The 115,343-nt window shown below is 43.2% G+C and carries 96 protein-coding genes and 1 other RNA gene (2 of these 97 running past the window's edge); 43 read left to right on the plus strand and 54 right to left on the minus strand.

Going from position 1 to position 115,343, the window contains the following annotated elements; translation table 11 throughout:
* Positions 1 to 571 carry the 3' end of a DUF5666 domain-containing protein gene (locus SWOO_RS15535; RefSeq protein WP_012325619.1) on the plus strand. Its footprint begins 743 nt before the window's first position, so 571 of the gene's 1,314 nt are visible here — the last part of the coding sequence; its start codon lies beyond the left edge, outside the window; the stop codon is at positions 569 to 571.
* 129 nt (positions 572 to 700) lie between these two features.
* On the opposite strand, the gene SWOO_RS15540 is transcribed toward SWOO_RS15535, so the two are convergent.
* The 6 genes from SWOO_RS15540 to prmB all read right to left on the minus strand — a co-directional run bounded on the left by SWOO_RS15540 (position 701) and on the right by prmB (position 6,222).
* Positions 701 to 1,234, minus strand: a complete 534-nt coding sequence (locus SWOO_RS15540) for an RNA methyltransferase (RefSeq protein WP_012325620.1) — start codon at positions 1,232 to 1,234, stop codon at positions 701 to 703.
* Positions 1,231 to 1,500 (minus strand): YfcL family protein, encoded by a 270-nt coding sequence (locus tag SWOO_RS15545; RefSeq protein WP_012325621.1) that lies wholly within the window; start codon positions 1,498 to 1,500, stop codon positions 1,231 to 1,233. The genes SWOO_RS15540 and SWOO_RS15545 overlap by 4 nt, the downstream gene beginning before the upstream one ends.
* A gap of 81 nt (positions 1,501 to 1,581) precedes the next feature.
* Positions 1,582 to 2,706 carry an ATP-NAD kinase family protein gene (locus SWOO_RS15550; protein ID WP_012325622.1) on the minus strand — a complete coding sequence of 375 codons (1,125 nt, stop codon included), beginning with the start codon at positions 2,704 to 2,706 and terminating at the stop codon, positions 1,582 to 1,584.
* A 30-nt stretch (positions 2,707 to 2,736) separates the two neighbouring features.
* Complete coding sequence (locus tag SWOO_RS15555) at positions 2,737 to 3,906, minus strand: MFS transporter (protein WP_012325623.1); 1,170 nt, start codon at positions 3,904 to 3,906, stop codon at positions 2,737 to 2,739.
* A 129-nt stretch (positions 3,907 to 4,035) separates the two neighbouring features.
* Positions 4,036 to 5,130 (minus strand): chorismate synthase, encoded by a 1,095-nt coding sequence (gene aroC / locus SWOO_RS15560; RefSeq protein ID WP_012325624.1) that lies wholly within the window; start codon positions 5,128 to 5,130, stop codon positions 4,036 to 4,038.
* A gap of 147 nt (positions 5,131 to 5,277) precedes the next feature.
* Positions 5,278 to 6,222, minus strand: a complete 945-nt coding sequence (gene prmB, locus SWOO_RS15565) for a 50S ribosomal protein L3 N(5)-glutamine methyltransferase (protein ID WP_012325625.1) — start codon at positions 6,220 to 6,222, stop codon at positions 5,278 to 5,280.
* A gap of 123 nt (positions 6,223 to 6,345) precedes the next feature.
* On the opposite strand from prmB, the gene smrB reads away from it, so the two are divergent.
* Positions 6,346 to 6,876, plus strand: coding sequence for an endonuclease SmrB (smrB, locus tag SWOO_RS15570; RefSeq protein WP_041417700.1), 531 nt, complete (start codon positions 6,346 to 6,348; stop codon positions 6,874 to 6,876).
* A gap of 118 nt (positions 6,877 to 6,994) precedes the next feature.
* On the opposite strand, the gene sixA is transcribed toward smrB, so the two are convergent.
* Positions 6,995 to 7,465 (minus strand): phosphohistidine phosphatase SixA, encoded by a 471-nt coding sequence (sixA, locus tag SWOO_RS15575; RefSeq protein ID WP_041418203.1) that lies wholly within the window; start codon positions 7,463 to 7,465, stop codon positions 6,995 to 6,997.
* A gap of 229 nt (positions 7,466 to 7,694) precedes the next feature.
* Here sixA and SWOO_RS15580 point away from each other — a divergent pair, with 229 nt between their 5' ends.
* From SWOO_RS15580 to SWOO_RS15590, 3 genes are all read left to right on the plus strand, one after another.
* Complete coding sequence (locus SWOO_RS15580) at positions 7,695 to 10,484, plus strand: insulinase family protein (protein WP_012325628.1); 2,790 nt, start codon at positions 7,695 to 7,697, stop codon at positions 10,482 to 10,484.
* Between the two features lie 425 nt (positions 10,485 to 10,909).
* Complete coding sequence (locus tag SWOO_RS15585) at positions 10,910 to 15,217, plus strand: EAL domain-containing protein (RefSeq protein WP_229377243.1); 4,308 nt, start codon at positions 10,910 to 10,912, stop codon at positions 15,215 to 15,217.
* A gap of 147 nt (positions 15,218 to 15,364) precedes the next feature.
* Positions 15,365 to 15,817: a hypothetical protein gene (locus SWOO_RS15590; protein ID WP_012325630.1), complete on the plus strand. Its 453-nt coding sequence runs from the start codon at positions 15,365 to 15,367 to the stop codon at positions 15,815 to 15,817.
* A gap of 249 nt (positions 15,818 to 16,066) precedes the next feature.
* Here SWOO_RS15590 and SWOO_RS15595 read toward each other — a convergent pair whose 3' ends face one another.
* The 3 genes from SWOO_RS15595 to fadI form a co-directional block, all read right to left on the minus strand.
* Entirely contained in the window at positions 16,067 to 16,273 is a 207-nt protein-coding gene (locus tag SWOO_RS15595) for a hypothetical protein (protein ID WP_012325632.1), read from the minus strand.
* A gap of 248 nt (positions 16,274 to 16,521) precedes the next feature.
* Positions 16,522 to 18,663: a fatty acid oxidation complex subunit alpha FadJ gene (fadJ, locus tag SWOO_RS15600; protein WP_012325633.1), complete on the minus strand. Its 2,142-nt coding sequence runs from the start codon at positions 18,661 to 18,663 to the stop codon at positions 16,522 to 16,524.
* Positions 18,664 to 18,669: 6 nt separating this feature from the next.
* Positions 18,670 to 19,980 (minus strand): acetyl-CoA C-acyltransferase FadI, encoded by a 1,311-nt coding sequence (gene fadI, locus SWOO_RS15605; RefSeq protein WP_012325634.1) that lies wholly within the window; start codon positions 19,978 to 19,980, stop codon positions 18,670 to 18,672.
* A gap of 422 nt (positions 19,981 to 20,402) precedes the next feature.
* Here fadI and SWOO_RS15610 point away from each other — a divergent pair, with 422 nt between their 5' ends.
* From SWOO_RS15610 to SWOO_RS15680, 15 genes are all read left to right on the plus strand, one after another.
* Complete coding sequence (locus SWOO_RS15610; protein WP_012325635.1) at positions 20,403 to 21,359, plus strand: AAA family ATPase; 957 nt, start codon at positions 20,403 to 20,405, stop codon at positions 21,357 to 21,359.
* Positions 21,360 to 22,289, plus strand: coding sequence for a DUF58 domain-containing protein (locus tag SWOO_RS15615; RefSeq protein WP_012325636.1), 930 nt, complete (start codon positions 21,360 to 21,362; stop codon positions 22,287 to 22,289).
* Positions 22,289 to 22,816, plus strand: coding sequence for a DUF4381 domain-containing protein (locus SWOO_RS15620; RefSeq protein WP_012325637.1), 528 nt, complete (start codon positions 22,289 to 22,291; stop codon positions 22,814 to 22,816). The genes SWOO_RS15615 and SWOO_RS15620 overlap by 1 nt, the downstream gene beginning before the upstream one ends.
* The gene (locus SWOO_RS15625) at positions 22,810 to 23,802 is read left to right on the plus strand and encodes a vWA domain-containing protein (protein WP_012325638.1); all 993 of its coding nucleotides are present in this window, start codon (positions 22,810 to 22,812) and stop codon (positions 23,800 to 23,802) included. Before SWOO_RS15620 ends, SWOO_RS15625 begins: the two co-directional genes overlap by 7 nt.
* A 2-nt stretch (positions 23,803 to 23,804) precedes the next feature.
* Complete coding sequence (locus SWOO_RS15630; protein WP_012325639.1) at positions 23,805 to 25,757, plus strand: VWA domain-containing protein; 1,953 nt, start codon at positions 23,805 to 23,807, stop codon at positions 25,755 to 25,757.
* A gap of 82 nt (positions 25,758 to 25,839) precedes the next feature.
* A complete protein-coding gene (locus SWOO_RS15635; RefSeq protein ID WP_012325640.1) occupies positions 25,840 to 27,486 on the plus strand; it encodes a BatD family protein in 1,647 nt (548 codons plus the stop codon).
* A gap of 117 nt (positions 27,487 to 27,603) precedes the next feature.
* Positions 27,604 to 28,167: a sigma-70 family RNA polymerase sigma factor gene (locus SWOO_RS15640; RefSeq protein ID WP_041418205.1), complete on the plus strand. Its 564-nt coding sequence runs from the start codon at positions 27,604 to 27,606 to the stop codon at positions 28,165 to 28,167.
* On the plus strand, positions 28,160 to 28,864 hold the full coding sequence (locus tag SWOO_RS15645; RefSeq protein WP_012325642.1) for a DUF3379 domain-containing protein: 705 nt from the start codon (positions 28,160 to 28,162) through the stop codon (positions 28,862 to 28,864). The genes SWOO_RS15640 and SWOO_RS15645 overlap by 8 nt, the downstream gene beginning before the upstream one ends.
* A gap of 399 nt (positions 28,865 to 29,263) precedes the next feature.
* Positions 29,264 to 30,715, plus strand: a complete 1,452-nt coding sequence (gene putP, locus SWOO_RS15650; RefSeq protein ID WP_041417703.1) for a sodium/proline symporter PutP — start codon at positions 29,264 to 29,266, stop codon at positions 30,713 to 30,715.
* Between the two features lie 361 nt (positions 30,716 to 31,076).
* Positions 31,077 to 32,399: an OmpP1/FadL family transporter gene (locus tag SWOO_RS15655; protein WP_041417705.1), complete on the plus strand. Its 1,323-nt coding sequence runs from the start codon at positions 31,077 to 31,079 to the stop codon at positions 32,397 to 32,399.
* 106 nt (positions 32,400 to 32,505) lie between these two features.
* Entirely contained in the window at positions 32,506 to 32,892 is a 387-nt protein-coding gene (locus SWOO_RS15660; RefSeq protein WP_012325645.1) for a VOC family protein, read from the plus strand.
* Between the two features lie 81 nt (positions 32,893 to 32,973).
* The gene (locus SWOO_RS15665) at positions 32,974 to 33,690 is read left to right on the plus strand and encodes an SIMPL domain-containing protein (RefSeq protein WP_012325646.1); all 717 of its coding nucleotides are present in this window, start codon (positions 32,974 to 32,976) and stop codon (positions 33,688 to 33,690) included.
* A gap of 212 nt (positions 33,691 to 33,902) precedes the next feature.
* Positions 33,903 to 34,289 (plus strand): rhodanese-like domain-containing protein, encoded by a 387-nt coding sequence (locus tag SWOO_RS15670; RefSeq protein ID WP_012325647.1) that lies wholly within the window; start codon positions 33,903 to 33,905, stop codon positions 34,287 to 34,289.
* Between the two features lie 566 nt (positions 34,290 to 34,855).
* Positions 34,856 to 37,279, plus strand: a complete 2,424-nt coding sequence (locus SWOO_RS15675) for a S8 family serine peptidase (protein WP_012325648.1) — start codon at positions 34,856 to 34,858, stop codon at positions 37,277 to 37,279.
* 128 nt (positions 37,280 to 37,407) lie between these two features.
* The gene (locus SWOO_RS15680; RefSeq protein WP_012325649.1) at positions 37,408 to 37,767 is read left to right on the plus strand and encodes a VF530 family protein; all 360 of its coding nucleotides are present in this window, start codon (positions 37,408 to 37,410) and stop codon (positions 37,765 to 37,767) included.
* 83 nt (positions 37,768 to 37,850) lie between these two features.
* Here the strand turns inward: SWOO_RS15680 and SWOO_RS15685 are convergent, their stop codons facing one another.
* The gene (locus SWOO_RS15685; RefSeq protein WP_012325650.1) at positions 37,851 to 38,363 is read right to left on the minus strand and encodes an aldolase/citrate lyase/malate synthase family protein; all 513 of its coding nucleotides are present in this window, start codon (positions 38,361 to 38,363) and stop codon (positions 37,851 to 37,853) included.
* A 193-nt stretch (positions 38,364 to 38,556) separates the two neighbouring features.
* Here SWOO_RS15685 and SWOO_RS15690 point away from each other — a divergent pair, with 193 nt between their 5' ends.
* The gene (locus SWOO_RS15690) at positions 38,557 to 40,098 is read left to right on the plus strand and encodes a DUF3612 domain-containing protein (RefSeq protein ID WP_012325651.1); all 1,542 of its coding nucleotides are present in this window, start codon (positions 38,557 to 38,559) and stop codon (positions 40,096 to 40,098) included.
* A gap of 176 nt (positions 40,099 to 40,274) precedes the next feature.
* Here the strand turns inward: SWOO_RS15690 and SWOO_RS15695 are convergent, their stop codons facing one another.
* The 8 genes from SWOO_RS15695 to rssA form a co-directional block, all read right to left on the minus strand.
* Entirely contained in the window at positions 40,275 to 41,093 is an 819-nt protein-coding gene (locus SWOO_RS15695) for a hypothetical protein (RefSeq protein WP_012325652.1), read from the minus strand.
* A 68-nt stretch (positions 41,094 to 41,161) separates the two neighbouring features.
* Complete coding sequence (gene ribA, locus SWOO_RS15700) at positions 41,162 to 41,779, minus strand: GTP cyclohydrolase II (protein ID WP_012325653.1); 618 nt, start codon at positions 41,777 to 41,779, stop codon at positions 41,162 to 41,164.
* A gap of 293 nt (positions 41,780 to 42,072) precedes the next feature.
* Positions 42,073 to 42,429 (minus strand): YibL family ribosome-associated protein, encoded by a 357-nt coding sequence (locus SWOO_RS15705; RefSeq protein WP_012325654.1) that lies wholly within the window; start codon positions 42,427 to 42,429, stop codon positions 42,073 to 42,075.
* A gap of 188 nt (positions 42,430 to 42,617) precedes the next feature.
* Positions 42,618 to 43,088 carry an anaerobic ribonucleoside-triphosphate reductase-activating protein gene (gene nrdG / locus SWOO_RS15710; protein ID WP_012325655.1) on the minus strand — a complete coding sequence of 157 codons (471 nt, stop codon included), beginning with the start codon at positions 43,086 to 43,088 and terminating at the stop codon, positions 42,618 to 42,620.
* A gap of 210 nt (positions 43,089 to 43,298) precedes the next feature.
* Positions 43,299 to 45,416 (minus strand): anaerobic ribonucleoside-triphosphate reductase, encoded by a 2,118-nt coding sequence (nrdD, locus tag SWOO_RS15715; protein WP_012325656.1) that lies wholly within the window; start codon positions 45,414 to 45,416, stop codon positions 43,299 to 43,301.
* A gap of 280 nt (positions 45,417 to 45,696) precedes the next feature.
* Complete coding sequence (locus SWOO_RS15725; RefSeq protein ID WP_012325657.1) at positions 45,697 to 46,455, minus strand: hypothetical protein; 759 nt, start codon at positions 46,453 to 46,455, stop codon at positions 45,697 to 45,699.
* A gap of 63 nt (positions 46,456 to 46,518) precedes the next feature.
* Positions 46,519 to 46,887: a response regulator gene (locus tag SWOO_RS15730; protein WP_012325658.1), complete on the minus strand. Its 369-nt coding sequence runs from the start codon at positions 46,885 to 46,887 to the stop codon at positions 46,519 to 46,521.
* A gap of 176 nt (positions 46,888 to 47,063) precedes the next feature.
* Positions 47,064 to 47,999 carry a patatin-like phospholipase RssA gene (rssA, locus tag SWOO_RS15735; RefSeq protein WP_012325659.1) on the minus strand — a complete coding sequence of 312 codons (936 nt, stop codon included), beginning with the start codon at positions 47,997 to 47,999 and terminating at the stop codon, positions 47,064 to 47,066.
* 160 nt (positions 48,000 to 48,159) lie between these two features.
* On the opposite strand from rssA, the gene SWOO_RS15740 reads away from it, so the two are divergent.
* Positions 48,160 to 49,503: a DEAD/DEAH box helicase gene (locus SWOO_RS15740; protein ID WP_012325660.1), complete on the plus strand. Its 1,344-nt coding sequence runs from the start codon at positions 48,160 to 48,162 to the stop codon at positions 49,501 to 49,503.
* 69 nt (positions 49,504 to 49,572) lie between these two features.
* Here SWOO_RS15740 and SWOO_RS15745 read toward each other — a convergent pair whose 3' ends face one another.
* Positions 49,573 to 50,022: a YHS domain-containing (seleno)protein gene (locus SWOO_RS15745; protein WP_012325661.1), complete on the minus strand. Its 450-nt coding sequence runs from the start codon at positions 50,020 to 50,022 to the stop codon at positions 49,573 to 49,575.
* A gap of 178 nt (positions 50,023 to 50,200) precedes the next feature.
* On the opposite strand from SWOO_RS15745, the gene SWOO_RS15750 reads away from it, so the two are divergent.
* From SWOO_RS15750 to SWOO_RS15760, 3 genes are all read left to right on the plus strand, one after another.
* On the plus strand, positions 50,201 to 50,647 hold the full coding sequence (locus SWOO_RS15750) for a DUF3010 family protein (protein ID WP_012325662.1): 447 nt from the start codon (positions 50,201 to 50,203) through the stop codon (positions 50,645 to 50,647).
* Between the two features lie 83 nt (positions 50,648 to 50,730).
* A complete protein-coding gene (locus SWOO_RS15755; RefSeq protein ID WP_012325663.1) occupies positions 50,731 to 51,240 on the plus strand; it encodes a M48 metallopeptidase family protein in 510 nt (169 codons plus the stop codon).
* Positions 51,241 to 51,334: 94 nt separating this feature from the next.
* Positions 51,335 to 52,504 carry a helix-turn-helix domain-containing protein gene (locus SWOO_RS15760; protein WP_012325664.1) on the plus strand — a complete coding sequence of 390 codons (1,170 nt, stop codon included), beginning with the start codon at positions 51,335 to 51,337 and terminating at the stop codon, positions 52,502 to 52,504.
* Between the two features lie 33 nt (positions 52,505 to 52,537).
* Here SWOO_RS15760 and SWOO_RS26380 read toward each other — a convergent pair whose 3' ends face one another.
* From SWOO_RS26380 to SWOO_RS15785, 6 genes are all read right to left on the minus strand, one after another.
* The gene (locus SWOO_RS26380) at positions 52,538 to 52,672 is read right to left on the minus strand and encodes a hypothetical protein (RefSeq protein WP_258955887.1); all 135 of its coding nucleotides are present in this window, start codon (positions 52,670 to 52,672) and stop codon (positions 52,538 to 52,540) included.
* Between the two features lie 6 nt (positions 52,673 to 52,678).
* Entirely contained in the window at positions 52,679 to 55,252 is a 2,574-nt protein-coding gene (locus SWOO_RS15765) for a glycoside hydrolase family 3 C-terminal domain-containing protein (protein ID WP_012325665.1), read from the minus strand.
* Positions 55,253 to 55,563: 311 nt separating this feature from the next.
* On the minus strand, positions 55,564 to 56,838 hold the full coding sequence (locus SWOO_RS15770) for a peptidoglycan DD-metalloendopeptidase family protein (protein ID WP_049774474.1): 1,275 nt from the start codon (positions 56,836 to 56,838) through the stop codon (positions 55,564 to 55,566).
* 321 nt (positions 56,839 to 57,159) lie between these two features.
* Positions 57,160 to 60,216 carry an AAA family ATPase gene (locus SWOO_RS15775; RefSeq protein WP_012325667.1) on the minus strand — a complete coding sequence of 1,019 codons (3,057 nt, stop codon included), beginning with the start codon at positions 60,214 to 60,216 and terminating at the stop codon, positions 57,160 to 57,162.
* Positions 60,213 to 61,358: an exonuclease SbcCD subunit D gene (locus SWOO_RS15780; RefSeq protein ID WP_012325668.1), complete on the minus strand. Its 1,146-nt coding sequence runs from the start codon at positions 61,356 to 61,358 to the stop codon at positions 60,213 to 60,215. Before SWOO_RS15780 ends, SWOO_RS15775 begins: the two co-directional genes overlap by 4 nt.
* A 382-nt stretch (positions 61,359 to 61,740) precedes the next feature.
* Positions 61,741 to 62,469: a hypothetical protein gene (locus SWOO_RS15785; protein WP_195742801.1), complete on the minus strand. Its 729-nt coding sequence runs from the start codon at positions 62,467 to 62,469 to the stop codon at positions 61,741 to 61,743.
* Positions 62,470 to 62,797: 328 nt separating this feature from the next.
* On the opposite strand from SWOO_RS15785, the gene SWOO_RS15790 reads away from it, so the two are divergent.
* Positions 62,798 to 64,060: a valine--pyruvate transaminase gene (locus SWOO_RS15790; protein ID WP_012325670.1), complete on the plus strand. Its 1,263-nt coding sequence runs from the start codon at positions 62,798 to 62,800 to the stop codon at positions 64,058 to 64,060.
* A gap of 672 nt (positions 64,061 to 64,732) precedes the next feature.
* Here the strand turns inward: SWOO_RS15790 and SWOO_RS15795 are convergent.
* Together SWOO_RS15795 and SWOO_RS15800 are read right to left on the minus strand one after the other, a co-directional pair.
* Positions 64,733 to 65,710, minus strand: coding sequence for a hypothetical protein (locus SWOO_RS15795; RefSeq protein WP_012325671.1), 978 nt, complete (start codon positions 65,708 to 65,710; stop codon positions 64,733 to 64,735).
* Positions 65,711 to 66,406: 696 nt separating this feature from the next.
* A complete protein-coding gene (locus tag SWOO_RS15800) occupies positions 66,407 to 67,186 on the minus strand; it encodes a TSUP family transporter (protein ID WP_012325672.1) in 780 nt (259 codons plus the stop codon).
* A gap of 138 nt (positions 67,187 to 67,324) precedes the next feature.
* On the opposite strand from SWOO_RS15800, the gene gcvA reads away from it, so the two are divergent.
* Positions 67,325 to 68,215, plus strand: a complete 891-nt coding sequence (gene gcvA, locus SWOO_RS15805; protein ID WP_012325673.1) for a transcriptional regulator GcvA — start codon at positions 67,325 to 67,327, stop codon at positions 68,213 to 68,215.
* Between the two features lie 80 nt (positions 68,216 to 68,295).
* Here the strand turns inward: gcvA and SWOO_RS15810 are convergent, their stop codons facing one another.
* From SWOO_RS15810 to SWOO_RS15835, 6 genes are all read right to left on the minus strand, one after another.
* On the minus strand, positions 68,296 to 70,266 hold the full coding sequence (locus tag SWOO_RS15810; protein ID WP_012325674.1) for an NERD domain-containing protein kinase family protein: 1,971 nt from the start codon (positions 70,264 to 70,266) through the stop codon (positions 68,296 to 68,298).
* Positions 70,267 to 70,438: 172 nt separating this feature from the next.
* Positions 70,439 to 70,825, minus strand: coding sequence for a ribonuclease E inhibitor RraB (locus SWOO_RS15815; protein ID WP_012325675.1), 387 nt, complete (start codon positions 70,823 to 70,825; stop codon positions 70,439 to 70,441).
* A gap of 25 nt (positions 70,826 to 70,850) precedes the next feature.
* The gene (locus SWOO_RS15820) at positions 70,851 to 71,084 is read right to left on the minus strand and encodes an RNA-binding S4 domain-containing protein (protein ID WP_012325676.1); all 234 of its coding nucleotides are present in this window, start codon (positions 71,082 to 71,084) and stop codon (positions 70,851 to 70,853) included.
* A gap of 74 nt (positions 71,085 to 71,158) precedes the next feature.
* Positions 71,159 to 71,695: a GNAT family N-acetyltransferase gene (locus tag SWOO_RS15825; RefSeq protein ID WP_012325677.1), complete on the minus strand. Its 537-nt coding sequence runs from the start codon at positions 71,693 to 71,695 to the stop codon at positions 71,159 to 71,161.
* Positions 71,696 to 71,717: 22 nt separating this feature from the next.
* Positions 71,718 to 71,996 (minus strand): peptidylprolyl isomerase, encoded by a 279-nt coding sequence (locus SWOO_RS15830; RefSeq protein ID WP_012325678.1) that lies wholly within the window; start codon positions 71,994 to 71,996, stop codon positions 71,718 to 71,720.
* Between the two features lie 146 nt (positions 71,997 to 72,142).
* Entirely contained in the window at positions 72,143 to 73,993 is a 1,851-nt protein-coding gene (locus SWOO_RS15835) for a DUF885 domain-containing protein (protein WP_012325679.1), read from the minus strand.
* 123 nt (positions 73,994 to 74,116) lie between these two features.
* Between SWOO_RS15835 and SWOO_RS15840 the strand changes: the two genes are divergently transcribed.
* Positions 74,117 to 74,626 (plus strand): diguanylate cyclase domain-containing protein, encoded by a 510-nt coding sequence (locus SWOO_RS15840; RefSeq protein WP_012325680.1) that lies wholly within the window; start codon positions 74,117 to 74,119, stop codon positions 74,624 to 74,626.
* 46 nt (positions 74,627 to 74,672) lie between these two features.
* Here SWOO_RS15840 and SWOO_RS15845 read toward each other — a convergent pair whose 3' ends face one another.
* The 12 genes from SWOO_RS15845 to SWOO_RS15900 form a co-directional block, all read right to left on the minus strand.
* On the minus strand, positions 74,673 to 75,932 hold the full coding sequence (locus SWOO_RS15845) for a tetratricopeptide repeat protein (protein WP_012325681.1): 1,260 nt from the start codon (positions 75,930 to 75,932) through the stop codon (positions 74,673 to 74,675).
* Positions 75,933 to 75,934: 2 nt separating this feature from the next.
* A complete protein-coding gene (locus SWOO_RS15850; protein WP_012325682.1) occupies positions 75,935 to 76,555 on the minus strand; it encodes an energy transducer TonB in 621 nt (206 codons plus the stop codon).
* A 1-nt stretch (position 76,556) separates the two neighbouring features.
* Positions 76,557 to 76,961 carry an ExbD/TolR family protein gene (locus SWOO_RS15855; RefSeq protein ID WP_012325683.1) on the minus strand — a complete coding sequence of 135 codons (405 nt, stop codon included), beginning with the start codon at positions 76,959 to 76,961 and terminating at the stop codon, positions 76,557 to 76,559.
* Positions 76,962 to 76,975: 14 nt separating this feature from the next.
* A complete protein-coding gene (locus tag SWOO_RS15860; protein WP_012325684.1) occupies positions 76,976 to 77,503 on the minus strand; it encodes a MotA/TolQ/ExbB proton channel family protein in 528 nt (175 codons plus the stop codon).
* Entirely contained in the window at positions 77,503 to 78,858 is a 1,356-nt protein-coding gene (locus SWOO_RS15865) for a MotA/TolQ/ExbB proton channel family protein (protein WP_012325685.1), read from the minus strand. The genes SWOO_RS15860 and SWOO_RS15865 overlap by 1 nt, the downstream gene beginning before the upstream one ends.
* On the minus strand, positions 78,858 to 79,640 hold the full coding sequence (locus tag SWOO_RS15870) for a DUF3450 domain-containing protein (RefSeq protein ID WP_012325686.1): 783 nt from the start codon (positions 79,638 to 79,640) through the stop codon (positions 78,858 to 78,860). The genes SWOO_RS15865 and SWOO_RS15870 overlap by 1 nt, the downstream gene beginning before the upstream one ends.
* An 875-nt stretch (positions 79,641 to 80,515) precedes the next feature.
* Positions 80,516 to 80,767 (minus strand): hypothetical protein, encoded by a 252-nt coding sequence (locus SWOO_RS15875; RefSeq protein WP_012325687.1) that lies wholly within the window; start codon positions 80,765 to 80,767, stop codon positions 80,516 to 80,518.
* A 15-nt stretch (positions 80,768 to 80,782) separates the two neighbouring features.
* A complete protein-coding gene (locus tag SWOO_RS15880) occupies positions 80,783 to 81,049 on the minus strand; it encodes a hypothetical protein (RefSeq protein ID WP_012325688.1) in 267 nt (88 codons plus the stop codon).
* 62 nt (positions 81,050 to 81,111) lie between these two features.
* Positions 81,112 to 84,009 carry a TonB-dependent receptor domain-containing protein gene (locus SWOO_RS15885; protein ID WP_012325689.1) on the minus strand — a complete coding sequence of 966 codons (2,898 nt, stop codon included), beginning with the start codon at positions 84,007 to 84,009 and terminating at the stop codon, positions 81,112 to 81,114.
* Between the two features lie 699 nt (positions 84,010 to 84,708).
* On the minus strand, positions 84,709 to 87,447 hold the full coding sequence (locus SWOO_RS15890; protein ID WP_012325690.1) for a TonB-dependent receptor plug domain-containing protein: 2,739 nt from the start codon (positions 87,445 to 87,447) through the stop codon (positions 84,709 to 84,711).
* A gap of 572 nt (positions 87,448 to 88,019) precedes the next feature.
* Positions 88,020 to 89,228: a porin gene (locus SWOO_RS15895; protein WP_012325691.1), complete on the minus strand. Its 1,209-nt coding sequence runs from the start codon at positions 89,226 to 89,228 to the stop codon at positions 88,020 to 88,022.
* Between the two features lie 230 nt (positions 89,229 to 89,458).
* Positions 89,459 to 91,882, minus strand: a complete 2,424-nt coding sequence (locus SWOO_RS15900; RefSeq protein ID WP_012325692.1) for a DNA polymerase II — start codon at positions 91,880 to 91,882, stop codon at positions 89,459 to 89,461.
* A 115-nt stretch (positions 91,883 to 91,997) separates the two neighbouring features.
* Between SWOO_RS15900 and dinG the strand changes: the two genes are divergently transcribed.
* The 7 genes from dinG (at position 91,998) to SWOO_RS15935 (ending at position 99,019) form a co-directional block, all read left to right on the plus strand.
* Positions 91,998 to 94,070 (plus strand): ATP-dependent DNA helicase DinG, encoded by a 2,073-nt coding sequence (gene dinG, locus SWOO_RS15905; RefSeq protein ID WP_041417713.1) that lies wholly within the window; start codon positions 91,998 to 92,000, stop codon positions 94,068 to 94,070.
* A gap of 8 nt (positions 94,071 to 94,078) precedes the next feature.
* A complete protein-coding gene (locus SWOO_RS15910; RefSeq protein ID WP_012325694.1) occupies positions 94,079 to 94,849 on the plus strand; it encodes a sulfite exporter TauE/SafE family protein in 771 nt (256 codons plus the stop codon).
* Positions 94,846 to 95,520 carry a primosomal replication protein gene (locus SWOO_RS15915; RefSeq protein WP_012325695.1) on the plus strand — a complete coding sequence of 225 codons (675 nt, stop codon included), beginning with the start codon at positions 94,846 to 94,848 and terminating at the stop codon, positions 95,518 to 95,520. The genes SWOO_RS15910 and SWOO_RS15915 overlap by 4 nt, the downstream gene beginning before the upstream one ends.
* 9 nt (positions 95,521 to 95,529) lie before the next feature.
* Positions 95,530 to 96,204 carry a DUF2057 domain-containing protein gene (locus SWOO_RS15920; RefSeq protein ID WP_012325696.1) on the plus strand — a complete coding sequence of 225 codons (675 nt, stop codon included), beginning with the start codon at positions 95,530 to 95,532 and terminating at the stop codon, positions 96,202 to 96,204.
* Positions 96,205 to 96,492: 288 nt separating this feature from the next.
* Positions 96,493 to 96,762 carry a late competence development ComFB family protein gene (locus tag SWOO_RS15925; protein WP_012325697.1) on the plus strand — a complete coding sequence of 90 codons (270 nt, stop codon included), beginning with the start codon at positions 96,493 to 96,495 and terminating at the stop codon, positions 96,760 to 96,762.
* A gap of 747 nt (positions 96,763 to 97,509) precedes the next feature.
* Positions 97,510 to 97,839, plus strand: coding sequence for a hypothetical protein (locus SWOO_RS15930; protein ID WP_012325698.1), 330 nt, complete (start codon positions 97,510 to 97,512; stop codon positions 97,837 to 97,839).
* Between the two features lie 424 nt (positions 97,840 to 98,263).
* Complete coding sequence (locus tag SWOO_RS15935) at positions 98,264 to 99,019, plus strand: hypothetical protein (protein WP_012325699.1); 756 nt, start codon at positions 98,264 to 98,266, stop codon at positions 99,017 to 99,019.
* A gap of 560 nt (positions 99,020 to 99,579) precedes the next feature.
* On the opposite strand, the gene ffs is transcribed toward SWOO_RS15935, so the two are convergent.
* Together ffs and SWOO_RS15940 are read right to left on the minus strand one after the other, a co-directional pair.
* Positions 99,580 to 99,676: signal recognition particle sRNA small type (ffs, locus tag SWOO_RS25700), an RNA gene on the minus strand.
* Positions 99,677 to 99,844: 168 nt separating this feature from the next.
* Complete coding sequence (locus SWOO_RS15940; RefSeq protein WP_012325700.1) at positions 99,845 to 100,168, minus strand: ComEA family DNA-binding protein; 324 nt, start codon at positions 100,166 to 100,168, stop codon at positions 99,845 to 99,847.
* 389 nt (positions 100,169 to 100,557) lie between these two features.
* On the opposite strand from SWOO_RS15940, the gene SWOO_RS15945 reads away from it, so the two are divergent.
* A complete protein-coding gene (locus SWOO_RS15945; protein WP_012325701.1) occupies positions 100,558 to 101,952 on the plus strand; it encodes an SLC13 family permease in 1,395 nt (464 codons plus the stop codon).
* Between the two features lie 322 nt (positions 101,953 to 102,274).
* Here SWOO_RS15945 and SWOO_RS15950 read toward each other — a convergent pair whose 3' ends face one another.
* The 6 genes from SWOO_RS15950 to pspA form a co-directional block, all read right to left on the minus strand.
* The gene (locus SWOO_RS15950; protein WP_012325702.1) at positions 102,275 to 103,453 is read right to left on the minus strand and encodes a trans-sulfuration enzyme family protein; all 1,179 of its coding nucleotides are present in this window, start codon (positions 103,451 to 103,453) and stop codon (positions 102,275 to 102,277) included.
* Positions 103,454 to 103,559: 106 nt separating this feature from the next.
* Positions 103,560 to 104,657: a TIGR01620 family protein gene (locus SWOO_RS15955; RefSeq protein ID WP_012325703.1), complete on the minus strand. Its 1,098-nt coding sequence runs from the start codon at positions 104,655 to 104,657 to the stop codon at positions 103,560 to 103,562.
* Positions 104,658 to 104,682: 25 nt separating this feature from the next.
* Positions 104,683 to 106,137 carry a YcjX family GTP-binding protein gene (locus tag SWOO_RS15960; protein ID WP_012325704.1) on the minus strand — a complete coding sequence of 485 codons (1,455 nt, stop codon included), beginning with the start codon at positions 106,135 to 106,137 and terminating at the stop codon, positions 104,683 to 104,685.
* A gap of 48 nt (positions 106,138 to 106,185) precedes the next feature.
* Entirely contained in the window at positions 106,186 to 106,584 is a 399-nt protein-coding gene (gene pspC, locus SWOO_RS15965; RefSeq protein ID WP_012325705.1) for an envelope stress response membrane protein PspC, read from the minus strand.
* A gap of 65 nt (positions 106,585 to 106,649) precedes the next feature.
* On the minus strand, positions 106,650 to 106,883 hold the full coding sequence (gene pspB, locus SWOO_RS15970) for an envelope stress response membrane protein PspB (protein ID WP_041417716.1): 234 nt from the start codon (positions 106,881 to 106,883) through the stop codon (positions 106,650 to 106,652).
* Between the two features lie 20 nt (positions 106,884 to 106,903).
* The gene (pspA, locus tag SWOO_RS15975) at positions 106,904 to 107,593 is read right to left on the minus strand and encodes a phage shock protein PspA (protein ID WP_012325707.1); all 690 of its coding nucleotides are present in this window, start codon (positions 107,591 to 107,593) and stop codon (positions 106,904 to 106,906) included.
* A 178-nt stretch (positions 107,594 to 107,771) separates the two neighbouring features.
* Here pspA and pspF point away from each other — a divergent pair, with 178 nt between their 5' ends.
* The 7 genes from pspF to fabV form a co-directional block, all read left to right on the plus strand.
* Entirely contained in the window at positions 107,772 to 108,845 is a 1,074-nt protein-coding gene (gene pspF / locus SWOO_RS15980; protein WP_012325708.1) for a phage shock protein operon transcriptional activator, read from the plus strand.
* A gap of 85 nt (positions 108,846 to 108,930) precedes the next feature.
* Positions 108,931 to 110,580, plus strand: coding sequence for an ABC transporter substrate-binding protein (locus tag SWOO_RS15985; protein WP_012325709.1), 1,650 nt, complete (start codon positions 108,931 to 108,933; stop codon positions 110,578 to 110,580).
* A complete protein-coding gene (locus tag SWOO_RS15990) occupies positions 110,580 to 111,611 on the plus strand; it encodes an ABC transporter permease (RefSeq protein ID WP_012325710.1) in 1,032 nt (343 codons plus the stop codon). The genes SWOO_RS15985 and SWOO_RS15990 overlap by 1 nt, the downstream gene beginning before the upstream one ends.
* The gene (locus SWOO_RS15995) at positions 111,598 to 112,488 is read left to right on the plus strand and encodes an ABC transporter permease subunit (protein WP_012325711.1); all 891 of its coding nucleotides are present in this window, start codon (positions 111,598 to 111,600) and stop codon (positions 112,486 to 112,488) included. The genes SWOO_RS15990 and SWOO_RS15995 overlap by 14 nt, the downstream gene beginning before the upstream one ends.
* An 11-nt stretch (positions 112,489 to 112,499) precedes the next feature.
* On the plus strand, positions 112,500 to 113,513 hold the full coding sequence (locus SWOO_RS16000; RefSeq protein ID WP_012325712.1) for a peptide ABC transporter ATP-binding protein: 1,014 nt from the start codon (positions 112,500 to 112,502) through the stop codon (positions 113,511 to 113,513).
* Positions 113,488 to 114,276 carry a peptide ABC transporter ATP-binding protein gene (locus SWOO_RS16005; RefSeq protein WP_012325713.1) on the plus strand — a complete coding sequence of 263 codons (789 nt, stop codon included), beginning with the start codon at positions 113,488 to 113,490 and terminating at the stop codon, positions 114,274 to 114,276. Before SWOO_RS16000 ends, SWOO_RS16005 begins: the two co-directional genes overlap by 26 nt.
* Positions 114,277 to 114,386: 110 nt before the next feature.
* A protein-coding gene (gene fabV, locus SWOO_RS16010; protein WP_012325714.1) for an enoyl-ACP reductase FabV crosses the window boundary here: on the plus strand, positions 114,387 to 115,343 show its 5' portion. 246 nt of this gene lie beyond the right edge of the window; only the first 957 of its 1,203 coding nucleotides appear in the window; it begins with the start codon at positions 114,387 to 114,389; its stop codon lies beyond the right edge, outside the window.

A 115,343-nucleotide genomic window follows, 5' to 3' on the forward strand; every position in this document is an offset into this window, starting at 1 on the left:
CAACTCAGAACTAAGCTATTTTGAGATAGACAACCGTACCAAGATACAGGTTACCGCCAACACAAAATTTGAAGATGGTGTTAAAACTGATCTGAAAAGTGGTAACCAAGTTGATGTTGATATGGCCAATAGCAGCTCAGGTTTAGTGGCAACCAACATTGATTTTGAAAACCAGCAACCTGAAATCCCAGTAACTCAAGCAAGAGAGTTTTCAAATCAAGGCTTTGCAACATTAAACAGTGGTATTGTAACCATCAATGGCACCGAGTTTGTTATCGATGCAGCAACTCACTTCGATGATGGTCTTACCGAAGCGATGTTAAACAATATTTGGATTGAAGTGGAAGGCATTGAGGTAAAAGCCACTGCACTAACGCCTGCTCACTGGTTAATCAAAGAGATTGAACGTGAGACTAAAGAGACTGAAATCAGTTTAGAGGGCCCTGTTAGCAACAACAGTTTATGGAACTACACCTCATCGGATAACTCGCTAGCTCAGTTTGACGGTAAATGGGTTGAAGTTGAATGTATGCTAAATGGTGATGATCTATTAAATTGTCGCTTAGATTAATACCAATTGATAGAGAAGCTTACGCCAGATAAAAAGAAACCCAGCAGTTGCTGGGTTTCTTTTTATTGTCTGTTAACAATCGAGTGCTCAAGACTTTAAACCAAGAGCTCAAGGCTGTAAATCAAGAGCTCAGGACTTAACCTTAACTCTGTTATTTGTATCTCGGCTACGTTTAATCAGTTCATCATTGGCATCTAAACAGCCTAATTTAGCAAGCCTGTCATAGAGAAGAACATTGACCGATGCCGCCAAGTTCATACAGCCAACAGTGGGAACATAAACCACAGCGTCTGCCTTATCGATTATCTCTTGACCTATGGTGCCATCTTCTGGGCCAAACACATATAGGGCTTTGTCGGGATGAACAAACTCAGGTAGTGAAATCGCACCAACCACAAGATCAACACAAACAAGCTTCACATCATCCACTTTCGCTGCAAGTAAGCTCTCCACGGCTTGAAGCGGAATATGCTGCCCTGCTCTTTTGGTATCTGTGTTGTATTGGGCATTACCATTTCTAGCTGCCAACTCATATCGTTTACCGGTATAGAGTACGGCATCAGCCTGATAACACCCAGCAGCGCGCATAATACCACCAACATTCGTTGGACTCTTAGGATTAACAAGCCCTATTTGCGCTAGATATTTACTGTCCGCACTCACGCCGCTAATCTGTCGCTAAGCTGCTTCCATGCAGAGTCTACTAACGCATAATCTGTATCGCCTAGCTCTTGCTTAGCCAGCTCCATACACACATCCATCTTCTGGCTTAACGCTGATAGGTCTTGCTCTGTTTCAATTTCAAGTTGTGAAATCGCCACAGCGAAATGTCCCTGCAGATAGCCACTGGCAAACAGGGCATCTTCATTACCTTGAGCGACAATATCTTCAATCCACTCATACAAGGTTGTTTCATACTGCTCTAACATTAATCACTCCGCTTTCTCTTTATTCACAACAGATGCAGTCATAGCAAGCTACAACATATTCTTCATATTACAGTTTGATCGCTATAACAGATCAGGATTTGCCACCTGATACATCACATGATCATGAAAGCCCGTAATGACTCGATAATAGCCACACAGTGCTCTGTCTAATTCTGGGTCGCCACTATCCACAATTAATGGGCGCCCTTCAAGTGCTTTTAGCTTAGTTTTGGTCGCTAGGATAATAATATTCTCCTTTGTGACCCTTTTTATCAGCTCGCTGGAGAGTTGTTGGTTGCCCCGCCCTAATATATGGCCTTGACCGCCAATTAAGGTGATCACCAATTTTACAGGCTGATCTAAGGTTTGTTCAAGCAGCTGTGCAGCGCTGAGATCAGATGCCACTAACTCTCTGTCTCGTACCAAGTCGACACCAAGTAGGGTGTTGTCCAGTTGAAGTTCATCCATAACAGCCGCAACAGTGGTACCTGAGCCCATGATATACAGCTCATCTTCCATGGTATCGAGCACTTCAGCGGCAATATCGAGTAGCACCAGCTCATCCACTTCGACCCCGCCCATTTTCACCGACTGAATATACCTCGGCTCAGCAGGCACAAGCATCTCACCAAAACGGCGTGCTTTAACTATCCCCTGTCTAAATGCGGTTTCATCGATATCCATCACATCAGCATTCATCAGGCTGACAAGCTCACCATCAAGCAGCATCTTCACCACAGTTCCCGATGCGTGCGGAGTGATCCCATATACTCCCGAGTGGATCTTTACCCCTGCGGGTACGCCAAGGACAGGCAAATCATCACCAGCGACTTCATAGATATCACGCGCAGTTCCATCTCCACCAGCAAACAGAAGTAGATCCAGCGTCTCCTCCAAGAGCACCTTTACCACAGCTTGAGTATCAGTGGCTTCCGTCTCTTCACCAACCCTATGAACTACCCTGACACCAAACCCCATCTCTTTGGCTAAACTCTCGCCCATAGAGCCTGACGCCGTAATGATCTCAATCCGATCTCGATAGGGTAAAATAACCTCTAGCGCTTGTTGCATTCGCAGATGAGATTTAGGTTTTGCTCCTCGAGCAAGTGCTTCATCAGCCACACCATCGCTGCCTTTTAATGCAACGCTTCCCCCTAAACCTGCCAAGGGGTTGATGATCAAACCTAAACGAAATCGAATTGTCATTGAGTATCCTTGTTCAACTAAAAATAAAGCCTACACTTCACCAGTACGTTTATCGGAGCCTGGGATAAAAAAGATGGCTAACATGGCGATAAATGCACAAACTGATGCAACCACCCAAGCCAGTGATGCACCTGACCCATCACCCCATATCATGCCACAAAGCCAAGTTCCTAGCGCGCCACCAACCCCAAAGCTCAAACTTGCATATAACGCTTGGCCTTTACTACGATGGCTAATGTCAAAGTGTCGATGCACAAACTGAATAGACGCCGCATGCACCAAGCCAAAGGTAAAGGCATGCAGCAATTGACTCACACCTAACAAAAGGTAACTTTCGACAAAAAAAGCCATAAGTAGCCAGCGAACAGCGGTAAAACCTAAACTCACGATTAAGAGTCGATTAACGCCATAACGACCTAATAGACGGGGCGCCAACATAAACATTAAGATCTCAGCAAGAACCCCAAAAGCCACATAGATCCCAGCAACGGCTTCGCTGTAACCAGATTGTTTAAGATACAGAACAAAAAAACCATAAAATGGGCCAGCACTCATCTGCAATAATGTTGCTGAAAGCAGAAACCAAAATAGCGCTTTATCTAGCACTAACTTAGGGGTTTCAGCTCGCTTTTTAGTTACCACTTTATCCGATGGTAGCGGTAACGCACTTAAGAGCAAGCCAATAAACAACGCCATGCCCACATAAGGTAAAACTTCAGTGCCCCAGGCGCTGATAGCAAAACCAACCCCCACTACAAAAACCAGATACCCTAAACTACCAAAACTACGTATGGCACCATAACGAGAGGTGTTTTCTCCAAGCGTCTCTAAGGTTATCACCTCTAACTGAGCTAAGATGGCATTCCAGAAAAAAGTATAGATAGTCAAACTTATCGCCAGATAGGTGAAGCTACCGTTATAGAAGAAAGTGAGGTAACTCACCGCAGCAGCTGCGGCCCCCCACTTTACCAACTGAGCCCGCATACCCGTTTTATCCGCCACCATGGCCCAGATGTTAGGTGCAACAATGCGCGTCGCCATCAAAATAGCCAACAGAAAACCTATCTCTTGGGGGTTAAATCCACGGTTTTCAAAAAAGACGCCAAGGTATGGCACCATCACGCCTAAAATGGCAAAAAAGAAAAAATAACAGGCGCTTATCCAACGCAACTGTGTGCTAACCTGAGCGGTTTGATTCATTGGGCTATATCTAAGAAAAAGAGTCGCGCTATTTTAGCCTCATGGCGTTGAAACTGTAAGTGATGTTTAAAAAATAATTCGTGAAAAAAGACAGTAAAAAAGGCGCCTAAAGCGCCTTTTCTCAATCAACTAACGCATACCAATAGTCGGAGTTTGACTATTCACATCCATATTTTGAGCTCTGTGTCTCAACAGATGGTCCATTAGCACAATTGCCAACATGGCTTCAGCGATAGGTACTGCGCGGATCCCCACACAAGGATCATGACGACCTTTAGTGACAACCTCAGCAATCTCCCCTTGGGCAGTGATGCTTTCACCTGGGATGCTGATGCTGGATGTGGGCTTCATGGCAATATGAGCCACAATAGGCTGACCGGAAGAGATCCCGCCTAAAATACCGCCGGCATGGTTAGAAGCAAACCCCTCTGGAGACATCAAGTCTCTGTGTTCAGACCCTTTTTGAGTAACAACCTCAAAACCATCGCCAATCTCGACCCCTTTTACGGCATTAATACCCATTAGGGCATGGGCGATGTCTGCATCTAGCCTATCGAACACAGGCTCTCCCAACCCTACAGGCACACCAGTGGCAACCACGCTGACTTTAGCACCAACAGAATCACCGCTCTTCTTGAGATCTCTCATATACTCGTCGAGTTCATCAAGTTTTGATGGATCAGGGAAGAAAAAAGCATTCTGTTCAATCTGAGAAAAATCTAAGGCCTCAGCCTTAATCGGACCAAGTTGTGAAAGGAAACCATTTATCTCTATACCGTGAACTTGCTTAAGGTACTTTTTAGCCACAGCGCCAGCTGCAACACGCATGGCAGTTTCACGTGCAGATGAGCGGCCACCACCACGGTAATCTCTTAATCCATATTTTTGCTGGTAAGTATAATCCGCATGCCCTGGACGGAATAGATCTTTAATGTTTGAGTAGTCTTTACTGCGCTGATCCGTATTTTCAATCATTAAACCGATTGATGTGCCCGTCGTTTTACCTTCAAAGATCCCGGATAACACACGAACTTCGTCAGGCTCTCGCCTTGCAGTGGTGTAACGTGAAGTACCTGGACGTCGACGATCTAGGTCGTGCTGCATATCTGCTTCATTGAGTTCTAGCCCAGGAGGACACCCATCAATAATACAGCCTAAAGCGACACCATGGCTTTCACCAAATGTTGTCACCACGAAATTTTGACCAATACTGTTTCCCGACATCCTATTTCTACACCTTTTACTGTTATTGACATACTCAAAAAAAATACACCACCTGAGATTAGCCCATATGCGCTTTGAGTAACAGAATTAAAAAAGGCTAACTTATTCGTTAGCCTTTTTTATCACCAGTGAACTCAATGACCTCTATTATTCGCTGTCTTTATAGATAGCAAACACAGAGCCATGTTCAAGGAGTTGATCTCGAGTTAACACAAACACACCGTCACCGCCATGTTCGAAGCTTACCCAAGTAAACGGAACATCTGGGAACTGCTCGGCAAGGTGCACCATAGAGTTACCCACCTCTACCACAAGCAAGCCGTCTTCGGTCAGGTAATCGGCTGCATTCGCCAAAATACGCTTAGTTAAATCTAGCCCATCACGGCCTGACGCCAAGCCAATCTCTGGCTCATGATGATACTCTTCAGGCATATCATCAATATCTTCAGCATCGACATAAGGAGGATTAGATACGATAAGATCGTAATGAGGTCCTTTAGGGATGGCAGAGAAAAGGTTCGACTCAATAGGGAAAACCCGATCCATCACGCCTAAGGTTTCAATATTTATCTGTGCAACCTCAAGTGCATCTTCGCTGATATCTAAAGCATCAACTTCCGCTTCATCGAACTCATAAGCACAAGCAATCGCAATACATGCACTGCCAGTACACAGATCTAACACCCGGTTGACTGGTTTATTGTAAAGCCAAGGGCTAAATCGATTTGCAATCATCTCTGCAATTGGCGAGCGAGGTACAAGTACACGCTCATCAACATAAAACTGCAGGCCGGCAAACATCGCTTTGTTAGTAAGATATGGGACTGGTAGACGCTCTCTTACCCTTCTAAGGATAAGCTCAACAATTTTGTGCTTCTCACTACTGGTTAGGTTTGAGTGTATCACTTGCTGACCAATCTCTTCAGGTAGGTGCAGCGCATGAAAGACTAATGCAATCGCTTCATCCCACGCGTTATCAGTGCCGTGACCATAATATATATTTGCATCGTTAAAACGACTGACGCTCCAACGTAACATATCGCCAATGGTGCGCAGCTCTGTCACAGCTTCATCTACAAAAATCTTATCCAAAACTTACTCCAGCATAATAATTCTGCTCCATTGTAACTGAACTCTATTCATATGGCATCGGATTCAATAAAATAGAGGGACAAATAGAAAACTAATGCGCATGAATTTAAAGAACACAGTGATATGAATATGAAAAAAGATACCGAAGATGCAGATCTGTTTTCTACCTTAACGGAAGGGATCAAACCTTTTAAGCAGAATAAACGTCACTTCACTGCACCACAAAAAGACAAGAAGCAGCTTGAAGAGAAAGAGCAGCAGCTTCATGCCGACAGTTATTTTTCAGATACGTATCAGCCACACCTCCCCAGTGAAGGTGCCATGCGTTGGAATCGTGATGATATAGACAGTTTCGAGGTTAAGCGTCTTAGGCGAGGAGATTATCAGCCAGATCTATTACTGGATCTACATGGAATGCGACAATCGGAAGCCAAACTCGAACTGGCAGCCCTAATCCAAGCCTGTATAAAGCAACAGATACATTGCTGTTGTGTGATGCATGGACACGGTACGGGAATTTTAAAACAGAATATTCCCATGTGGCTAGCTCAGCACCCCCATGTAATGGCTTTTCATAAGGCCCCCAAAGAGTGGGGAGGCGATGCAGCTTTACTGGTGTTAATTGATATTGGCGATCAGCCCTACAGAAGGTAATAAGCGTAAGTTTCGAGCTAAAGGCAAAACAGCGAGCCACAAGACAAACACAGGACAAAGAGATCTCGAAAGTTTTCTGCCATAACTAACAGGTCTCTTGCCCCGCTTGTCGCTCAGATTAGCTTATGGAGTGGGGGGTATGCTGCCAGATTAAGCTGCACTGCTCCCCATGCTTATCAATAAGCGCCAGTCCGGAAGTGGCAAACAGTGGGGGCTCAACGCCTCGCACGAGTTCACTCACCATGTAACCTAATAGCGGCATATGGGCAATGACTAACACATTATCCGCTTTATACTGTTCAGCATAAGCTAAGGTCAGGTCTGCCGCAGTACTTGGATCTGACGACGGTGTTAGATCATCTAACACCAACCACTTCCTTGGCTCTGGAAAATGTTTACTCACCTCTTGCCAACTTTGCTGGGCACGCAGATAAGGACTCACCAGCACAAGATCAAACTCAGTCACGGACTTAGCCAACCAGTTACTCATCTCACAGGTGTGATAACGACCAGTGTCTGTTAAAGTTCGCTCTCTGTCTGAATGGGCAAGATAGCTTGCTTCACCATGACGCATTAAAAATAGCTGCATACCACTCTCGCTACTCATTATTATTATCTTTATATTGCACATTGTAGCCCTAAATCTCGTTGGGAAAAACCTAAACTAAGTTATTAATTAGTCGAATAGACCATGAGATATTTGCCAAACACATCGAAGGAGCCCAATATGTATTACCTGTGCTGGAGAATGTGTTTGGCTATGGGAACATTTTATACCTTGGCAGTAACAAAAAGCGCCTGAACATGGAGTTTGCTAGTTGAGTGAATCTTTACAAATAATCAAAAGCCCCAATGATCATCGTCACTATCAATACCTTGCATTAGACAATAACTTGTCGGTATTACTGGTCGAAGATAAATTGGCTAACCAAGCTGCCGCCTCTATGGCTGTCAATGTCGGCCATTTTGACGATCCTGTTTCGCGTCCAGGTATGGCGCACTTTTTAGAGCATATGCTTTTTTTAGGTACAGAAAAGTTTCCAGACTCAGGCGAGTACCACGCCTTTATTAATCAGCACGGTGGCAGTAATAACGCGTGGACAGGAACAGAGCAAACTAATTTTTTCTTCAGTATCGATGCCGATGTATTCGAAGAATCATTGGATAGATTCAGCCAATTTTTTATTGCGCCGCTCTTCAACCAAGATCTGGTCGACAGGGAGCGACATGCCATCGAGTCTGAATTTAGTCTTAAGCTAAAAGATGATATTCGCAGAACATACCAAGTCCAGAAGGAAACAGTCAATCCGAGTCACCCTTTCTCAAAGTTTTCAGTTGGAAATCTAGAAACTTTAAGCGGTGAGCAGTCTATATTAAGAGAGGAGTTGCTCGAGTTTTACCACAATCACTATAGCGCTAACTTGATGACCCTCTGTTTAGTCGCGCCTCTTCCTCTTCAAGAACTTGAAGTGCTGGCCAAACATTATTTTAGCGAGATTAACGATCATCAATTAACCAAGCAATACCCAAATGTACCTATTTACCAAGCAGAGCAGCTGCAAACGCGCATTAATATTATCCCAGTAAAAGATCAAAAAAGGGTTGCTATCACCTTCTCTCTTCCTGAGATAGATCCTTACTATAAACATAAGCCTCTCACCTTTATCAGCCACCTTTTAGGTTATGAAGGCCGCGGGAGCCTGCTCTCCTACCTTAAAGATCATGGCTATGCGGTAAACTTGTCCGCTGGCGGTGGCGTCAATGGATATAACTTCAAAGATTACAACATCAGTATTCAATTAACAGAGAAAGGCGTTATCGAACTCGACACCGTTGTTGAGTGTGCCTTTGAATATATTGAACTGATAAAAACTCAAGGGATACAAGACTGGCGATACCAAGAGAGAGCTAACCTTCTCAAATTGGCATTTAAATATCAGGAGCAGATTAAGCCACTGGATTTGGCCAGCCACCTTAGTATAAATATGCACCATTATGATGTTGAAGATCTGGTATTTGGTGACTATAAGATGGAGGGCCTCAATGTCACTGAAACCCTGATTTTGCTTAACATGATGACACCATCCAATATGCGAATTCAGATAATATCGTCTGAAATGGAGAGCAACAAACAAGCAGCTTGGTACCATACACCCTATCAGATACAGCCCTTAGAAAAAGAGCAGCTCGAACGTTGGAGTCAGGTAAACATTCGCCCAGAGTTTGTTCTTCCTAAGCAAAACCCCTTTATCATCTCAGACTCAGTCGCAAGGGAAGAGAAAAGTCAAAACAAGGTGCCAGTCATTGTTTCTCAAGAAAATGGTTACCGAATTTGGCATAGAAAGGATGATGAGTTTAACGTGCCAAAAGGCCATATGTACCTCTCTATGGACTCGATTAAGGCCGCTTCATCCCCGAGAAACGCTGCGCTCACTCGGTTATACGTTGAGATGCTACTCGATTACCTGACTGAATATACTTATCAAGCTGAGGTGGCTGGCCTTAGTTATAATATTTACCCTCATCAAGGTGGTATCACACTGCACCTCACCGGCTTTACCGGTAAACAAGAGGAGTTATTGGCTCTGCTTATTGAAAAAGCCAGAGAACGTAATTTTACTCAAGATAGGTTTAAGCTAATTAAACGCCAAATTTTAAGGACTTGGTACAATCAAACCCGCGCTAAACCTATCTCGCAAATATTTACCAGTTTGACAGTATCATTACAAAAACGAAGCTATGAGCCCTCTCGAATGGCAGAGGAGCTTGAAAACATCAGCTTAGATGATCTCCATAACCATGTTAGAAGTTTTTATGAAAAAATTCATCTTGAAGGTTTAGTTTATGGCGACTGGCTAGTCAGTGAAGTACAGACCTTAGGGAAACGACTGGAGCATATCTTATCTCTCGTTTCCTCTCCAAGCAGAGAGTCAGAGAGAGAGTTAGTAAACTTATCAGGTTACGGCACCTTAATGCGTGAGTTAATGGTCACACATCAGGACAGCAGTATCATAGTCTACTACCAAGCTGATGAATCTACTCCTGAAATGATGGCCTTGTTCAGTTTATTAAACCACACTATGTCATCGACATTTTTTCATGAGCTAAGAACCAAAAAACAGCTTGGCTATATGGTAGGAACTGGTTACCTACCTTTAAACCGATATCCTGGCATGATCTTCTATATTCAATCCCCCACATCTGGTCCACTTCAGCTACTAGAAGCCATTGACGAATTTATTGCTGATTTTAACTACGCAATCTTGCAGATAACAAATGAGCAGTGGGAGTTAACAAAACAGGGACTAATTAATCAAGTCATGGAGCATGATCCTAACTTGAAAACACGAGGACAGAGGTATTGGTCCAGTATTGGAAATAAAGATTATGACTTTAATCAAAGAGAACTGGTTGTTGCTGAAATAGAGAAGCTGACTCGTTCAGATCTGATTAAGTTTATGATGAAAAAGATGCGTAGTAAGCATAGCGATAGATTAGTTCTATTTACAACGGGGGAAAATCATCATCAACTTGAACGTCTAACATCTGACAATATGATAACTGACCTTCGCAGTTTTAAAGAAAAAGCAGCAAAGTTTAACTACTAACACCTTGTTTATCCAAAACAGGGCTCTCTTCGCGCCTAAGATAAAAGCGGTTAACTAGAGACTTTCGGTTAACCGTTTCCCTTTACAGAATAACACCTTGTAAACAAAAAAATCCCATCCAATCGATAAAAATGCATTTGCTGTACAATTATTCAGCTCTCGCTCAGTTAATATATCATTATCGAACTTGCTCACATATCAGAAGGATCCACCTAGGAAACACTAAAAAAGCCAACATTCATGCGGTTTTGTGAGGCAAAACAGTACACAGCCCATTCTAAAAATGAAAATAGTAATAATTATCACCACTAAAACCCTGTGATACTTTGACAAACCGTTCACTTTCTGAAAAAGTAAGGTTAAGCAACTGTTGCTCCCGCATTACTGATTAATAATTAAACTAAAAAATGATGCCTAACGCGCTTATGAAAATAATTACAACATTACTGTTGGCCCTCTGTATTTTCGGCCAATCGGTTGCTGTAGAGTCTAACTCTATAACTAAAGAGAAAGTTATAAAGCCTATTCACACCCCAAAACTTCTAAAAATAAAAAGCTACGGTGTATCGGAAGGATTGTCTCAAAGTGCAGTCACTTCACTCGTTGAAGATGCTGATGGTTTTGCTTGGATTGGCACTTTGAATGGACTCAATAGATTCGATGGTGATGAATTCAAACAATATTTTTCTTTCAAAGAAAAGAACTCTCTACCAAGTTCCTTTATTAGAAGCCTATACTTCTCGGAAAAATATGGTCTATTCATTGGGACTGATAAAGGATTAACTGTTTATAACAAAACTGATGATGATTTTACTCTAATTAACAACCTACTTTCTCAACAAATATGGAATATAACTGAACACAATGACCAAATTATAGTTGGAACAGAGAACGAAATAATTTATTTAAACAATAAACTAGAATATGTAAAATCTATAGATGGTGATTTCGGAGGTATTAAAAAAATTATTTTCTCCAACAACTTAATATATGTAAGGAATTACATGGGGGATATAATAGCAATTGACAACATTGAAAAAAAAGTAATATCCGACAATACTAACGACATTGTAGATGCGCACGGAAAAGTAATAATAATAAAGCCAGATGGTGTTTTTGAAGTATTAGGTAAAAAAGTAAGAAAAATAAATAGCAATCACTACTCCAACCTTACAGCACTACCCAATAAATATATATCAATAAAAGAACAAAACATCTATTCCATTAGTACAGACTTCTCTCAAACTAGTATTGACAGATTGGATATAAAGAACATAGAAGTTACTAACCCTCACGTAATAAGAGGAAAAAAAACAAACTATATTACAACTCATAACATAGGATTATTAGTTAATTACGATTATAACAATACAATATCAACAATAGATATAGAAGACAAAAACATTTGGTCTATAGCTAAAGATCTAAAATCAAATTTATTTATTGCTACTGGTTCAAAATATATAAACTTATATAGTAAATCTAATAAGATAGTTGCTAAGTACAACACTGAGGCAGAGGGACCAAAACAAGTTACAACACTAAAAGATAGTTTATTCATAACGACAACGGAAGGGTTACTGTCAATTGACAAATATAGTAAAAATAGAGAAGTGCTAAGTCCCGGCCCATTCTTTGCCATTCATAAATCACAATTTGATGAAGCAGTTTATGCTGGTACAACTGACGGAAAAGTTATTGAGGTTTCTGAAAATAAACAAATTATTATGGAACACAGTGTAGATATTGGAAACCCAGTTTTCGATATTAAAAAATCTAGCACATCTCTTTGGGTTGCGACGCAAGGTGGACTTTTTAAAATTCAAGATGGAAAAATTGAAAATATTTTTAACAAAGGTATCGTCATTAGTATTTCTCTATCGACAAACAATGAAGATATTTATTTTGGAACTGAGACGTCACTATTAAAATTCACAAGCAAAAACAAAAAAATAGAAACTATCTACTCAAACAATAGGCCAATATACTCTATTGTCACTGACACCGATTACATATACTCCACTTCGATAAAAGAGCTAGTAGTCACACAAATAGTTGATAATAAAACGATTTCCCTTTCAGATACTTATGGAAGTCAAGATGAGTATAATGCACAATCAATTTTAGACTTTAACAACACAATATACATCGGAGGTATTTCAGGTATTAGTGCGATGTCAAAAGTAGTTATTGATAAGATATTCTCATCATCAAAAGCACCTAAAGCCAATATCAATGAGCTATTAGTTTTTAATATCCCCGTTAACATAGGAAGCTCGATTTTAAAAGAAAATATTTCCTCGACAAAAAAAATAATATTAAAATATTCTGACTACCCTTTTACATTAAAATTTAACAGCCCTGGCAATGGTAGTGAAAAAATTGATTATATATATCAAATGCAGGGACTATCTGAATCTTGGATCCACTCTGAGGGTATAAACTCAGCGACTTATACAAACCTCTCTTCTGGTGAGTACACCTTTAATATTTATGCTTTTGATCCCTTGACTCATAACCAAGGAGAAATAAAGAGCCTAAATATATTAATAACCCCTCCATGGTGGTTATCTAAGCAAGCAAAATTGGTTTACTTCATTATCACTCTCATTATTTCAGCTGTGATAGTTCAAGGTATACTTCGCCGCCGTGAAGTTCAGAAAAAGATAGCTAAATCAGAGGAGAGGCTAAAGCTTTCTCTCTGGGGAAGTGGCGATGAGATGTGGGATTGGGATATCGAAACAGGACAGATATACCGCTCTAATATCTGGGGCTCTCTCGAATTCCCAAAAGATGGACAAAGGTCTGGCGATGCCGATGAGGAGAGTAATATTCACCCCATGGATCAAGACCGTGTCACTAAGGCGCTGAACAGCCATTTCGATGGTAACAGTGATCATTTTGAAGCAGCATACCGAGTAAAGGGGAAGTCTGATGAATGGGTGTGGATCTTAGACAGAGCAAAAATAGTGGAACGAGATGAGAAAGACAACCCTCTGCGTATGACAGGCACTATCAAAAATATTAATAACTTTAAAAATGCTGAGGAGCAACTTCGTCTGTTTGAACGTGCGATTGCCAATATCTCCGAAGGTATGTTTATTTTAGACAATAACTTTATCTTTGTAGAGGTCAACGAAGCCTGTTGTGAACTAAGCCTTATCCCTAAAGAGCAGTTTATTGGCTCACTTTTTAAGTTTAACCTCTACCCTGACAGCTATTCAGAGCAGATACGTTCAATTCTTCATCAGCAAGGTAGCTGGAGCAATGATGTTGAATCAGCAAAAGGAGACGGCACTAGTTTCCTCATGGAGCTAACGGTTGATGCCATCTATGACGAATTAGGACAACTATCTCATTATGTCGGTGTATTTTCCGATATATCTCGCCGTAAACTGCAAGAGGAGGAGCTAAGGAAGCTTACCAATAATGATCTTTTGACTAACCTGCCAAACCGCTCAAGTTTAATGGTGACCTTAGGCAACTTGGTAAAGAGAGATACTCATCACACCCTTATGGTTCTAGATCTTGATAACTTCAAAAAGATCAATGACTCCATGGGACATCAGATCGGTGATGAACTACTTATAAAAGTAGCTAAACGTATCGAAGCCGCTGTCCCCTACCACACAAGTATCTATCGCTTGGGTGGCGATGAATTTGCGATATTAGTTGATAATAATCCTGACATTGGCTCCAGTGCAGTGATCGCAAATAATGTTATAGATGCTTTCGCCAGCCCGTTTGAGCTCACCTCAGAAAAAGTCGTAGTGGGCCTTAGTATCGGTATTGTGCTCTATCCTGAGGATGATCAAAACGAACAAGCATTGCTACGCAAAGCAGATATTGCGATGTATCACGCTAAATCAGGTGGAGGCAACCGCTACCAATTCTACTCAGAATCGATTAACCGAAATGCAATAAGGCAACTGGAAGTTGAGAACCTTATTCGTGAAGGTTTACGTGATGATCTGTTTGAAGTCTATTACCAGCCTAAAATAGCACTAAAAACAGGAAGAATGGCGGGAATGGAAGCCTTAGTCAGGCTAAATCATCCTGAACACGGATTAATTCCACCCAGCGAGTTTATTCCTTTAGCTGAAGAAAACGGCTTAATTGTCGATATCGGTGATTTAGTGATGAGAAAGGCATGCTTTGCTACTCAAAAATGGCGAAGTTTAGGCTTGTTTGATGGTCGAGTCGCTGTCAATTTATCATCATACCAATTTGCCCTCCCCGATCTTCAGCAGCGTATTGAGTCAATATTACGACTCACTCAGCTACCAGCAGCGAATTTAGAGTTAGAGATCACTGAAGGAACTGTAATTAAGCAACCCGAGAAAGCCATTAAGGTGATGCAACAGCTATCAAAAATGGGAGTCAGTTTAGCTTTAGATGATTTTGGTACAGGCTACTCTTCACTCTCATACCTAAAACGTTTTCCAATTCATACGCTGAAAATTGACAAAGCATTTGTCGATGATATCGATAAATCTGACAGAGATCTGAAGATGGTCGACTCAATTATTACTATCGCTCACAACATGGGACTATCGGTTGTCGGTGAAGGGGTTGAAGATGCCTCTCAATTGAGCATACTAAAAGCACTAAAATGTGAAGAGATACAAGGATTTCTCTTTAGTAAAGCGGTCACAGAAACTCAGTTCAGTGAGCTACTAGAGAAGAATTTTATTGAACCTGACATAGTACAAAAAAACACAAAAGCAATCTAGTTCGCAATAAAAAACCAACAAAAAACACAAGATACTGAAAACATGGCATAACAACTGCAACATTTATCTCAAGTGTCAAAAATAATGACAGCCTTATAAATTCGAAACCATCGCTTGATGGTTTCAATAACTTGAGAGAAGAATAACATGATTAAAATACTAGCTACCTCTATCGCCCTTGCATTAACAGCTCCAGCTATGGCATTTGAAATTCCTGCAACAGATTCTAATCAGTTACTTCTATCTAATGTCCCCCATGTGAAATTTAAGCCGCTGCAAACGGCTAACGTACCTCATGTGAAGTTTAAACCATTACAAACGGCTAACGTACCTCATGTGAAGTTTAAACCATTACAAACGGCTAACGTGCCTCATGTAAAGTTTAAACCACTACAAACTGCTAACGTGCCTCATGTGAAGTTTAAACCACTACAAACTGCTAACGTGCCTCATGTGAAGTTCAAACCGCTGCAAACAGCTAACGTGCCTCATGTGAAGTTCAAACCGCTGCAAACAGCTAACGTGCCTCATGTGAAGTTTAAACCACTACAAACCGCTGGCACACCAAATGTTAGATTTATAAATTCAGTAACAGCTTAGGCTTAAGGAGAGATATTATGTTTGATTCAATCATGAAAGCTCTTGGTCTTATTAACAAACCTGAGCGTAGAAGAGTACAACTTCCTGAAGGATTAAATCACCTAGAGGTGATCCCAGCTAAAGTGTGGTGGCACTAGACCATTTAGTTAGAAAGCATTCAGGTAAAAAGCATTAACTGAAATTAAAGATGGAAATGGAGCCTACGGCTCCATTTTTTTATCAATTAGATTTAAAAACAAAATCTTAAAATTAGCACTGGAACTGACTAGAGCCCTTTACTGAGGCTTTTTTCATAGCGAATCGTTTATAAGTATTTAACAGAGGATAACCCGCAGGTCCCAATAATAAGCCAACAACAGCCCAACGCTTCACCCCAAGCCCAGCCTGAAAAGCTAGTTTTCCCATAACATAACCCGACAACGGCAGCACAGTGACGATGAAAATTGATAGCAACATTTATCTAGAACCTCTCAAGTAGGGTCAACAACAGATAAGAACCCTTGCATCCTCCTAGCAAATCTATACCAAAAGTTACAAGCTAACCTTAAAACGGGGCTATTTTACACTAAAGAGTAGGGTGAAGAGAGTAAAATATAGGCTAAACAATTCCTCTTACGCATAAAAAAGCGGCAAACTATTGCCGCTACTTTAGAGTTTAAAGCTGTCAATTAGATATTCGCCAGACAAAAGCGTCAATGAAATGACTAACCAAAGAACTTAACACCATCTTTAGCCATCTTTCTTAGCTGATCACAAGGTGTAAATCTATCACCAAACTCAGCCTGATAAGCTTCGAGTTTAGACACTAAAGCATCAGCACCTAGTGTATCTATGTAGTGGAATGGCCCCCCTAAGAAAGGAGGGAAACCTATCCCAAAAATAGCGCCGATGTCACCATCTCTTGGTGAGGCAATAATCCCCTCCTCTAAACAACGAACTGCTTCATTAAGCATCTGCACAACACAGCGCTGTGACATTTCAGCAAGCTCGCTAGAATGCTCATTGCTATTTTCTGGTGTTCTTAACCCCAACACGCCATAAACTGAACTATCTACTTGCTTAGTTTTCTTCTTACTTTTACTGCCATAAAGGTAGAAGCCTTTGTTATTCTTACGACCTTTACGCTCATCTGCCAATAACTTATCAAATGCAGCTGGCGCTAAAAAGCGTGCTCCAAGTTCTCCCTCTAGAATAGGCGATATCTTAGCACCGACATCAATGCCAACTTCATCCAATAGCGTCATAGGTCCAACGGGGAAGCCAAACTTAACTAACGCCTTATCTAAGGCTTCAACAGCTCTGCCTTCAAGAAGTAGTTGCGCAGCTTCGTTCATATACAGAGCTAAAATTCGATTCACGTAAAAACCAGCACCATCTTGTACAACAATTGGTGTCTTACCTTGTTTACGTGCAAAAGCAACTGTCGTTGCAATCGTTTCGGCAGAGGTTTTCTTATGAGCAATAACCTCAACCAATGGCATCTTCTCTACTGGCGAAAAATAGTGCAAACCGATAACATTTTCAGGTCGAGTCGCAGCTTGCGCTATTTGGGCAATTGGCAAAGAGGAGGTGTTCGATGCAAAGATAGTATTTTCGCCACATTCACGCTCAACATCTTTAACCATCTGGTGTTTAAGATTTAGATCTTCAAATACAGCTTCAACTACAATATCAGCGTCTTTTATGCCTTTATACTCAGTTGTTGTTGTCATCAAGGACATGAGATTATCTCTCACTGCTGGCGTCATGTGACGACGCTTAACTCCTTTATCCAATAACTTGTAAGCATAGGACAGTGCGTTGCTTAGTCCCTGCTCGCTGATATCTTTGACTCGAGCTGGGATCTTAGCCTTAGTCGTCGTCACAGAGGCGATACCGCCCCCCATCAAACCACCACCAAGTACCATCACCTTCTTGACACTTCGTGGCTTAGCATCACCTGCCCCACTCTCTTTTTTCATCTCAGTGGTGGCAAAAAAGATACTTCTTAATGCTTCAGACTCTTTCGAGACCACAAGATCCGCAAAATGGTTTGCCTCAACTTCAAGCCCTTTAACTATGCCTTTAGCCATCCCTTGTCGTACACAATCGATAATTTTAGCGGGTGCAGGATAATTACCCTGTGTCTTCTTCTGTACCTGCTTGCCCGCTTGATCAAAAATAATACTGCGGCCAGCATTTGTGCCCTCAAGCACACGATTGATCATTGACTGTTTTGGTTTTGACGAGACACGCTTACCTTTCAATGCCATCTCTACCGCAGTTTGCAGCAGTATCGATTCTGGCACCATGTCATCAATCAAACCCAGTTTAAGCGCCTGCTTTGGACGCAACTGTTTGCCCGTTAGCATCATATCCAATGCAGATGTGATCCCAACTAACCTAGGCAACCTTTGTGTACCGCCACCACCAGGAAGGAGTCCTAGCTGAACTTCAGGCACCCCCATCATGGTTTTACTGTTTAAACTACATATACGCTGATGACAAGCAAGAGCCAGCTCTAAACCGCCCCCCAAACAAGCACCGTTAATGGCAGCAATAACAGGAATAGAGAGTGACTCAAGTTCATTAAAAACAATATGTCCCTGCTGAGAGAGTTGCTTTGCATCTGCAGCCGTTTCACAAGCATCCAACATAGAGATATCGGCGCCAGCAACAAAAGAGTCTTTTTTACCAGAGATAAGCACTAAACCTTTAATGCTGCTATCACCCTTGATATCAGCTAACACTTGGCTAATCTCAGGTCCAAATTCGGCCCGCAGTGTATTCATACTCTCGCCAGGAACATCCATGGTCAGTACGGCAATGCCATCTTCACGTTTAGCTAAATTAAATGTCTTATCCATTACCATTTACTCCACTTCAACTATCATTGCCGCACCTAAACCACCCGCTGCACATGCGGTCGTCAGTCCTGTACCACCGCCGCGACGTTTAAGCTCGTTACACACCTGGGTTATCAATCTCGCTCCTGTCGCAGCAAACGGATGACCATAAGCAAGGGAGCCACCCAACACATTAAATTTGTTCATATCTATCTCGCCAATAGCACGGTTACGACCTAACTTCTCCTGTGCGAACTTCTTTGAAGCAAACATCTTCATATTGGCAAGAGCTTGAGCGGCAAATGCTTCATGCATCTCAATCAATGTCAGATCTTCAAGTTCCATCCCTGCACGTTTAAGTGCTATCGGTGTCGCATAAGATGGCCCCATCAACATATCTTCCCATACATCTATGGCACTAAACGCGTAGCTTTTGATGTAACCAATCGGGTTATAACCTAGCGCCTTAGCGCGGCTTTCACTCATCAATAGAATGGCAGATGCGCCATCTGTCAAAGGTGTACTTGTCGCAGCTGTAACTGTGCCGTGTTTGCGGTCAAAGGCAGGTCTTAACTTGGCATAAGATTCGATAGAGGAGTTTTCGCGAATATTATTATCACGATCAATAAAAGCTTTATAAGGTGGCACATGGGCTGTCATCACCTCTTGAGCCAAATTCCCACTGTTCCAAGTTTCAGTCGCAAGAGAGTGAGAACGGTGGGCAAGTGCATCTTGGTCGGCGCGACTAATATTATAAGTTTTTGCCATCTGCTCTGCAGTTTGTCCCATCGACAATCCTGTTGAATATTCAGCAACAGCAGGGGGCACAGGTAGCAGGTCTTTCAATCCAAGACGGCGGAAGATGGCCAGTTTTTGACCAAATGAGCGCGCTTTATTAAGATCTACCAACCCATGAGCTAGCTTCTTTGACACGCCAATTGGCAAAACAGATGATGAATCAGAACCACCAGCAATACCGATATCAATATTACCAGTCATGATAGATTCAGCCACATTGACAGTAGATTGAAAACTGGTCGCACAAGCTCGTGTCACACTGTATGCGTCAGTGGCGATATCCATGCCAGTGCCTAACACAATCTCACGGGCAATATTTGGCGCAGCCGGCATCTGAACCACCTGGCCATAAACCAGTTGCTGTATCTCTTTCGGGTCAAGCTCTGAACGTGAAAGCAGCTCATTGACAACCATCTTGCCCATATCTAATGCTGATACACCGTGGAATGCGGTGGCTTGCTTAGCAAAAGGGGTTCTCAACCCAGTTACTATTGCAATACGATCGCCCTTTGCGTTCGTTACCTGTTGTCTGTCACTCATTTTTCACCCTCTTCTTATACGCCCCGACTGAATGCGGTCGACGATATTATGTCCCTGCGGCTATCAATGAACCGAACCCGATAAAGATACATCACATATAACAGGTCTGACCATTAAAATGTGATCTGATTCTAACTTCTTACAGGCAAGTTTTAAACACTTGTTTGGTTTTTAAACCGAAATTTATCTAAAAACACTATATTAACAATGTTTAATGGAGTTTATTTAAAAGCGTATTGTCCTAGATAAATTGATAATAATTAAGTAAATGTAGTTAGAACGACAAATGCCCGTATCTCTAAGTCATACAATAGTGATGACTTTATACACTAATGGTAAATTGGCACTAGCCAAACCCTATGGGAATTTTTTACCATGTTGTTGGTCTATATCCAAACTAACTAAAATAACCGAGTAGCATCATGCCTTTGAGTCGATTTCACGCATTACGCGAATACCTGAACAAGGTCATTTTAGGACAACCCGTCCTGACCGAAAACCTGTTAATAGCACTAATTGCCGATGGACATTTACTCGTAGAGGGACCTCCAGGTCTGGCAAAAACCCGCGCAGTTAAAGCCCTGTGTGATGGCGTAGAGGGAGACTTCCATCGTGTGCAGTTCACCCCAGATCTACTGCCTGCCGATCTAACCGGCACCGATATCTACCGTGCACAAACTTCAAGTTTTGAGTTTGAAGCAGGCCCTATCTTCCATAACCTGATTTTGGCTGATGAGATAAACCGAGCACCAGCAAAAGTACAATCGGCGCTACTAGAAGCGATGGCTGAAGGTCAGGTCACAGTTGGAAAGAACAGCTACAAACTGCCAGAGCTATTTTTAGTGATGGCAACGCAAAACCCATTAGAGAATGAGGGAACCTATCCGCTCCCTGAAGCTCAACTCGATCGATTTCTCATGCACCTTAATCTGGATTACCCCAGCGCCGAGACTGAATTTGAGATCATGCGTATGTCGCGCAAAGAGGCATTGAAACAAGACGCCCCTACGGTTGAACCTATCATTCAAAAAGATATCTTTGAAGCAAGAGATGAATCTCTAGAGCTCTACCTTGCAGAGCCTCTGGAGCACTATATTGTCGATATCATCATGGCCACCCGTCAGCCACAGAAGTTCGGCGATGAGTTAGCTTCTTGGCTCGAGTATGGTGTCAGCCCACGTGCTACTTTAGCGCTAGAGCGTTGTGCCCGTGCCCGTGCTTGGCTATATGAGCGTGATTTTGTTTCACCTGAAGATATTCAAGCTGTTGCACCCAATGTACTAAGACATAGGTTGCTGTTGAGCTATCAAGCACAAGCGGAAGGGATCAGCAGTGATCATGTGATAAACCATATTCTTTCTCAAGTTGCGGTACCTTAAATGGCCGATACTAGACTACCGCTTTTTTCTGACGGGGTTAACCTGACACAAAAAGAACTGTTGGCCTGTCAAACTATCGCCAGAGCTCTACCGGAAAAGCGCTCAAAGGCTCGGGCAAATTTAGCTGGTCATCGTGCAAGCTTGATTAAGGGTCGGGGAATGGAGTTTGCCGAAGTGCGCCATTACCAGCCCGGTGACGATGTTCGCACCATAGACTGGCGCGTCACGGCGCGAACAGGCAAGGTACACACTAAGCTTTTTGTTGAGGAGCGTGAACGCCCGGTCCTGATCTTACTCGATCTTAGTCATAGCCTCTATTTTGGCTCGAGCTTGCTGCTTCAATCGGTACAAGCGGCACACTTGGCGACCACATTAGGCTGGAGTGCGATTCAGCACGGGGATCGTCTTGGGGCCTTGATCGCCACAGAGGCGGAGCATCTGGAGCTTAAACCTCGAAGCCGTCAACAAGGTATACTGCAACTTATCTCTGCAATACAATCATTACATGAAAGGCAGCTTAATCAGCTTTCAGAGTATCAATCTGAGCCTGAGCATCTGTTTAGGGCTTGCCAACGACTCAGACGAATTGCGAAACCTGGCTCATTGATCTGGATAATCAGTGATGGGGCTAACCTCACTGAAAACTGCCTTGCTCCCCTGTCAGATCTTAAGCGTCATTGTGATATGGGGGCTTTTCTCATTACCGACCCTCTGCGGCAAGGTACACTGGCTTTGCCTAAACAGTTTCAACTGCCAGTCAAAGAGGGAAATAGAGAGATGGTGCTTAATAGAGCCGGTTATGATGCCTGGCTACAAAAGCAACTCAGCTCACAAGCCCACTTTACGCAGATGATGCAAAAGTTGAATGTGAGAACACGTTTTATCGATGCCGGTATGAGTTTAAACGATCAAATAGGGAGCTTGAGATAATGCAAGCAGCCGCTACTAACCCCGCTCTTCAGGCTTTGAAAGATATTCACACTCCCGCAGTGGTGGAGAGTTGGCCCATTGCACCGGGCTATTGGCTTATTCTATTAGTATCTGTCAGCACACTTCTTTTTACTGTTATCTGGCTCAAACGCAGAATTCAGCGCTCAGCGGCAAAACGTGCTGCGCTTATGGAGCTCGAGAGACTCGATATTCACAACACAAATATCTGCGTAGAGATCAACACTCTCATTAAACGTGCAGCTCTTAGTTACTTGCCAAGAGAAGATGTTGCAGGCTTAGAGGGCCAAGCTTGGTACGCTTGGATAAATAGTCAGGTAAAGCAGCCGCTCCTAGAGCTTGAAAAACTGCTCGATAGGCGTTATCAAAGAGAGCCATTAACACCCGATGAGGCTCAAAGATTAAAACAGATAACGGCAAGCTGGCTGAAAGAGGCACTCCCTCTTACACAGCAAAAGAGTGCTCAATCACCACTTTCACACAAGCAGGAGCAAGAACTGAAATGCTAACACTTGCATGGGCTTGGTTACTCCTGTTGTTGCCCTTACCGCTTATCTTCAGAAAGAAACAACAAGATGTTGAGATAAGTGGCCACTTACACCTGCCTGGTATTGCTCAAGATGGCAAACAAGAGATGGAACAAAGCCCCTCATCTCGTAAAACCTACTGGGTGATCTGGATATTATTGGTTATCGCCGTTGCCAGACCTCTGTGGATGGGCGATCCCATTGAGTTACCCAGTAAAGGTCGCGATCTGATGGTCGCGGTGGATCTCTCTGGCAGTATGCAGATTGAAGATATGGTACTTGACGGTAAAGCCGTCAACCGATTCATTATGGTTCAAAGTGTTGTCAGTGACTTTATTGAGCGCCGAAAAGGCGACAAACTGGGATTAATTCTGTTTGCCGACCATGCCTATCTACAAGCACCATTAACCCAAGATAGACGTTCAGTTGCTCAATTTCTTAAAGAGGCACAGATAGGCTTAGTCGGCAAACAAACCGCCATCGGTGAGGCCATTGCCCTGAGTGTTAAACGTTTCGATCTTGTTGACGAAAGTAACCGTATATTGGTGCTGTTAACCGATGGTTCCAATAACTCAGGTTCAATCTCTCCCGAGCAAGCTGCTGATATTGCGGCTAAACGAGGTATAAAAATATACTCAATAGGCGTTGGTGCAGATGTGATGGAGCGTCGAACGCTATTTGGTAAAGAGCGCGTAAACCCCTCTATGGATCTCGATGAGGAGCAGCTTACCTCTTTGGCCCAAACCACTGGAGGACGGTACTTTCGTGCCAGAAATGCACAGGAGCTAGAGCAGATCTATCAAGAGATAGATAAATTGGAACCGATAAGCCGAGATCAAGTCAGCTACCGTCCTCAATCGGAACTCTTTTACCTGCCATTAGCCGCAGCTCTCATTGTCTCAATCTTAATAGCTTTGGCTCAACTGCCGCTTATGAGACGATTAAATATTCGCTGGGGAGAGAAATAATCATGTTGCACTTCTTACGTCCAGAGTGGTTTTTAGCTCTGCTCCCTTTGCTTATAATTCTGATATTAATCTGGAAAGCTGAGCGAGTAAACTCCACTTGGAGCCGCTATATCTCTCCTCATTTAGCTAACTTTTTAGTCTCAAAAAGTCAGCAAGTTAAACGCAGCAACCTTAGCTATTTAGCAGCGTCTTGGTTTATCGCCGTACTTGCCCTTTCAGGGCCCGCCATCTCAAAACAGTCACTGCCAGTATTTGAAGCCGCACAGGGACGAGTGATTCTGATGGATATGTCCCTCTCTATGTACGCTACCGATCAGGCCCCCAACAGACTGACACAAGCCAAGTTTAAAGCCACCGATCTGATTGAAGCATTAACTGAGGGGGAAACTGGACTTATCGCCTATGCTGGCGATGCGTTTACCATTAGCCCGCTTACACGGGATCGAGCAACACTGCTGAATCTACTGCCAACACTCTCACCACAAATAATGCCTGTTAGAGGCTCTAACCTGCCTGCTGCACTTGAGCAAGGAAAAAGTTTACTGGTGCAAGGTGGACATATTCAAGGCGACATTATTTTGCTCGCAGATGGTGTCAGCCCAAGTCAGATGAATGCAGCTAAAAAAGTATTAAAGGGAACTCAATACCGCCTTTCAATCTTAGTATTTGGCAGTGAACAAGGCTCACCAATTCGTCTTCCTGACGGTCAGTTGCTACGTGATAATAGCAACCAAGTGGTTGTTGTCAAAACCGATTACTCGTTGCTCAATGAATTAGTTCAAAACGCCGATGGTGTACTTGTCCCCTTTCGCAGCGATGGCGCAGATCTTGAGCAGTTAACTCAGTGGCTAAACACCAGCAGTGATGACACTAAAGCCACCGATCTTAATGGCGAAGCTTGGCAAGATGCTGGCCCCTATATCGCACTATTATTGCTACTGCCGGTTCTACTTAGCTTCAGACATGGATTAATTGCATCACTACTTGTAATGACCATCTACCAGCCCTCCCCCGTCATGGCTTCGACTTGGGATGACCTATGGAAGACTAAAAACCAACAGGGGATGCAAGCCTATCAAGCTGAAGATTACGGCAATGCATCGACGACTTTTACCGATCCTCAATGGCAAGCCAGTGCACACTATAAAGCAGGTAAATATGATGAAGCGCTGAGCTTGTTTGAACAAGATAGCAGTGCATCAGGGCTCTATAACCAAGGCAATAGCTTAATGCAGAAAGGTGAATTTGAGCAGGCGGCGCAGCGTTACAGCAAAGCACTGGAACTCGACCCCAAGCTTGAAGGGGCTAATGAGAACCTTGAACTTGCCAAAAAATTAGAGCAAGAAAAACGAGAAAGCCCTGAAAAATCTGATAATAGTGATAATGGTGATAATGGTGACAAATCAGAGCAAGGTGAGGAAGGCGATCAACAAGATAAGCAATCCGATCAGAGTGACTCAGAACAAGGTAAAGATCAGGAGCAAAAGCAACAAGGTCAAAACGGTGAGCAGGACAATCAAGAGCAGCAAGGCGATCAACAACAAAACTCAGAGCAGTCTGACTCACAGCACAATGAGCAGCAATCATCGAAAGATAATGATGCACAGATGCAAGCCGACCCTAACGAGCAGCAGCAAACCGCTGATGACAATGATAAAAATCAACAAGCTCAAAGCAATGATGAGAAAGCTGCAGCTAAAGATGAGGAGAGTAAAGAGGAGCAAACGGCTCAAGCTCAAGCAATGCAGCAGGAACAAAATGAGCAACAAGGTGAACAACAACAAACCCAAGCGGCACAAGCGGTAACAGGCCCTGAAGAACTACCACCAGAGATGGAGCGCGCAATGCGCGCCTTAGTCGATGATCCTCAAGTTTTACTCAGAAACAAGATGCAACTTGAATATCAAAAGCGTCGTATGCAAGGCCTAGCATCTAAGGAGCAGGAACAGTGGTAACAGATAAGCGATTACTCACTCAATATCAGCAAGATATTATGTTTCTCATTGGTTTCAACATGATTTCAAAGGATCTAAAACAGTGCTAATACGACAACTTTTTCTTTTAGCTCTTATCATGCTAACAGCTTCATTTCCGAGCTATGCCCTTACAAGCATTGAAGCGAGTGTCGACAGAAATCCTGCGGTCGAAGGCCAATATTTGGTGCTCACCGTTGAAGCTGACGATGATGTTAGTACCTCAAAGCTAGACACCTCTTCGCTGCTTAAAGACTTTATTGTCGGTCGAACTAGTGTCAGCCGTAATACTCAGATCATTAACTTCGATGCGAGTAAAAAAACCACTTGGCAGATATTGATAGCACCACTTCACTCTGGCAATGTTCAGATCCCTGCGATGACAATAGATGGGATCAGCTCTGCGCCGATAACACTTACGGTTGTCACACCTGACAGCCAGCCAGAGCAGATGGAAACCCTGTTTATTCGAACCAGTATATCGGTGGATGAAGCCTATGTGGGCCAGATGATCACCTACAAGGTTAAACTCTACCTAGCGGTCGACCTACAACGGGGTATCCTTAGCGCCCCAAGCTTAGATGGGGCACAACTCAAACAACTTGGCGAAGATATTGATAAAACAGAGATCCTTAATGGTAAGCGATATCGAGTCATTGAGCGCACCTACAGCATTATCGCCGATCAACCCGGTGAGCTGACCATTGACGGAACCAGCTTCTCTGGTGATGTATTGGTACAATCTTCAAGACGTGGCGGCATGTTTGCCTTCAATGAAAGCAAGCCTATGCAAGCCAGAGCTGCAAAATCTGTCATACAGATCAATCCTATTCCCACTGAATATCACGGCGAGTGGTTAGTATCAGATCTTGTTGTTATCAATGAAGATTGGCCTAGCGAAGATAAAGAGTATGAAGTTGGCAGTCCCATCACTCGCACCATCAATTTATTAGCCTCCAACACAGATGAAACCAGCCTACCCGAACTCAATATTCAGGTTCCAGCAGAGCTGAAAACTTATCCAGAGAAAGCACAGCGAAAAGCGTTTCTTCGAGAGCAGCAGATCGTTTCACAATTAACTCAGACCTTAGCAATAGTCCCGACTAAAGCTGGTACATTCACCTTACCAGAGATCCGTGTTCCTTGGTGGAATCCTCACACAAGGCGCCAAGAAGTCGCCAGTCTCCCAGCTCGAACGATTAACGTGATCGACAATCAAAGTGTTGAAAGTGAGCTCCCCACTCTGAACTTAGAGGCTAGCCCATCGTCAACTACAAGCGGAATTTGGCCATGGCTAACCCTACTCTTTGCCTGTTTGTGGCTAGTCACACTCGTACTCTGGCGTAAAAGCGCAGCTAAAGTAAGTGCTGCTACACTCTCTACTCCTCATTCAACATCAACTAAAGTAGATAAAGTGAGTGGTGCTGAGTTTCAAAAACTAGAAGCTGCATGTCGTGAAAAAGATACAGGGAAAGTACTTTCAGCTCTGCAGTTTTTTTGTAGTAAAACCTATGGTAAAACAATGACATTAAATGAGATCGCAGGTTTATCAACACCTCTTAATCAGGTTATTAGTGAGCTGCAAGTCAGTGCATTTAGCCGAACCACAAGCGAGTTGGATTATGATCTTGTGTTATCAGCAGTAAAATCGATGCCAACAGCCAAAGCAGAACATAACCTCAGCCCACTGGCAAAACTCAACCCCAGCTAATACCACCCAACATACAAGTGCAAGAGGTTAACTTAAGATTAACTTCTTGCACTTAATCTTCATAAGGTTAAGCTAACAAATATAGATGTCGTTAGTGAAACCAGCATGAATTCGAAAATGTTTAATTTCTCGCGAAATAAAAAACCGACTACCACGGTCAATTCAGACATGGTAAGCAAACAAAGACGATACGATAGCCTTGTCAGGGCACTCCATGCAGATATTTTCCGATATGGCTATTGGCTATGCGGTGATAAACATGTAGCGGAGGATATCACTCAAGAAACGTTTTTACGGGCGTGGCGTTCACTCGAGTCTTTAAAAGATGATAAAGCCGCTAAAGCATGGCTTATCACTATCCTTAGACGTGAGAATGCTAGGCGTTTTGAACGTAAGCAGTTTAACTACTCTGATGTTGAGCAGGAGACCATTGAAGATCATATCTCCTCAAGCAATGAAGATCAGGCCGAACAACACCTTATTCGACGACAGATAGCTAAACTAGAGCTTGAATATCGCGAACCGCTACTTCTCCAAGTTATTGGTGGATTCAGCGGAGAAGAGATAGCTGGCATTTTAGAGCTGAACCGTAATACGGTAATGACAAGATTATTTAGAGCACGTAACCAATTGAAAGACGTATTAGAACAACCCCAAGTGCGAGGGCAATCCAATGGATGAGCTAAAATTTAGACGACAAGCCTATGGAGATCCGAACAATCAAGATCCCGACTTTTTAGCAGAGATGCACAGCTCTGTAGAGAAGGAAGCTTTTGTTAATGATCTAAAAATGATGGACAGTAAAATAGAGCGAGCGTTAGACATTGATGTCCCTGACGATCTTGCTGCAAAACTGCTACTCAACCAACAGCTTCATCAGCATCAACAACAGCGAAAGCGTTCAGGTTTCACCTTAGCCTTAGTCGCTTCGGTAGCCTTTATTGCTGGGATCACTTTTACCCTATTGAGAATGTCGCCAGTCGATCTCGGTCAACATGCACTTGCCCATGTTTATCATGAGACGAAGGCACTTCAAGCAGACGACAATGTCCAGTTTTCCGATGTTAACTTCCAACTCGCTTCATTAGGAACCTTCGGAGATTCAAAATTTACACAGCAACCCGGAAAAGTCTATTACAGCACCTTCTGCGATTTTCAGGGTGTGCAAAGCCTGCATCTCGTCATGCAGGGAGAGCACAGTAAAGTCACGCTGTTTATTGTTCCCCTTGAGAATCGTATGGTACTTGAGGAAGCTTTTGCCGATAACAAATACAAAGGTAATGGGTTCGTAACCGATAATGCTTATATGCTACTCGTCGGCGAAACCAGCGAAGATGTGAACTTTGTCAAAAAAGAGGTTGAACAGACCTTTATCTAATTTTGAAGACCTGTCTCCCTCCGAGACAGGTCTTACCATCTATACTCAAGCTACTTGGAAGTGTAGGCTTCAGTGGGAATTTAATGCACATTAAGCAAGGCATTGTTTCCAGTTAATAGTTGTTCCCTTAGCAAAATCAATAACGCAAAATAAAGTACATTAAAACCCATCAATAAAGGCTTTTCGCGAGCCAATTTGATTTTTTATTAGCTTAGAAGAGAACCATTATTCCTAAAATAACGCGTCTAGAATTGAACTAGCGCATCGCCTCTGAAACTAGTATTTCCATGCCGCTTGAGTATATGACCCAGTTCACATTTCACATCCTTATTGGGCTTAACCTCAAACATCTGCTAGCATGTCGACCACATTTTAAAAATAACAATGAATGGCAATAGCATGAGCATTGAATTACCAGTCTTAATTACTTTTATCGGCTACCTCTCCTTAATGATGGGAATAGGACTTTGGGCCTACAAAGCCACTGATTCAGTTGACGACTATATTTTGGGCGGCAGGGGAATGGGTCCAGCAGTCACGGCTTTAAGTGTTGGTGCATCCGACATGTCAGGTTGGTTATTACTCGGTCTACCAGGGGCTGTTTACCTTGGTGGTTTAGGAGAAGCGTGGATCGGTATAGGCTTGGTCTTTGGGGCTTGGTTAAACTGGCTATTTGTTGCTAAACGCCTGCGTATCTATACGGAATTTACCGATAATGCACTTACCCTCCCCGACTTCTTTGAAAAACGTTTTGAAGACAACAAAGGTTTACTTAAGCTTGTTTCAGCCATCACCATTTTAATATTTTTCACCTTCTATGCCTCATCGGGCATGGTAGGCGGTGCCATACTGTTTGAAAAAGTGTTCGGCTTAGATTACACCTTAGCCCTCATCATAGGCTCAACGATTATTGTTGCGTATACCTTTGTTGGTGGCTTCTTTGCCGTAAGCTGGACAGACTTTTTTCAGGGCTGTTTAATGTTAGTCGCGCTGCTTATCGTTCCAGTCGCTATCTTTTCTCAACCTGAAACACAAAACGGACTGGACTCTTTAGATCCTTCCATGTTGGCACTGTTTCATGAAAACACCACCTTTATCGGGCTTATCTCTTTATTGGCATGGGGACTGGGCTACTTTGGTCAGCCTCACATTCTTTCACGTTTTATGGCTATCAATAGCCCTGACGATATTAAAGTATCTCGTCGTATTGCTATGAGCTGGATGTTAGTTGCTCTGATTGGGGCACTGGCCACCGGTATTGCGGGTAGTTTGTACTTTGCTAGCGAACCGCTAGCAAATCCTGAGACTGTCTTCATCCACTTAGCCCATGCAGCATTCAACCCTTGGATTGGCGGCCTGTTAATTGCGGCAATACTCTCTGCGATTATGAGTACGATTGACTCCCAACTTTTGGTTTGCTCAAGTGTTATCACCGAAGATTTCTATAAAAAATGGCTACGTCCAGAAGCAAGCAGCAAAGAGCTGATGCTAGTGGGTCGTATTGGTGTCCTTGTCATTGCGGTTATTGCAGGCATCGTAGCTCTAAACCCAGAGAGCAGTGTACTTGGATTGGTCAGCTACGCTTGGGCTGGTTTCGGAGCAGCATTTGGTCCAGTTGTACTGCTAGCACTGTTTTGGAAGGATTATAGCCGTAACGGTGCTATTGCAACTATCTTAGTTGGAGCGATCACCGTTGTTATTTGGAAGCAGCTATCTGGCGGAATTTTTGATCTCTATGAGATACTGCCAGGCTTTATATTTGCCACGCTTATCGGTGTGATTGTGAGCCGATTCTCAGCGCCTTCTGATGCAACAAAAGAACAATTTAGAGTATTTACTTCAAAACTTTAAATAGTAAAAATAGGGGTTTGAAAGACTCAAACCCCATTTAAGCTTACAACTGTACACCGAAAATTACATTTATTTTTCAAGCTCAGCTTCACAAGGTGTTAACCTTTGTAAAAACACGCTCAAGCCCTTAACCTTACTATAGATAAGCCCTTCAGCCATACATTAAAACTCCCCCCTCTACTTCCCTGTTTTTATCCTTTGGAAATTAACAAAAACACAACTTGAAAACCCATCTGGTCGGAGTTGTTGGCATACAAAACCATCCCTACTATGCACAGGTCTAATAAATGGACTTCACATTGAGCTAATGTCATACCGGCACTCAATCAGAAAGTGAAGCCGTAAATAATCGAGAATTATGATGAAGTATTTTAACAAGACAATACTAGCTGTAGCGGTAACACTTGCCAGTTCACAAGCAATAGCAGCAGGTTTTCAACTTAACAGTCAATCAGCAACAGGCCTTGGCCGAGCTTTTGCCGGCGATGCAGTGATTGCTGATAATGCGTCAGTACTATCGCGTAATCCAGCAGCAATGGCTCTGTTTGATGAAAAATCATTATCGGTTGGCGCGGCGTATGCCGACTTAGACGTCAATATCTCTGACGTGTCAACGCCACTAGGAAATTACGGTAGTGCAGAAGGCGTAGCTGAAAGCAAACTTATCCCTAACTTCTACTACATCCAACCTATTAACGATAAATGGGCATTTGGTGTCGCAGGCTTTAGTAATTTTGGTACTGGTACCGACTTAACTAGCCTTGCTAATAGCAACCCAACAATGGACAACGGCACGGTTGTCCCAGCACCAGCACCGGTTGATCTATTGGGTAACACTGAAATCGTGACCATGAATTTCAACGCAAGTTTATCTTACCGCTTCAATGAACATTTCAGCGTTGGTGCTGGTGTAGATATCATTTATGGTGAGGGTAACTTAAGCCGTGAGGGTAACCTTCCATTCGACGATAACGGCAGCATGGTGCCAGTTTCTTTAGTCGATGTCGAAGCTGATGGTATTGCATTTGGTGGTATTCTTGGTGCCGTTTACGAGTTTAACGCCGACCACCGTTTAGGCATGAGCTACCGTTTCAGCCCAGAGTTTAAAGCGACTGGCGATGTAAACATGACACAACCAGGTGTTGGTACCATCGCATTCGATGAGATCAACATTCCGATGCCAGATATCTTCCAAGTTGCTGGCTTTCATCAACTAACTGAAAAGTTCGCATTACACTATACAGCCCAGCTTACCACATGGGGTGATTTCCATGAGATCACAGTCACAGATGGTCAGCTAGCAAACGGCACCGCTGCCGGTGATGCAGTACTTAAGCAGTACGCTTGGGAAGATTCTTGGTTATTCAGTGTTGGCGGTACATACACAATCAACGAAAACTGGAAAGTGCGTGCAGGTTACATGCATGATCAAGGCGTTGTTGGTGATGTAAGCTCATTATCTATCCCTGATTCAGACCGAAACTGGTACACAGCAGGTGTTAGTTATAACCTAAGCACACAATCGACTATCGATATGGGTATCGCCTTTGTCCGCGGTGAAGATGTTCATGTTACCGAAAATAGTTCAGTTATCGCATCAATCCCTGGTTTAAATGGTGATGTGACAGCTTATACTCGCTCTGATGCTATCTACTACTCAGTGCAGTACAGCTACCAGTTCTAAGCGATACAGCCCATTGAATAAAGCCGCACTCTTGTGCGGCTTTTTTGTGCATTGCGAGTAAATTATATATAGTTAATAGACCCTTTCTATTAGCTAGGTATATCAGATGGCCAAAGTCATAGGGCTCGGAGGGATACTCTTTAAAAGCAGTAACCCCAAAGCATTAGCTCATTGGTATCAGAAACACTTGCAACTCCCAGTCGAGTCTTGGGGAGGAGCCGCCTTCTACCTTGACAAGCTCTCTCAATATGCCAGAAGTGGTTACAGCGTGTGGTCTCCTATGGAGAGCGACAGCGAATACCTTAGCCCTTCACAATCCTCCTTTATGATAAATCTGGTTGTCGATGATCTCACGGGGGCGTTAGCTCAGGTTCAAGCCGGAGGCTGTGAGGTACTCGAAATATCTGAGCCATCAGAGTTTGGTCGTTTCGGCTGGTTTATCGATCCAGACGGCAATAAAGTCGAATTATGGCAACCTAATATCTCCCCTTAAAAATAGCATTTATTCCCATAGATTTACCGCTGTAAAAGAGTATTATGTTGGTAAAATACCACTTACCCTATACGGAATACTATGTTGAAAAATAACACCTTAGCGGCCTTTATTCTTGGTGGTTTAATGAGTATTGGACTAGTGCTCTCAGCCCAAGGGATAGGTAACAGCTTAATAAAAATGAAATCCATGGAGCGGACTGTCACCGTTAAGGGGCTGGCAGAGAAAGAGGTTAAAGCCAATATCGCCATCTGGCCAATACGTTTTACCGAGGTCGATAATGATCTCAATGCTTTATATGCTTCAGTACAGGATAAGACAGATAAAGTCGTCGGCTTCCTGACTGCTCAAGGGTTTACCTCTGATGAGATCTCAACCTCACTGCCCTCTATTGAGGACAGACAAGCTCAAGGTTATGTAGACCCCAATGTAAAGTACCGATATGCCGCGAAAGTGACTATCTCTTTATATACTAAGCGAGTTGATCTGCTCCTCAGTAGTCAAAAGAGCATGCTTGATCTTACCAAGGAGGGGATTGCCATCTCCAATCAGGACTATAACAGCCGCACCGAGTTTCTTTTTACAGAGCTCAACAAGGTCAAACCTGAGATGGTTCAATCAGCAACACAAAATGCAAGAGAAGTGGCCACTAAATTTGCCAGTGACTCAGACTCCAGGCTGGGAAAAATCAAACAAGCCAGTCAAGGACAGTTTAGTATCTCAGATAGAGACAGTAATACTCCCTACATTAAACGAGTCCGTATTGTCTCTACACTGACCTATTACTTAGACGATTAGATGCCACGACTACTTAATGAAGCGGGATAAGTAGTCTGTGGCATATCAAAGTAAAACCCTATACCTGAGGAGTGGTAAGATAGGTGCTAAAATAAACCACTCTATATTAATAAGTTATCCTCTCTGACATTGATTTATTCTGCGACACAAGTTCATTTACCCTACCCCATACTGCCGCTATACTGATGAAAACAAAATGAAGGTATCAAACCATGAATATAATCAATAAAGGATTTAAAGTATCAAGTTATTTTATTGTCACGCTATTACTCTTGCTATCAATCAGTCAAAGCTCATTAGCAGCAGACAAAAATCCCCAAACAGCTTGGAGTAAAATAGATGCAGGCGCCTTGGTTGTAGATGTGCGCACAGCCCAAGAGTTTGCAAGTGGGCACTTAGATAACGCCATCAATATCCCGTTCGAAGCAATTGCCGAAGGGCTTAATAAACTCAATATTGATAAAGAGAGAGAGATAGTACTTTATTGCAGAAGTGGACGTCGTAGTGGCATAGCCAACGATACCTTGATCGAAAAAGGATATACCAACACCTATAATGGTGGTGGTTATAAGATGTTAAGCAACCACAAAAAACAATAACGCCTTTTTGTTAAGAAAAGATAGCATGGTTAATAGCCAGCCCAACTGTGGCTGGCTATTAACACGTAACTACAATGACCTGATCCTGTTAATTATTTACCTTTAAAAACTCGTTAATTAAATATGATATACGGTAAAAATTGACGCTATATACATAATCTTTTTATTTGCACTAATTCCTTGCTCGCTTATTACTTTTAGGAATTACTTATTACAGCCAATATAAACGACATAGAATCAATAGATTACTCCTTATTACCACTAACGTTCCCCTCTTGATTTCAATCTAGTTAACTTTGTATACAATTAAATCCTCATTCAACTAAGTCGCATATTAATTCAGGTTTAATCCCACTTTCTTTGAATAAAATGCGATTTAAACGCGATATTTATTCACAACACCTTAAATTTAACACTTAAAACAAAACCACAAACCCACCTAAACATTTATTTTACAAATGTTTCACACGCAGATACATTCACTGTCGAGTAACTTGTTTTTTAGCAAAAAGTCTAAAAAACAATCTAATAATAATGATTAATACTAATTAACATGGAAGGCTTCTATGACAAGTACCAAACCAAAGACTGTGGCGCTAAGCTTATCAGCATTAGCGATGGCAATCTCTGCCAGTGTATCTGCTGCTCCCGCCTTTACCCCTGGAGTCCAGTCACTCAATTCAGGTATCGAGCAAGCATCGCCACTGCCTAAGCGTTATATCGTAAAATTTAGAAATTCAAATGCAGCAGCTAGCTTTCAATCTCAATCAAACGAGATGAATGAAGCGCTTTATGAGCCAAGATCGAACGAGGTTTTCTCTCACCACAGAGCCATGAACAGTGTTTCAGCAAAAGAGATGAAGCGTATTGGTCGCAGTAACAGTTACACAGCGAAACTTAACTCCAAAGGTATTCAATCACTTAGATTGCGCCCTGACGTAGAATACGTTGAGGAAGATGTACCAAGAAGATTATTGAGCGAAACCACACCTTGGGGACAAACCTATGTTGGTGCCACTAGCTTAAGTGACTCACAAGCAGGTAATCGTACCATCTGTATTATTGACTCTGGCTATGACCGTGACCACAGTGACCTCAGTGGTAACAATGTCACAGGTACCAATAACTCAGGGACTGGCAACTGGTATGATCCAGGTAACAACAATGCTCACGGTACTCACGTAGCAGGAACCATCGCCGCGATTGCAAACAATAGTGGTGTTGTTGGCGTTATGCCAAACCAAAATGCCAATATTCACGTGATCAAGGTATTTAATGAATCAGGATGGGGATACTCATCATCACTGGTTTCTGCCATTGATACCTGTGTCAACAACGGTGCTAATGTCGTTACCATGAGTCTTGGTGGCTCTTCATCAAGCACGACTGAGCGTAACGCACTTAATGCCCACGAAAGTAACGGCGTACTGCTTATTGCAGCAGCGGGTAATGATGGTGATAACACCCATAGCTACCCAGCATCCTATGATGCTGTTATGTCTGTCGCTGCGGTTGACAGCAACAAAGATCATGCAGCTTTTTCTCAATACACAAATCAGGTTGAAATCTCTGGTCCTGGTGAAGCTATCCTCTCAACTGTCACTGCTGGCGAAGGACGCCTAGCTGATATCACAGTTGGAGGACAGTCTTACTTTGATCAAGGGGTTGTTCCACATAACCGTTATGTGAAATCAGGTACCAACCATGTACCAACACCCGTTATAGGTAACGTTACTGCTGAACTCGCTGAGTGTACTGTATCAGGCACAACATTTAATTGTGGCAATATGAGCAACAGAATTTGTCTAGTTGAACGTATTGGTAACCAAGGCGCTACATACCCTGAAATTGATGCAGTAAAAGCGTGTAACAGTGCTGGCGCAAGTGGTGTCATTGTTTACAGTAATACTGACTTACCCGGTCTACAAAATCCATTCCTTGTTGATACTAACAATGAAGCAGCTCTAGTCTCCGTCTCTGTTGACCGTGCTACTGGTCAGGCTCTTCAAGGCCAAATAGGCTCCACAGTTACAGTGGCAAATACAGACAATGAAGATTACGAGTACTATAACGGTACATCTATGGCGACACCCCATGTTTCAGGTGTAGCAACACTAGTTTGGAGTCACCACACTCAATGTAGTGCAGCGCAAATTCGTGCAGCACTTCATGCTACAGCCGAAGATCTAGATGCAGCAGGCCGTGATGATAAGACAGGTTACGGTCTTGTCGATGCTGTCGCAGCAAAAGCTTATCTTGATGAGTCATGTGACGGTCCAACAGATCCAGGCACAGGACCAGGAGACAATGTACTGGTTAACGGCACAGCTAAAACTAGCCTTGCAGGCGCTAAAGATGCTGAGCTTCACTACTCAATTGACGTACCAGCAGGTGCAACTGACCTAAGCTTTACCATGAGCGGTGGCACAGGTGATGCCGATCTTTATGTGCAGTATGGCGCAGCACCAACAACTGGCAGCTATGACTGTCGTCCATGGAAAAGTGGTAATAGCGAATCTTGCCCCATTAGCAATGTTCAAACCGGTACTTACTATGTCATGGTTCAAGGTTACAGCGCATTTAGTGGTGTCAGCTTAGTAGCTAACTATACAGAGTCTAACGGTGGTGGAAATCCTGGTGGCGGTGCAGCAAGCTACACCAACAATACCACCTATGCGATCCCTGATAACAGATCAGCTGGTATCAGCAGTGCAATCTCTGCAACGCGCACAGGTGATTCAGGTTCTGTATCGGTTGCGGTTGATATTTCACATACCTATATTGGTGATTTGCAAGTAGAACTACACAGCCCTAGCGGTCAAGTAGCGATACTTCATGACAACACTGGCGGCAGTGCTAACGACATCAACAAAACTTACACTGTTGATATGTCAGGTGTAGAGTCTGCAGGCCAATGGACACTTAAAGCGGTAGATAGCGCAAGACGTGATACCGGTACAATCAACTCTTGGACACTGTCTTTTCAGTAAGCAATAGCTGAAACCAAGGTGACTTGGTAACAAAAAGTAAAATTAAAGAGGGCGTTTACGCCCTCTTCTTTATCCCCCGCAAGATTTACTGGTATAATTTAGCTAATTTCAGCTGATCCAGAAAAATCATGACACAAGCAAACAACCCTCTTCACGGCATTAAACTAGAAGCACTACTCACAGATCTGGTCGAACATTATGGTTGGGAAGGGCTCGCAGATAGAATTGACGTTCGTTGCTTTAAGAATGATCCCAGCATGAAATCTAGCCTTCGATTTCTACGTAAGACGCTATGGGCCAGAGAAAAAGTTGAATACCTCTATTTAAAGATGAATAAGCTGCCACTTCCAGCGAAAAAACCAAGGGAAGATGGCTACCAATCCAGTGATAAAGCACTCCGTAAAGCGGCAAATAAACGAGCAGAGAATACCACCGACAGTGATAAAAAGGCTGACGGGCAAGTGAATGCCGATATTTGGGGAAGTTAATTTTTATATCGATTGATCTTAAAAAGGCTGCAAGTGATAAACTTGCAGCCTTTTTTAATGCTTATTCAGAGCAGAGTTGGAAATTATTTTAACAGGTAGTCACTACCATCTTTAGCTGTAAACAGCTGATCTTGTTCTGTCTTTGGAGTCCTGCCCTCCTCATCAATATTGAGTATGCTAATCCAGTACTTGTGACCTTCAAGTTGGATATCATCGATGTCAGCTAAATCTTGTGAACCCGTTGTACCGCAACGGTCAAATGTTAGCGCCACATGAGTTCCCTTATCCTGCAGTAAAATCGCTGATGGCTCACTCTTATGTCCATTAAGGGCAACAAATTGACGTGGGTCACGTAAACCGCTGTGAGTACCATCTTTAAAGAACATCAAAAGGTTTTGGTAATAAACAACATAGCTACTGACATCTTTATGTGAACCCGTTGCCAATGGAAATGCAGTATCAAGAAACCCTTTAGCCTTAGCTACTGTGTCTTCACTTTTTGATGCAGCATAGGCATCCATAGACACGACTTCAGCACTGATAAGGTCATTCATCTGTTGTTCGTTTTGAGTACTTCTCATAGTTGATGTATTCATAGCCTTATCCTCTCTACTCACCTTAGGTTTAATTTTCCATTTATTACCGCATCATCGAGTTCGTTTAAGTTGCAAAAAACTGTTTTATTAACTTTCCCGATTGCTTGATTTGTAGTCTAGCTAATTTTTCATTACAATTTCACAATTAAAATTTTACATTGTGAATTTTACAAAACAAGGTGAATTTTACAGAATGAGCAAATCTCAGAGCCTACTGCGCAAATCACATTTTCTTGGTACCAAGATACGTAATCTAAGAAAACGTAATCATCTCACCATGGAAGATCTGTCGGCTCGCTGCATGAGAGTCGATCCGGAATCAGCTCCCTCTATCTCCTACCTCTCCATGATAGAGCGAGGAAAACGGGTTCCCAGTGCTGCCATGATGGCCGTTATCGCGGCGGTATTTCAAAAGGAGGTAGACTGGTTTTTAGATGATGTGCCAGAGGTGCAAGCCATCACTCCTGAAAAAGGACGTCGTGGTGGCATAAGCGGCATGGCACTAGAGCCTAGCTTTCTCTTTTCTCAGGATATACTGCAGATAGCCATCCCAGAGATGTTGTCACAAACAGGTATTACTGGCAGACAGTTTGCCCATTTACTTATTCGTGCTCACCAGGAGCACCATCAAAATCACTTCCCTGATCTTGAACGTGCAGCAGAAGAGATAGGCATGAAACGTATGCCACTAGCGGTTGAAGATCTTATGGATATCGCCAAAGGAATGGGCTTAAGCATTAAGTGGATTGATCAGGCGCCCCAAGATGTGATGGATGAGATGGGGGTCACCTCAATGCAGTTGATCACCTCCTTCTTCGAGCCGCCATCAACCATCTATGTCAATAAGCGCCTTAAGAATGTGCCTATCAGGCTGAAATACGATCTAGCCGTGCATATTGGACACTGTGCACTGCACAACAAAGATGGCTTAAAGTCAGTATTAACCACTGGAAGAAGCCAGATAAGCGCCTCCGAAGAGCTGGGAACCCCAGCCTCTTCAACGGTCAATGCCCAAGATATTCTCCATGCTTGGCGTGATTTCGAATCCAGTTTTTTTGCCGGTGCCCTGCTCTGCCCTAAAGTGCCATTCAGGCAACTTCTCGACCGCCATGGTTATGAGATTGATGTTCATAAACGCTTAGGGATCTCAGCTTCAGTGGCCATGCGACGCATGACAGTTGTCTCTCCTTACCCGCACTGGCACTACTTTGATGCTTATGCTCCCGGTAAACTAAAAGCTGTATATCGCGGTAATGGTATCCCTCTTCCTTGGGGAAATATGAGGCAAGTACAAGATCCCTGTCAGCACTGGGCTGTATTTAGAATGATCAATGAGCCCACCCAAGGCACATCGGCGCAGATCTCCATTCTCAACGTGGCAGATGAGCCAAGAATTTACTGCTGTGAATCGATAAAAGTCGAAGATCTAGCTGGCAACAATCATGTGCTCTGCGCCGGTATCGATCTGAACCCAGCCATCGAAGCACAAGGTGGAGATGCATCCGCCATCGCCTCAGATCTGAAACAAGCCTGCGTTGATAAAGGTGGCTCTGTGATGATCCCAAGTGCCATTAGAAGCGATCTGATGAGCGTTGCTAAAATATTAAATATCAACTGGATAGAGCGAGGTATAGAGAACGAAGCCAGATTAATTTGCTCAAGAGGTGCCGCCTGTCCACGTCAGCCAAGTTGCTATGCATCCGGAAGAGCTGAGTGTGATGCCGTTACCAACTAACAAGGGCATCACATCAATAACAGCTTGCGCTAGAGCCTATAAAAGTGGAATAAGGATTTTTTAGCCATTCAATCACTCCTCTCCTTTCAAGGCATCGATCGCCTTAATGAAGGAGAGAAGCTAGGAGGATGGCTAATACTCTTTTGTTTTTACAAAGGCTACCAGTCAAAAAAGTGTTAGATCGGAAACTCAAATATCAAGCGCCAAACCTGAACCCCGTCGCCAGCTCTAACACTTAACCCTAAGCGGTCTATCCCCATCCACTCCCAAAGGATCGGCTTTGAAAAAGCCAGTGTGGCTCCTACTTCTAAGCTATGAGACACCAACACATCATCCCCAAAAGGAGTCGCAAAACGTAGTTTATCGAAATACCAATAACCAACCGCAAACACCCTAGGTTCTACATCCACTCCAAGCCAATCCCAGCGCCAGTGAATATCGGTTCCGATATCAAAACCCGATTGAATCGCCGAATAGGTCTCAGCTTGAGAACCATCAAAACTTTGATAGCCAGCAAAATAGAGTCGATTCACCCATACCGGCGCACTCTGTTTATATTCCAGCTCCAATAAGCTAGAAACGCCTCCCGAGATAATGGCAACATGGTCCCCTGAATTCAGGTTTTTGCCATATCCAAGATCAAAGTAGGCCTGAAACTCATGATTTTCAGCTGTTCGTGTACGGTATTCAACGCCTGGTGTGAAGGTAAATGTCCCGACACTTGATGGAAGCTCACCTTCAGGCAGGTCATCCCACTTAAAATTAAAGAAACCGAGTGAAACGGGAGTACGCAGGGTTAACGAGTCAGTGTCATCTTGCCAGAGTTCAAAACTCATGGGCATATTAACAACGGTCGTGTTCTGCCCCGAAGTACGGTAAAGGCCACTCCCAAGATAGTTGGCAAATGCGTAGTGAGTAAAATCTTCTTCAGCTTGAATAGAGGATGAAAGGAAGAGCAAAGATAAACAGATAAAGAGGCTTTTATTCAGAACCATACATTAGCAAACAAGTGTGATTATATGGCACTGAATATAGCTTGTGGTAGAGTAAAGATCTACTTAGATTATGACTCACCATCCGTTGAAAAGTGATGTTCGGACATCATATGACCAAGCTCTGTTGACTTAGTCTTCAGATAAGCTTCGTTATAACGATTTTTACCAACTTGCAGAGGAATACGCTGGACCACTTCTATACCTAGCTCCTGCATCGCCTTCACTTTTCGTGGATTATTGGTCATTAAGCTTACCTGCTTAATACCGATCTTCTCCATCATAGGTAAGATCATATCGTATTTACGCATATCAGCTGCAAAACCCAGTTTCTCATTGGCTTCGACTGTGTTTGCCCCTTGGTCTTGTAGCTCATAGGCGCGGATCTTATTCAACAAGCCTATGCCACGCCCCTCTTGACGAAGATAGAGGATAAAACCTTGTCCCGCTTCAGCAATGTTCTGCATCGCGGTTTGTAACTGAAATCCACAGTCACAACGTAAACTAAACAGCGCATCACCGGTTAAGCACTCAGAATGGATTCGACCTAACGTTGGTGTTTCAGCATCAAGCACACCAAATGTGAGTGCCACATGCTCTTTACCTGTCTCTGTATCTTCAAAACCATGCATATCAAACACACCCCAAGGGGTGGGTAACGTTGAAGAAGCGACATACTTAATGGACATGAAATAACCTTAACGACTCTCTTCCCTGAGACGACTATAATCAAGAAAACAACGAGATGAATGCTAAATAATTAACCTGAGGGTCAAAAGAGTACATTGCTTATCTCTAAATAATGGGCAGAATCTTATCTTTTTTTACCCTTAAGTGAAATACCTTAGCGATTTAATCGACTATTACTTCATCTTAAGGATAGTTGACCCTAATGCTCAGCGTACAAAAGGATACGCTGAGAAGCAGTAAAAAAATTTGATGTCGCTCACTAATCATTAATCACTGGTGAGCTTATCAGCATTTAAAACTCTTTAGGTGCAAAACCTGTCACTACCTTGATCCCCATTTCACGACCCAGTGCCGTCATAGGATGAACCACAACAAGCCCTCTTACAGACTTCTTTAACTTACCCATATCAGCCTGTTCAGCTTTTGTCAGCGGACGGTTGAACTTCATGCTCACCACCGAACCACCTTGCTTACTGAGCTCACGAGTCTGCTGCGCCTTCACACTGGCAATACGCTTAGTCACAGCATTGATCTCTTGTCTAAATTGCAACATGACGCCTTTATCGCCACGCTTTTCTGCAGCGGCTAATTTACGACGAAACTGCTCTAGCTTATCGCTAAGACCATGAAGCTCTTCTTTTAAATTCATTTTCTTGCCTTAAAAATTCTATAAAATGCAAAAACAGCTAAAAAGCTGTTTTATAATATTCGATTGGATCTAATGGCGGCATTATAACAGCATCCGAGCAGATACAGTTACCGCTTTTCTGATAGAATTTATCGACAACTCATTGGTGAAATATCGGTAGATTCAAAGTCCGCTTCTAAGCAGTTCAATTAGATATTCCCTAAGTAATGAATAACTTGGTTACTACTTCCCCTAAACTCTAGGCTTGGATCAGCGAGAGCTTGCTCAAACTTACCATCCACCAGCACATCCACATAGGCGATAACTTCTTTTTGTGCTTCGCTCAGCTCATCGAGACGATAACCAGACCAAAGCCAGATATCTTTCTCTGGGCACTGGGTTTTAACCCGCTTAACTAAGGCCAAGATAGCGGTGAGATTCCCAGGAAAAAGTGGATCGCCACCAGATAGAGATAAGCCTCTTCGCTTAATGCGTGTATCTTTCAAATGACGTAACACCTGATCCTGCATCTGCTCATCAAAAGCATGTCCATGACACGGATTCCAAGTCGATTGATTATAACAGCCACGGCACTGATGTTCGCAACCTGAGACAAACAAGGTAGCTCGCGTTCCGGGACCGTTAACCACATCGACGGGAAAATATTGATGATAATTCATAGCAAGTTCTTAAGTGTTAATGAGTTCATAAAAACATAACCTCCGAGTAAGCTAAGTCGCAAAATGGCGTTTCACTTATCTGGAGGCTATTTTTTCAAGATAGCAGCATGCTAAATATTGGCTCTATACGTACTTTGGCACAAAATAGTCAGTTCTCTTTCATGCTTTGCCACGTAGCGGCCTAAATAGAGATGCGCAGCAGATCTATTATTAGAGGTGCTTCACTCTGCGCTTAACCTCTTCCTGTTTACCAAAGTTAAACGGACGCGCATCAGGGCTGCCAAGATAACCACAAACACGGCGAGTCACAGAGACTCGGCTTGGCTCATGGTTACCACATTTAGGACAGGTGAAACCCTTACTGGTACAGGAAAACTCACCAGTAAAGCCACAATCGTAACACTCATCAATTGGAGTATTGGTACCATAGTAGGGGACGCGGCTGTAACTGTAATCCCACACATCTTCCAAAGCTTCGATATTATGCTGCATATTGGGGTACTCCCCGTAACAGATAAAACCACCACTGGTTAATTCAGGATAAGGCTGCTCAAAATCCAATTTGTCATAAGGGTTAACCGCTTTTTCAACATCAAGATGGAAGCTGTTAGTGTAGTAGCCCTTCTGCGTCACGCCGTCGACCACACCATAAACTTGCGTGTCTAACTTGCAAAAACGACTGCAGAGGTTCTCACTTGGCGTGCTGTATAAGCTAAAGGCGTAACCAGTCTCTTCGGTCCACTGAACCGTTGCAGCCTTCATATACTTGATGATCTCAATCGCCTTCTCACGAAGAGTTTCACAATCATATAGGTGCTTATCGGAACCAAACAACGCATTGATGGTTTCATGTAAGCCGATATACCCTAATGAGATAGAAGCGCGTCCATTTTTGAAGATAGATGAGATCTCATCATCAGCACGTAAACGCACCCCACACGCCCCTTCCATATAAAGAATAGGCGCGACTCTGGCTTTCACACCTTCTAATCGCTCAATGCGGGTATCCAATGCTTTGCGAGCAATGGCTAAACGCTGATCTAAAATACGGTAAAACTCAGCTTCATCTCCTTGAGATTCCAGCGCCACGCGAGGTAAATTAAGGCTAACAACACCTAAGTTATTACGTCCCTCATGAAGCAGCTCACCGTTCTCTTCGTAGGTGCCAAGGAAGCTTCGGCAACCCATAGGAGTTTTGAACGATCCCGTCACCTTTTCAACTTGCTCATAGTTAAGAATATCTGGATACATGCGCATGGTTGCGCATTTTAACGCCAGTTTTTTAATGTCGTAGTTACAATCGCCACTCTTGTGGTTAATGCCATCACGAATAGCAAAAACTAACTTTGGAAAGACTGCGGTTTTACGGTTCTTACCTAGACCAGCAATCCTCACTTTCATCATGGAGGATTGAATAAGTCTTGATTCCCAAGAGGTGCCTAAACCAAAACCGAAGGTAACAAATGGAGTTTGACCGTTCGCGGTATGTAGGGTATTGACTTCATACTCAAGGGATTGGAATGCATCGTGACACTCCTTCTCGGTTTGCGCTGTAGCAAATGCTTTAGCGTCAGTGATCCCCCAAGTCAGTGCGACTTGGTAATGCTTGTCAAAACTTTTGGCCACAAATGGGGCTAACACTTCGTCGATACGGTTAATCGTTGTACCGCCGTATATATGGCTGGCAACTTGCGCGATGATCTGCGCCGTTACAGCCGTTGCCGTCGAGATAGATTTTGGCGTTTCAATCTCGGCATTGCCCATCTTAAACCCTTGAGTCAACATGCCCGCCAAGTCTATCAACATACAGTTGAACATAGGGAAGAATGGCGCATAGTCAAGATCGTGATAATGGATCTCACCAGACTCATGAGCAGCCACAACATCTTTTGGTAAGATGTGTCGTGTAGCGTAATGCTTAGCAACAATACCCGCGAGTAGATCCCGTTGAGTCGGGATAACTTTTGCATCTTTATTGGCATTCTCGTTAAGCAGCGCAGCGTTACTCTGTTCGACTAAACCACGAATTTCACGGTTGAGGCGACTGCTGGTTTCGCGATGTAGATCTCTATCGTGACGATATTCGATATACACACGTGCAAGCGACTTATATGGCCCCTCCATAAGTTGGTTTTCAACGACATCTTGTAGGTCATGAATATCAACTTCTGCCATATTAGCGACCGTATCAGCAACCTTAGTCGCCACTTGAGTAGCATAACCATTATCATCAATACCTGCCGAGATTGCCGCTGCAGCAACTGCATCTCTAATCCTTGTTTCGTCAAAAGGCGTGCGGTAACCATCCCGCTTAATAACCACTGGCATTGTATATAATCTCCTCAAGTGACGCTGATTTTGACACCACATATAGTGTCATTCTAGATTACCAGCACAATATGTTGCGTATTAAGCTACAAACTATCGTTGAGAACATTGATCCTGATCATATTATTTGGGATGTGAGAAAAGAACAAAAAATAAGTGCCATTGAGGCCTCTTATCTCATATTTCTCTCTTGACCATCACAGTAAAGCGGGCTAGATGTGGGATAAAAGTGGTAAAAATTGTGGATAAAAATTACATAATGAATGCAGAATCACTAAGCTCAATATTTACCTAAGGCTAAATAGCTACTTAGTTGACCTGAGGCCTGTTGACTGTCTCCCATAGAGGAGGCCAGCTGCATCACAGATCGAAGTCCCTGCCACTGCTGTCGCTCTTCACCACTCATCTGAACATCACTTTTAAGATACACATTCAGTTGTGATGACACTCTTGAGGCTTGCTGACTTAACTCTTTACTCTGTATGTTGTCCATCTTGTTTAACACTCCCTCTGCGTCATCTAGGAGCTTAATTAGCACATTGGACATGGTATTCTCATCTGAGGCATTTTTTTCTAGCTCACCTCGCTTTGACTCAATAAACGTTTTCATATCCTCCACACTACCTTGGGGCCTAGGTAACTCTATTCCCCCTTCAGATAAACGATTAAGTTGAGTATCAGACAAAATACCATCTTGATGCAGTCGTTGAACCAGTTTAGGCAGATCCGAAATAGAGAATTGACCGTCAGCAAAAAAATCTTTCGCCATACTCTCAATCTTCTGAGCACGCATAGCTCTGGGAGAGAGTGAAACAGACTCATCTTTAACCTGCTCTTTACTTGCTGCTTTAGGAGGCTGATTCGACTGGCTTAAGGTGACTTTATCGCTATGTTGACCCGCCTCAGCTTGATGACTATTAATGCCATATTTATCGGCAAGGCTTGTGTTTGTCAGTTGGCCTGCAGTGCTTGGAGCATTAGCGATTGGATTCATTGTCAAATTTTCGGCATAAAGGAAGATATGAACCTCTACATGCATTTATCACGCCGAAATAGGTAGAAACCCTGTACAACCGCTCTATTTTTAATCGAAGGTGTTCGGCTATCTTAAATTAAGCAGCTGTAATACGGTAGGCAGTAGCTCATCTTGCTTTATGGGTTTAGAGAACCAACCAGTAGCACCTGCACCTTTGGCTTCCTCCTTGAACTTGGTATTTTTAGCGGTAGAGACTATCAAGATAGGAATGCCGATATAGGCTCTTAGTGCGCGTAATTTATCAGTCAGCTCAATCCCATTAAGATGAGGCATATAATAGTCAGTAATCACCATATCATAATCCACTAGCTGAGCAGCTCGATAAGCGAGTGCCCCATCTTCAGCCAGCTCTATCTGAAACTTATCACTGGTAAGTATCTTCTTAAACATATTACGCATGGCAAGTTGATCGTCGACCACTAATATTTTTTTCATCTGTCTGCGTGCTCCATGGCAAATTAAGAGAAGCGTTCAAACATCCATAAAGCGTTTATAGAAATATAGACCATAAACAGATAAAAATTTCGCTAAACAACATGTTAATGCAAAAACGCATGAAGAGAGACTTCATGCGTTCGTAAAAAAGACAGTTGGATACACGAGATTAAAAATTAGTAACTTTCTAACCTTGCTTCAATCTGATGCCTTGCAAGCTTAACGGCTAACTCTCCTGCCGCGATCGCTTCTTCAGCTCGATGGAACTCCATCGTGCCGATGTCGGCAACATCAGGGATCAAGCAGATATCAGGTGGGTCACCCATCAACCTTGCACGTTTATGACGCTGCTCCAGTATGTCCATAGACTGAGACATCACTGCCAACATTCCAGGGTTTGAGCCTTTACCTAAGGTGAATTTATCCGTCAAATTGGTGACATAATCCCTGCCCCGCGCCAGCAGATCCATAAAACCAGTATCTTGATGTTCCTGCGCTTGTACACTCTCCTCGACCGACGGTTTACTGCAAGCCATATCCACAGGTAGCACCTGCATTCGGCCACGCTTTTGACCATTCAGATCAACCGCTATCACCACATCGACATCCATAGCGCGGCTTACAGAAACAGGCACAGGATTGACCACAGCACCGTCAACCAACCAGCGTTCGCCTAACTTCACCGGCGGCAGTATGCCAGGCATGGAACAAGAAGCGCGAATAGCATGACGCAGATCCCCCTCTTTAAACCAGATCTCCTGCCCTGAATAGAGATCGGTTGCCACCGCAATAAGGGGGCGATGCAGCTGCTCAATCTGAAGATCGCCTATCCGACTCTGAATCACATCAAAGACTTTTTCACCGCCAATCAAGCCTCCCTTACGCCAGCTTAGATCCATCAAGCCCAACACATCCCAGCTAGAGAAGCTACGTACCCATGTTTCCAGCTCATCAAGCTGATCGTTCGCATAAGCCGCTCCAACCAAGGCACCAATCGAGCAACCTGAGACCTTATCAGGTTTAATCCCCATCTCGGCCAATCCGTTAAGCACACCAATATGTGCCCACCCTTTAGCAGCGCCACTGCCTAATGCAATCCCAATCTTAGCCATAATCGACCCATCACTTTTATTAATGATTCCTTATATCCCGACAAACCAATATTCGCAATAACAAAAATGTGGGATAGCAAGATCAATCAACGCTTCTCTATGGCTCAACAAGATAAACTTAGGTTATAATGCTCGGTCGAACTAATCTTGGAGCACACCTTTGCAATTTACCGAATTTTCCCTGGACGCACGCCTGTTACAAAGTCTCAGTCATATGGGTATCACTACACCTACAGAGATCCAGGAGATGGCAATCCCTGTCGGTCTGTCAGGAAAAGACCTGATGGCGTCATCAAAAACAGGTTCAGGTAAAACCTTAGCGTTTTTACTGCCGGCAATGCAGAGGATCATTTCAACTAAGGCGCTCAGTAAACGTGACCCAAGAGTCCTCATTTTGCTGCCGACCCGAGAGCTTGCCAATCAGGTCTATAGCCAACTTCGTCTGTTGGTGGCTAACACACAATATAAGGCGCTTAAAATTCTTGGTGGTGAGAATTTCAATGACCAAGCTAAAGCGTTAGCCCGAGATCCACACTTTGTGGTTGCAACACCAGGTCGCCTTGCCGATCACTTAGCGCAGCATCACTTTCACTTAAACGGCTTGGAGCTGCTTATCCTTGATGAAGCAGACCGTATGCTGGACTTAGGTTTTGCCGACCAACTTAAAGCGATCAACGCCGCAGCGGATCATAAACGTCGTCAGACATTGATGTTCTCAGCGACCCTGAATCACAATGAGATTAATGAGATTGCTTCGGAGTTGCTAAAAGATCCAAAGCATGTGGCTGTAGGTGCAAGTAATATTGAAAACCAAGATATTACCCAGAAAATCTACCTGTGCGATCACTTAGACCATAAAGAAGCCCTATTACAGAGTATTCTTAAGCGCGGTGAGCAGAAACAAGTCATCATCTTTACCGCCACTCGCCAAGATACCGATAGATTAGCGAAGAAATTGGCCGAAGAGGGCTTTAATACCGCCTCACTCAGTGGCGATCTAAATCAAAGCGCTCGTAATCAGATAATGGATCAATTTAGCCGTGGCATGCAGGATATTCTGGTCACCACAGATGTCGCATCTCGTGGTCTTGATCTGCTTAATGTTTCTTTGGTGATCAACTTCGATATGCCCAAGTTTGCCGAAGAGTATGTACACAGAATTGGCCGTACAGCCCGAGCAGGAGCTAAAGGCGACGCTATCTCATTCGTCGGCCCTAAAGATTGGGTTAACTTTAAACAGGTTCAGCAGTTCTTAAGTAAAACTTTCGAATTCAGTACGATAGAAGGCCTTAAAGCTAAGTTTACCGGCCTGAAAGACAAACCTAAAGCGGGTAAAAAATCGGCTGCTAAGCCGAAACGAACTAAAGCCTCTACGAAGCAGAAAAATGCTAAACCTAAGGCTAAAGTCGTTAAAGATAAACGCTTTATCACAGGTATCGATATTGGTGATGCGCCAATGCTAAGAAAACCTAAATCTAAGCTTCAGGATACACCAGAAGATTAATGCCACATAAGTGAGCATTAAAAAGCCCTATCACAGTAAGTTGCGATAGGGCTTTTTTATTGCGAGCACTTATTTCGCCAGCTTCTTAACCCACTGCCTATTGGCTTCTTCAATGAATCTGTCGGTGTCTTCGAGCCAAGTTTCTCTAACACCTAAACTGTAATTCAGGTACAAGTTGCCGTTAATGACGCTGAAGGCTTCGGGTACCGTATCAACCACGAAACCGTGTGACATAGCATAAGCACAATATCCGCCATATTGCGGCAGATATTGCGTTGGTTCATCTTCAAATTTGGCTTGATTATCTGCAGAGCTAAAGCGCCACAACACCTCGCCATACTCACTGGTAAACTGCTCACTCCCCTTTACTGGGGCGTTCTCAACAAAGTAGGCAACAACATCATAGCCATTAATTGCAACTCCATCCTCAACATACACAGGATACTTAGTTAAACTGGTACAACCCGATAAAAAAAGCAGTAAAACAGCTAATAGATAGCCGTAAAGGTGATTACTCATCTGTTTCCCTTCCTCGTATTCTCTCTTGAAGAAAAGACCTTTAAACCTATCGCTTAATTTCAGAAGTCGCACTTTTTAATTTTATTTACTGGATTTACCCTTCAGCGAAATCTAAACGCTGACCCTAACGAGATTTCACTGTACAATAGGCATAATATTGTTTTTTTTAAGGTGTAACATGAGAGTTTGTGGCGTTGAATTAAAAGGTGGCGAAGCCATTATCTGCTTGTTGAGCTATGAAGGTGAGACTTTTAACGTGCCTGATTGTCGCCAACAATCATTTGTTATTTCACACTCAGAATCAACTGATTCTATTCGTGATTTCCACTTTGCATTCGGTAAGCTAATGCAAGACTACAGCGTTGATAAAGTGGTCGTTATCTCTCGCGAGCAGAAAGGTAAGTTGGCAGGTAGTGCCACCAGCTTTAAAGCCGAAGCCGCTATTCAACTGCTCGACATTCCAGTGATCTTAATGTCGCCAGTTACCGTCAAAGAGCGCCTAAAACGTAACCCGCCTATGGTTGATTTTGACGGTTTAGAACTTAAGCGCTTCCAAAAGCCTGCATTTGATGTAGCTTATGCCTATCACAACCAACATATCTTCAATGTTTGGGATAATGTTTAAGCCTAGCTAAAACACAGTGCGAGCCTTGCCCTATACTAGGCTCGCAATTATTATCCTTTAAGCACTGCCATTCGATTTTCACTATGACTCCACTTAAATACCTCACTGGCTACCAGCAAGAGATACAAGATCAGGTTGCAAGCCTGATCAGCAGCAATAAGCTTAAGCAGGTGCTACTCAAACGCTACCCTAAAGCACACGAGATCCGTACCGATAAGGCGCTGTATGATTACACGATGGCAATTAAAAACCAGTATCTGCGTAAGTCACAGCCCCTGTCGAAAGTACTCTTCGATGATAAGATAAGTCTAAGCCACCACGCACTAGGGTTACACTCCTATGTCTCTCGTGTGCAGGGAAGTAAAACAAAAGCCAAAAATGAGATCCGCATATCGTCACGATTAAAACGGGTACCAGAGCCATTTTTACGTATGTTGGTGGTCCATGAGTTAGCCCATCTGAAAGAGAAAGAACATAACAAAGCTTTCTATCAACTTTGCTGCCATATGGAGGGGGACTATCACCAGCTGGAGTTCGACCTTCGCCTACTACTGACTTTAGAAGATCTAGATTGTAATCCCTATCAAGCGTAAATAGCCCTCCCCTGCAGCACTGACAAGTGTATGGTTTCACGTTAATATAGGCTTACGTGGCCTATAAATAATAATAAAAATCAGCTCATCGCTTATGAAAACAGTGCTATTTAACACTCACGATCTCGTACTACTGTTCACCTTATATCAGTGCATTTTATTTGGGCTTTGTCTGCTGACATTTAAGAAAGGCAATAAGCTCAGCCATCTGTTATTAGCGCTATTTCTATTCAGTTACGCTGCGATTCCACTCGATACATTAATTAACTACGGCGAAGCATTTCGCAGTTATGCCTTAGAGGTTTCAGTCAATTTATTCTATCTGTTTGGTTACGCCTACTGGCTTGAAGCCGTATTTTTATTATTCTATGTGCGTTCATTGATTTATCGTGATTTTCGCTTCAAACCTCAGGACTTGCTATTTTTACTGCCGCTAGTACTGTATTTTTTCTACCACCTAGATACTTGGTACTGGCTGTCTGATAATGAAAAAATGCTGCAGCTACAACAAAACTATGCCGGTAATGAAGCTATTTCACAGCGTTTCATTGGCTTAGGACGGGAATGTTTTCGATTGTTTTGTGCAATCTTATGTTTCGTCGAGCTAAGGCGCTATCAATCAAGGCTGAAAGATAATTTTGCAAACTTAGAAAGCGTCGACTTGAACTGGTTAGCTATCTTAGTGATAGGATTTCTATTTATTCGTGCTGATGCGATTTTAGTGTCTCTAGCCCTGTTTTCATCATTTGAGTTTAACCATCACATTGACTATGAATTACTCGGGCTAATTTCCAATTACACAGTATTGATTTTGGTAAGCGTGCTCATCTTCTTCAGTTTACGCTTTCAAACTGGTCTTAGCGGCATTTGGCAACAACAGCGAACCGTCGACTCAGGGGCTAAATATGAGAAGCAACAACCTGATGAGTCGAGCATCGCGCAGATCAAAGCTTACATGCAACAACACAAACCCTTTCTTAATCCATTACTCACCTTAGATAGCCTTGCTTCACAACTGCAACTTTCCCCGCGGGTGCTATCGCAAATTATCAATCGCCACTTCGAACAGAACTTTTTCGAGTTTATTAATCAATATCGCATTAGTGAAAGTCAGCGCTTGCTTAGCGATGCCGCTCTAAAACACACTACGATCATAGAGATCATGGATAGATCTGGCTTCAACAGTAAAGCGACCTTTAATACTCTATTTAAAAAACGTTTAGGTAAAACCCCGAGTCAATATAGAAAACAGCAACTGCAGTAGGCTATAACCCAAAAATAGCCGTCCACCGGACTGTTACCAGCCCTCACCAGCAAAAGTAGCCAAAGAACTTGCCGTATTGCTGGCAAGTTCGGTAAAGCCACTTGAAGTTACACCAATTGGTTGAAGCATAAAAAAGGGAGCTAATCTCCCCGTTAAATCATCTTTCAAACCAGATCAATTACGATAGTTAAACTGTTTGTCCAAGCGAATATCGGCGACAGAAGCTCCTATCATCACCTTAAACTCACCCGGCTCAGCTAGCCAATCAGCGCTATTTACATCCCAGAAAGACAAATCACGTTGGTTTAGCGTCATGGTAACCATACCGGTTTCTCCCGGCTGCAGATGAATTTTACTAAAACCTTTTAGCTCTTTTGCCGGTCGCGGTACGCTAGATTCAATATCTTGCAGATACAATTGAACCACTTCACTACCAGCACTATCACCTGTATTTGTAATTTTAGCCGTCACGATTAAACTTTCGTCGCCTTTTAAGCGGTTAGCTGACAGCTTGATGTCACTATATTGAAACTGGGTGTAGGACAAGCCGTGGCCAAATGGAAACAAAGGCGTTATTTTTTGCTGCTCAAACCAACGGTAACCAATAAATACCCCCTCTTTATACAGCGACTCCACTGCATTGTAATCATCTAGCTTTATGGGGGCGGTATCTTGCAACGTCCGTGGTAAGGTGATGGGCATTTTACCGCTTGGGTTTACGTCGCCAAACAGTACATCGGCGTAAGCGTTGCCGGCCTCCATACCACCATACCAGCCCCAAACAATGGCCTGAGCCTCATCAACCCATGGCATCTCAACCGCCGAGCCACCATTCAAAAAGACCACAGTATTAGGGTTAGCTTGCAACAATTTGCTGATGACCGCATCTTGACCATTTGGCAACTTCATATCAATCCGATCAATGGCTTCTCGGTCATCGGCGTGTGATAAGCCACCAAAATAGATAACAGCATCTGCGTCTTTAGCTGCTGCAAGGTACTCAGCTTCAGGAGTAAACAGTGCGCCTGGTGCGTCCCAACCTAAGGTCACATGACCCATACCGGCATATTGCAACTCGAACTGATAGGTTTGGTTATTATCTAACTCGATTGCCTGCTCGAATACTTGCTCTTTGCCCACTTGCTCGCTCATCACTTGCTTACCATTAATCCGTAAGCTGGCTTGCCCCTTGAGTGCTAACTTCAATATATGCTCGCCTGATTCAAGCGGCTTTATGTCAGTACTCATACGCACAAACTCAGGCGCACTAGCGTTACTGGATTTGTAGCTAGAATTGGCGATCCAATCATCCTGGCGTTCAATATTGGCAAAACCATCATCTTTATATCGTATCAACTCCCATTGTGGTGTGCCGGTCCAATGGCGTGTCGCCATGTAATCTGTCGCAATGGGGGCAACGCCAGCACTATTTTGAGCCCGCATCACGGTAATATTGACGTCAGCACCGAGTTTGTTTTGCAAACCTTGCAGTGGTGAAATTTCATATAATGGCTTAACTTCAGACGATCCCCCGCCTTGACTATGTAAAACCTCTGCATTAGGGCCAAGTACTAATACATTTTTAAGCTTGCTTGCCTCCAATGGCAGCACCTTCTGTTCATTTTTTAGCAGCACAATCCCTTCACTAATGATTTTTCTGGCGGCCTGATGATGTTCAGTCGTATTACGTTGACCTGACAAACGATGTTTATCCATCATGCCTATTGATAACTGCACCCGTAAAATACGCCTGACTTTGTCGTCGAGCACGGCCATAGGAACCTTGCCAGACTCTATCATCAGCTTTAATGGTTGCGCTAAAAAGTAGTCATCAAAGCTATCAACCGCCGTACCCATTTCGATATCAAGGCCGTTCATCGCTGCATCATAGGTATTGATATCGACATTCCAATCTGTCAATAGCACCCCTTTATAGCCCCACTCACCTTTGAGAATATCCATCACCAAATGCTTGCTTTGGTTAGCATTCGTGCCGTAATAGCGGTTATATGCGCCCATGATGGTATGGGTGTTGCCTTGTTTCACCGCAGCTTCAAATGCGGGCAAATATACTTCTCTTAATGTGCGCTCATCAGGTTTCGCATCTACACCAATACGATTCAGCTCTTGAGTATTTAGCGCATAGTGTTTCACCGATGCCGCAACGTCATTTGATTGGATAGCTTTAACTGCGGGAACCACTAACTTAGCAGCCAAAAACGGGTCTTCGCCTAAATATTCAAAATTACGCCCATAAAGTGGCAATCTCGCCAGGTTAACACCGGGGCCTAAAATGACATCTTTGTTACGTTGTCGCGCTTCGCTTCCCAGTACATTGCCATGCAGCGCTGCCATTTCTCGGTTCCAGCTGGCCGCCACTGCTGTCAATGGCGGCAGATAAGTCGACTGATCGTCTTGCCAATTGGCCGAGTTCCAGCTGTAGCGCTCGATTTCATGGCGAACCCCATGAGGGCCATCAGACATCCACATTTCATGGATACCTAATCGTTCAATGGCAGCGATAGAAAATTTAGCATTAGCGTGAGTTAAAGAGATCTTTTCATCGAGTGTCATTTGAGCCAATAGGCTTTCGACATTCTGCTCGACATTGGCTAAACGTTGCTGTTTATGAGCCGACAATGGCGTGGCGGGGGTTAAAGCTAAGTTTAACGCTTGTTGTTGCTGATGACAGCCTACAGCTGTCATCAGCAACATAGATATACATACAAATAGCCGTTTGCGCTTCATCAAGTCTGATCCCCTTTTATCACAATGATTACGACACATCAGGCTTCACTCGCGATGTTTTAGCCCAATAACTGCCGTCTTGTTCGTTATGCTTTTCACCACAGTAGCAAGGCTAGGTGAAAAAAGGGTTCAAACTTAAGATTATCACCTGAATTTGAACGTTCAAATTCAGGTATGCAGACAGTTGAACTTCTACATATTTAATTTTCAATAACTTACAGTGCATCCTACTGTACTACGCTTTATCTCCATAGTGCTGACGCTCAACCAATAGACAAAAAAATACCAGCTTTCGCTGGTATTTTTATTCACTACACATCTTGTCCCATCATCATCTGACGAATCTTAACGAGTTGCTGAAACTCACTCATCTCTTTGCTCGACAGCTTACTTGCCATCGGAATATTGGCCTTCATCGGGTTAACTGGTCGGCCATTAACGTGGAACTCATAGTGAAGATGAGGCCCAGTTACTCGGCCAGTGTTCCCCGATAACGCAATCACCTGTCCCCGTGAGACTCTCTGTCCTTTGTGCACTAACGCCTTTGACAGGTGCAGATAGCGGGTACGGTATTTATTGCCATGCTCTATCACCACATAGGTGCCTGCAAATCTGTGTTTGGTGACCAAGGAGACAATACCATCACCTGGGGCGACAATTTTAGTCCCTATGGGCGTCGCGAAATCGGTGCCATTATGATGGGTAACACGCCCAGTGACTGGGTGGTGACGATTGCGATTAAAGTTAGAGCTGATACGGTAGTTTTTCTGTAACGGAATTCGCTGAAAAGCACGGGATAGACTGCGTCCCTGATCGTCATAAAAATTACCATCACTGTTTTGATATGCATTAATATCGCTACGACCACGATGAATGGTGATCCCCAAAATATCACTGGAGCCAGTGGCATTGCCATCGATAAACTGATCGTTCATCAATACGGAGAATGTATCACCCGCCCTAAGATCTCTGGCGAAGTTTAACTTCTCTTTAAGCAGAGATTCGATACGCTGGATCTCAGCCGCATTCAAACCAGCTCTTTTCGCTGAGAGGTAAAAAGATCCCTGAATATCTCCGGAAACCGTGCGGTTTTGCCAGATCCCATCAATATTAATCTCATCAACCTTATAATCACCGTCATCGAAACGACTAAATACCACCTGACGAGCCGCAGAGAAATAGAGCTCTAACTTTTGCAGCTCACCTTTATCATCCAACCAGAAGCTGATCTTATTCCCGGGTTTCAGTGTATCGAGCGCCAGTACATCCAGATCCGCTTCAAGCACATGGTACATGCTCTGCTGATCTACCCCAGCATCCACAAACAGGCCGCTTAAGGTATCGCCAGAGACAATACTCTTCACATAATCTGGTTGACTGCTCTGGACCTCGACAGGCGTTGAAGGGGTCAATTGTGCCAAAATAGCATCAATATCGAGTTCGACAGGAACACGTTGAGGCAATGATTCTTGATGACTAGGCCAAAGTATGGCTGCGCCAATCAGCAAACCTGCGCCTAACAACAATCTCTTATTAAAATTGGATTTTTGCGAAAATGATGCTGCCAGAACATTTAACTGCGGCATCTTAAAAAATGACGTTCTACGAGTATGCAACTTTAGCCCCATCTATCTTTATTATGTTTTTAACTTAACTGACATAAAACCGGAGCAATCCTGACATCAAAACATCACCTACGACTGCAATACTATTTACAATCCCCTTGGTGACTCATGCGGTTTAGTTACAAGTGTAAAAATATGAAGTAATTACGCTTAAAAAAGCACTTGCAGCCTAATTTATACCAAAAAAAAGCCAAGATACAAACTGTTTAACTGCACAAATGCCAATAATCTCTACAAGCTCAGATTGCATAGACACCAATCTGAGCTTAAGAGAAGTGACAATTAGGGCAATACTATCGACGTTTTACTGCCAAGCGCGGTTTTAAGGATATCGATACGTGTGCCTATCTGCTCTTTCATCTCAGAGACGTGGGAGATAACACCAATCATACGTCCAGCAGATTGAAGGTCCATCAAGGTGCGAATAGCAAGATCCAGTGAGTCTTGATCTAAACTGCCAAATCCTTCGTCAATAAACAGCGTATCTAGCTTAATCCCACCAGCATAAGCCTGCACAACATCAGACAATCCCAATGCCATCGACAATGCAGCCATAAAGCTCTCTCCGCCACTTAATGTCGCCACGGGTCGCACCTTAGAGGTGTAAGCATCCTCCACTTCCAGCTCTAAACCAGAAGCTTTGTTTCCCTTCGCCCTGTCCTCCTTACGTATTAAGCGGTAACGCCCTTTACTCATTAGCTGCAGACGTTGACTCGCCTCAAGCAGAACATCATCAAGCAGCACACTTAACACGAAACGTTGTAGGCTTATCTTATTGCCCGTTTGTCCATTAGCCACATCCGATAGTGTGCCGATAATGGCGTACTCATCTTCAAGCTTCTTCGCCTGATCATCCGCCTCTTTTAACTGCTTCTGGGTATGTGTTAGTTGCGTCACACGGCTCTGCAGAGTTTGCCAGCTGTTTTCTGCTTCTCCCTGTTTAGTCTGGGCGACAGCCAAGCCAGCTTCAAGCGTTGTCAATTCAGGTCTGACTTGCGCGGCCAGCTTCTCATCGAGTTGATTTAAGGAGGTTTGATTAGCGATACAGCTCTGCTGATATTGGGCTATCTCATCGCTAATCAGCTTCAACTCTTCGCTCGAGAGTAAAGCATGAGTTAATGCCTCTTTATCCTTAAAACCTGACGCCAATAAGTGCTCACTTAGCTCAGCTTGTGCTTTGTCACTTTGAATTTGAGCCTGTTCAAAACTTGACTGAGCCGACGCCAACGCGGCTTTCTGCGCCGCATCTTGTTCAAGCGCTTGGGTGTGAGCTTGGCGAATGGTATCAATTATCTGCTGCTGCGCTAAAAGAGTCTGCTTCACTTGCGCTATAGCACTCTCAAGCTGCTCTAAACTGCAATATTGCTCTGGGATCCCCCCTAACACCTGCTCCAGTTTACCTTGAAGCTCAGAGGCACGACTTTGTAGTCCATGATAATGCTCTCGCTCGGCTTCAAGTTTATCCTGTAGCCCCCGTTCCCGCGCCTGCGAGTCTTGTAGTTGTAACCTAAGCTTGGTGAGTGTTTGGGCCGCTTCATTAGCTTGATTGACCTGAAGCTGTAACTGCTGCTGATGAGCCTGTAATGAATCAGCTGAGTGAGACGACCACTCTCCTAGCCTAGATTGATATTCATCCCTTAACTTCACCTGCTCCTGCAGCTGTGCTTTTATCCCTTTGTAGTCGGAGATAACTTGATTTAACGCTTGATTTGCCGCTTCACACGCCTGCTTGCTTAGCTCCAACTGCTCCTCTGAGGGCAATGATTGCTCACTCAAAGCGGGACTGGGGTGTTCTGCACTGCCACATACTGGGCAAGGCTCACCTGGATTGAGTTTTTGTGCCAATACACTGGCTTGGCCACGATGCCAGATAAGTTGCAGCTGATCAAAATCATGCTCTTTTGCTTTAGCATCGAGACGAAGTTGTTTACCTTTCTCTTCAGCCAACAACAGTGCTTGCTGAGTTTTATCGGCATTAATGGCAACAAGTTGCCACTGCTGATAACGCTCAAATGTGTCCTGATGAGCGGTTAACGCTTGCTGTGCATTCAGCTGCTCTGCTGCTTGCTGCTCAAGTTGAGGAACCTGCAGCTCAGCCGTTACTCTCTCAAGTTGCAGCGCACTTAACGCCTCTTTGCCTTTTATCCCTTTCGCTTTTGCCTGCTCAAGTTTAATACAAGCTTGATTTAGCTCTCTTTGTAGGTTATCTAGGCCTTGAAGTTGAGGACGTAACTGGGTCAAGCCCATCTCTTCACTCTGGGCTTTTTGTAGCTTACCCTCCTCACTGCCCAAAGTATTAAACTTAGCTTGGGCAAGTGTAAGAGCTTGCTCACTTTGCAACTTGGCAGATTGAACTTGTGTCACAAGGCTCTGGGTTTGAAGCATCTCCGACTCTCGAGATTGTGACACCTCTAACACAGGTTTTATCTGCTGCGCCTTTTGGCCATTTTCAATCCGGGATTGTCGCAGCTCAATATCGACTTTCTGCTCGGCGAGTAACACTGCTGTCTGCTGTAATTTGGCTTGGGTATCAAAATCACTGATAAGCAACTTAGCCGACTCACACTGCTTATTAGCCTCTATCAATGCTGTTTTTGCCTGCTCTTTACTCGCTAACGCTTGTTCAAGCTGCGGCGTTAGCTGTGATAACTCACTATTTAACGCCTCATCAGACTCAAGCTCGACATTTTGCATAATGCCATCTCGTCTTGCCCGCTGCTCTTTGACATCATTTCTAATCGTCGATGCTTGCTGCTTTAATTTATCTTCAATTTTTCGATAAATTTGCGTCTGAAACAGCTGACTAAATATCTTCTCTCTCTCTTTCGAGTCCGCCATTAACAGCTCGCGGAACTTCCCCTGAGGTAGAACCATCACCTGACGAAATTGATCGGCATCTAAGCCAGTAAGCTGTTCAATCTCGGCGGTTGCCTCAGAGACTTTACTTGCCACCAGCAGATGCTCAGTGCCATCTTGCTCTATGCGATAAAGTTGTGCCTCCGGCTTTTGCACCGTAAAACCTTCACCACTTTTTTTAGCCCTATCCTGTTCGGGCACTCGACGAATACGATACTGCGCCTCACCTAAGCAAAAACTAAAGGTCACCTCCGTCAGTAAATTATCATCGGCAACATCGCAGCGCATCTGGCTGCCTTCGCGCTCATCACCTGTGGTTTTACCATAAAGAGCAAAGCAGATAGCATCTAAAATGGTCGTCTTACCTGCACCAGTAGGTCCGTTGATTAAAAAGAGCGGATTAGTCCCCAATGCTGAAAAATCGACCTCTTGAGTCGAGGCAAAGGGACCGAATGCTGACATTGCTAGCCTAAGGGGTCTCATGATGTGCGCTCCTGCTTATGTAGCTCATCGATAGTATCAACCATCACAGTTTGTTGCGCTTCACTCATAGGTTCACCAGACACTTGAGAGAAGAAGTCAGTAAACATGTCGAGCTCTCCCTTTTTGATCTGATCCCGTCCAATAGCAAGTTGGCTGTTATTGGCCATTAAGCCAGTACGTTCAAGATGCAACACATTAGGGTATACCTCTCTGAGTTTGCCCATGGGATCTAAAATCGCCCGCTTATCGAGTAATCTAACCATCAGGTAATCATCACGGTGAAGATCCGCTTTACCAGCCTCTAATAAGGTATCGAGTTCACCTTCGATAATGCGCACATCACGCATCGCCGTTAACGGTAACAGTTCAATGCTCGCCTCCCCTTCAGCTGTCAGCTCAACTAAGGTCACCGACTTCTTCTGGTGTTGCTCACTGAAAGAGTATTTTAAAATAGAGCCCGAGTAACGAACCTGCGGCTCCCCTTTAAATTGAGGGCCATGAAGATGACCCAGCGCCGTGTAACTAAATGGTGTAAACAGTGAAGGTGATATTTTATCCGCGCCGCCAATACTCAAAGGGCGCTCAGATTCAGACTCACTACCGCCATCAAGGAAACAGTGGCTGATCACCACTTTAGGTAGTCCTTGACTATCGTGCTTATGGACCTGTTCAAGTAGTTCAACCATCGCCTGCTCATGGGTGCTTACCTCAGACTCAAACAGATGACGTACCGTCGCCGGATCGGCATAGGGCAGACCATAAAACACCGCATCACCGGTATCTCCTTTCAGTACGATTGGAGTCAGTGTGGGCTTAAGCGGCCCGATAATATGTAAACCGCTCTCTCTCATCTGCCTAGAAGCAAAACCTAAACGCTCATGACCATCATGGTTGCCCGCTATCATGATCACAGGGATCTTCAACTCATTGACTAAACGGTTCACCACCTCATCGAGCAAGGCAACCGCATTGGCAGGCGGAATTGAGCGGTCATAGATATCTCCGGCGATGATCACTCCATCGACCTCATGAGTCACTGCCAACTCGACAATTTGTGCCAGTACATGACGCTGATCTTCAAGCAAACTTTGGTTGTGAAGTTGACGGCCAATATGCCAATCGGATGTATGGATAAATTTCATGCTTTCTCGTTTAACAATGAGGGGGAATACGCGAGAGTGTCAAAATAGACTTCCGTTTAGATTATACCCAAGCTACCTCAAGGTGCTCGTTTCAGAGCTCCCGTAGGATAGCTGAACAAGGCAGTGATTGAGGAGAATGGTTATTCCCTTGTTGATATCACTAACGCAATGCAGCGATTCTACGGGAACTCCCGAAGGGCATGGCGAGAAGCAACATTTTTCTGTGTTATGAAATATTGAATTAGAATAACTAGTCCTACTATTTCATGCCTTGAACTCTGTCACTTCTCGACATGCTGAATTCTGCACCCTGAAGTTGTTTGGGTATAGTAAGAAAACTCACCCTTTTTCACAAGAACAAAGAACTGGGAAAATAACAGGTTTATTCAGGAAGCACAGGATCAAGCACACCACCAGCTTCAATATAATTTGTATCAGGATAGAGCTTTTGAAGATACTCAATGTAACCTCTATTATCCTCGCTTTTGATATTACCTAAAGATGAAATAAGTTTAGAAATATAGCGATCGCTGGCCTCTTTGTAACCAAGTTGCTTAGAATAGTTAGCAGCTAAATATAGATATTCTAAATGTTTAAACTCACTCATATCTCCTTGAAGAGCCAGCTCAATCCCTGCAAGCGCCTTTCTTCGATAGTCGTTTGCTTTATCATAATTTTCAAGGTGTTGATGCCATCGAGCAAAAACTCTTAGTAATCGATTCTTAAAGGCGGTATCTGTATCTCTTAAAGAATAGAGTGCTTCTAACAGAGCAAGTTTAGTGTGGATACTTGAATCCTTTGGCGGATTTTCGAGCAAATATTTTTTGATTTTAGCTAGCTCAGAGACTGTTAGGGCAGAAAAGTCTCCTATAAATGAGGTAAACCCTGACTTTTCACAAAACCATATGCCGTTATAATCAGTAAGAGGCCAAAATACTTGATCATATTTTGAGGGCCAATTATAAATATATCCTCCATAACTTAAAGGCTCATAAACAGAACACTTTTCCCCTTCTACTATAGGGTCATCAACCTCAGATTCCCCCCAAGTTGTCGCTTCTGTGGCAAAAGATAATACCATCAATAATATAAGTCTAATGGCTTGCATCATACACCTCCTGTGAATATAGCAACCTTTTAATTAGCGGCACATATAGCATTCCACTCTATTCACTTACTAGTTATCAAAAGTATCACTGCTAAATGTTTGCTGCAAATCAATACCAATTTAGGCGAAAAGTAGTGCCTAAAGTGTGTTTTATATTCATTTGAATCTCACCTCTATATTACACATATGTTCATTAATCCTGCTATTTGTTGACAAAACCTTGATGAGATCGAAATTAGTCACTAAAAAGTGAAAAAATGGGTGCGTTTATCACTGAGAATTGATACTACAGGCATTCACAAGTCATTATGGTTTTCAGGTATTTGGTGTTATGCAGTTTTCTAAGTTTGGTGAAAAGTTTAATCGTTACTCAGGTATTACCCGTTTAATGGATGATCTCAATAAGGGGCTGCGAACTCCGGGTGCCATTATGCTAGGCGGCGGTAACCCAGGTGCGATCCCTGAAATGCTGGATTACTTTCATCAAGCAACTGCTGATATGTTAGAAAATGGCGAGCTGGTATCAGCCTTAGGCAACTACGATGGCCCCCAAGGAAAGAATACATTTCTTACCGCACTCGCAGCACTTCTAAAAGAACAATATGGTTGGGATATTAGCGAGAAAAATATTAGCCTGACTAACGGCAGCCAAAGCGCTTTTTTCTACCTGTTTAATCTATTGGCGGGAAAACAACTTGATGGCAGCCATAAAAAGATCCTTCTGCCACTCGCCCCCGAATATATTGGTTACAGTGATGCCGGACTCGATGAAGACATTTTTATCTCCTACCGGCCTGAAATCGAACACTTAGATAACCGTATGTTCAAATATCACGTGGACTTTGAGCACCTTGAAGTTGATGATTCAGTGGCCGCTATCTGCGTCTCCAGACCAACAAACCCGACTGGCAACGTGCTGACCGACACAGAGATATTTAAACTCGATAAACTTGCTCAGGACAATGGCATTCCCCTAATTATCGATAACGCTTACGGTACTCCCTTCCCCAATATTATATTTGAGGAGGTGACGCCATTTTGGAATAAGAACACCATACTCTGCATGAGCTTGTCCAAACTTGGGTTACCTGGGGTTCGCTGCGGGATCGTGATTGCCAATGAAGAGATCACTCAAGCCCTGACCAATTTAAATGGGATCATTAGCCTCGCACCCGGTGGCTTTGGCCCCGCCATCGCCAAACATATGATTGACTCAGGCGATCTGTTGCGACTAAGTGAATCTGTCATTAAGCCTTTTTACCAAGACAGAGCCAAGTTTGCCGTCTCTTTATTACAAGAATCTATCACGGATAACCGTTTTAAAATCCACAAACCAGAAGGCGCTATCTTCCTCTGGTTATGGTTTGATGAGCTGCCAATCTCAACCATGGAACTCTATGAGCGATTAAAAGCGCGCGGTGTATTGATAGTTCCTGGTGATTATTTCTTCTTTGGCCAGAAGGAGCAGTCAGAGGAGAAGTGGGAGCATAGTCATCAATGCCTGCGCATGAACTATGTTCAAGATGAAGCCAAGATGCGAGATGGGATTGCGATTATCGCAGAAGAGGTGATAAAGGCTTACGCCAACGGTTGATTTACTTGTCAGATAACAAGTATCAAATATCTTTTGGATTGGTTCATTGGGCGGGTTTGGTGCTTGGTTGCATACTGAGTACCGAGGCTTCATTGCTATCTATAACCTGCGGTTCGCTGAATGTGTAAACACTTCTATGACACGCTGTAAATATATCCCTATACGCTCTGCTACATCATCCTTGATGTCGAAGGTCACAGCCGTATTCACACCTGATTGTTAACCTCTTCGATTTGAGACCTAGTGGTTAAACTCATTATTAGACAAAAGCTTGCTGACTTGCCTGATAGCAAGTTTCAAATATCTTTTGAATTGGTTCATTGGGCTGGCTTAGTGTTTGGTGGTTTGCTGAATACCATAGCAGTAAGGTTATTTATTGCTTGCAGCATGCCGATGTGTGAATACTTCTGCGGGACGCTATGAAGCCATCCTTGGCCGCTCTGCGGTTTCATCCTTGAAACCGAAGCCCACAGCCGCATTCACACGAGGTTGTTTACCTCTTCGAAGTGGACTCTTGTTGTAACTCATTTTTGGACAGAAATTGGTTAGATTTAAAGCTCAGGAAGTGCTAATTTCCATTAGGAAAAGTATGGTAAACCCATATTCGATAACGCCCGCATTTGCGGCTGGTTTGGAGCACAGCGGAAAAACCAGTCCGACAACATGCGCTTGTTATGTCTTGCTTACGCCAAGGCTAAGCTGGTAGCCTTTTTGGTACTCAAAATGCAAAGCATTGGTAATATTTTTTAGGTACAAAAATATACACGATGATTTATTAATTATACCTCTGTCAGCAGAAACTAAGGCATTACAATAAGATGCCATTCCAGCGTGCTGCCCATCTGACATTATATTCTTGATCTTGTCCCTTTTCGCAAGACCTTTGTCGGGGCTTATCCCTATCATATTGAGCACAATATATGCCCCAGATATTGCACCGTGCTGAGTATGCTGAACTCCTTCTATGCCCGGAATTGGCTCAAAGCCAAAGAACTGATTTTTCGTGACATTTGGTATTGAGGGTGAAATTAAATCCCAAACTTCATCAATTGCGAATTCGGACTTCTCGATAGCTTTCCGATTCTCACTTGTAACGCCTAATGCGCTTCTTGTTTTATCAACTGGCATCTTGTTCTTTAGGTGCTTTTCAATTGTAGCTTCCATTTCCTTCGACACTTTTGATACTTTCTCGATTAGATCTTCGCGCCTTTCATCAGGGATAATACTAGTTATTCGTTCTATTTCATTTCGCATTTGCTCTGGCGTTTCACTTAGCTCTTTAAAGTTGTCTGCGCCAAAAGAGCGTATGAGGTGTTCAACCATGTGATCTGCAGCCCCCTCATAACCACTAATAGCCTCTAAATGTTCCTCATATCTCAGATAAGGATCTATATAATCCCTTATTACAATATTACCTTCAGACTGAAAGTCTTGATTCAGAACATCACAAATCTCAACTGCTTTCAGCAATGTCATTCCTTCGAGTGCATCTTGGTTTCCATTCCGGTGGATTTCATCAAGATGAACATACGAATAAACCCACTTGAACCTTTCTGGTTCAAGAATAGAAATGTCTCCACAAGCTAAGTACCGGAATACATTCATATCTGCATAAATTATTGGCTTATCTGACACTAAATATGAGTTCATACAAGAATCTCGGTTAATTGAAGAGAAACATAACATTTGTATATACGGCTTGCGCGTTTTGCCAAGCCATGTTGAGAAATTATGCACAGTAAAAACTCTGAAAAGTTTATTAATAGCAAATTGTTAAATACTTACGCTTAAGATTGTATCCAATACACTCTCGGACAAAACTTAGTCGCACACTTTCATCTTACTGAATTTACATCTATTTTTATTCTCGCTCAACAACAAACCGTGAACTGAATACGCAAAATTTAGAGATTTACCACACAAAACCAATACTACTGTATAAAATACAAGCACTGGTTAACTAAAAGGTTGTCGCTAGCTAGACGGAACCCATACCTTTCCGACTGATGAGAAAAGTATTACAAAGAAGTCAGGGCTCCATAGGACAAATCACTGGAGGTAACAGATAAAGGGGTAAAACCAGTTGTGCCCTTCTACAAAGTAAAACCAAATCGAAGAAGTAAATTATCAGGTGTAGATGCGGCTGCGAGTTTTGGCAGCATGGAAGCTGCCGTAAAGCCCACAGGGATGTGCTAGTGGCGTCTCGTAGAAGTATCTGCACATAAGCCTGCGGCAAGCAATAAACAGTAATGAAGGTACGGCCTTCAAACACAACACTCCAATATCAAACCAGCCGAAAGCTAAACCAACAAATGTAATCAGCCTTCATTCGAAGGCGACTAAAAGCTATAGCCAAAACAACAAATCATACTGATTTGACAGTAACTTAACGCTCATGGCAACTGACATAGTGACCACTAGAGGTTTGATGATTTTTGTGCCTTTAGTCAGTACCATTTTAGAGCCTAGTGTCGCCCCAATAGCTTGGCCCACTAGCATGATACCGCCTAAAACCCAGAATACTTTTCCGCCTAGGGCAAAGAAGATAAGAGATGCAATATTGGTAGAGAAGTTAAGCACCTTAGCATGAGCTGTCGCTTTCGCCAGCCCATATCCAGCTAAAGAGACAAACGCGAGAGCAAAGAAACTGCCTGTTCCTGGTCCAAAAAAGCCATCATAGAGACCAACTCCAAGCGCGGCTGTTAAGGCAAACAAACCAGGACCAAATACTTGGTGCTTGTCATCTTCACTGATTTTTTTTGAAAACAGAAAGTAACCACCTATTGCCAACATAAGAAATGGCAATAGCACCTCTAAAAATGCAGTATCTATCTGCTGCACAGCGATAGTACCGATGGCAGAGCCGATAAAAGCACACAGTATCGCTAACTTCATGTCACTGAGTTTCACCATACCTTTGCGGATGAAATAGAGGCTAGCAAAAAAACTACCACCACAGGCCTGTAGTTTGTTGGTGGCCAAAGCCGCCGTAGGAGGCAGGCCCGCCCACATCAATGCTGGAATGGTTAACAGACCACCGCCACCGGCAATGGAGTCGATAAAACCTGCCAATACGGCAACTGCAAACAGGATTGCAACCAGCTCATAGGTGAGTTCAAAGCCCATAAAAGATATATCTCTAATAGAGTAATAAAAGTGAGCTCATTAGACTTGGTTTGCGCTGAAATCGCAAAGGAGTTATTCTCATTTTAAAGTGAGATTTTCTCACGCATGGAATATAAATAATCCAATTGGATACAGCAGATGCACACAGAATTTCCGCCACTGAATGCACTTCTAGCCTTTGAGTCAGCATCAAGGCATTTGAGTTTTTCGCACGCTGCCGATGAGCTCTTTGTCACCCATGGCGCCATAAGTAAGCAGATTAAGAGCTTGGAGAGTTACCTCGGTACTCCGCTTTTTCTTCGCCAACATAGAAAGTTAGCGCTCACTGATGATGCCAAACGATACCTGCCACAAATTCAGGCTGCTTTGCAGACCATTAAGACAGCAACAGATGAGATAAAATCACATCAGATGCAATCACAGACCTTAGCGATTAATGTACTACCTAGCCTTACCATCAACTGGTTGATCCCGCGTATGGAGGAGTTTAAACAGCGCTATCCTCATCTTTATGTTGATCTCTCTATCGGTGATTTTACGGTTAATTTTGAGCAGAGCCGCTGCGATATCGCCATCAGAAGTGCAACCCAAGCGCCAAAAGAGGTTAACTACCTTAAATTAATGGATGAAGATCTCTGTTTGGTTTGCGCACCATTACTGATGAAAGAGCTTCACAGCTTAGATGACATTAACAAGATGACGTTACTGAAGCACACAACCCGCCCTGAACTTTGGCCCTATTGGGCAGACAAGGTCGGTTTGACCTTAACCACTGAAAAGAAGTTTGGTATGGAGCACTTCTACATGCTTAGCCAAGCAGCAGTAAGCGGAATGGGACTTGCACTCATTCCACGCTTTTTTATTGAGAAAGAGCTTGCCGATGGTAGCCTAGTGATCCCCTTTGACGAAGGCTTTACTAGCCCATATACCTATTATGTGATCACCCCAAAATCACAGAATTTGCCTCTTAAAGCACAGGCTTTTATCGATTGGTTGTTGGAAATATTCGCTCCTTATCGCAGTGTCTAAAACCTATCAGTATAAGTTTGTCATCACAAAAAAGGAGGCTCAAATGGCCTCCTTCTATTGCACGTCTTCTGACAAGACGCCTAGACTAAGCTGTCGACCACATCGAAGTCTTCAAGATAATTTGCCCCAGGAACAGCATCAAACTCAAAGTTTAAGACCTTCATGCAAGTATCAAAGGTCTTTTCACCAAACCACGCTTTATCGAAAGAGTTCAATGCGTGGATAATACCCGCTTGTCCTCCATCCCCTTGCAGGTTTAGCGGCGTTAAGGTGGCGATAAAGCTGGCAACTAGCCCATAAAGATCTTTCTCTGCATCGCCCTCTGCCGCCCACAGTAGAGGGTCCGCATACTGACTTGCGTAATGGCTTGTGGCAATATCCAGCCCAATCCCAAAGTTAACCAATATCGCTTTTTCTTGATTACATATGATGTTTTTTGGACAGATGGCACCATGATAGATATCCATCTGATGCATATACTGTAAGGCCGACAGTAGTTGAGTAAACCACATCACAGGTTGACCTAACTCAATATTGGTTATCTCATCGAGTGACGCTCCATACTCCCACGCTCTGGCAATAAACAGCTCCTCACTTTGAGGAAGTTGCCCAAACGCCAGTACCTTTTCAACATGCGGATGGTGCAACTTAGAGAGGCTTCGGTATAGGCTGCTTAAGGTTGGCCATTTGGCCTCCACTTTACTGTAAACCGAAACACCACAATTAAATTGACCTTGAATGTGGGTCGCTCGCCAAAACTGACTCGTTTGAGTCGCGGCAATAAACTGCTCGAGTCGATAGTGGTGATCGATTATGGCGCCCACATTAATATTAAGCTTTTCAGGCAAGGTGTCGCACACCCCGTTATCAATAAGGGCAGAGAGATCACACCTTAAACCATCAACATCTAAGGTTTCTCCCTTAGCCGCTTGCTGATACCACTGGTAGATACGCGGCTGCTTTGTCTGCAAAGCTAGGTGTAGGAACCCCTCTGCATAGGCTTTTATATCTTCATTATCGGTAAGATTATCTTTAATATCGATAAACTCAACGTCTCCTAAATCCGAGACGAATAAGCAGTTACTTGTCCAACCGCCTACCGTGTAACCACGTCGATGGATCTGCTGCAATCCTGAAACAGAACGTCTTAAGATCTCAAGCAGTTGATAGGTGGTCAGGCTGTCGATTTCAAGCACATTAAGCGGCACGCCACGGGGCATTCGGATAGGAAGTACTAACTGCTCTCCATCTTGAACAAGCGGCGCACAATAGGGAACACCGCTGCAGCCAGTTAATGCTTGAAGCCGCTTAAACTCCTCTCTTAGCTGCTGCTCATGTGTTAATGATTGCTCTTGATCGGCAAATTGAGTCGGGATCAGTATTTTTAGCAGCCAAGGTGCGGTCCAATCGCCCGGGTTGTACTCCGCTTGCCACACCTCTAAACCGCTTTGAATAAACAAGCATTTGAGCTTTGTGAAGTCTTGTATCTTGTTGTTGCGCTGCTCAACCAGTGCGACCTGACCTATGGTTTGCAGCACAAGCTCTTTCTGCTCATCTGTTACCTGATGGCTTCGCGGGGCGGTAAGTCCCCACTCTTTGGTCAGTGCGGCAACGATCTGTTTAGGCGTGTAGATACTTAATGAGCCCTGCTGCTTCTCAAGCTCTATCTCTTCACCTTTTCGGCCAGTTACAAATACCATACCTTGACACCAAGGGGCATAAACGCCAATTGGAATAGTGTGCTTGACGTTTCCAGCAAGGACACGGGCGACATAGTTCGCTTTGGCTAAGCTATTATCGACTTCACGTCCATCGAGTGACCAAGCGTGTAGACCTGCATCTAAACGGCCAATGTAACCTTTAACATCGACGACATAAACACCCCACTCCCCTATTACCAGCGCATCAACCTCCATCGCTTGCCCAGACTTTGTTGGGATCTCCACATTGGTCAGTAAGATGTAATTTTCAGGAAGCTCATCAGCCAGAAGCGAAAACGCCCATCGCTCAGCATCATTGACCGGTGTACCAAAACTTATCTGCTTTGCCATTCTCTTCTCCATCTGTGGCAATTAATTTTTGCATCTAATAATGAATTACAGGCATAAAAAAAGCCACTAAAATAGCGGCTTAATACAAAATATCAGTCATTTAGGCACTTAGCTTTAAAACTCCAATAATACACCACACAGTGGCGAATAATTGAAATGCTCAGCAAAGTGATTAATGCTTACAGCTGTCGCTGCACTCATGATCATCATCGGCAAACTCATCGTCGCCCTCTTGATGCTGCATCACGCCCCAACCATCAGTTGCACCACCAAACTCTTCGGCAAAACCATTTAGCTGTAGCTCTTGATCGACAATCGCTTGATACTCAGGAACCATCTTAATGCAAACAATCAATTCCCACTTACCTAGCTCATCATTTAAATGAAGCTCCATCTCACCTTCAAGATCTGAACCTGCCAACTCCTCTGTGGCCGACTCCGCATCTCTTTGGTCTTCAAAGACAAGAAAGAAATCGACATCAAGCTGCTTAGACAGATCGATACCAGCTTCACTCATTGCGGCAAGCATTTTGCCGTTATCATCATCTGGAAATTGCATTATTTACTCCATCTAAATTCAAAAACTAAGGTGCTGCTACGATTTGAACTGACTCACCATTAAAGGCTACTACTTCACCAGCTCTGACCTTCTTACGCTTACGGGTCTCAACCTCACCGTCAACCGTCACCATGCCTTCACCGATAACGAACTTAGCTTCTCCGCCACCGCCAATCATAGATTGGACTTTTAATATCTTATAGAGCTCGATGTACTCTTCACCCGGCAATAGTGCCAAGGTTTCAATTTGTGCTGTCACACGTATTACCTTTAATCAAATTTCTGGGGGGAGTATAGCACTAGAGAGAAGGTTTATAGCACTACAGACAGGTTTTAAAGCGATCTTTCTTCGCTTAGTAAGCCATAGACCTTATCATCAATCCACTGCTCCTTAATTTTAAAGTTATGCCTGAGCACACCTTCTAATTTGAAGCCTGCTTTCTCAAGCACTCGCCCCGAAGCAAGGTTATCCGCAGCACAAGTACCAATAAACTTATGCACATCGAAACGTAAACACGCCCAGTCGATAACAGCTTGCAGGCTTTCGCTGGCATAACCTTTACCTTGGCCTTGCGTTGCCAACATGTAACCCACTTCGGCATGCCCTAATGTTAAGTTTGAGCAGTACAGGCCAGTAAAGCCGATAAAGCGATCAGCGCCTAGCTCCTCGATGCTCAGTGTTAACCACTCACCTGAGTCATAATGCCAAGGCGCTAATTTATGCTCGAACTTTTCAAGCAACACAGTTTCAGACTCAGGCACTGCGATGTATTGATTTATCAGAGGATCTTGATGAACCTTCAAAAAATCTTGCATATCATCACGCCTGAGTGTTCTTAACCTCAACCTGTCTGTATAGAGTTCGAGCATAATTGGTAACCTTAAAGCGTGATTAACCGCGACTTGTTACTTCAAGTAGGTGGTAACCAAACTGAGTTTTTACAGGTCCTTGAACTTCGTTCAATGGCGCACTGAATACAACTTCATCAAACTCTTTAACCATCATACCTGGGCCGAAAGAGCCAAGATCGCCACCTTGGGCACCTGATGGGCAAGATGAGTTCGCTTTAGCTACATCAGCAAAATCTGCACCGCCCATGATCTCTTGCTTAAGTGCTTCACATTTCTCTTCGCTGCTTACTAGCAGATGTCTTGCTGTAGCTTGTACCATATTAAACTCCTAACGTTAATTTTGCCCCGTATCGATGACAATCGGGGATTTATACCTAAAAAATAAACCCAGCCAGTATATTGATAAAAGCTGGGTTTAAAAAGCACTAAAAATGAAAGTCTGTGTAAGTTATTGCTTGAGTAACTCTATTTTTGCGTTTCGATCCAGTCATGAATTTTAGACTCCATCACCGCCATCGGGAGTGAGCCTGAAGTTAAAATTTGATCATGGAACCCTTTTAAATCAAATTTATCTCCTAGGGCTTTTTCAGCCTCCGCTCGCAAAGATAGTATTTTAAGCTGACCCACTTTATAGGATAAGGCTTGACCAGGAATAGCCATGTAGCGCTCAACTTCGGCCACGATATCTGACTCAGCCATCGGCGAGTTATCTTTCATATATTGGATAGCCTGCTCACGTGTCCAACCTTTAGAGTGCAAACCTGTATCTACAACCAAGCGCATCGCTCTAAGCATCTCATCTGATAACTTACCAAAATACTGATATGGGTCGCTAAATAACCCCATCTCAATACCTAGGTACTCAGCATACAGTGCCCAGCCCTCTTCAAATGCAGTGTAACCACCAAAACGTTGGAACTCAGGTACACCTGTTAACTCCTGCTTTATGGCTATTTGAAAGTGGTGTCCAGGTGCTGCTTCATGTAGCGAGAGCGTTGTCATCCCCCACTTTGGCTGAGCCTTAAGGTTATATGTGTTGATATAAAATACCCCAGGGCGAGAACCATCGACTGCTGGAGACTCATAGGATGCACCCGCTGCAGATTGCTCACGGAAGCTCTCGACAGGCTTAACCACGTAGTCGGCTTTTGGCATAACGTTGAAGTACTTAGGCAACTCTACGTTTATTTTATCTTTTATCTCCATATAACCGTCAATCAAGCCTTGGCGATCGGTAAAGAAGTATTGAGGCTCTGATGAGAGTGAAGCAAAAAATGCCGTTAAATCCCCCTCAAATTTAACCTGCTCACGTACTTTATCCATCTCTGATAGGATACGCTCAACTTCACTGAGCCCTATCTGATGTATCTCATCCACCGGCATGGTGGTGGTTGTATGCGAGTTCGCGAGATGCTGATACCAGACTTTGCCATTTGGCAGTCCCCACCAACCATCCGTTCCTCTGGCGACAGGAAGATATGTTGTAGCAAAGTACTCCTTCAATGATGTAAGGGCCGGTAAAAGCTCATCACGGATAAGAGCTGTATATTGCGCAGTTAACTCCTCTTTTTGCACTTGAGTAAAATTATCAGGAAGGTTATTGATGGGCGCATAGAAAAGACTGTCACTTGGATTATCCACAAGCTGAGCCTCAAGCTGAGGAATGATTCGCTCAACTAATACTCTCGGTAAAACAACTTTACTCTTAATTCCTTCATCCATACGGGCCTGAGCAAGCTTAGTCCAAGCGATAAAGCCTGAAAGGCGAGAAGCCCAATTCTGGTAATCCTTTACAGTGTTAAAGGGCTGAGCACTCTCGCCACTGCCAAGCTGAACCATGCTGATCACAGTGCTATAAAATTGATTCATCGGCATAAAACGATTCGGGAAGGTCTCATCGACCAAGGCGATATTTCTGTTATAAGCGAACATGTCATAACTAAGTTGTAGCTCAGCAGGGAGCTGACTACGATCAATATCTTCTATCTGTTTAAGGTAACGAGTATTGAGCTCATGACGCGCCTTTAAATACTCCTCTGTCAGATCCCCACCAAATTGATCGTTATAATCATTCACACCGACAAAGGTCGCGCTGATAGGTTCTAGTTTAAGATTATCTTTAAAGAATTGATCAACTAAAGCGAGGTAGGCTTGCTGAGCTTTTTGCTGAGCATCTTCAACGGATACTTTGTCTCCCCCTTGCAATTCAGGCTCGGTCACCGTAGAAACGGTACTGTCTGTTGTTTTCTCACTGTCGGAGCAGCCTGTTAAACCGACAACTAGACCTATTGAAATCGCAAGTAATGTTTTCTTCATCTACCTAATCTCTCTCTTATTCTGTGCAAATACGTGTTATTTTCTATACTTATTAGCAAAAGATACTAATTTAAGTCCGATTTACCCCCTAAAGCTCTGTAGTTATGGGAAAGGAGTCAACCAATGATCTATTCATTTCGAAACTCAGGTTTCAGAGATCCTGAAACCGGTGTCTATAACCAGACTTACTTTATGGAGGTCTTTAATCGAGAGTGGCATCGCCATATTCGAGAACACCAAAGTTTAGCCTTATTGTATCTGTGCCCGCACATACATGAAACCGTTAAGCAACCTCATTTACTTGAATTCTTTATGAAGGAGGTTCAGAAGGCTATTCTCAGAACCACAGATCTTGTTGCGAGGATGGATAATGACCATTTTGCATTAGGTCTATTTAACATTAATGAGGACGGTACTCAGATTGTACTGGAACGGATCGAAAAAAAGATAGAAACCTTTAATTTAGAATATGGGAAGCAACATACTAGCCATGTTGATTTTGAGCTTGCAGCTTGCGTCTGTTTGCCTGAGCGAGATCTCAATATCGAACTACTTTTCCAAGATGTAGAGAAGCTCAGTCATGAGTTAGAGTTGGAACAAAGCAAACATACAGCACTTAGGTTACTACAGTAAATAAAAAAGCCCCTTACGGGGCTTTTTAGACTTTATCTACAAATACCTATAATTGTACTTTGTAAATACGAGCCTTCTCTTCGATATAGGCTAAGTAACTCTTAGCTGTGCGAGCGGTTTTCTTATCTTTAGCCGCAAGCTTACAACGCTGATAAGCTGCCTTGTACTGCTTAGTACCAAGATATGCGAGTGCTAGTTCAAATTGAACTTCACCAGCATTAACACCACCGGCATCAAGTGCCTTTTTAAGCACTGGAATCGCTGACTTATACTTCTCTTCAAGAGTTAGTAAACGCGCTTGCTTTAAGTAAAACTTCCCGCTGTTATTAACAGCAGCTGCTTTACCATAGTAATAAGCGCCCTCTTTTAACTCTTTAGCATTGTGATAAAAACCAGCAAGGATTGAAAGTGTCTTCTCATCCTCTTTGATCAATCCAGACTTTAAGTGTTTCTCAAATATCTGAGCAGCTCGGTATGAAGAACCTTTTTGTGCAAGAAGCTGAGTCAAACGAGTGATGTTACCCGCCGTCTCCAAAAAGCCATTCATATAAGCCAGATCATAGGTCGCAAGTGATTTGGTGTAGTCCTCAGTCATCAAATAAAACTGAGCTAGCTGAACCCAAAGACGTTTATCGTCTTGGAAAAGCGGCACCATAGTCTCAAGCACTTTCACTGCAGCAGGGTAGTTTTTCTGGTTAAAGTAAGCCGTTAGCTTCATCTGATAGAGACCTTTATCAGGTTTATCAGAGATAGAAAGTCCCTTATCGGCGACCTCTAGTACTTTTTTCCAGTTCTTCTGCTCAGAGTAAGCAATACCGATACGGCGGTAGACTTGAGCATCCTGTTTACAGGTAAACTCCATCCACTTGTAGTATTGAGGAATAGACTCTTTAAACTTCTTCTCCTGGATCAGAAGATCAGCATAGAGCCTAACCGTCGCAGCATGATCAACACCACCTAAGATATCAGCTTCAACCGCTTTTTTAAGATACTTAATTGCTGTTCCCATTTGAGATTTTTCAGCATAAAAGTTACCCAACATACGGTCGATATAGGCCTTATCAAAGTCATTCTTAGCATTAACTTCAAGCAAAATGGCGATAGCTTCATCGACATTCCCCTCTTGGTAAGCAGCAAATGACTTCCCAACCTTTTTAGCTGCACTTTGACCTACCGCTTTTGACTTTCTAAGGTCAATAGGACATTTTTCCGCAGCGCTTACTGAAGGCACTATTGATAAACTACCACCAACAGAGAGTAATAAAGCTGCCGCAATGCTTGTCGTTTTTAAACTGACTTTAGCCATCTTTATTTGCCTCCCTTATCTAAGGTGAAATCTAGCTGAACAGTCATGCCTGGTTGTTTAAGTGCTTTGCCATCAACAATCTTAGGCTTGTACTTCCACTTTTTCAGTGCACGTCTAGCTTCTTTATTAAAGAGACGTTTAGGTTCAGCCTTGATGATTTTGACATCTTCAACACCACCAAGTTCATTAATAGTAAAGCTAAGTTGTACCCAACCCTCTTTACCATCACGTGCAGCAGCTATCGGATACTGTGGTTCAATACGAACAATAGGAGTTGCATCTCCATCGCGCGTCATCATGTTCCCAAGCTTAAATCCAGTATTTGCACTACCTGCGGCAACTCCACCCATGTTAAATGACATATTAGTATCTATGTCAGATGAACTATCTGGTGGCGGAGTATCCGGCAGAGGTGGCTGTTCTGGCGGCGTTGGTGGCTTAGGTTTTACCCTAGGCTTATCCTGAACTTTCGTATCCTGCTTATCCATACTGATCTCGATAATAGGAGAATCAGTTTTGGTGTCGGCGCGTTTAGCGCCGCCACCGACCAAGAAGGCCATGAAAACAAACAGGGCGAAAGTAACAGCAGCACCTAAAATGAGTGATACTATTCCTCTCAGCATATTAATCCTTCCCCGCTGAAACCGAGATCTTATCTATTCCCGCTTTCTTAACGCTATCCATGACTTTAACGACAAGACCGTGTTCTGCTTCTTGGTCTGCTTCAATCAAAACAGCCGCTTCAGGTGCTTCAGCCAGCATACGCTCGACGTTTGCTGTTACTCGCTCGATGTCAACCTGACGGTTTTCCATCTTAATAACACCTGTTTTACTTACACCAATAAAGATGTTGGCTGATTTTTGTTGTGTCGCAGTTGATGCTTCTGGTTTCTTATAATCAAGTCCAGACGGCTTAATAAACGACGTTGTTACAATAAAGAAGATAAGCATGATAAACACGATGTCGAGCATCGGGGTCATATCTACTTGTGCTTCATCATCTACACTTGCATGCTTTTTACGTGCCATGTTCAATACTCTCTCTAGTGGTGTGGCAAGCTATCTTTTAGCTTTTCTAAACTGATTTTCATTTTTGCGTCAAGGCGAGTACTAAAGAATACTCCAGATAACGCTGCAACCATTCCTGCCATAGTTGGCATGGTCGCCATTGAAATACCAGCTGCCATCATACGAGCGTTACTCGTACCATGAACTGCCATCACATCGAATACCTGTATCATACCGGTTACGGTACCTAGTAGGCCTATCATAGGACAAGCGGCTACTAACGTTTTGATAATCAGCATACGAGCATTCATATCTTGTTTCGCTTGGGATACCCAAGCTTCACGGATGCGGTGTGCGTACCAAGAGGTTGAATCCTCTCTATCATTCCAAGCGGTGATAATGCTTTTATGTGCTTTTGGCGCTATTAGATTTAGATACCAAAAACGTTCAAGCATCAACACCCACATTAGAAATAACACTGCCGCTACCAACCAGAGGACGTCGCCCCCCGTGGCCATGAAGCCCCTGACGGAATCCCAGATGTCCATCAGGTATAGCATCATTATGCGTTCCTCTTCTCAGCGTGAGCAGCAACAATACCAGCACTCTGCTCTTCAAGAACCTGAACAACTGACTTGCTACGAGCAATAACAATCGCATGCATAAGCATCAATGGAAGCGCTGCAACTAGACCTTGAACAGTCGTCATCAGTGCCATAGAGATACCACCAGCCATTAGACGTGGATCACCTGTACCGAATAACTGAATCGTTTGGAAGGTTGCAATCATACCCGTTACTGTACCAAGTAGACCCATCATAGGTGCGATAGCTGCAAGAACCTTGATGATAGAGATACGAGTTTCAAGTGCAGGCGTCTCTTTAAGAATAGCTTCATCAAGTTTCAACTCTAATGTCTCAACATCAACATCTTTGTTTTCTTGATAAGTCTTAAGAATACGTCCAAGTGGGTTATTACCTGGCTCTTCAAGATTCTTACGCTGAGACTTAACTTTAGCACCTACAAGATAAAGCGTAATTAGACGCTCGATAAAGATTAGAGCACCGAGAATAAGTAGACCGATAATGATGTAACCAATTGGTCCACCTGCTTCGATACGCTCTTCAATCGTTGCCTTCTGAGTGAATACACTTAATAAAACACCACGTGCAGGGTCAACAAAAAGCTTTTCATAACCAGAAGTGGTAGAAGTGAAGTTCTTAACACTAGATACTTGCTCGCCACCAGGTTGCTGTGAAAGCTCCTGAATTAGACCAAGATCTGCGTTATACACAACATACTTACCATCAGCAAGTAGGTTATAAGCACCAACACGTGTCACAGTAGTGTTATGAACACCACCATCAAGACCGGTAACTGAACCATCAAAAGTAACGACTTTTCCAGATTCAGCCATCTCGAAAAGTTGGTCTTCCCAGAACTTTTCAAGCTCTTCGATTTTTGGAAGCTCCTTACGAGCACCAAGTTCAGCGATAAACTTATCACGACCAGGGTATTGAGCAGTCACGTTAGATGAAGCTAGCTTACCAGCAAAATCACCAGCCTCGCCTTTAACAACACCAAACATCTCACCCAAATCACCTTGAGCAATTTTACGATCTTCTTCTAACTGAGCAATTTTACGCTCGTTATCAGCAAAAGCCTGAGTCAGATCTTTACCGCGCTGTTCTTCAGCAGCAAGAGCGGCTTTTTCACGCTTAAGTAACGCAGCTTTATCACCACGCTCAGCACGAAACTCAGCTTCACGATTTTTATTTGTCTTAGCTGCAGTAGCACGTTCAGATTGAACCTGTTTAAGAAGCTGATCAATGCTTTTAGGAGCATCGGCAGCACTTACCATACCGGCAGTTAGAGATAGAGTTGCAGCAACGATAGCTGTAGAGATAAACTTTTTCATTATTGTGCAGCCTCCGCAGCAGGAATTGGTAACGCGAACATATCTGGAGCGCCTTGGCCACGAGCCTGTTTAATCGCTTTATTCAGGTTACGTAGGTAGCCATCAGATAGTTGATCCCAACCTTTAGAGTCAGCGTTGTACATCCAAGCTTGTTTTTGATCTTGGCTTTGAGCGTAAAGCGCTACACGTCCGAAGTTAAGGAAATCAACTAAGATCTCTTTACCATCAAGCGCAAGCTGACCAGTTTGTGCATTCAACTTTGAACCGTACTCACGCTCGATATTGTATGCATCAAGAATCAAACGGTATTTCTCAGCCAATGTAACTTCAGCTGTATTGAGTGTACTTCTTAAGCGTTCAACTCGAGCATTTCGAGCTTCAAGGTTAAATGGAAGATCTAGGGCAATAAACTGCTCCAGTGCATCAACCATTTTAAACATAAGAGGAACAACGCCTTGACGTAGTTTGTCAACGCCGTTGATGTCGTCTTGGATTAGTTTCATCGTTGCTTCTTGGTCTGCAACTAGGCCTGCAACGTAATCGTTGTATGACTTTGTTGATTCACGAGTATCTGCAACTTGAGCATATTCAAACGCCATGTCTTGCGCTTGATCGTAATACTTATCGACTTTCTTCTGAGATGTTGCTGCTTCAGCATGGATCTTGCTGTCAGCTTTTTGAACGTTCGAAAGGGGATCGGCAATCACTAAGTTACTGCCGGCTAAGGCTAACGCGCCTACGAGCGCTGTAGCGATTTTTGTTTTATTGCTTACCTTGGACATAGTTCCCAACCAATTTGAAGTAAAATTAAAAAGCTTAACTTATTAATAACATAGGTTTCTGCTTATATTTGCAAGAATCCCCAGCTCCTAAGTACGTCTTTCTCTTGTGATTGTTAATTATTATCTTATTTTTCTACGCCGACTAAGGCGTAGCACCGATGGCATCATTTCACAAAATGTTGACCTGTGTCAACATTTGGAAAGCGCTAAAACTAGTAGAAAACAAGCTTAAAGGATAGAAAAGAAGCAAAAGGGAGTTTTTTAGATAAGTAAGTAAATAAAAAAACAACAAACCTGACGAGCAAAGATTTTCCGGCTGCATTCAACAACTTGAAAAATTTGATTTTTTTAGTTAATAAACCAAAAAGCAAAGCTTAACATTTATGCAACAACATGGTAGTACCAGTATATTTATTAGTACGTTATCTGGCATATGACTTAACAACGAGATAGCGAGAAAAATACAAGTATTAAACTCAACACTTCAAATAAAGGTTAGCAATCACTCTAGGTTATTATGATGTCCTGAGGCTACAACACCTCATTTTCCCAATAAACCCACTTTCCATTCTCTGATTTCAAAAATATTAATCTGTATTCTTTGAACATTTTAAGGAGCTATAAGAACTTAGTTTACTGCCAAGCACAAAAACAATAAACCAAAATAATCAAACCCTTAGAAAGATAAAGGGGGGGGGTTAAAAGAAATCTATGAGGAATTAAAAATAGAGAAAACATATTAATGAAAATACTCAGCTCTCTTGCATAAAAAAACTACTATCTCTGAGCAAATAAACATTAAGTAAAAAAAGCTTAAAATGATTAGGAGAATATAAAAACACCACTTCTTTTCATACTCTCCTTAATATAGTAACTTAATGACCTAAAGTCATACCTGTTTTTTGCAGTTTATTCAATGAGCGTTCGGCATCAGTTTCATCCTTGGCTCTTTGCTGGGCTGTTCGGCAAACCTTAGTCTTCTTATTAGAACCTGTTCTTGCCATCATCTGACAACGAATTCCAGTGTCAACCAGCTCTCCTCCGTCTGAACTCTGACTTTTGAACATATCCTGTGAAGACTCACAGCCGCATAATACAAAGAAAAAGATAAACAATAAGTATTTCATTCCTCTACCCCCGATTTACTTAGGCAAACCACCTTCTTTTGGAATTGTATAGCCTGTTCTTTGCTTTCTATTAAGCGAAGAATAAGCTTCCTGCTCATCTTTCTTAATCTGCTCTACTGTTCTACAAACTTTAGTCTTTCTGTTACTACCAGTCCTTGCCATCATCTCGCACCTGATCCCAGCATCGACTAATTGACCTTCAGCACCTTGTGACTTAAACATCTCTTGTGATGATTCGCAGCCAGCTAGAACAAAAAAAGCTAACACTAAACAATACCTCATACCTATCTCCTTGGTTAAAAGTAAAAAGGGCGCATTGCGCCCTTTAGTAAAGTTAAATGACTTTAGAACTTAATCCCAGCTCTTAAGTAAACAGTTCGACCAATAACATCGTAAGTCGACACATCAGTGTTTGCTCCAAATGCTGAGTAAACAAAAGGTGGTTGTTCATCAAATAAATTATCTACACCAGCAGTGATCGTTAAGTGCTCAGTTGCAGCATAATTAGTCTGAAAATCAACAACTATATTTGAGTCTACATCTCTTTCAAAAGGATCTGTCCACCAACCAGACTCAGTTTCAACAACACCACTAATATAACGAGTGATTAAACTTGTATCAAAATCTGAGATAGACCAGTTAACAGTGAAGTTTGTTTTGAGTTTAGCAAACATACCATCATGGTTAGACTCAAAACGACCAACATGATCAATTACAGATCCATCAGCAAGCATCTTGTCATACTCAAGTAGATATGTACCATCTAAACCTAGGCCCCAATCCCCGAAACCTGATTCGAAGGTATAACGTAAATCATAATCAATACCTGCCGTATCGATTCCACCAACATTCACAGTATAGTTATCTACGGTAATAATACCGCCAGCAGCAGGGCTAGTAGCACCGAAGCGAGTGATAGTATTACAGTACTCACCAGAGTTAAAGCAACCATCTAAACGAGTTTGTGTACCAACTGTAGAGATCGCATTCTCTAGCTCAATCTTCCAATAATCGACACTCATTGAGAAGTTTTCAATGAAATCTGGATTAAACACAACACCAACAGTCAATACATCAGCAGTTTCTGGAGTTAGATTCTCAGTACCACCCCAGTTGTCTGAACCGCCCCCGTTTGTTGGAATTTGCTCTACACCACCAGAGTTATAACCTGCAACAGGTACACCAGTTCCAGTACAATTAGCCCACTGAGGAGATGCAATAACAGCTGCATAAGCTGCATCAGAGTCATATGCAAAACGGTCACAAGGATCGATTGCTTCTGGGAATCCTACTGATGCTCCCCCAAAGAGGTCTGATGTTGTTGGTGCTCGGAAAGCTTCAGATAAGGTAGCACGCACCATCAGAGTCTCTACTGGCATCCATTTGATACCTAACTTACCACTGGTATTAGTACCAAAAGTACTATAATCCGAATAGCGCATAGCCGCTTCAAAATCAAGCATATGTGCCATAGGTGCATCAGCCAAAATAGGCACAATCAACTCACCGAAGAACTCTTGTACATCATAGCCACCACTGGTACCAACCGCAGAGCCTGCAGTGGTGATACCTTGGAGAATAAGAGAATCAGGAGTGTATGAGCCAGACTCTTTTCTCTGCTCCCAACCAGCAGCAAAACCTACAGAGCCAGCTGGCAAATCAAACAGGTCGCCCGAAACAATTGCAGATAGAACTTCTTGCTTGTTCTGACCCGTCTCAGTTGTATTGTAATCCCCAGAGATATATTGCAGCATCTCTGGAGTGATCTCATCTGCCGTTCCTGGAGTTCCAAAGATATTTAACGGAACACAACCATCAATAGTGCCACCATCAGCATCTAAACATACCAGCTGAGAACCGTTGGCATCGACAACAGCATCACCGTTACCATCAACAATTAAGTTTCCATTGGCATCTAACCACCCAGTTGGACCTACTGCTTCTGCAACGCGATCTAAATTAAAGTAACCTGCTGCTTTTTCAACAGAGTCGCTTTGACCCCATACATATGAAACTTCCCAGTCCCAGCCGTTTTCTAAAACACCATTAAATCCTACAGCTGTACGGAATGTTTTATAATCACGCTCGTTAGCTCGACCACCAGTTTCTAGCATACGACGACGCCAGTCATCAATCACATAGGCATTACCGTTTGCATCTTTCGGTCCCATTTTCTGATTGTAATAGTTATTTGGTGAATAAGGTGCTGCTGAACCAAAGAAAATTAAAGGTGCTAATGGCTCAGGAGCAATGAGTCGATTACCCGTAGTCTGAACATAACTTGCCTCAGCAAATGAGTTTACTTCACCTAAGAAACCAAACTCACCCAAAGTATAATTTGAGAAAACTGAAGCGTAACGGCGCTTACTAGGCGTTTGAAGGTAATTTACTGGGTTATAGTTGTATGAATCAGTAGCGCCGCTATACGGTCTCCAATCACCAAACTCTGGACCACGAGTAACTCGGCCATCAGCAGTATTTGCGTTAACCCATGGTGGCGCAGAAGACCCACCAGGCTCAGTATGACCATCTTCATAAGCTCTTAACTCAAACTCAGAAAAATCACGATCTCCCATGAATGCATCGCCTTGATCGCTATAACCTAGAGCAACAACAACATTACCTCGATCACTCGCAGCACCAAATGTGACATCGACGCCCTTAGTGACGGCATCACCTTTATCACTACCGCCATAATTTAGCTTAACCTCAAACCCTTCAAAATCATCTTTTGTAATGATGTTCACAACACCAGCAATAGCGTCTGAACCATATGTCGCAGATGCGCCATCTTTCAAAATTTCAACGCGCTTAACAATCGCAGTTGGAATGGTATTTAAATCCACTGAAGAGTTCGCCCCTCCACCACCAGCAACAACACGACGGCCATTAATTAAAACGAGGGTACGTTCAGAACCAATACCACGCAGTGAAAAACGAGTACTTGAATCACCACCGTTGTTAGTTTGAGTATTAGTTGCAGCACCAGCAGATGATGTTAGATTCTGAAGAAGATCACCAACGTTATTAACGCTCATCTTCTCAATCGAAGCAGCATCAATGGTTGTGACCGGATTTGCACCTTCCATGTCAGTTCTCTTAATTCGAGAACCAGTCACCTCTATACGCTCTACAGTTTCTTCATCTGCCGCATAAACAGCTGGTGCAGTAAACGCCGCCGCTGCTGCACCACTAATTAGTGCAAAACGCACAGAATTAGCGAGTAAGCTATTTTTATACATTATGTTTCTCCCTGGACTTATATTATATTTTATTGAAATGAAACCAATTAAACACCCAAAAAATGTTGCAACCAGCCTCACTTACAAACAAATAAAACACAACATAAACATTTAATCAACATTCAACATTCAAATGTAACCCCGCACTCATATCTTGACGCAAAGAAATCTGTACAATAAATCTGCAGACCAATTTAACAAAACTCGCAAAACCAACAGCAAGCTAACATAGACCCTCCTCACTTAATTATTCAAGTAGACACCCATAATTTTAGCTATATAAGTAGGCACCAACCACAAAATAAATAAATAATCACAAATCATGAATAAGTAACATAGCAGCTATAAGGAATGTTTAGTCTTTAATTTTGGGTTGTCTTTACAACAAGAACTAATTAACACAGAGGAATATTTTTTTGCTCTCTTAACAGGCAAATAACAACAAGTTATCTAAGCTGAGCTGTTATGGGGAGCTTATACAGACCTGACGCCCCAAATTTAAACCATCGGGGAAAACAGGAACATTTTTTAATCAGGTAGCTATATAGAATTAGAGAGAAGAAGAGCTCCCCTGCAGAATCAGATTAGCTATAAGTAGCAAAAGTAGAGACTATTTTAAAAGTTACTTGCAAATAAAAACCCAACATCAAGAGATGTTGGGTTTTAGTGGTATTGCTATTATTTACTAATTATTAGTGATTAAAACTTCACGCTAGCAGATACATAGTACTGGCGACCAGTCAAACGGTGAGACTGAATCAAGTATCCATTTGTACCATTACTTACATATGGTGGTTGCTCATCAGTCAAGTTATTGATACCACCTGACAATGTTATGTTGCTGAAGTAGTATGATGCATTAATATCATGGTACAGCATAGTACCAACACTGTTAGATAGATTTGTTTCAATTGGAGCATAATCATCTACAGAACTTTGGTAATGCATGTTATAGGTTACAGTCCAATCATCTGCAGAGAAGCTAGTTCTAAATGCTGCTTTCCACTCAGGGAATGAACCTTTACCGCCATTTGCAACATCATTACCGTAATAGCCAGCTAATGATGTTTTCTCAAGTCCTTCAGCTTCAAGATGCTCAAGTGTAAGCGCTCTTGTACCTTCTAAGTTGAAGTCTAAAGTACCGTTTGCAACATCAAAGGCATAGTTAATGTCAAAATCTATACCGCTAGCATTGAAGAAACCTAGATTTTGTGTAGATAAATCAACACCTGACAAGTTACCTAATGAGTTACGACGCTCTCCACCTTGCTCACCGTATGCAGCAGGACCTTTAATTTGGTCACACATTGGAGAAGAGAAGTTCTCACTGTTATAACACTCAGTCGCAATAGTTCCCATACCAAGAGAACCAATAACATCAGTGATTTCGATGTCATAGTAATCTAATGTTACCGAGAATCCTTCTAAGTAATCAGGAGAATATACAACACCAACACTTAAGCTAGTTGATTTTTCTGGACCAATATCTGGGTTACCACCAACCCATGCACTAGCTTGGTCAGTAATTGGACTCCAATCTGGAGCTAGGCCATCAGCAGCACAGTTGGCTTTCAAAGTAGCACTTGCGCCTGCGTTTGTACCGTAATTCTCACATGGGTCACTATAAGATGTAGCAGAGTTTGCGCGAGGCGCGAATAATGTACTGATACTTGGTGTTCTGAAACCTTCAGAAAGACTACCACGTACAAGAATATCATCAACTGGACGCCACTCTAAGCCGAACTTAGTTGTCACTTCATTATCTTTTATGACACTAACATCGGTATTACGCGCTGCCACTGTAAGGTTGACACTTTTAGCGAAAGGTAAGTCTGCTAAAATTGGGAAATTAAGCTCTGCATAGTATGCATCAGTAGAGTATGCACCTTCAGTTCCTTCAGCACTTACACCATAGATAGCGCCTAATCCAGCTGCTCCATCAGGAATAGATACATAACTAGTAGTTAAGCGCTCATAACCAGCAGCCCATGAGATTGGACCTGCAGGTAGCTCAAGATCACCGAAGTCACCAGCAATGTTAACTTGTAGCTGAGTATCTTCACCCTTAGAGTTACTTGTCATTGGAACAATAATCCAATCTTGCATCTCTTGAGTCAAAGTATTTGATGCAAATGGGTTCCATACACCAGGACACTCATCATTTGCAGCACATAATTCAGGGCTAGTTAAGATACCTGCACGCTCTTGATGAACTCGTCCACCAGCATTTGTATCAGTACGACGCTGAGAACGCATGTATGACACATCCCAGTACCATTCATTTGCAAACTCACCGTTGAAGCCCATAGTTAAGTTAAACTCGTTAACTTCACGCTCCCACGTACGTCCACCTGTTTCAGCTAAACGGCGATATGCATAAGCCGTTTCACCTAGATCGTTACCTGGGTTTGTTGTTGGAACTTCTACACCCCAGAATGTACCAACTGGTGCCATTTGTTGATTTGAAATACGGTTTGTATAAGCAGCTTCAGTGAAAAAGTTTACAGTAGAGAAACCTTCATCAATTAGCTCATAGTTTCCTTGTGTGAAAAATGAGTGCTTTTCGAGTGGTTGATAAAGAATACTAAGCGCAGCATAGTTAAATTTATCTTCATCTGTAAGTGGACGAATGCCACCATTACCATCTAACTGACCAAAACCATGTGAAGGGCTCCATGCTGAGCCAGGCATTGTTGTACCTGATCCACCACAAACTAAACCATCGTTATTACCATCACCATCATTATCAACCTCAGATGGTGGGCATGATGAAAAGTCACGTTGTGAACCGTAGATAGCTTCTCGAGTTTCATAGGTTCCAGAGAAAATGATGTTACCTTTGTCGCTGCTTGTACCAGTTAAAAAGTTAACACTCTTAGTTTCACCGTCACCTTCGCTTGACTGTTGGTAACGAACATCAACTTGTGCCCCTTCAAAGTCATCATTAGTGACAAAGTTAACTACACCTGCAATAGCATCTGAACCATAAATAGTAGAAGCGCCATCACGCAAAATATCAACACGCTTAACAGCAGCCATTGGGACGGTTGAAATATCACCACTGTAACGGCGACCATTAACAAGAACTAGAGTACGGGTATCACCTAAACCACGAAGGTTCATAGTCACGGTACCGGTACCGCCATTGTTAACGTTTGAACCATACTGGCCACCGTTAGCTAATGGTAAAGCTTGTACAAATTGCTCAAGCGTTGGAGCACCTGAAGCCATAATATCTGCAGCAGTAAAAGATGTTAAAGGAACTGCATTTTCCATATCAGTACGTTTAATGCGTGAACCTGTTACAGAAATACGCTCTACATCTTTTGCTTCTTCTTCTGCAGCAAATGCTGCTGGAGCACTAATTACTGCCGTTGCTGCTGCACCACTAATTAGTGCAAAGCGCACTGAATTAGTTAGAAAGCTATTCTTATACATTATGTTTCTCCCTGGACTTATTTTTATTTTATTGAAATAAATCTACCCTAGCGCTTACAAATTGTTACACGCAGACTTATTTACAAACAAATGAGACCACAACAGAAACATTTAATCAACATCCCGCAATGTTTTTTTAACAGCCGCCAACTAAAACGGTTGCTTTATAAACAAAAAGACAATTTAAGGAAAAATAAAAAAATTTCCTAGTAGCTCAACGACTTGACACAACAGACCTCAAAAACAATAAATCCCCATATAAAACAGTAGAATAAGATTGATTAAACAAAGGTTTATTAGCACGCAGTTATCAATAAAATGCTAAACTTACGCAAACTAATGATAAATAGTGATCAGCCAATATTTTTATACTTATTTCCATAAACGAGTAACATGTAAATAAAGCTATACATTCTGTCACAGATTAATGTTAATAATTAGAGATTCATCATATTTGGGGTATGTAAAGGGAGAGAGAAGGGGCTAAATCAAAAGTTACAATAAGTAATTCAGTTGATTATCAGATACAAAAAACGCCCTAAAAAGGGCGTTTTATAGTGTTTCAGTTCAGATTAAAGTGTGTATCTAATACCGATAGCAACGCCATCTTCTTCAGAGATTGACATTCTGGCTTCTTGAGCCTTGTCTGCACTTGTGAAGTCGCTGAAGTCTTTACGCGCTTCTACATAAAGTACTGTGTTTGAGTCCCAAACATAGTGAAGGCCAGCAACAACGAATTGACGCTTAAACACATCGTTAGGGTCAACATTGTTTGGTTGAATAACATAGTCACTGCCAGCATCTAATACGTTATAAGAGATAAATGGACGTAGGCCGTTTTCAAACTTGTAAGAGAACAGTGACTCAATACCGTATGAATCTTTGATCAGGCGACCTAAGTTATCAGTATCGTGGTTTTCATTCTTGTTGAAGTTAGCAGCAGCGTAGAAGCCATCTTGATCGAAGCTGCCCCAAGTTGCACCAACACCATAGATAAGATCTGTTGCAGTGATCTGCTCACCAGTATGGAATCTCACATCAAACTCACCACGGTTAATACCCGCTGTTAGTGTTAACATGTCGGTAGCTTGGTATGTGATAGCACCACCATAAGTGTAACCGTAGTCAACCTCTTGTGACTCGTCACCGTCGTTCCAACGCTGCTCACAATCTGTGCCTAAGCCAGATATAGACTCACAGGTATAAAAGGTATCATTTTTTAATTGAGCTTGGAGTGCAAAGCTAACATCACCGAATGAGTTACGGTATTGAACTACTTTATCACCGCGACCAGTACCGTTTACGGCACCATCTGCTTTATTGTATGTGTAAGTACCAGATGCATTACCATCCCATACAAAACCATAGTTGGTGTTATAAACCACGTCATACCATGCGCCCCACTGCTTACCAATGGTTAGCGTTCCGTATGTATCATGGCCAAGACCAACATAACCAAGACGGTTATTTAGGAAGTCACCACTTTTAGATTCAAAGTTACTCTCACTACTATAAACGATCTCACTATTACCGAATGGGTTAACGCCCCACTCAAGTTTAGTGAAGGCTTTCCAACCATCGCTCATTTCGCGAGTAAAACCGAAGTTGATGCGAGAAGCACCGTTAACCACTTCTGTTTCACCTTGAGTATTGATGATACGCGCATCGACATAACCACCGATCTCTACTGCGTTCTTGTCGTCTTTATAGATCTCGATAGCTGAAGCTGTCGGTACAAATATAACGGCTGCTAAAGCCGATGCTACTAACGTTTTTTTCATCTGTTATCTAACCTTAATGTTTCCAGTCTGCTTGGTTTTTGTTTTAACCATTCCGTTGTTTTATTTCTATCCTATTTCCTGCCGAGATTAGCAAAGGATCATGCCCCTCTCAAAGCAGAAAATGACAAAAACCCAGCCTTTTTCACGAGAAATATCCAAAAAAACTAACAAGCAGCAAGGATTTCACCAACTGATAACATTAAACACGCAAAACATTAAGAAGCACCCCACTATATTAACGTAAGCTGATTTGAGTTCATGCTAGAGAAACTTTCGCCCAAAATGGTAAGAATGGGATCAGCTATCGGCCCCAATTGCCGCTCGATATAGTATTGATAGTCGATATTGGATTTTCTGTATTCCACAGGTTCAGCGCCATTTACTGTCATTAAATAATCAATTTGCGCCCCTCTTTTAGAGAGGCTCGTATTACCAGATAACTCATATTGGATCTGCGCAGCTTTAACATGTGGTGAAGATTTGGCCTTGTAATCACTAATATCTCTGCGAAGCTTCTTAGAAAAAATAAGCTCTGAATCAAGCTTTCCTGACAATAACTCCTCTACGATACTCTGCAAAAACAACTTCACATCCTGTTTGGAGAAAAGACGATAATACAGTGACTCTTGAACTCGCCTTGCAATTGGACTCCAATCACTTCGCACTTGCTCCATCCCTTTAAATACTAATTTCAACTCGCCACTTTGCTGAGTATAAGCGCCAACATAACGCTTCTTAGACCCCTCAGTAGAACCTCTTAATGTGGGCATAAAAAACTGTTCATAATGGGACTCATATTCAAGCTCCAAGAAACACTCAATATTCATTGAGCTTAATAACCTTTCACGCCAGTGAGTGTTCACCATCTCCACTAAGCCTTTAGCGGCGGTATCAGCATCGACCTCAAGTGGGTCATTACCCAACCAAACAAAGGTAGAGTCAGTATCACCATAGATAACCTTATATCCGCACTCCTCAATCCAAACCTTAGTTTGCTTCATGATCTCATGGCCCCTTAATGTAATGGAGCTTGCTAACCTAGCATCATGAAATACACAACCTCTTGAACCTAATACCCCATAAAGCGAGTTCATGATGATCTTAATGGCCTGAGACAGCGGTGCATTACTCTCCTTTTTCGCCAACTCTCTGTGCTCAGATAAGGTTTTAATGAGTTGAGGAAGTATGGGGTTATCTCGACTAAACCTTCCACCACGAAAACCTGCAACGGTATCAGAGTCTGGCAGAGACAAGCCTTGCACTAACCCCTTAGGATCAATAAGAAAGGTACGAATAATTGAGGGATACAGACTTTTAAAATCCAACACAATAATATTTTGGTATAAGCCAGGAATAGAGTCCATCACATAACCACCTGGACTCTCTAACCCTTGGCTAGTCGCCATGGCTGGCGCTACAAAACCTGCACGATGCAGATGCGGTAGATACAAATTATTAAAAGCAGCGACCGAGGCCCCTACTCTCCCGAGCTCTAAACCTGTTAGCTTTGAGCGCTCAATAGCAAACTCAAACAACTCAGTATGATTAAAGATGTCCCACACGAGTCTGCTATCGGTCAAGTTATAGTGTGCAAGCGCTAACTTATCATGCGCAAATAACTGAGCTATCTCATCGACACGGTGCTCAACACTATGGATAGCCTTGCCCTCATCGAGCAAGGTACGAGATACAGATTCCAAGGAGAAACTATCAAAACGATAAAATGCAGCTTTAAGCCAATCGATACCATCTAATACGACTCGCCCAGGCAATGAAAGGGATTCAGGCCTGAATTTATCGGCAACTTTCCAGCTAAGCTGTTCCCCTCCTCGGCCAATGGGCAATTTTATCCCTAGCTTTTCAGCTCGGCGAAACAGCAGAGCAAGGTCAAAGGTAACCACGGCCCAACCGATAATAATGTCGGGATCATAATCATTAAACCACTCGACCAAGGCGAGAATGAGTGCTCGTTCATCTTGTACCCACTCGACATAAGCTGCCGCCTTACTTTTCTCATCTGTCTCAGGCGTTGCACTCTGTGTTATAGCGCTTGCATCCCCGACCATAATGACTTTCTCATAGGGCTGCTCGCCGCTCATCCCATATAAGCCCACTGAGTAAAGCTCTCCGTCGAAACTACACTCAAAATCCAATGAGATAGCATTAAGTGAGATATCCAGCTCAGCTTTACGAGCACGCTCAGCCATAAAAACAGGTAAAGCATCAGTTGACGGGGTTGATATAAACTCACCGGAGAACTCAACATCCAGCGCAATAAACCGTTCAATGAGGTATCGATGTTCAGGACGAACATCAGATTCATAAAGTGGGATCCCAAGATCAACACCAGCTCGGGTCAAATTCCGATAGTTTTGCCGTGATTGACAATAAAGTGCTGTCACACTCTGGGATTCAAAGTTCTGAAGAGTCAGCGCCTTGGTTCTCACATAACCTAAGCCTGGCGAAGAGAGCAACTTATCAACGCTAGAGGTTGCACAGAAACAGAGAAACTCAGCATTCGGCACCTTCACTAACACAGGCCCCTGTGCTGTTTTAATATAATAATGCAGACAAAGAGCGCCCGATTGTTGCACCAGATGCCGTGATAGCACTCTGCCTTTAACACTCGCTGGGAGGGACTCTTCTCTACTCATTACTTATACTCACTATGAAATTGATCTGTTTAGCTCAATTAATTGAAAATTGAGTAGGTAAGGCTAAGCAATCACTGTTATTATGTACAGCTCTATTTCTCTTCTATGTATGCGCATGCTAACTGCTGATGTAAAAACTCAAATTCGCACTATATATAAAGGTATCGCTGCGGCATTACCTAACTTTCGTTCCAGACGAGAGCAAAACTATATCGTCGCGGAGATCTCAAAAACACTGGCAGGCGAATACGATAAGCAGAGACGAATTATCGTGGTTGAAGCTGGTACCGGGATTGGTAAATCACTGGCCTACATATTAGGCTCTATTCCGCTGGCACTAGCCAGCAAAAAAAAGGTCTGTATCGCCACTGCCACCGTTGCACTGCAAGAGCAGTTGCTTCACAAAGATCTGCCCTTTTTTCTCGCGCAGTCTGAATTGGACTTTACCTTTGGCTTAGTCAAAGGTAGACAACGCTATGTCTGCCTCTCCAAATTACAGATGCTGATCGGCGCCGACGATGGCACTCAGATGGCCATGTGGCAAACTAAGCCCGACACTAGCCAAGTAGAACTACTGCAAACTCTGTTTAAACAATACCATGAAGGTAAATGGAATGGCGAACGCGATACCTTGCCAGAGCAGCTCCCCGATCACCTTTGGCAACAGATAGCTTGCGATAAACACAGCTGCCATAAACAGCTTGCCAGTCACCGGAACTGCCCTTTCCATAAGGCCCGTGAAGATATCGATACCTGGGATGTGCTCATCGCCAACCACAGCTTACTCTTTGCAGATCTTGAGCTTGGTGGTGGGGTTATCCTGCCAGATCCCGAAGAGCTCTACTATATTATCGACGAAGCCCATCACCTGCCAAAAGTTGCCAGAGACTTCTCCAGTGCCCAATCGACACTAAGAGGCGCTATTGACTGGTTAGAGAAGATAGATAAAACCAGCAGCAAACTGCAGACCCAGATAAAGAGTAACCATATCATCGCGCCAGTGCAGGCGATGCATGATCATATTACCGATCTCACAGGCATGCTCAATCAAATTGCCCACTACTGCGACACTCAAACCGCGCGATTTGATAACCCAGAAAATCGTTTTCGTTTCGAACATGGAAAACTGCCCGATGGCTTACTGAGCCAAGCTGAGAATATCGCCAGCACTTCATCCAAAGCACTCAAGCAGTTTAATAAGATGCAAAACTTGCTGGCAGAAGCGATAAAAGATGGTGAGATAGCCAAACATCAAGCGGAGCAACTCCTCTCTGAAACAGGCTTCATGCTACAAAGGCTAGAGAATCTGCAAAAACTCTGGAAGATGATGGCAAAAGTCGACAATGCCAAAGGCGCGCCGATGGCCCGCTGGATTGAACTTATCACAGGAAAACAGCTAGATTATCTATTTAATGCCTCTCCTATCGAAGTCGGCTTTATGCTAGAAAAGCTGCTATGGGATAAGGCTGCCGGCGTTGTTTTATGTAGTGCAACATTAAGAGCGCTAAACAACTTCGATCATTTTACCCGTCAAGTTGGATTATCCATCAATGATGGAAGCCGCTTTCTTGCATTAGACTCACCATTTGATTTCGAGCAAAATGCCACCCTGTATCTGCCCAAGATGGACACAGAGCCAACGGATGACAAATACACTGAAGAGCTCGCTAAGCAGATAATCACTCTCATCGATGGCGAGCAAGCAACCTTAGTCCTATTTGCCTCCTACTGGCAGATGGAAAAAGTCGCCGAACTGGTAGAGAGTAAAATTAAGACAGGCTTACAGATCCAAGGCACCGCCTCGAGACAAGAGATCTTAACCAAGCATAAGCAGCGATGTGACAACAACGAACCCAGCATCATTTTTGGCACAGGTAGCTTCTCTGAGGGATTAGATCTTCCAGGTGACTACCTGACCAACTTGATTATTACTAAGCTTCCCTTCGCTGTACCGACTTCGCCGGTTGAGCAAGCCCACGCTGAATACATCAAGATAAAAGGGGGAAATCCATTCCTTCAGTTAACTATTCCAGATGCATCACGCAAATTGATACAAAGCTGTGGTAGATTACTACGTAAAGAGCAAGATTATGGACGAATCACCATTTTAGATAGACGACTTGTAAGTAAACGATACGGAAAATCATTACTCGACGCTCTCCCTCCCTTTCGCCGTGAAATAGAGTAGGACAAACTTTGGAGCTACTCTTAGAGCCCAGCACATGGGCTATTCTTGCGGGTATTGGGTTAATAGCTGGGTTTATCGATGCCGTTGCCGGTGGTGGAGGCCTGCTCTCTATTCCAGCGCTACTGACCTTAGGGATCTCCCCCCATCTCGCATTAGGCACCAATAAGCTGGCAGCCTGCTTTGGCTCATCCATGGCAGCGTTTACCTACTATAGGCAAAACCTTTTTTCGCCTACACTTTGGTATCAAACGTTTATCGCCACTTTTCTTGGCGCTGTCAGTGGCACCTTTCTGGTTTATTACATAGATAAAGAGTGGCTTGAGAAGGGCTTACCTCTCATTATTATCGCCATCGCCATCTATACCTTGGTCAAACCCAATGCCATGGGATGTAAAGATTATGTCCCGCTTAAAAAGTCCGCTTCAGGCTTAAAGCAATGGCTACTGGCATTTCCTTTAGGCTTTTATGATGGTTTTGCAGGACCAGGGGCTGGCGCATTTTGGACAATCAGCAGCACCAACTATTATCGACAACCACTGCTTTATAGCTGTGGCCTTGCCAGAGCCATGACCTTTGTCAGTAACCTCACCTCATTAGCTATCTTTTTTATATTAGGGCAAGTTAACCTAATATTAGGCTTGTCTATGGGGATATGTATGATGCTAGGCTCATTCATTGGAGCCCGCTCAGCGATAAAATTTGGTGTTCAATTCATCCGGCCTGTGTTTATTATTATCGTTCTTATTATCGCAGTAAAATTAGCTTGGAGTGCATGGTGACAACAAGTGAACTACTCAAACGTCTAAGAGCTCAACATAAACAGTTGGAGCAAGAGGTGTTGCAGCACGACGCCAAGCTCCCCAAGGGGCAGAGACGATTACTGCAAGATACTGAACGCTTTAACGATAGCTTATTTATCCAGACCGGTGCCGAGCTTAAGCCCTGTATCGATCAGATCAGTAAAAGCATTGAGCAACTTGAGAAATTGATCAAAGGAAAAATATCCGCCAACACCATTCTGTTAAGTTGTGAACGTATTCAAGACCGATTTACCGCCGTTAAACGAGCCTTAGCCACCACCTCTTTGGATGTAAAATCTGCAGAGCATCAAAAACAGATGCGCATAGCAAAAGCTCAACAAAGGCGACGCAAGTCACACAGTAATAGCGGCTTCGACTGGATAGCAGCAGGCGTGATGCAAAACAGCCATCAACTCTATGAGGAGCTCAACAAGCATCTGAACTGGGTCAAGGCGTTTGAGCAAAAGATTCAAAATTTGCAATCAGAACTCGAATACTGTCATAGTGCTGACAAAATTAAGAAGCAGAATGAGATCCTTCTTGTCCATCGACGTTTAGGTAAATGTCGACAGGCTATTAGTTACATTGAAGAACGTATCCAGGCGTTTGAACGCCCACACACGCATACATATAGAAGTTTTAAACGTTAAGGAGCTACAATGAAATCTGTTATGCCAATCACCGCCATCATCGCTCTGCTTGGTTCCTCCTCGGCTCTGGCTGCTAATCTCAATATTCCCATGGCATTTGAATACCTTGCAGTCGATGGGCAAAAAATAGAGTCGAGCCTATTTAATCATAAGTCAGATATCGAGCTTAACAATGGCCCCCATAAAATTGCCATCCGTTACCATGACATGGTGCAAGATGATTTCAGTGACGGTGAAAGCTTTATTAAATCATCTCCCTTCATTGTCACATTAACCGTAGATGGCGATCACCAGTACAGCTTACAAGCCTCCGACGGTGAAGTGGTTAAAAATCCTCAAAAATTCGCTAAATCACCCAGTGTTGTGATCACCCGAGCCGATTCAGGTACCGTCGATTACCAAGTCAAGCAGACAAACTTCACCGAAGACTCATTTGTAAATAGCATCTTTGGTGGCGGTAACGGCCAAGATATCTCTAACGTTGCCAGTGCTGCAACAGGTGGTGTAGTGGCAACCTCTTCCACCATCACAGCCCCTGTGAGCAAGCCGGCTCCAATTGATGCCGTAACCGGCGAGAAGGTTAATGATGCTGAACATGCAGAGCAGATGCTGCAATATTGGTGGTTACATGCCGATCAAAAAACCAGAAAAGAGTTTATGAGCTGGGCCATTAAACAGCTGTAAGCCAAATGCAAAAGCATCACACCTCAAATGCCGGCAATTTAGCCGGCATTTTCCTTTGCTAAAACCCACATCAGAAGCTAAAACGCCTAACACAGCCACTATCTCATCTATAAGTAGATTGTTTATCCCTAAGTGAGGGGAAATAATGCCAATCAGGCACTAGAATTATGATTGAGGTATCGTGCATATTTCTTATTGCTGAAAAGTCATTTTGGTAGCACACTAAATTCTGACAAGGTGTCACCCCATCAGAAGCAGCAATGGATAACCAAAATCAGGGAGCATACTATGCAACTAGAGGTTCGAAACTATTACGAAGTGTTGTTAATGGAACTCTTATCGGATGAAGGATTGATCGATGAATTGCCTGAGGAATACTTAGCAGATCTCTGCTGTGTCACCCTCAATCAACTTCCTGTTAGATACATTCGCCACTTAGTTGATACCCACTTTTTTGAAGATTATGCCGAACTTGAGCAGATGAAATCAGAGATCCAAACAGCATTAGAGAAATCCCGCGCCTTTCTCAAATCTAAATTGAAGCAAGATGAGGATTAGTCCTCCCAACTATCCCATCAAGATGATTCAAAAAATCAGCCCAATGACTATCAGTAAAGTGATAACAGTGGGCTTTTTTTCGCTCATGATCTGAGTATGGCGAGCGACTCCGCTTTGTACATCAGCTTCTGTATACATCAAAGTTAGCTAGCCTTCAAATGAAGGCTGATTACATTTCTTGATTAATATTCAGTTGTTTTGTTATTTGGTCGTCTGTTTGAAGGTCGTACCTTTATTGTTATCTATCGCCTCCGGCTGGGAGTATGCAGATACTTCTGCGAGACGCTGTGCATATATCCATATACGCTCTACGACTTCATCCTTGAAGTCGAAGCTCGCAGCCGCATCTACACCTGTTTATTTGTCTCTTCGATTTAGCTGTATTAGGTAAGGCTTTGTAAATCATTTTTGTCCCTTTGTGTTACCTCAAATAATTTGTACTTTGTAGCACTGACCTCTTTGTAATGCTTCGTCTAATTAGTTGAAAAAATTATGATTTATCTTTATCAACAACAGCTTAGTTAAGCGGTATTTGACCGTATTACGGAAAGTAGAGCATGAACACATTGACCTTGCGAGGTCAGACTAAGGTCCATGAACAATGGCTGATGTACTACTTAGCCCATAATACAAAGCAAGATCCAATAAGACAGAAACTTTTGCCATAGAAACCTCGCTCCTGTCATTGTATGGTATTAAAAATTAATCAAAAACGAGTAACTGTAAAGGCTCGTTATGAGAGCTAGTATGGACAGAGTCATTGGCGGTGATGTAATCAACATCGAAGCTCCACAAGATAGGCAATATCTGAAATTCGTTGTTCGTGTTTCTTCTTGCGATTTTGACTCAATTAATGTTCGATTTTACAACTCGAACGGTTCAGCCATTAAGATCGACTTTTCTGAATTAAGAATTGGATTGGTTTGGAACTCAGAAACTGATGTGACGACTTTGGGTGAGTTCGAAGAAGTAAATAAATTTGAAGAAGGTTTTGTAATATTGGGCGATTTTGGCACTATCTATGTGTACTGTGATCAATGCTCGCCCAGTTTAAATACTCTCATAACAAGCTGCTGAATTCAGATTCACCAATGCTGTCATGCAATTTGCTGAGCAACAAAGTAACTAAGACATCCATAATAATTTTTGCACAGCGAGGTTGAATATGGGTTGAACTTCACATCATCTATCTCGACTCAAATATCCACAGATTTTGCATAAGCAGTGCTATCACGGGTTAAGGATGATTTATAGGAAACTAGCGCCTTGCTTGGTATCGACATAACAAACTTCTCTCTTCAGCCTTAACTAAAGACTAGTAGAGGAGGTTTGCATCCACAATTGTGGGGTCTTAGTTATTTTTAGGAAGGGAGAACACCTGAGAGTGCTATAGATAAAAATTTTGAACCTCTATTACTTATTGTCCTTTGTTATTTATTATCAAAGAATTATTAATAACTTATATGCTAGCATTGCCAAAATTTATTATGTAGGTGGATGAATGCCTGTGACAGGAACTGAACCAGAGTTAACAAAAGTTGCAATAGAAACAGTACAAGCTGTATGCAGCTGGAAGCCTGAGCACTATGTTGAGATAATAAAAGAAATTGCTTGGCCTGTAGTTGTCCTTGTTATTAGCCTTAGATACAAAGCCCTCATCGTAACAAGAGTTAAAGCGCTCTTCGAAAACTTACAGCTAGGAAAACTCACATTAGGTACAAGTGGTTTAAGCACTGAATGGCAGTCTAATGATAAACAAAAACCACCACTAACTAATAACAAGATAGAAGGCGACCTCAAAAGTCTAAGCCAGATAAAACTTTACCAAGAGCAAAATGACTCAGAATACATTCAAGATGCAATATTGTTTGTAGAAAAGCAGCTAGACTATCTGAACGTACCATTAGAAGAACAGATTAAATTACTATCCGCTGAATACAGCATACTAGCAGCGACAAACAGATATGTAATGATTAACAACGCTATTTATAAAAGCCAATACAACCTCTTAGTTAACTTATCTCTATCGACCGAAGCAGTAACCTATCAAAATTTGGAAATCTTTTTTAATGCTTTAAAAGCTGATAATCCAGAACATTACGAGAAAACGGATACGCAACTATATCTAAGATTCCTCATTGACTGGAACTTAATAAAAGTTGAAAACAGTTTGTATTCATTAACATTATTTGGATTTTCTTACATAAAGTACATGAAAAAGAATGAAAATATTACTCACTCTTTCCGTAATGTCTAATCCATAATTATAGTAATGAGAGAGTCACTAAGAGACTAACAGGCTCTATTACCTTCCCATATCTATCAGATAAAGGGGTCAGAGCAAATTAGGGAACTAAGATACTTTTCTTATCAATATCAGCTTAATTCGACTCAATGCTCTAACGTGTTTTTGTCCAGAAATGAGACTACTAACAACTTCAATCGAAGAGATACACAACCACGTGTGAACGCGGCTGTGACCTTCCGTGACATGGATGTCACGGTAGAGCCCACAGGGATTGTGCTTGCGGCGTGTCACAGAAGTGTTTACACATTAAGCGAGCCGCAGGCTATAGATTAAATATGAAGTCGTGGTTGATCATAATCCAACCAAACACCAAACCCGCCCAATTAACAAATTCAAAAGATATTTGAAACTTGTTTTCTGGCAAGAAGGCTGACTTTTGTCCAGCGAATATGGAGTGGTACACACGAATTATACAAGTAAACGGGATCACAGAATGTAACTAAGATGAATAGTTAAACAATCAAGTTTAATCAAAGAGTTATTGATGTACTAGAAGGAATTTGGAGGTTCCCCTAGAGCCACACCCCGGCACATGAGTCGCCTGCTGCGGTTGCTCCCTTCCGGGCCTGGCCGAGTTCACAAGTTATCATTGCGGGGGGACCCTAAGGTCACCATTGCTTTCGTCAGGAGTTATCCCTTCGAACGCCGAGCATTATCTACTAACCCCGCCCCGCAATCAAGCCCTTAAACTGCACATAGAGTAAGATAACCGCCAACTGCTGATTCTATAATCAAAATCACTTGGAATATCTTACTTTAAGATTTTTTATTGAGCTATAACACGATCAAAGATCTGTTTTTCTCAACCAGTTTGGCGCCAATCCCTTTCACCTGTTCAAGCTCTTTAACCGCTTTAAAGTTGCCATTGGCTTGGCGAAATTCAATGATAGCCTTAGCTTTTGCTTCTCCAATCCCTTTTAAGCGAACAAGATCTGCCACCTGCGCCGTATTAATATTAATACTAAGGGATTGAGCTTGGGCTTGAGTCGCTGAGTTTTCAACAGGTGTCGGTGTGGCTTTAGGCTTCTGGCCTGCATTAACGCCCAATGAAACAGATGCAAGAAACAGTAAACCAACAATAGTAATGTGATTTTTCATGATATTTCCTTTTAGTTAAATCCATTTAGTATCGCCAATAATCCATTGATCCTTGGCTACCACAAAATGTAGACCAGAGTCTCGATTAGCGCCAATGTTTGACCTTTGAGTGGCATTTGGCTCACGCTGGGTGACACAGATCACAGCTTGAGGTTTTGGGGAAATTTCAGTTTACAGGGGCTGTCTCTCCAAAGAGCCTCTTTTGGAATAAAATGAGATCGCATTTAGATCACAAGCACACAATCCAAGTCACAAAAATGCGATTTATTCGATCTAAACCTGAGTTTTATCGCTTACGACTAGTCATTAAATCACCATCAAAATTGTTTTGTCGATATCGCACATTCGGCTAATGTTGCAGCTCTAATAATAATGATAAGGCCTGAAAAATGTCGATAGAACAAACCGATGATGCTTTGATAGCATCAACATCTGATAACGCACATAGAAAGAAACTACTGATCCTATTCGCCGATATCCTGCTATTTCTTCTACTCTATAATTTTCTCCCGTTCGATGAAGGAGTCAACACTGGCTTCTCAGTGTTAATCTTTATCGCGATCCTCTGGCTGACCGAAGCTATCCATATCAGTATTACCGCCATATTAGTCCCCATCTTAGCGGTGACGTTAGGAGTCTTTGAAACAAAAACGGCAATGAGCAACTTTGCCAACCCCATTATCTACCTATTCTTTGGTGGCTTTGTGCTTGCAGCCGCCCTAAACCATCAAGGGATCGATAAGTTAATTGCCCAAAAGGTGTTAACGGCTTCCAAAGGAAAGCTCAGCCTCGCCTGTATGTTTTTGTTTGGGATCACAGCGCTTCTCTCAATGTGGATAAGCAACACAGCAACAGCGGCTATGATGCTGCCTCTTGCTTTAGGTATATTGCAGCAGCTCGACTTTAAGGAGCACAAGAGCACTTATCTATTTATGCTGTTAGGGATAGCCTATTCAGCTAACATCGGCGGCATAGGCACACTGGTAGGCAGCCCGCCAAACGCCATCGCCGCCGCTCAAGTTGGACTGAGTTTCAGTGACTGGCTTGAGTTTGGCCTGATAACTGTCGCACTTATGCTACCCAGCATGCTGATAGCCCTTTACCTTTTTCTAAGACCAAATTTAAGCGTGATTTGTGAGCTTACTAAATCAGACGCTAAGCTCAACTATCAAGGAAAGTTAACCCTATTAATCTTTATCTCAACGGTCTGTTGCTGGATCTTTAGTAAACCGCTTTCACAAGCTCTGGGAGGCATCCCTCAATTTGATACCATTGTCGCCTTAGGCGCTGTGGTTCTGCTGGCTGGGCTTGGCCTTGTAGAGTGGAAAAAGATTGAACGCACCACAGATTGGGGCGTGTTGATCCTCTTTGGTGGCGGCTTGACCTTAAGTGCTATCTTAAAAGCGACGGGAACCAGTGTGTTTCTCGCCCATTGGGTGACAGATATTTTTGGTAATACTCATATGGCACTGTTTACTTTTGCCGTTATCTTTTTTGTCATCATGCTCACTGAATTTGCCAGCAATACCGCCAGCGCTGCACTACTCGTGCCCGTGTTTGCTGCCATTGCAGAAGCATTAGGTCTCTCTCCGGTAATGCTTTCGGTATTAATCGGGATCGCAGCCTCCTGCGCCTTTATGCTTCCCGTTGCCACCCCACCTAACGCCATCGTGTATGGCTCTGGGTTTATTAAGCAATCAGAGATGATGCGCGCTGGTGTAATTATCAACTTTGTCAGCATGTTTGTGCTTTATATCATCGCTCACACCTTCTGGAGCTTTTAATACCAGTTGCATTAAGTATCTGACTATTCAGCGGGAGTTCAAAGCGCTGTAGGCAAGGCTGGGTATCGAAGCTAATAGTTATTCTATATCTAGAGACCCAAACGCAGCATAAAGTGCTTTGAAACCCGCACTATGTGAGCGTCTCAGGATTTCCTCTTCTGCTTTGCATTGACTTAAAAGGGAATAACCATTTCTTAGTTAATGCGCCTTGAATAGAAAACCCTGAGGCACTCTGAATTGATTACATAATTAATGCAATTGGTATAACTATAGCCATAAAAAAACCGCGCTCAACAGCGCGGTTTTTTATCAAAGGTGTTGGCTAAACCAAGGCCAAAGCCTGCTCTAAGTCACTTATCAAATCTTCTACAGACTCCAGTCCCACAGATATTCGCAATAAGCTCTCGCCAATACCAGCAAGCTCCCTCTCCTGTTCGGAGTAAGGGGAGTGAGTCATCGAAGCTGGATGTTGAATAAGAGACTCGGCATCGCCTAAACTAACGGCAATAGAAAATAGCGTTAAGCTGTTAATAAACTGCAGGGACTGCTCCATTGCGCCATTTAGCTCGAAGGCAATCACCCCACCGGCTCTTTTCATCTGAGTACCAAGCAGTGGGTAACCACTATGCCCCTCAAGACCTGGGTAATACACTTTAGTCACTTTTTCATGGTTTAGCAGGTAATACGCCAAGCATTCAGCATTATCACAATGTCTGGCTAGTCTTACATCTAGCGTCTTAAGACCACGCAGTATCAGCCAAGCATCATGGGGAGATAACACACCGCCCAAGTCCTTCACGGTTTCATATTTAATCTGCTCTATCTGCTCATTGCTACCGCATATCACCCCAGCAATCACATCACCATGACCATTAAGGTACTTGGTCGCACTATGAACAACGATATCGATCCCATGGGTCAAGGGTTGCTGTAACAGGGGGGTCATAAAGGTGTTATCGACAATACTCACTAACTTGTTTGCTTGAGCAATCTTTGCGATAGCATCTAAGTCGAATACGTCTAAATGAGGATTTACCGGGGTTTCACAAAACAGCACTTTGGTTGTGGGTTTAATCGCTTCTTTAATGGCTGATAGGTCATTAAAATCGACTAAGGTAACCTCGATGCCAAATCGTAAAAATTGTGCTGTCATCAGGGAGAAAGTGCAACCATATACAGCCTTAGATGCCACAAGATGATCGCCATGCTGCAGATTGGCCAACAGCGCAGATGACACAGCAGCCATGCCCGACGCTGTCGCAACAGCGGCCTCAGCACCTTCAAGTGCAGCCATCTTACGTTCTAGTTCCGCTGTGGTTGGATTACCTAAGCGGGTGTAGATATAACCGGGTTGATCGCCGGCAAATCTCTCACCTCCCTGTTCAGCACTATCAAAAACAAAAGTCGCACTTTGGCATAAAGGGGTTACCAGTGCGCCAGAACTACTTCTAATATGTCCTGCATGGATCACTTTTGTGGCTAATTTCCATTTGTCTTGCATAAATCTCTCCGAGGTCAGCATTCGCGGTTAGTTTTATAATTGATGCGAATGTATAACTAACCTTGAACCGTATCAGCCCTTTGAGTAAACCTAACAGACAAATTAATCAATCGTGCTTTGTAAAATCTTTGTTACGAATAGGCTCTTTTGTCATAATCCCGGATGAGAACTCTTTGAGCTCTAATAGCAACTCCTTATGGATACCTGAGAGTTTTGGCCTTGCTCCCTCTTTAAATGAGATTGGACGACAAAGCGCCATGGCCTGATAACCTAATCTGGCTGTCAGCAAGCCGCCGCCGAGTCCCTGAGCTAACCGAGCCGACAGCTTTCCGGTCATCTCAACCGAAAGTAACTGAGTACCGAGATCGGTCGCCACCTCACTCGCTCCTGCATAGATAATATTGACGATAACGCCGCGTATCAGTTTTATACGGCTCCAGTAACCAAGCTCTATTCCATAGCACTCGGCAATCTTGTAGATCATGCGTTGGTTACGCCAAAGGATTATCGCCATATCCAAGACCGCAAGTGGGCTTGCTGCCAATAATAACGCTGACTCTTGGGCAAAGCGTCGCACGAGCTTTTTGGCTTTCAGATCTCTATCTGATAAAACCAGATCATCAAATAGGATAAGCTTTTCTGCATCATTGTGCTCATCTCGTACAGAAGCAAGATAAGGCTCAAGCGAAACCTCACTAGGTAACTTGTCTATCAAGCGGTTAATAAACTTATCCGCTTCACCGGACTGTAGGCTTTGAGATAAGCGATCGCCAACTTGCTGACTCTCCTCCACTGATTTAAGTCTGACAAGTTTACGCCACTCGCTTAGCGCGATATTGCCCGCCCATAAAACCACCACAGAGATAACACTAAAATACAAACCAAATAACCAAGGGCTCTCTACCCAGGCCGCTTTCAACCCTAACAGTGTTTCGGTAACGATAAGCAGACCGACTCCAATACAAGAGAGCTTAGCAAGCAAAGACCAAGGTTTTCTTCGCTTAACTTTATCGTGTGTTTTCCCTAGTTTGTCATCAACCACAGCCCCTATGTCATCATCGCTGTTAGCAGGCTCAGTTATCACCTCTGGAATAAACTGCAGCTCTTTTTCATCAAAATGTTGAGCACCCCGTAACTGAGGCTCAGCCTCTTGGGCATGAGCATCAAAACGTTGAGACTTTTTTAAACTGGTTTCATCTTTCATCTGGACTCTCAGTGGAGACAAAGCGTTATCTTAATTTGTCACCCAAAATATATTGTAAAAGGTGATCTAGCCTAATATGGCTAAAATCGGCTCCCTCGGTTTCAGCTTCAATGAGCGGAGGAGCAAACTGCATAAAGTCAAAACCTTGAGTATCCCAAAATTCACTTTTAGGCAGGTTTCTAGGAACTTCACCAGGATATAAGGTAACAGGCTCTCCAGTGGACAGCGCTCGTCCATGAACAACTTCGACCTCTGTGCTTCCCGATTTGACCATGGCATGTTTGGTGGCTTTAATCGCACTGATTGCCATCACCTCAACATCACAGCCCTCAAACTTGGCTTGCTTCTGACTCTGCTTAACCAATTGAGTGAGCAATGAAAGCACATTACCTTGTTGATCCCGAGTGATATGATCCACCTTGCTCGCGGCAAACAGTAACTTATCTATTCTCGGGGAAAACAAGCGCTTTAATAGGTTAGACTGGCCAAACTTAAAGCTCTCCATGATGCCGTTAAGAGCCTGAGTCATATCATCAAACTGCGCTTTACCTCTATTTAAAGGGGTAAAACAATCCACCAAAAGAATTTGGCGGTCAAACTGGGCAAAATACTCCTTGTAAAAGGGAGTGATCACTTTGGCTTTGTACTCATCAAAACGCTTCATCAGCACGTGATAAGCTGAGTCTACATCATCTTTCTCGCGCTCAGCGAGCACGCTGTCAGATAGACCAAATAGGGGGAAAAAGGCCAGTACTGGTGCATCGGCTAACTCACCGGGAAGTAACATTCTCCCTGGCTGAGCATAATAAAATCCGTGATTATTCACACTGTCTAAAAGCAGCTGCTGATACAAGGCCGCTATCTGTTTTAACTCAGCCTCATCGGCTTTAGCCGAGAGATTGAGCCCAGCAAGTGCTTCAGAAAAGGCTGGATAGTAGCTTGAGCTTTTCAACACCTGCTCACGTTGACTCTGCACCACTGACCACTGACGATATGTCTGCTTTAACATGGGCAGATCAAGCAGCCACTCCCCAGGATAATCAACAATATCAAGATAGAGCGTTGCACTATCGGTCAGTTTAGCCAATATGCCCTTTTCGGGTTGGTAGCGTATCGCGAGTCTCAACTCACTGATACTTCGTGTCGATGCTGGCCAATGTGGTGGAGAAGATCTTAATGCACTCATCGCCTGTTCATAATCAAAACTTGCGACGGTTAAATCTGGTTGTAGGTCCCGCTTTACACCATATAAGCGCGCTTCACGGCTCACCTGCCATAGAGGTAATTGGTTACTCTCCCCAATTACACCTGAGTTTAATAGCTGGTCCACAAGCCCAGTGATAAAAGCCGTTTTACCTGCACCAGAAAGGCCTGTAACAGCAAGACGGATGTGTCTGTCAGAGGTTCTATGGGCAAGGGCTTTTGTAGTGTGGGAAACTTTTTTGCTTAACTTAGAAAAAGAGCGATTAATACGACTCATAAACACTTCTTAAAGTTATCTGGGCGGAGAGTCCGCCCATTGGAGTGATTAAAGATTATTGATCTCTTGTTTAAGATCGAAGTTATCAGATGTAACGTGACGTTCCAACTTTTGAAGTCTAGTTTCTAGGGCTCTAAAGTTTTCACTCACATCACGAAGTGCCATCTTCGCTGGTTCTCCCGCTTGCCAAACCTTCTTCTTAATCTCGATATCTTTCTTCACTTTCGCATCTGACTTCTCAGTACCGGGTTTTGCATCCAATATTACCCACAATAAGATGTAGATGAATAATACTGGACCGCCTCCCCCTAAAAGGAAAATCGATGCAGCTGCGACACGGACCAGCCAAGTTTCGAAATTAAAGTAGTCGGCTATTCCTGCACAGACACCGGCAACTTTACCTGACTGGGGGATACGATATAGGGTGCGGCCATCTGCTTTACTCATTTTCATTCCTCCAATTATGTTGCGTTTCAACGTTTGGGTTTTGCAGTGATGTTGTAACCTGTTGGTTACTCATCACGCGTCCTCCATTGTGGGGCTTCTGTGTCTAAAATCGCTTCCAATGTTTCTATACGTTGAGCCATCTTATCGGCTCTCGTAATTAGCTCATTTAACTGTGTAAACTCTTCTTCAGTAAGTCCCTGGCTCACTTGACGCTTACTACGATAGTGAAGTATCAGCCATATGGGAGCCACAAATATTAGAAAGATAATAATTGGGGCCATTAAAATATCCATGTTCATAACTCACCTCTGAATGGTTACTATTTTGTTTTTGTTTTCGCTTTTGATTTGTTAGCACTTACTTTAGCTTTTAAGGCTTCAAGCTCAGCAGATACTGAATCCTCAGCTTCTAAAGCGGCAAACTCATCATTCAGATTTTTCTGGTTGCCTAAGTCATAAGCATCAACTTGAGACTCTAAACTCTCAACACGACGTTCATACTGCTCAAACTTGTTCATCGCATTATCAATCTTGCTCGAATCAAGCTGCTTCTTCACCTCTAAACGTGAACTCGCAGTCTGCTTGCGCATAATAATAGTCTTTTGACGAGCCTTAGCATCAGCTAACTTCTCCTGTAGCAAGTTAACCTCATCTTTAAGACGGGTGATCTGCTCCTCAACAACCACTAGCTCTTGAGTTAATGTTGCAGCCAGTTCAGTAGCTTTCTGCTTTTCAATCAGTGCTGCTTTTGCCAAATCTTCACGATCTTTTGATAAGGCTAGCTCAGCTTTGCTCTGCCAATCTTGAACTTGCTCCTGTACCTTAGCGATACGACGAAGTAGCTCTTTTTTCTCAGCGAGTACCTTAGCTGAAGTAGAACGAACCTCCACCAAAGTGTCTTCCATCTCTTGAATAATTAGGCGTACCATTTTTTCTGGATCTTCAGCCTTATCAAGTAGTGAGCTGATGTTTGAATTAATGATATCTGCGAAGCGAGAGAAAATTCCCATAATACTGTCCTCAAAATTAATGTTGGTTTCGTAGATAGTAATTCACTTTCTGTGCCAACTTTTCATAATTTATAAAATACAATAACTTAACCAATATATTAACTTTTTCTTTCTTTTATTAACAGGGGGACTTATTATTATTTTCACCAACTATTAGCGTGAAAGACTAAAACTTACTGTGGCAAATCAATTTCAGCAAGATAATCTTATCGGTCAATCGAATGCTCTATTAGAAGTATTGGAGCATGTCTCTCAAATTGCACCTCTTTCTAAGCCAGTGCTTATTATTGGGGAACGCGGTACAGGTAAAGAGCTTATCGCAGAGCGTCTGCACTATTTATCTAAGCGTTGGGATCAAAATTTTATTAAGCTCAACTGCTCCTCCTTAAGTGAAAACTTACTCGAAAGTGAACTTTTTGGTCACGATGCTGGTGCATTTACTGGCGCGAGTAAAAAACATGAGGGCCGTTTTGAACGTGCCAATGGCGGTACCCTGTTTCTTGATGAGCTCGCCAATACCTCAGGTTTAATCCAAGAGAAGCTACTTCGTGTCATTGAATATGGCGAGTTTGAGCGAGTTGGCGGCAGCAAAACTGTACAAACAGATGTCAGACTTATCTGTGCAGCCAATGAAGATCTCCCCTCTTTAGCTGAGGCTGGTGAATTTCGTGCTGATCTACTCGACCGCTTAGCTTTCGATGTGATCACCTTGCCACCACTGAGGCACCGTACCGAGGATATCAAACCATTAGCCGAGTATTTTGCCATCGGTATGGCTAGACAACTTAAACTAGAACTGTTTGAAGGTTTCAGCCCCCATGCGATGCAGCAACTGACGGACTATGCGTGGCCTGGAAATATTCGTGAACTGAAAAACGTGGTTGAGCGAAGTGTTTATCGTAATGCAGACTCTGATTCGGCAATCGAAAATATCATTCTCGATCCTTTCGCTTCTCCCTATCGCCCAACTAAAAGAGTGAAAACCATAGAGAGGCAGCAACCAGCTGCAAGTGTAGAGGCAAACGATCAGCCAGCAGAGCCGAATAGTAAAGCTACGCAAACTTGCTCAACATTACCTCCTCAGTTCCCCATCGACTTTAAAGAACATTGCGAAGGTTTGGAGATCACCCTACTTAAGCAAGCATTGGAAGCTGGCCAATACAATCAAAAGAAAACCGCTGAGCTATTGGGGTTAAGTTATCACCAACTTAGAGGCATTTTAAAGAAATATAACCTGTTGGATAAGGCGTGATTGGCTTTTATAGCATAAGCGCATTGCTCATCTGTTGGCAGCACTGTTAAAATGATCACTTAAGCCCAGAATAAATGAATATTTGATGAGAATGCTGATAAAGCGTCTATCGGGATACGCCACACTCACTTGCTTGGTGATACTTGCAGCAGGGTGTGGGCCCAAAAAAGTTCCGCCTGGTTTGGTCTATTGCTCTGAGGGAAACCCAGAGTCTTTTAATCCTCAGTTAGTGACCTCTGGGACCACTGTTGACGCTACATCACAGCAGATTTATAGCAGTCTAATCGATTACGATGGTAAATCTGCTCAAATTGTTCCCTCATTGGCGAGCAAATGGCAAATTAGTGATGATGAGCTTACCTACACTTTCACCCTAAGAGAGAACGTCAGCTTTCACCAATCTAGCACCTTTACACCAACGCGGTATTTTAATGCCGATGATGTGCTATTTTCTTTTAATCGCATTATCGATCCTCAGCACCCTTTTCATCTTGTTTCCAAAACGGGTTACCCCTTTTTTCAAAGTATCGGCTTTGATAAACAGATCAACCAAATCGAAAAAGTCTCAGATAATGAAGTCGCTTTTCACCTAAACACCCCAGATGCTTCATTCCTCTCTAATCTCGCTTCCGGTTTTGCCGTGATCCTTTCACAGGAGTATGCACAGATACTGGCAACACGAGAGCAGAAAGCGCAAATAGATAGGTTACCCATTGGCACTGGGCCATTTCAGCTCAACAAATATGTTAAGAATGAGTATATTCGTTACCACAGAAATGAGCAGTATTGGCGAACCTTGCCAAAATCAGAGCTACTGGTTTTTGATATCACCCCTAAGAGTACCTCTAGGCTAGCAAAACTTATCACTGGTGATTGCAGCGTGTCGGCGCTCCCCAAAGCCGGAGAGCTCGAAGTGGTTTTGGCTCATGATGAGCTAGAGATAGATTCTCAACCTGGTTTTAACGTCGCTTTCTGGGCTTTTAATACCCAAAAACCTCCTTTCGATGACATGAGAGTCAGGCGTGCTTTGGCTCATGCCGTCGATAGAGAAAATATTCTGCGCGCCGTATACCAAAAAACAGCAGTTAAGGCCACAGGACTTCTGCCTCCCATGTCTTGGGCATATTCGGAAAATAAACCGATTATCAATTATGATCCTCAAGAAGCCAGACGCTTACTCGAAGAGGCGGGGATCACTGAGCTAACCATCGATATTTGGGCGATGCCTGTTGCCCGAATTTATAACCCTAATGCCCTAAAGGCTGCAGAGTTAATCCAAGCCGATTTGGCCAATATCGATGTAAAAGTGAATATAATCAGTTATGACTGGAGTGTGTTTAATCAAAAACTAAGCCAACGTGATTATGATTCTGTGCTCATTGGGTGGACCGCAGATAATAGCGACCCTGACAACTTCTTCACCCCTATTTTAAGCTGTGCATCTGTCTCATCTAGCAGTAATCGCTCCCGTTGGTGTCATCCAGATCTGGACTTAATCTTAGCTCAAGCGCGGGCAACTACGGATAGGGAGGAGAGAAAAAACTTCTACCAAGCCGCTGAAGCCATTTTTGCTTCAAAACTTCCTATGCTTCCTCTCGCTCACGCAACTAAGCTCGCCTTTAAGCATAAAGGTGTCAATGAGATGAAATTGACCCCATTTGGTGGGATCTCATTTACTGGTACTGAGATAGAAACAAGTGAAACCACAACGGCACAAGAAGAGGCATTACAATAATGGCCCGTTACCTTTTAAGAAGACTTAACCTCTTTCTGGCGACCTCATTAGTGCTGTTTGCCGTACTCTTTATGGTCACCAGTCAGTTTCCCGTTGAGCAAAGGTTCGCCCTTACCGGAATTCAGTCCCCAAGTGCAGAGCAGATAACCCAAATAGAGGAAGACTACAAATTAAACAGTGGTAAATTCAATCAATTTATCGCTTACCTGCAGCAAAGACTTGGCGGAAACCTTGGTATCTCTGCCACCTCACAGCGCCCTGTTGCAGATGAGTTAGCATCGGTGCTGCCTGCCTCATTTGAGCTAGCTGCCGTGGCAGGTTTTTTAGCACTGGCATTTGGATTACCACTTGGGATTTTAGCATCACTTAGTCGACATAAAGTCACCCAACATACCATTATGGCCATCACGTTAACGGGCTACTCTATCCCAGTGTTCTGGCTTGGACTCACTCTCTCGTTGTGGTTTGGCGTACAGTTAGGCTGGTTACCTATTTCAGGCAGACTTAATCTGCTCTATGAGATAGAACCTGTCACAGGCTTTATTCTTATTGATACCTTAATATCCAGCTCTCCCTATAGCACCTCGGCTTTCCTTGATGCTCTGCTGCACATTATTTTGCCCGCAGTGACACTGGCAGTCTTACCTTTTACAGTTGTAGTTAGGATCACCCGCGCAGCCATGATATCCATTATGGAGCAAACCTATATCAAAGCTGCAGAGGCCAGAGGATTACACACTTCACGAATTGTACTGCGTCATGCTCTGCCCAATGCGTTGATCCCTGTGATTAAAAACCTAGGGTTAATGCTAGGCACATTTGCCAGTTACGCCATCGTAGTAGAGGTGATCTTCTCATGGCCTGGCGTCGGCGCTTGGTTAGTTTCGGGAATTTATCAACGTGACTACACTGCAATACAGGGAGGTGTGCTTGCCGTGGCATTAATCATCATCTTCTTAAGTATTATGATAGAGGTCTTACACACGACCATGAACCCCTTGAGCAGGAAAGAACTCTATGCCTCAAATTAAGATCTATCAGGGAGATGAGATCCCCTCCCCCATGCTCAAGATCTGGCACACTTTTGCAGATAATCCATTTGCATTTGCTGGTTTATGGGCTGTTGTTGGTTTTCTTCTACTGGCCGTTTTTGGTCCGTTTATCGCACCCTACTCACCTGAACACCAAGATCCCCATGCGCTACTTCTAGCGCCATCTTGGGATCCTGCAGGGACAGTCGAACACTTTCTTGGAACCGACGATCTAGGTAGGGATATCTTTAGCCGTCTCCTTCATGGCGCGCACCTCACCTTTGGTGTAGCACTCGGAATTGTATTGACCTCACTGGTACTTGGTTTCATCATAGGTTCAATCTCCGGCATGATGAAAGGGCTAAAATCCAGTATTTTGAGCCATCTTCTCGATGCTCTACTCTCTATTCCCTCTCTGTTAATGGCTATCTTGGTTGTGGCTGTTATGGGTCCGGGACTTAATAATGTATTTTGGGCGGTGGGGATCGCACTGACCCCCCAGTTTGTTCGTGCCATACATCAAGCGATACATGAAGAACTTCAAAAAGAGTATGTCAAAGCGGCAAAACTTGATGGTGCTAACCCCATTCAGATATTTTGGTATGTCATCATGCCAAATGTCTGGGATACGGTTATCATCCAAACGACCTTAGGGATCTCTGCGGCGATATTGGATATTGCTGCGCTAGGCTTTCTAAATTTAGGGGCTCAAGCACCGAGTCCAGAGTGGGGGGCGATGGTATCTCAGGGAATGGATAACATTTTAACAGCGCCTTGGACTGTAACAATTCCAGGTGTAGCCATTCTGTGTAGCGTTCTTGCAATTAATTTAGTCGGTGACGGCTTACGGTCGGCACTGTCGCCGATCAATAACTAACTCTTAATATTATGCCTTTACTCGATATAAGAAACTTAACCATAGAGCTCGACACCCCTCACGGCCGTGTTAAAGCTCTTGAACGAGTCAGCCTAACGGTTAACCCAGCAGAGGTACATGGACTCGTTGGTGAATCAGGCTCTGGCCGTAGCCTACTGGCTCGCGCAATTTTAGGGATCCCTGGACATAACTGGAGCATTACTGCCGACCGCATGATGTGGGATGGGCGTAACTTGCTGGAGATGAGCCCAAAACAGCGACGTAACTTAATGGGAAGCGAGATATCCATGATATTTCAAGACCCATCGAGTAGCCTAGATCCTGTGATCAGTATCGGCGATCAGCTCATTGAAGCGATGCCATCCCATAAAAACATCCCCTTTTGGCGCAGAGGCAAAAAGAGAAAACAGACAGCCGAGAAGTGGCTGCACAAGGTCGGCATAAAAAACACTGACAGAGTGATGTCCAGCTATGCATGGGAACTCTCTGAAGGTGAGTGCCAAAAGGTCATGATAGCGATGGCTGTCGCCAATCAACCCCGCTTACTCATCGCAGATGAGCCAACAAACTCGATGGAAGTACAGACTCAAGCTCAGATCTTCAGGCTCTTGAGTAAACTTAATCAACTTCAGGGCGTATCAATACTGCTCATAAGTCATGAGCTAGAGACACTCTCTATGTGGTGCGATCAACTCTCAGTGATGTATTGTGGCCAGGTTATGGAATCGGGCCCCACATCAGAGATAGTTGAACGCCCTTTTCACCCCTACACAAAAACACTTTTGGACAATATTCCGAACTATTCAGGCACTATGAATCACAAAAGTATGATGCCTACCCTACCGGGATCGGCACCAGCCCTACAGCATCTCCCTATCGGATGCCGGCTAGGTCCAAGATGTCCAGAAGCACAAAAAAAATGTGTGAATAAGCCCAATTTATGTCACAAAAAGAACCGCTATTTCGCATGCCATTTTCCGTATCATGAAGAGCAATGTAATGACGACTCCACTCCTTCAAGTTAATGAGTTAAGTAAGCGTTTTGATACTGGTTACAGAAGATTCAAGCGAACCTACAATCAAGCCCTGCACCCAGTATCATTTGTCTTAAACAGGGGGGAAACCTTGGCTGTTGTGGGCGAAGCTGGCTCAGGAAAAAGTACACTGGCGCGTATTCTTGTGGGTGCAGAGGATAGAACAACTGGCGATATCTTATTTGAAGGTGAAGCCTTAGAGTTAAGAAACCTCAAGCAGAGATGTAAGTTAATCAGGATGATTTTCCAAGATCCTAACACCTCATTAAACCCCAGGTTAACCATAGGTGAACTGCTTGACGAGCCTCTCAAATTCAACACCAATCTTGACGTCAAAGAGCGTAAAGCTCAGGTGATAGACAGATTAAAAAAAGTGGGATTGCTGCCTGAGCATGCCGAGTTTTATCCTCATATGATCTCTGAGGGGATGAAACAGCGTGTCGCTGTTGCCCGGGCTCTCATGCTCAACCCTAAAATAATCATTGCCGATGAAGCCTTGACTGCGCTCGACCTTTCGGTACGTTCACAAATATTGAATTTACTACTGAAACTCCAAAAAGAGATGGGACTTTCCTATATTTTTGTATCCCATAACCTAAATATTATTAAACATTTCAGTGATAAAATAATGGTATTACACAAAGGTGAGATGGTTGAAAAAGCCACAACAGAGGATCTGTTTAATTCACCACAACATGAATACACACAAAGACTTATTCAAGAGCAAGATCTACTTAATCATAAGCGGGGCTAATAGTATAACTGCTCCAACCACTCGCTATTTCAGGATTTTTAATCAAAAAAAAGTGCCTTTTACCCTTTGATTAATTATCCTATCGTCACTTTTTTAAGAGAAGCAGAAAAATGATAATCAAACCTAAAACACGTGGCTTTATCTGTACCACCACTCACCCTGTTGGTTGTGAAGCTAATGTACTCGAACAGATCAATACAACTAAAGCGAAAGGTCCAATTACCAACGGCCCTAAAAAAGTATTAGTTATCGGTTCTTCTAGTGGCTATGGTCTATCTTCACGTATCGCTGCCGCCTTTGGCAGTGGCGCTGCAACTCTTGGTGTCTTTTTTGAAAAGCCAGGCACTGAGAAAAAGCCTGGTACAGCGGGTTGGTATAACTCAGCCGCATTCGACAAGTTTGCAAAAGCAGATGGCCTTTACTCTAAGAGCATCAATGGCGATGCATTTAGCCATGAAGCTAAACAGAAAGCGATCGATCTTATAAAAGCTGACCTTGGCCAAATCGACATGGTTGTCTACTCACTTGCCTCCCCTGTACGTAAGCTACCGGACTCAGGCGAGCTAATTCGCTCATCACTTAAGCCTATTGGTGAAACCTACACAGCAACAGCGGTGGACACTAATAAAGACCTGATCATTGAAACCAGTGTTGAGCCTGCTAGCGAGCAAGAGATCCAAGACACAGTCACCGTAATGGGTGGAGAGGATTGGGAATTATGGTTAGCAGCACTATCTGATGCCGGTGTACTGGCCGACGGCTGTAAAACTGTCGCCTACAGCTATATCGGTACCGAGCTTACTTGGCCTATCTACTGGCATGGCGCGCTTGGTAAAGCCAAAATGGATCTAGACCGCGCAGCTAAAGCACTGGATGAGAAACTATCAACAACAGGTGGTAGCGCTAACGTTGCAGTACTTAAGAGCGTCGTCACCCAAGCAAGCTCTGCTATTCCCGTTATGCCTCTTTATATCGCAATGGTATTTAAGAAGATGCGTGAAGAGGGTCTGCACGAAGGCTGTATGGAGCAGATAAACCGTATGTTTGCGGAGCGCTTATACCGTGAA

It is taken from the genome of Shewanella woodyi ATCC 51908, from assembly GCF_000019525.1.
GTDB lineage: Bacteria > Pseudomonadota > Gammaproteobacteria > Enterobacterales > Shewanellaceae > Shewanella > Shewanella woodyi.

Bases quoted from the DNA above. Each gene is read 5' to 3' on its own strand.
- SWOO_RS15555 (WP_012325623.1), bottom strand. From the start codon at position 3,906: ATGAATCAAACCGCTCAGGTTAGCACACAGTTGCGTTGGATAAGCGCC.
- SWOO_RS15755 (WP_012325663.1), top strand. From the start codon at position 50,731: ATGACTCCACTTAAATACCTCACTGGCTACCAGCAAGAGATACAAGAT.
- SWOO_RS15940 (WP_012325700.1), bottom strand. From the start codon at position 100,168: ATGAAAAATCACATTACTATTGTTGGTTTACTGTTTCTTGCATCTGTT.
- SWOO_RS16005 (WP_012325713.1), top strand. From the start codon at position 113,488: ATGACGACTCCACTCCTTCAAGTTAATGAGTTAAGTAAGCGTTTTGAT.
- SWOO_RS15765 (WP_012325665.1), bottom strand. From the start codon at position 55,252: ATGAAGCGCAAACGGCTATTTGTATGTATATCTATGTTGCTGATGACA.
- SWOO_RS15725 (WP_012325657.1), bottom strand. From the start codon at position 46,455: ATGCATGTAGAGGTTCATATCTTCCTTTATGCCGAAAATTTGACAATG.
- SWOO_RS15655 (WP_041417705.1), top strand. From the start codon at position 31,077: ATGAAGTATTTTAACAAGACAATACTAGCTGTAGCGGTAACACTTGCC.
- aroC (WP_012325624.1), bottom strand. From the start codon at position 5,130: ATGTCGGGAAACAGTATTGGTCAAAATTTCGTGGTGACAACATTTGGT.
- SWOO_RS15665 (WP_012325646.1), top strand. From the start codon at position 32,974: ATGTTGAAAAATAACACCTTAGCGGCCTTTATTCTTGGTGGTTTAATG.
- SWOO_RS15855 (WP_012325683.1), bottom strand. From the start codon at position 76,961: ATGGCACGTAAAAAGCATGCAAGTGTAGATGATGAAGCACAAGTAGAT.
- ribA (WP_012325653.1), bottom strand. From the start codon at position 41,779: ATGTCCATTAAGTATGTCGCTTCTTCAACGTTACCCACCCCTTGGGGT.
- SWOO_RS15840 (WP_012325680.1), top strand. From the start codon at position 74,117: ATGATCTATTCATTTCGAAACTCAGGTTTCAGAGATCCTGAAACCGGT.
- SWOO_RS15690 (WP_012325651.1), top strand. From the start codon at position 38,557: ATGAGCAAATCTCAGAGCCTACTGCGCAAATCACATTTTCTTGGTACC.
- SWOO_RS15900 (WP_012325692.1), bottom strand. From the start codon at position 91,882: ATGAGTAGAGAAGAGTCCCTCCCAGCGAGTGTTAAAGGCAGAGTGCTA.
- pspC (WP_012325705.1), bottom strand. From the start codon at position 106,584: ATGAGTAAAGCAGATGGCCGCACCCTATATCGTATCCCCCAGTCAGGT.
- SWOO_RS16000 (WP_012325712.1), top strand. From the start codon at position 112,500: ATGCCTTTACTCGATATAAGAAACTTAACCATAGAGCTCGACACCCCT.
- SWOO_RS15985 (WP_012325709.1), top strand. From the start codon at position 108,931: ATGAGAATGCTGATAAAGCGTCTATCGGGATACGCCACACTCACTTGC.
- SWOO_RS15825 (WP_012325677.1), bottom strand. From the start codon at position 71,695: ATGCTCGAACTCTATACAGACAGGTTGAGGTTAAGAACACTCAGGCGT.
- sixA (WP_041418203.1), bottom strand. From the start codon at position 7,465: ATGCAGCTATTTTTAATGCGTCATGGTGAAGCAAGCTATCTTGCCCAT.
- SWOO_RS15595 (WP_012325632.1), bottom strand. From the start codon at position 16,273: ATGTTGCTATCAATTTTCATCGTCACTGTGCTGCCGTTGTCGGGTTAT.
- SWOO_RS15780 (WP_012325668.1), bottom strand. From the start codon at position 61,358: ATGAAATTTATCCATACATCCGATTGGCATATTGGCCGTCAACTTCAC.
- SWOO_RS15860 (WP_012325684.1), bottom strand. From the start codon at position 77,503: ATGATGCTATACCTGATGGACATCTGGGATTCCGTCAGGGGCTTCATG.
- SWOO_RS15815 (WP_012325675.1), bottom strand. From the start codon at position 70,825: ATGCAATTTCCAGATGATGATAACGGCAAAATGCTTGCCGCAATGAGT.
- SWOO_RS15630 (WP_012325639.1), top strand. From the start codon at position 23,805: ATGTTGCACTTCTTACGTCCAGAGTGGTTTTTAGCTCTGCTCCCTTTG.
- SWOO_RS15800 (WP_012325672.1), bottom strand. From the start codon at position 67,186: ATGGGCTTTGAACTCACCTATGAGCTGGTTGCAATCCTGTTTGCAGTT.
- SWOO_RS15880 (WP_012325688.1), bottom strand. From the start codon at position 81,049: ATGAGGTATTGTTTAGTGTTAGCTTTTTTTGTTCTAGCTGGCTGCGAA.
- SWOO_RS15885 (WP_012325689.1), bottom strand. From the start codon at position 84,009: ATGTATAAAAATAGCTTACTCGCTAATTCTGTGCGTTTTGCACTAATT.
- SWOO_RS15760 (WP_012325664.1), top strand. From the start codon at position 51,335: ATGAAAACAGTGCTATTTAACACTCACGATCTCGTACTACTGTTCACC.
- SWOO_RS15675 (WP_012325648.1), top strand. From the start codon at position 34,856: ATGACAAGTACCAAACCAAAGACTGTGGCGCTAAGCTTATCAGCATTA.
- SWOO_RS15950 (WP_012325702.1), bottom strand. From the start codon at position 103,453: ATGCAAGACAAATGGAAATTAGCCACAAAAGTGATCCATGCAGGACAT.
- SWOO_RS15550 (WP_012325622.1), bottom strand. From the start codon at position 2,706: ATGACAATTCGATTTCGTTTAGGTTTGATCATCAACCCCTTGGCAGGT.
- smrB (WP_041417700.1), top strand. From the start codon at position 6,346: ATGAATATGAAAAAAGATACCGAAGATGCAGATCTGTTTTCTACCTTA.
- SWOO_RS15645 (WP_012325642.1), top strand. From the start codon at position 28,160: ATGGATGAGCTAAAATTTAGACGACAAGCCTATGGAGATCCGAACAAT.
- putP (WP_041417703.1), top strand. From the start codon at position 29,264: ATGAGCATTGAATTACCAGTCTTAATTACTTTTATCGGCTACCTCTCC.
- SWOO_RS15695 (WP_012325652.1), bottom strand. From the start codon at position 41,093: ATGGTTCTGAATAAAAGCCTCTTTATCTGTTTATCTTTGCTCTTCCTT.
- SWOO_RS15610 (WP_012325635.1), top strand. From the start codon at position 20,403: ATGCCTTTGAGTCGATTTCACGCATTACGCGAATACCTGAACAAGGTC.
- SWOO_RS15930 (WP_012325698.1), top strand. From the start codon at position 97,510: ATGGACAGAGTCATTGGCGGTGATGTAATCAACATCGAAGCTCCACAA.
- SWOO_RS15925 (WP_012325697.1), top strand. From the start codon at position 96,493: ATGCAACTAGAGGTTCGAAACTATTACGAAGTGTTGTTAATGGAACTC.
- fadJ (WP_012325633.1), bottom strand. From the start codon at position 18,663: ATGGATAAGACATTTAATTTAGCTAAACGTGAAGATGGCATTGCCGTA.
- gcvA (WP_012325673.1), top strand. From the start codon at position 67,325: ATGCACACAGAATTTCCGCCACTGAATGCACTTCTAGCCTTTGAGTCA.
- SWOO_RS15875 (WP_012325687.1), bottom strand. From the start codon at position 80,767: ATGAAATACTTATTGTTTATCTTTTTCTTTGTATTATGCGGCTGTGAG.
- SWOO_RS15660 (WP_012325645.1), top strand. From the start codon at position 32,506: ATGGCCAAAGTCATAGGGCTCGGAGGGATACTCTTTAAAAGCAGTAAC.
- SWOO_RS15810 (WP_012325674.1), bottom strand. From the start codon at position 70,266: ATGGCAAAGCAGATAAGTTTTGGTACACCGGTCAATGATGCTGAGCGA.
- SWOO_RS15545 (WP_012325621.1), bottom strand. From the start codon at position 1,500: ATGTTAGAGCAGTATGAAACAACCTTGTATGAGTGGATTGAAGATATT.
- SWOO_RS15730 (WP_012325658.1), bottom strand. From the start codon at position 46,887: ATGAAAAAAATATTAGTGGTCGACGATCAACTTGCCATGCGTAATATG.
- nrdD (WP_012325656.1), bottom strand. From the start codon at position 45,416: ATGCCAGTGGTTATTAAGCGGGATGGTTACCGCACGCCTTTTGACGAA.
- SWOO_RS15615 (WP_012325636.1), top strand. From the start codon at position 21,360: ATGGCCGATACTAGACTACCGCTTTTTTCTGACGGGGTTAACCTGACA.
- SWOO_RS15995 (WP_012325711.1), top strand. From the start codon at position 111,598: ATGCCTCAAATTAAGATCTATCAGGGAGATGAGATCCCCTCCCCCATG.
- SWOO_RS15745 (WP_012325661.1), bottom strand. From the start codon at position 50,022: ATGAGTAATCACCTTTACGGCTATCTATTAGCTGTTTTACTGCTTTTT.
- SWOO_RS15895 (WP_012325691.1), bottom strand. From the start codon at position 89,228: ATGAAAAAAACGTTAGTAGCATCGGCTTTAGCAGCCGTTATATTTGTA.
- SWOO_RS15680 (WP_012325649.1), top strand. From the start codon at position 37,408: ATGACACAAGCAAACAACCCTCTTCACGGCATTAAACTAGAAGCACTA.
- fadI (WP_012325634.1), bottom strand. From the start codon at position 19,980: ATGAGTGACAGACAACAGGTAACGAACGCAAAGGGCGATCGTATTGCA.
- pspB (WP_041417716.1), bottom strand. From the start codon at position 106,883: ATGAACATGGATATTTTAATGGCCCCAATTATTATCTTTCTAATATTT.
- SWOO_RS15620 (WP_012325637.1), top strand. From the start codon at position 22,289: ATGCAAGCAGCCGCTACTAACCCCGCTCTTCAGGCTTTGAAAGATATT.
- SWOO_RS15920 (WP_012325696.1), top strand. From the start codon at position 95,530: ATGAAATCTGTTATGCCAATCACCGCCATCATCGCTCTGCTTGGTTCC.
- dinG (WP_041417713.1), top strand. From the start codon at position 91,998: ATGCTAACTGCTGATGTAAAAACTCAAATTCGCACTATATATAAAGGT.
- nrdG (WP_012325655.1), bottom strand. From the start codon at position 43,088: ATGAATTATCATCAATATTTTCCCGTCGATGTGGTTAACGGTCCCGGA.
- SWOO_RS15960 (WP_012325704.1), bottom strand. From the start codon at position 106,137: ATGAGTCGTATTAATCGCTCTTTTTCTAAGTTAAGCAAAAAAGTTTCC.
- SWOO_RS15990 (WP_012325710.1), top strand. From the start codon at position 110,580: ATGGCCCGTTACCTTTTAAGAAGACTTAACCTCTTTCTGGCGACCTCA.
- SWOO_RS15845 (WP_012325681.1), bottom strand. From the start codon at position 75,932: ATGGCTAAAGTCAGTTTAAAAACGACAAGCATTGCGGCAGCTTTATTA.
- SWOO_RS15865 (WP_012325685.1), bottom strand. From the start codon at position 78,858: ATGAAAAAGTTTATCTCTACAGCTATCGTTGCTGCAACTCTATCTCTA.
- SWOO_RS15835 (WP_012325679.1), bottom strand. From the start codon at position 73,993: ATGAAGAAAACATTACTTGCGATTTCAATAGGTCTAGTTGTCGGTTTA.
- SWOO_RS15790 (WP_012325670.1), top strand. From the start codon at position 62,798: ATGCAGTTTTCTAAGTTTGGTGAAAAGTTTAATCGTTACTCAGGTATT.
- SWOO_RS15830 (WP_012325678.1), bottom strand. From the start codon at position 71,996: ATGGTACAAGCTACAGCAAGACATCTGCTAGTAAGCAGCGAAGAGAAA.
- SWOO_RS15935 (WP_012325699.1), top strand. From the start codon at position 98,264: ATGCCTGTGACAGGAACTGAACCAGAGTTAACAAAAGTTGCAATAGAA.
- SWOO_RS15785 (WP_195742801.1), bottom strand. From the start codon at position 62,469: ATGATGCAAGCCATTAGACTTATATTATTGATGGTATTATCTTTTGCC.
- SWOO_RS15775 (WP_012325667.1), bottom strand. From the start codon at position 60,216: ATGAGACCCCTTAGGCTAGCAATGTCAGCATTCGGTCCCTTTGCCTCG.
- SWOO_RS15890 (WP_012325690.1), bottom strand. From the start codon at position 87,447: ATGTATAAGAATAGCTTTCTAACTAATTCAGTGCGCTTTGCACTAATT.
- SWOO_RS15770 (WP_049774474.1), bottom strand. From the start codon at position 56,838: ATGCCGCAGTTAAATGTTCTGGCAGCATCATTTTCGCAAAAATCCAAT.
- rssA (WP_012325659.1), bottom strand. From the start codon at position 47,999: ATGGCTAAGATTGGGATTGCATTAGGCAGTGGCGCTGCTAAAGGGTGG.
- SWOO_RS15640 (WP_041418205.1), top strand. From the start codon at position 27,604: ATGTTTAATTTCTCGCGAAATAAAAAACCGACTACCACGGTCAATTCA.
- SWOO_RS15670 (WP_012325647.1), top strand. From the start codon at position 33,903: ATGAATATAATCAATAAAGGATTTAAAGTATCAAGTTATTTTATTGTC.
- pspA (WP_012325707.1), bottom strand. From the start codon at position 107,593: ATGGGAATTTTCTCTCGCTTCGCAGATATCATTAATTCAAACATCAGC.
- SWOO_RS15685 (WP_012325650.1), bottom strand. From the start codon at position 38,363: ATGAATACATCAACTATGAGAAGTACTCAAAACGAACAACAGATGAAT.
- SWOO_RS15705 (WP_012325654.1), bottom strand. From the start codon at position 42,429: ATGAATTTAAAAGAAGAGCTTCATGGTCTTAGCGATAAGCTAGAGCAG.
- SWOO_RS15750 (WP_012325662.1), top strand. From the start codon at position 50,201: ATGAGAGTTTGTGGCGTTGAATTAAAAGGTGGCGAAGCCATTATCTGC.
- SWOO_RS15955 (WP_012325703.1), bottom strand. From the start codon at position 104,657: ATGAAAGATGAAACCAGTTTAAAAAAGTCTCAACGTTTTGATGCTCAT.
- SWOO_RS15590 (WP_012325630.1), top strand. From the start codon at position 15,365: ATGATTAAAATACTAGCTACCTCTATCGCCCTTGCATTAACAGCTCCA.
- SWOO_RS15795 (WP_012325671.1), bottom strand. From the start codon at position 65,710: ATGAACTCATATTTAGTGTCAGATAAGCCAATAATTTATGCAGATATG.
- SWOO_RS15870 (WP_012325686.1), bottom strand. From the start codon at position 79,640: ATGTCCAAGGTAAGCAATAAAACAAAAATCGCTACAGCGCTCGTAGGC.
- SWOO_RS15625 (WP_012325638.1), top strand. From the start codon at position 22,810: ATGCTAACACTTGCATGGGCTTGGTTACTCCTGTTGTTGCCCTTACCG.
- SWOO_RS15945 (WP_012325701.1), top strand. From the start codon at position 100,558: ATGTCGATAGAACAAACCGATGATGCTTTGATAGCATCAACATCTGAT.
- SWOO_RS15850 (WP_012325682.1), bottom strand. From the start codon at position 76,555: ATGCTGAGAGGAATAGTATCACTCATTTTAGGTGCTGCTGTTACTTTC.
- SWOO_RS15585 (WP_229377243.1), top strand. From the start codon at position 10,910: ATGAAAATAATTACAACATTACTGTTGGCCCTCTGTATTTTCGGCCAA.